The organism is Aequorivita marina (genome assembly GCF_031631895.2).
Lineage (GTDB): Bacteria > Bacteroidota > Bacteroidia > Flavobacteriales > Flavobacteriaceae > Aequorivita > Aequorivita marina.
In genome coordinates, this window is the sequence record NZ_JAVMBW020000009.1 from 1 (window position 1) to 115,343 (window position 115,343).

91 protein-coding genes, 1 tRNA gene and 1 pseudogene (1 of these 93 running past the window's edge) are annotated in these 115,343 nt (G+C 38.6%); 35 read left to right on the top strand and 58 right to left on the bottom strand.

Annotation, left to right across the window (positions count from 1 at the left end; translation table 11 throughout):
• Positions 1-177 precede the first annotated feature (177 nt).
• Positions 178-318 (top strand): annotated as a pseudogene (locus QPK98_RS10495) (tRNA dihydrouridine synthase DusB); the annotation flags it as partial.
• Positions 319-433: 115 nt separating this feature from the next.
• Here QPK98_RS10495 and ltrA read toward each other — a convergent pair.
• From ltrA to QPK98_RS10515, 4 genes are all read right to left on the bottom strand, one after another.
• Positions 434-1,879: a group II intron reverse transcriptase/maturase gene (ltrA, locus tag QPK98_RS10500; protein WP_310993276.1), complete on the bottom strand. Its 1,446-nt coding sequence runs from the start codon at positions 1,877-1,879 to the stop codon at positions 434-436.
• 472 nt (positions 1,880-2,351) lie between these two features.
• Positions 2,352-2,735 (bottom strand): TraR/DksA family transcriptional regulator, encoded by a 384-nt coding sequence (locus QPK98_RS10505; protein ID WP_310993277.1) that lies wholly within the window; start codon positions 2,733-2,735, stop codon positions 2,352-2,354.
• A 2-nt stretch (positions 2,736-2,737) separates the two neighbouring features.
• On the bottom strand, positions 2,738-6,160 hold the full coding sequence (gene ileS / locus QPK98_RS10510) for an isoleucine--tRNA ligase (protein ID WP_310993278.1): 3,423 nt from the start codon (positions 6,158-6,160) through the stop codon (positions 2,738-2,740).
• 173 nt (positions 6,161-6,333) lie between these two features.
• Positions 6,334-6,867: a hypothetical protein gene (locus QPK98_RS10515; protein ID WP_310993279.1), complete on the bottom strand. Its 534-nt coding sequence runs from the start codon at positions 6,865-6,867 to the stop codon at positions 6,334-6,336.
• Between the two features lie 418 nt (positions 6,868-7,285).
• Between QPK98_RS10515 and QPK98_RS10520 the strand changes: the two genes are divergently transcribed.
• The 7 genes from QPK98_RS10520 to QPK98_RS10550 all read left to right on the top strand — a co-directional run bounded on the left by QPK98_RS10520 (position 7,286) and on the right by QPK98_RS10550 (position 14,660).
• On the top strand, positions 7,286-9,358 hold the full coding sequence (locus tag QPK98_RS10520; protein ID WP_310993280.1) for a protein-disulfide reductase DsbD family protein: 2,073 nt from the start codon (positions 7,286-7,288) through the stop codon (positions 9,356-9,358).
• A 66-nt stretch (positions 9,359-9,424) separates the two neighbouring features.
• Entirely contained in the window at positions 9,425-10,927 is a 1,503-nt protein-coding gene (locus tag QPK98_RS10525) for an aminotransferase class V-fold PLP-dependent enzyme (RefSeq protein WP_310993426.1), read from the top strand.
• A 250-nt stretch (positions 10,928-11,177) separates the two neighbouring features.
• Positions 11,178-12,101 carry a DUF6268 family outer membrane beta-barrel protein gene (locus QPK98_RS10530; RefSeq protein ID WP_310993281.1) on the top strand — a complete coding sequence of 308 codons (924 nt, stop codon included), beginning with the start codon at positions 11,178-11,180 and terminating at the stop codon, positions 12,099-12,101.
• Positions 12,102-12,186: 85 nt separating this feature from the next.
• On the top strand, positions 12,187-12,540 hold the full coding sequence (locus QPK98_RS15745) for a hypothetical protein (RefSeq protein WP_435373100.1): 354 nt from the start codon (positions 12,187-12,189) through the stop codon (positions 12,538-12,540).
• 141 nt (positions 12,541-12,681) lie between these two features.
• A complete protein-coding gene (locus tag QPK98_RS10540; RefSeq protein ID WP_310993284.1) occupies positions 12,682-13,215 on the top strand; it encodes a lipid-binding SYLF domain-containing protein in 534 nt (177 codons plus the stop codon).
• 149 nt (positions 13,216-13,364) lie between these two features.
• Complete coding sequence (locus tag QPK98_RS10545) at positions 13,365-13,814, top strand: 6-pyruvoyl trahydropterin synthase family protein (RefSeq protein ID WP_310993285.1); 450 nt, start codon at positions 13,365-13,367, stop codon at positions 13,812-13,814.
• 84 nt (positions 13,815-13,898) lie between these two features.
• A complete protein-coding gene (locus QPK98_RS10550) occupies positions 13,899-14,660 on the top strand; it encodes a UDP-2,3-diacylglucosamine diphosphatase (RefSeq protein ID WP_310993286.1) in 762 nt (253 codons plus the stop codon).
• A gap of 71 nt (positions 14,661-14,731) precedes the next feature.
• On the opposite strand, the gene recJ is transcribed toward QPK98_RS10550, so the two are convergent.
• Complete coding sequence (gene recJ / locus QPK98_RS10555; RefSeq protein ID WP_310993287.1) at positions 14,732-16,423, bottom strand: single-stranded-DNA-specific exonuclease RecJ; 1,692 nt, start codon at positions 16,421-16,423, stop codon at positions 14,732-14,734.
• Positions 16,424-16,736: 313 nt separating this feature from the next.
• Between recJ and QPK98_RS10560 the strand changes: the two genes are divergently transcribed.
• Positions 16,737-18,629 carry a hypothetical protein gene (locus tag QPK98_RS10560; protein WP_310993288.1) on the top strand — a complete coding sequence of 631 codons (1,893 nt, stop codon included), beginning with the start codon at positions 16,737-16,739 and terminating at the stop codon, positions 18,627-18,629.
• A gap of 115 nt (positions 18,630-18,744) precedes the next feature.
• Here QPK98_RS10560 and QPK98_RS10565 read toward each other — a convergent pair whose 3' ends face one another.
• From QPK98_RS10565 to QPK98_RS10575, 3 genes are all read right to left on the bottom strand, one after another.
• A complete protein-coding gene (locus QPK98_RS10565) occupies positions 18,745-19,953 on the bottom strand; it encodes an ATP-binding protein (protein ID WP_310993289.1) in 1,209 nt (402 codons plus the stop codon).
• 122 nt (positions 19,954-20,075) lie between these two features.
• Positions 20,076-20,747 (bottom strand): 16S rRNA (cytidine(1402)-2'-O)-methyltransferase, encoded by a 672-nt coding sequence (rsmI, locus tag QPK98_RS10570; protein ID WP_310993290.1) that lies wholly within the window; start codon positions 20,745-20,747, stop codon positions 20,076-20,078.
• A gap of 196 nt (positions 20,748-20,943) precedes the next feature.
• Positions 20,944-21,801 carry a DUF8457 domain-containing protein gene (locus tag QPK98_RS10575; protein WP_310993292.1) on the bottom strand — a complete coding sequence of 286 codons (858 nt, stop codon included), beginning with the start codon at positions 21,799-21,801 and terminating at the stop codon, positions 20,944-20,946.
• Between the two features lie 183 nt (positions 21,802-21,984).
• Between QPK98_RS10575 and QPK98_RS10580 the strand changes: the two genes are divergently transcribed.
• The 7 genes from QPK98_RS10580 to QPK98_RS10610 all read left to right on the top strand — a co-directional run bounded on the left by QPK98_RS10580 (position 21,985) and on the right by QPK98_RS10610 (position 29,048).
• A complete protein-coding gene (locus QPK98_RS10580) occupies positions 21,985-22,665 on the top strand; it encodes a thymidine kinase (RefSeq protein WP_310993293.1) in 681 nt (226 codons plus the stop codon).
• An 80-nt stretch (positions 22,666-22,745) separates the two neighbouring features.
• Positions 22,746-23,855 (top strand): alanine racemase, encoded by a 1,110-nt coding sequence (gene alr, locus QPK98_RS10585; protein ID WP_310993294.1) that lies wholly within the window; start codon positions 22,746-22,748, stop codon positions 23,853-23,855.
• Between the two features lie 69 nt (positions 23,856-23,924).
• Positions 23,925-24,332, top strand: a complete 408-nt coding sequence (gene mscL / locus QPK98_RS10590; protein WP_310993295.1) for a large conductance mechanosensitive channel protein MscL — start codon at positions 23,925-23,927, stop codon at positions 24,330-24,332.
• A 47-nt stretch (positions 24,333-24,379) separates the two neighbouring features.
• Entirely contained in the window at positions 24,380-24,970 is a 591-nt protein-coding gene (locus tag QPK98_RS10595; protein ID WP_310993297.1) for an N-acetylmuramoyl-L-alanine amidase family protein, read from the top strand.
• A gap of 197 nt (positions 24,971-25,167) precedes the next feature.
• Positions 25,168-26,157 carry an aspartate-semialdehyde dehydrogenase gene (locus QPK98_RS10600; protein ID WP_310993298.1) on the top strand — a complete coding sequence of 330 codons (990 nt, stop codon included), beginning with the start codon at positions 25,168-25,170 and terminating at the stop codon, positions 26,155-26,157.
• Positions 26,158-26,398: 241 nt separating this feature from the next.
• Positions 26,399-26,779: a DoxX family membrane protein gene (locus QPK98_RS10605; RefSeq protein ID WP_310993299.1), complete on the top strand. Its 381-nt coding sequence runs from the start codon at positions 26,399-26,401 to the stop codon at positions 26,777-26,779.
• Between the two features lie 121 nt (positions 26,780-26,900).
• Positions 26,901-29,048 carry a prolyl oligopeptidase family serine peptidase gene (locus QPK98_RS10610; RefSeq protein ID WP_310993301.1) on the top strand — a complete coding sequence of 716 codons (2,148 nt, stop codon included), beginning with the start codon at positions 26,901-26,903 and terminating at the stop codon, positions 29,046-29,048.
• Positions 29,049-29,172: 124 nt separating this feature from the next.
• Here QPK98_RS10610 and QPK98_RS10615 read toward each other — a convergent pair whose 3' ends face one another.
• From QPK98_RS10615 to QPK98_RS10635, 5 genes are all read right to left on the bottom strand, one after another.
• On the bottom strand, positions 29,173-30,177 hold the full coding sequence (locus tag QPK98_RS10615) for an NAD(P)H-dependent glycerol-3-phosphate dehydrogenase (RefSeq protein WP_310993302.1): 1,005 nt from the start codon (positions 30,175-30,177) through the stop codon (positions 29,173-29,175).
• A gap of 336 nt (positions 30,178-30,513) precedes the next feature.
• Positions 30,514-31,095 carry a nicotinate (nicotinamide) nucleotide adenylyltransferase gene (nadD, locus tag QPK98_RS10620; RefSeq protein WP_310993303.1) on the bottom strand — a complete coding sequence of 194 codons (582 nt, stop codon included), beginning with the start codon at positions 31,093-31,095 and terminating at the stop codon, positions 30,514-30,516.
• 30 nt (positions 31,096-31,125) lie between these two features.
• Entirely contained in the window at positions 31,126-31,695 is a 570-nt protein-coding gene (gene gmk / locus QPK98_RS10625; protein ID WP_310993304.1) for a guanylate kinase, read from the bottom strand.
• On the bottom strand, positions 31,696-32,553 hold the full coding sequence (locus tag QPK98_RS10630; RefSeq protein ID WP_310993305.1) for a YicC/YloC family endoribonuclease: 858 nt from the start codon (positions 32,551-32,553) through the stop codon (positions 31,696-31,698). It abuts the gene before it with no gap.
• 70 nt (positions 32,554-32,623) lie between these two features.
• Positions 32,624-33,589 (bottom strand): YheT family hydrolase, encoded by a 966-nt coding sequence (locus QPK98_RS10635; protein WP_310993307.1) that lies wholly within the window; start codon positions 33,587-33,589, stop codon positions 32,624-32,626.
• 137 nt (positions 33,590-33,726) lie between these two features.
• On the opposite strand from QPK98_RS10635, the gene QPK98_RS10640 reads away from it, so the two are divergent.
• The gene (locus QPK98_RS10640; RefSeq protein WP_310993308.1) at positions 33,727-34,209 is read left to right on the top strand and encodes an acyl-CoA thioesterase; all 483 of its coding nucleotides are present in this window, start codon (positions 33,727-33,729) and stop codon (positions 34,207-34,209) included.
• 458 nt (positions 34,210-34,667) lie between these two features.
• On the opposite strand, the gene QPK98_RS10645 is transcribed toward QPK98_RS10640, so the two are convergent.
• Together QPK98_RS10645 and QPK98_RS10650 are read right to left on the bottom strand one after the other, a co-directional pair.
• On the bottom strand, positions 34,668-35,024 hold the full coding sequence (locus QPK98_RS10645) for an arsenate reductase family protein (protein WP_310993309.1): 357 nt from the start codon (positions 35,022-35,024) through the stop codon (positions 34,668-34,670).
• A gap of 9 nt (positions 35,025-35,033) precedes the next feature.
• Positions 35,034-35,792 carry a DUF3298 and DUF4163 domain-containing protein gene (locus QPK98_RS10650; protein WP_310993310.1) on the bottom strand — a complete coding sequence of 253 codons (759 nt, stop codon included), beginning with the start codon at positions 35,790-35,792 and terminating at the stop codon, positions 35,034-35,036.
• A 178-nt stretch (positions 35,793-35,970) separates the two neighbouring features.
• Between QPK98_RS10650 and QPK98_RS10655 the strand changes: the two genes are divergently transcribed.
• Positions 35,971-37,113 carry a cystathionine gamma-synthase gene (locus QPK98_RS10655; protein ID WP_310993311.1) on the top strand — a complete coding sequence of 381 codons (1,143 nt, stop codon included), beginning with the start codon at positions 35,971-35,973 and terminating at the stop codon, positions 37,111-37,113.
• 258 nt (positions 37,114-37,371) lie between these two features.
• Here the strand turns inward: QPK98_RS10655 and QPK98_RS10660 are convergent, their stop codons facing one another.
• Complete coding sequence (locus tag QPK98_RS10660; RefSeq protein WP_310993312.1) at positions 37,372-38,172, bottom strand: THC0290_0291 family protein; 801 nt, start codon at positions 38,170-38,172, stop codon at positions 37,372-37,374.
• Between the two features lie 414 nt (positions 38,173-38,586).
• Between QPK98_RS10660 and porZ the strand changes: the two genes are divergently transcribed.
• The 3 genes from porZ to QPK98_RS10675 all read left to right on the top strand — a co-directional run bounded on the left by porZ (position 38,587) and on the right by QPK98_RS10675 (position 42,257).
• A complete protein-coding gene (gene porZ / locus QPK98_RS10665; protein WP_310993313.1) occupies positions 38,587-40,884 on the top strand; it encodes a type IX secretion system anionic LPS delivery protein PorZ in 2,298 nt (765 codons plus the stop codon).
• Positions 40,884-41,603 carry a DNA repair protein RecO gene (recO, locus tag QPK98_RS10670; RefSeq protein ID WP_310993314.1) on the top strand — a complete coding sequence of 240 codons (720 nt, stop codon included), beginning with the start codon at positions 40,884-40,886 and terminating at the stop codon, positions 41,601-41,603. Before porZ ends, recO begins: the two co-directional genes overlap by 1 nt.
• A 102-nt stretch (positions 41,604-41,705) precedes the next feature.
• The gene (locus tag QPK98_RS10675; RefSeq protein ID WP_310993315.1) at positions 41,706-42,257 is read left to right on the top strand and encodes a ferritin; all 552 of its coding nucleotides are present in this window, start codon (positions 41,706-41,708) and stop codon (positions 42,255-42,257) included.
• Between the two features lie 5 nt (positions 42,258-42,262).
• Here QPK98_RS10675 and QPK98_RS10680 read toward each other — a convergent pair whose 3' ends face one another.
• The 14 genes from QPK98_RS10680 to QPK98_RS10745 form a co-directional block, all read right to left on the bottom strand.
• Positions 42,263-42,835, bottom strand: a complete 573-nt coding sequence (locus tag QPK98_RS10680) for a GNAT family N-acetyltransferase (protein WP_310993316.1) — start codon at positions 42,833-42,835, stop codon at positions 42,263-42,265.
• A 474-nt stretch (positions 42,836-43,309) separates the two neighbouring features.
• On the bottom strand, positions 43,310-43,765 hold the full coding sequence (locus QPK98_RS10685) for a Na(+)-translocating NADH-quinone reductase subunit F (protein ID WP_310993317.1): 456 nt from the start codon (positions 43,763-43,765) through the stop codon (positions 43,310-43,312).
• 128 nt (positions 43,766-43,893) lie between these two features.
• The gene (locus QPK98_RS10690) at positions 43,894-45,462 is read right to left on the bottom strand and encodes a serine hydrolase (protein WP_310993318.1); all 1,569 of its coding nucleotides are present in this window, start codon (positions 45,460-45,462) and stop codon (positions 43,894-43,896) included.
• A gap of 145 nt (positions 45,463-45,607) precedes the next feature.
• On the bottom strand, positions 45,608-46,996 hold the full coding sequence (locus QPK98_RS10695) for an NAD(P)(+) transhydrogenase (Re/Si-specific) subunit beta (protein WP_310993319.1): 1,389 nt from the start codon (positions 46,994-46,996) through the stop codon (positions 45,608-45,610).
• A gap of 141 nt (positions 46,997-47,137) precedes the next feature.
• Entirely contained in the window at positions 47,138-47,434 is a 297-nt protein-coding gene (locus QPK98_RS10700; RefSeq protein WP_310993320.1) for an NAD(P) transhydrogenase subunit alpha part 2, read from the bottom strand.
• A gap of 2 nt (positions 47,435-47,436) precedes the next feature.
• Positions 47,437-48,579, bottom strand: a complete 1,143-nt coding sequence (locus QPK98_RS10705; RefSeq protein WP_310993321.1) for an NAD(P) transhydrogenase subunit alpha — start codon at positions 48,577-48,579, stop codon at positions 47,437-47,439.
• 45 nt (positions 48,580-48,624) lie between these two features.
• Positions 48,625-49,005, bottom strand: coding sequence for a hypothetical protein (locus QPK98_RS10710; RefSeq protein ID WP_310993322.1), 381 nt, complete (start codon positions 49,003-49,005; stop codon positions 48,625-48,627).
• Between the two features lie 28 nt (positions 49,006-49,033).
• Positions 49,034-49,450, bottom strand: coding sequence for a GreA/GreB family elongation factor (locus QPK98_RS10715; protein ID WP_310993323.1), 417 nt, complete (start codon positions 49,448-49,450; stop codon positions 49,034-49,036).
• Between the two features lie 97 nt (positions 49,451-49,547).
• Entirely contained in the window at positions 49,548-50,843 is a 1,296-nt protein-coding gene (locus QPK98_RS10720) for a Glu/Leu/Phe/Val family dehydrogenase (protein ID WP_310993324.1), read from the bottom strand.
• Between the two features lie 296 nt (positions 50,844-51,139).
• Positions 51,140-52,456, bottom strand: coding sequence for a sigma-54-dependent transcriptional regulator (locus QPK98_RS10725; RefSeq protein ID WP_310993325.1), 1,317 nt, complete (start codon positions 52,454-52,456; stop codon positions 51,140-51,142).
• Between the two features lie 5 nt (positions 52,457-52,461).
• Positions 52,462-53,547, bottom strand: coding sequence for a sensor histidine kinase (locus tag QPK98_RS10730; protein ID WP_310993326.1), 1,086 nt, complete (start codon positions 53,545-53,547; stop codon positions 52,462-52,464).
• A gap of 108 nt (positions 53,548-53,655) precedes the next feature.
• Positions 53,656-53,967 carry a hypothetical protein gene (locus tag QPK98_RS10735; protein WP_310993327.1) on the bottom strand — a complete coding sequence of 104 codons (312 nt, stop codon included), beginning with the start codon at positions 53,965-53,967 and terminating at the stop codon, positions 53,656-53,658.
• A 47-nt stretch (positions 53,968-54,014) separates the two neighbouring features.
• The gene (locus QPK98_RS10740; protein WP_310993328.1) at positions 54,015-55,349 is read right to left on the bottom strand and encodes an MATE family efflux transporter; all 1,335 of its coding nucleotides are present in this window, start codon (positions 55,347-55,349) and stop codon (positions 54,015-54,017) included.
• Positions 55,350-55,379: 30 nt separating this feature from the next.
• Positions 55,380-55,895 carry a GNAT family N-acetyltransferase gene (locus QPK98_RS10745; RefSeq protein WP_310993329.1) on the bottom strand — a complete coding sequence of 172 codons (516 nt, stop codon included), beginning with the start codon at positions 55,893-55,895 and terminating at the stop codon, positions 55,380-55,382.
• 115 nt (positions 55,896-56,010) lie between these two features.
• Between QPK98_RS10745 and QPK98_RS10750 the strand changes: the two genes are divergently transcribed.
• Positions 56,011-56,157: a hypothetical protein gene (locus QPK98_RS10750; protein ID WP_310993331.1), complete on the top strand. Its 147-nt coding sequence runs from the start codon at positions 56,011-56,013 to the stop codon at positions 56,155-56,157.
• 204 nt (positions 56,158-56,361) lie between these two features.
• Here QPK98_RS10750 and QPK98_RS10755 read toward each other — a convergent pair.
• From QPK98_RS10755 to QPK98_RS10780, 6 genes are all read right to left on the bottom strand, one after another.
• Positions 56,362-56,438 (bottom strand) — tRNA-Ala (locus QPK98_RS10755).
• An 81-nt stretch (positions 56,439-56,519) separates the two neighbouring features.
• The gene (locus QPK98_RS10760; protein ID WP_310993332.1) at positions 56,520-57,359 is read right to left on the bottom strand and encodes an alpha/beta hydrolase family protein; all 840 of its coding nucleotides are present in this window, start codon (positions 57,357-57,359) and stop codon (positions 56,520-56,522) included.
• A complete protein-coding gene (locus tag QPK98_RS10765; RefSeq protein WP_310993333.1) occupies positions 57,359-60,085 on the bottom strand; it encodes a PD-(D/E)XK nuclease family protein in 2,727 nt (908 codons plus the stop codon). The genes QPK98_RS10760 and QPK98_RS10765 overlap by 1 nt, the downstream gene beginning before the upstream one ends.
• A 74-nt stretch (positions 60,086-60,159) precedes the next feature.
• Positions 60,160-61,542, bottom strand: coding sequence for an OmpA family protein (locus tag QPK98_RS10770; protein ID WP_310993334.1), 1,383 nt, complete (start codon positions 61,540-61,542; stop codon positions 60,160-60,162).
• Between the two features lie 121 nt (positions 61,543-61,663).
• On the bottom strand, positions 61,664-62,863 hold the full coding sequence (gene kbl / locus QPK98_RS10775) for a glycine C-acetyltransferase (protein WP_310993335.1): 1,200 nt from the start codon (positions 62,861-62,863) through the stop codon (positions 61,664-61,666).
• 27 nt (positions 62,864-62,890) lie between these two features.
• Positions 62,891-66,028: a UvrD-helicase domain-containing protein gene (locus QPK98_RS10780; RefSeq protein ID WP_310993336.1), complete on the bottom strand. Its 3,138-nt coding sequence runs from the start codon at positions 66,026-66,028 to the stop codon at positions 62,891-62,893.
• Positions 66,029-66,185: 157 nt separating this feature from the next.
• On the opposite strand from QPK98_RS10780, the gene QPK98_RS10785 reads away from it, so the two are divergent.
• Positions 66,186-66,794, top strand: coding sequence for a superoxide dismutase (locus QPK98_RS10785; protein ID WP_310993337.1), 609 nt, complete (start codon positions 66,186-66,188; stop codon positions 66,792-66,794).
• A 1,890-nt stretch (positions 66,795-68,684) separates the two neighbouring features.
• On the opposite strand, the gene QPK98_RS10790 is transcribed toward QPK98_RS10785, so the two are convergent.
• Both QPK98_RS10790 and QPK98_RS10795 read right to left on the bottom strand, forming a co-directional pair.
• Positions 68,685-70,583 carry an amidophosphoribosyltransferase gene (locus QPK98_RS10790; RefSeq protein ID WP_310993338.1) on the bottom strand — a complete coding sequence of 633 codons (1,899 nt, stop codon included), beginning with the start codon at positions 70,581-70,583 and terminating at the stop codon, positions 68,685-68,687.
• 164 nt (positions 70,584-70,747) lie between these two features.
• Entirely contained in the window at positions 70,748-71,671 is a 924-nt protein-coding gene (locus QPK98_RS10795; protein ID WP_310993339.1) for a PfkB family carbohydrate kinase, read from the bottom strand.
• A gap of 150 nt (positions 71,672-71,821) precedes the next feature.
• On the opposite strand from QPK98_RS10795, the gene QPK98_RS10800 reads away from it, so the two are divergent.
• Positions 71,822-73,465 (top strand): hypothetical protein, encoded by a 1,644-nt coding sequence (locus QPK98_RS10800; protein WP_310993340.1) that lies wholly within the window; start codon positions 71,822-71,824, stop codon positions 73,463-73,465.
• 23 nt (positions 73,466-73,488) lie between these two features.
• On the opposite strand, the gene QPK98_RS10805 is transcribed toward QPK98_RS10800, so the two are convergent.
• Together QPK98_RS10805 and purN are read right to left on the bottom strand one after the other, a co-directional pair.
• Complete coding sequence (locus QPK98_RS10805; RefSeq protein WP_310993341.1) at positions 73,489-74,118, bottom strand: ribonuclease H family protein; 630 nt, start codon at positions 74,116-74,118, stop codon at positions 73,489-73,491.
• Positions 74,119-74,195: 77 nt separating this feature from the next.
• Positions 74,196-74,780, bottom strand: a complete 585-nt coding sequence (purN, locus tag QPK98_RS10810; protein WP_310993342.1) for a phosphoribosylglycinamide formyltransferase — start codon at positions 74,778-74,780, stop codon at positions 74,196-74,198.
• Positions 74,781-75,122: 342 nt separating this feature from the next.
• On the opposite strand from purN, the gene QPK98_RS10815 reads away from it, so the two are divergent.
• The 5 genes from QPK98_RS10815 (at position 75,123) to pyk (ending at position 79,583) form a co-directional block, all read left to right on the top strand.
• Entirely contained in the window at positions 75,123-75,356 is a 234-nt protein-coding gene (locus tag QPK98_RS10815) for an acyl carrier protein (RefSeq protein ID WP_014781833.1), read from the top strand.
• A 10-nt stretch (positions 75,357-75,366) separates the two neighbouring features.
• Complete coding sequence (gene fabF / locus QPK98_RS10820; RefSeq protein WP_310993346.1) at positions 75,367-76,620, top strand: beta-ketoacyl-ACP synthase II; 1,254 nt, start codon at positions 75,367-75,369, stop codon at positions 76,618-76,620.
• Positions 76,621-76,766: 146 nt separating this feature from the next.
• Entirely contained in the window at positions 76,767-77,510 is a 744-nt protein-coding gene (rnc, locus tag QPK98_RS10825) for a ribonuclease III (protein WP_310993347.1), read from the top strand.
• 150 nt (positions 77,511-77,660) lie between these two features.
• The gene (locus QPK98_RS10830) at positions 77,661-78,152 is read left to right on the top strand and encodes an IPExxxVDY family protein (protein ID WP_310993348.1); all 492 of its coding nucleotides are present in this window, start codon (positions 77,661-77,663) and stop codon (positions 78,150-78,152) included.
• Positions 78,153-79,583, top strand: a complete 1,431-nt coding sequence (gene pyk / locus QPK98_RS10835) for a pyruvate kinase (protein WP_310993349.1) — start codon at positions 78,153-78,155, stop codon at positions 79,581-79,583.
• A gap of 124 nt (positions 79,584-79,707) precedes the next feature.
• Here pyk and QPK98_RS10840 read toward each other — a convergent pair whose 3' ends face one another.
• Both QPK98_RS10840 and dinB read right to left on the bottom strand, forming a co-directional pair.
• Positions 79,708-80,469: an SH3 domain-containing protein gene (locus QPK98_RS10840; RefSeq protein WP_310993351.1), complete on the bottom strand. Its 762-nt coding sequence runs from the start codon at positions 80,467-80,469 to the stop codon at positions 79,708-79,710.
• Between the two features lie 424 nt (positions 80,470-80,893).
• Complete coding sequence (dinB, locus tag QPK98_RS10845) at positions 80,894-81,997, bottom strand: DNA polymerase IV (RefSeq protein ID WP_310993352.1); 1,104 nt, start codon at positions 81,995-81,997, stop codon at positions 80,894-80,896.
• A 110-nt stretch (positions 81,998-82,107) separates the two neighbouring features.
• On the opposite strand from dinB, the gene QPK98_RS10850 reads away from it, so the two are divergent.
• Positions 82,108-82,752, top strand: a complete 645-nt coding sequence (locus QPK98_RS10850) for an NAD(P)H-binding protein (protein WP_310993354.1) — start codon at positions 82,108-82,110, stop codon at positions 82,750-82,752.
• Positions 82,753-82,862: 110 nt separating this feature from the next.
• Positions 82,863-83,330 carry a CYTH domain-containing protein gene (locus QPK98_RS10855; RefSeq protein ID WP_310993355.1) on the top strand — a complete coding sequence of 156 codons (468 nt, stop codon included), beginning with the start codon at positions 82,863-82,865 and terminating at the stop codon, positions 83,328-83,330.
• Between the two features lie 41 nt (positions 83,331-83,371).
• On the opposite strand, the gene QPK98_RS10860 is transcribed toward QPK98_RS10855, so the two are convergent.
• From QPK98_RS10860 to QPK98_RS10900, 9 genes are all read right to left on the bottom strand, one after another.
• Positions 83,372-84,100, bottom strand: a complete 729-nt coding sequence (locus QPK98_RS10860) for a copper homeostasis protein CutC (protein ID WP_310993356.1) — start codon at positions 84,098-84,100, stop codon at positions 83,372-83,374.
• A gap of 172 nt (positions 84,101-84,272) precedes the next feature.
• Positions 84,273-86,558 (bottom strand): glycoside hydrolase family 20 protein, encoded by a 2,286-nt coding sequence (locus QPK98_RS10865; protein ID WP_310993357.1) that lies wholly within the window; start codon positions 86,556-86,558, stop codon positions 84,273-84,275.
• A 2-nt stretch (positions 86,559-86,560) separates the two neighbouring features.
• Entirely contained in the window at positions 86,561-89,086 is a 2,526-nt protein-coding gene (locus tag QPK98_RS10870) for a beta-mannosidase (protein ID WP_310993359.1), read from the bottom strand.
• Positions 89,087-89,317: 231 nt separating this feature from the next.
• On the bottom strand, positions 89,318-89,575 hold the full coding sequence (locus tag QPK98_RS10875) for a Txe/YoeB family addiction module toxin (protein WP_310993360.1): 258 nt from the start codon (positions 89,573-89,575) through the stop codon (positions 89,318-89,320).
• Between the two features lies 1 nt (position 89,576).
• Complete coding sequence (locus QPK98_RS10880; protein ID WP_310993361.1) at positions 89,577-89,831, bottom strand: type II toxin-antitoxin system Phd/YefM family antitoxin; 255 nt, start codon at positions 89,829-89,831, stop codon at positions 89,577-89,579.
• A 403-nt stretch (positions 89,832-90,234) separates the two neighbouring features.
• Positions 90,235-91,650 carry an efflux transporter outer membrane subunit gene (locus QPK98_RS10885; RefSeq protein WP_310993362.1) on the bottom strand — a complete coding sequence of 472 codons (1,416 nt, stop codon included), beginning with the start codon at positions 91,648-91,650 and terminating at the stop codon, positions 90,235-90,237.
• Positions 91,640-94,783, bottom strand: a complete 3,144-nt coding sequence (locus QPK98_RS10890; RefSeq protein WP_310993363.1) for an efflux RND transporter permease subunit — start codon at positions 94,781-94,783, stop codon at positions 91,640-91,642. Before QPK98_RS10890 ends, QPK98_RS10885 begins: the two co-directional genes overlap by 11 nt.
• A gap of 9 nt (positions 94,784-94,792) precedes the next feature.
• Positions 94,793-95,923 (bottom strand): efflux RND transporter periplasmic adaptor subunit, encoded by a 1,131-nt coding sequence (locus tag QPK98_RS10895; RefSeq protein ID WP_310993364.1) that lies wholly within the window; start codon positions 95,921-95,923, stop codon positions 94,793-94,795.
• 11 nt (positions 95,924-95,934) lie between these two features.
• Positions 95,935-96,423 carry a GbsR/MarR family transcriptional regulator gene (locus QPK98_RS10900; RefSeq protein WP_310993365.1) on the bottom strand — a complete coding sequence of 163 codons (489 nt, stop codon included), beginning with the start codon at positions 96,421-96,423 and terminating at the stop codon, positions 95,935-95,937.
• A gap of 325 nt (positions 96,424-96,748) precedes the next feature.
• On the opposite strand from QPK98_RS10900, the gene QPK98_RS10905 reads away from it, so the two are divergent.
• Positions 96,749-98,272 (top strand): T9SS type A sorting domain-containing protein, encoded by a 1,524-nt coding sequence (locus QPK98_RS10905; RefSeq protein ID WP_310993366.1) that lies wholly within the window; start codon positions 96,749-96,751, stop codon positions 98,270-98,272.
• A 52-nt stretch (positions 98,273-98,324) separates the two neighbouring features.
• On the opposite strand, the gene pbpC is transcribed toward QPK98_RS10905, so the two are convergent.
• From pbpC to QPK98_RS10920, 3 genes are all read right to left on the bottom strand, one after another.
• A complete protein-coding gene (gene pbpC / locus QPK98_RS10910) occupies positions 98,325-100,628 on the bottom strand; it encodes a penicillin-binding protein 1C (protein ID WP_310993368.1) in 2,304 nt (767 codons plus the stop codon).
• Between the two features lie 247 nt (positions 100,629-100,875).
• Positions 100,876-106,536 (bottom strand): alpha-2-macroglobulin family protein, encoded by a 5,661-nt coding sequence (locus tag QPK98_RS10915; protein ID WP_310993369.1) that lies wholly within the window; start codon positions 106,534-106,536, stop codon positions 100,876-100,878.
• Positions 106,537-107,156: 620 nt separating this feature from the next.
• The gene (locus QPK98_RS10920) at positions 107,157-108,257 is read right to left on the bottom strand and encodes an isoaspartyl peptidase/L-asparaginase family protein (protein ID WP_310993371.1); all 1,101 of its coding nucleotides are present in this window, start codon (positions 108,255-108,257) and stop codon (positions 107,157-107,159) included.
• A gap of 319 nt (positions 108,258-108,576) precedes the next feature.
• Here QPK98_RS10920 and QPK98_RS10925 point away from each other — a divergent pair, with 319 nt between their 5' ends.
• Positions 108,577-109,119, top strand: coding sequence for a 3-hydroxyanthranilate 3,4-dioxygenase (locus QPK98_RS10925; RefSeq protein WP_310993372.1), 543 nt, complete (start codon positions 108,577-108,579; stop codon positions 109,117-109,119).
• A gap of 58 nt (positions 109,120-109,177) precedes the next feature.
• Positions 109,178-110,734 (top strand): L-piperidine-6-carboxylate dehydrogenase, encoded by a 1,557-nt coding sequence (gene amaB, locus QPK98_RS10930; protein WP_310993373.1) that lies wholly within the window; start codon positions 109,178-109,180, stop codon positions 110,732-110,734.
• 117 nt (positions 110,735-110,851) lie between these two features.
• On the opposite strand, the gene QPK98_RS10935 is transcribed toward amaB, so the two are convergent.
• The 4 genes from QPK98_RS10935 to QPK98_RS10950 all read right to left on the bottom strand — a co-directional run bounded on the left by QPK98_RS10935 (position 110,852) and on the right by QPK98_RS10950 (position 115,040).
• Entirely contained in the window at positions 110,852-111,841 is a 990-nt protein-coding gene (locus QPK98_RS10935) for an acyl-ACP desaturase (RefSeq protein ID WP_310993374.1), read from the bottom strand.
• A 64-nt stretch (positions 111,842-111,905) separates the two neighbouring features.
• Positions 111,906-112,631: a metallophosphoesterase family protein gene (locus QPK98_RS10940; protein ID WP_310993375.1), complete on the bottom strand. Its 726-nt coding sequence runs from the start codon at positions 112,629-112,631 to the stop codon at positions 111,906-111,908.
• A 3-nt stretch (positions 112,632-112,634) separates the two neighbouring features.
• Positions 112,635-113,771, bottom strand: a complete 1,137-nt coding sequence (locus QPK98_RS10945; protein ID WP_310993376.1) for an ATP-binding protein — start codon at positions 113,769-113,771, stop codon at positions 112,635-112,637.
• 510 nt (positions 113,772-114,281) lie between these two features.
• Positions 114,282-115,040, bottom strand: a complete 759-nt coding sequence (locus QPK98_RS10950) for an SDR family NAD(P)-dependent oxidoreductase (RefSeq protein WP_310993377.1) — start codon at positions 115,038-115,040, stop codon at positions 114,282-114,284.
• Between the two features lie 268 nt (positions 115,041-115,308).
• Between QPK98_RS10950 and QPK98_RS10955 the strand changes: the two genes are divergently transcribed.
• Positions 115,309-115,343 carry the 5' end (the start) of an AAA family ATPase gene (locus tag QPK98_RS10955; RefSeq protein WP_310993378.1) on the top strand. Its footprint extends 970 nt past the window's final position, so only the first 35 of its 1,005 coding nucleotides appear in the window; it begins with the start codon at positions 115,309-115,311; the stop codon falls past the right edge of the window.

Sequence of the window (115,343 nt, forward strand, 5' to 3'; positions counted from 1 at the left end):
GGGGGGGGTAAAATTTTTACTCATAACTTTATAATTTAAAGATTAATCTTATTTCTGGGGAGTTATGATTTCATAAAGATATAATTTTATCCGTTATAAACCAAATAATTTGTTAAATAATCAGAGTTTCATTCGGCTTTACGATGTTTATTTGACAAATAATTAAAAATTGGAGTTTTGGGCGTTTTTGAGACCCGTAAGCATTACACCAATTATTTTAAAGACATTACAAACTTTAAGGATTACCGAATGAGAATGCTGAACAGTGATGGTTTATTCATAGTTTTGGAAGCTATAAATACTCCCATAGATGATTAGGGGTTTGCGTAGAATAGACTCGAGAGCTAGGGGTTTGGAAAACAATATTAAGAAATATCTACCATAATCGAGTAGGAAGCAAAGGTAGGTAATTACCCCTATCTTTGCTGTCCTCTCACACCACCCAACGTACGTCTCTCGTATTAGGCGGTTTTCTCAATGGGTAACCGTAATTCGCTGTTAAACTGTATAATCCCGTCTTCTTGAACCATTCCAAGTTCATTCCCTCGTGTACTGCGTGGGTCATTGACAGCCTGAACCAACCTTTGGAGCTGCCCGCTGTTGTCCAGCTTCGGTTCCAAGGAACGCCCAGTTTGGTCAATAACCTTGCTATACCCAGCGCCCGCTTGCATTGTTTTAAACGGTAGCATCTTAATCTACGGCGTAGCCAAGCTTCGATATTGCAAAGACGATTTCTCATCCTTGCATATTTGAAGTAATTGAGCCAGCCTCGTAGTACGGGGGTTAGCTCGCCTATCATCTGCTCAAGGCCAATGCCCCTGTTGCGTTTGGTAAGCCGTTTTAACTTTGCCCTAAAGCGTTGTTCGCTCTTTCGGCTTAGTCCTAAACTTCCGTCCTTTAAAATACTATGTCCAAGAAAGTTGAGTTCGTGAGGGCGGCTGATTTCGCTCTTTTCTTTGTTTATCTTCAGTCGCATTCGACTTTCGATAAATTCTGAAAGAGTTTTCATCACCCGTTCTGACGCCAGTTCGCTCCCGACCATTACAATAATGTCGTCGGCGTAGCGTACAAAACAATGTCCTCTTCGCTCCAGTTCCTTGTCCAGTTCATCTAAAACGATATTGGACAATAACGGGGATAACGGACTGCCTTGCGGCGTTCCCTTTACCCGCTGATTGGTCATCCCTCCGCTCAGCATTCCTGCGCGAAGAAACTTCCCTATCAGGCTAAGTACTCTCTTGTCGCCAATACGGGTACTTAATTGCCACAGCAAACGGTCGTGGTTCACTTCGTCAAAGAATTTCGCCAAGTCTATATCGACTATCCAATTCTTGCCCGCTGCTACATAACCGCCTGCCTTGCGGAGTGCCTGATGGGCATTGCGCTTGGGGCGAAAACCGTAGCTATGGTCTGAAAATGTGGGGTCATAGCGTTTTGATAGCACTTGGCTTATCGCTTGTTGTACCAAGCGGTCTTTGACCGTGGGAATACCGAGTTGGCGTTTCCCGCCATTCGGTTTGGGTATTAATACTTCTTTAACTGCCGTAACTCGATAAGTGCACGTCGTTAACTGGTGCTGAAGTGCTCGGTAGTGGCTGCTGAACCAATCGCCGAGTTCTTCAAGGCTCATCCCGTCAATGCCTGCACTTCCCTTGTTACTGATTACTCTCCGCAATGCGGTGTCAAGATTCTTTAAGTCCGCTATCTCACTCATCAAATCTTGGGTCAAGGCTCGTTCTTTTCTGCACCTCGACAACCACTCCCGCCGTACCAAACCGCTTCGGATACTGAATACGTCAGTACCTTTCACCGTTTGGCTACACTCCCATTCGTCAAAAAGACCCATCTGGAAGTTTTCGTATTTTCCTGGCTTCATCATAGTTGTTGCGATTTACAGAACCACTGCTCCTTAATTGAAAATTCAGCCCTTCCCTATATTGGCGTTACCCAATATTTGTAACGGTACTATGGCTTCTGCTGACTTCTCCAGCCCTCTCGAACCGGAGACCTCCTACGTTAGGCCCATTATCTTCCAGTCAATACCACTGCATTTACTACCCCCGATTACGGACGACTTTTGGGCGTCTGTGCCTATTGCCACATTGCCCTCTGGGTAAGCCTTAGTATGCAGTTTCTGTTCGTTGGCACCGACTTTTGTTTTAGGCTTCTTTCGGATTTCACCTCACGATGGACACCCTTGCCCTCAACTAACGGTTCTCGTCAAAATAAGCCCGTTCGGGACTTCAACCCTAGAGATAATGAACATGCATAGCAAACAAAAAAGCCCCGCGATATTGCGGAGCTGTGAAAATTACCCATTCAATTGCTCATGGGAAAGCCTGTAGATGGAACTACTTTTGCAAGTTTTTGGCCTCAATACTCAAGGTAGCGTGCGGAACCAGTTTTAAACGTTCTTTATTAATGAGTTTTCCGGTTACGCGGCAAACACCGTAGGTCTTGTTTTCAATACGTACCAACGCATTTTTAAGATCGCGGATAAATTTTTCCTGACGGATGGCCAACTGCGAGGAAGTTTCCTTGCTCATTACCTCACTGCCCTCATCAAAAGCCTTGAATGTAGGCGAAGTATCGTCGGTACCGTTATTGCTGTCGTTTTTATAAGAGCTTTGAATCATTTCCAATTGCTCCGTTGCCTTATTTATTTTTTCGTTTAAAAGTGCTCTAAATTCTTCCAGTTCGGCATCTGAATATTTTGTTTTTTCTGTGTCTGCCATGATTAATGTTTTTTAATGCTAATTAGCGTTTTAATGTCATCGAATGCAATTTCCGTTCCTTGATCAATTTTTGTTTGAAATTGCAATTCCTCGGTTAATGTCTCTTCTTTTATATATTCCAGATTTTGGTTTACCGCCGCATTCAGTTTTTCATTTTCCTGAAGCACGACCGAAACCTTATCCGTCACTTCAAAACCGCTGTCTTTACGCAGGTTTTGAATTCTGTTAACTAGTTCTCTCGCTATACCTTCATTTCGCAAATCTGGTGTTATGGTAACATCGAGAGCTACGGTAACTCCATCTGCATTTGCAACCAACCAGCCAGGAATATCCTGTGAGCTTATAATTACATCTGCCAGCGCCAAAATAGTATTTTTTTCGTTAATAGAAACTGATATTTCCCCGTCTTTCTCAATTGTTGCAATTTGATCTTGGTCAAATCCCGATATTGCTGCTGCCACAGCTTTCATATCCTTACCAAATCGGGGGCCTAATGCTTTAAAATCTGGTTTTATTTGTTTTACCAACATTCCAGATCCTTCGTCAATCAACTCTATTTCCTTAACGTTTACTTCGCTTTTAATCAATTCTGAAACTGCAAGGATCTCTTCGCTTTCCGAAGCCTCCAAAACCGGAATCATTATCTTTTGAAGCGGTTGCCGTACTTTTATACGTTCTTTTTGACGCAAAGACAAGACCAATGATGATATGGTTTGTGCCTTTTGCATCTTGTGTTCCAACTTTTTATCAATAAAAGAAGCGTCTGCTTTTGGGAAATTGGTTAAATGGACCGACACTTCTATTCCGCCCTGCGACTTTTCTTTTTTAGACCGTCCCGAACTCAAATCTTTATAAAGCCTATCCATAAAAAATGGAGCTACTGGAGCACTTAATTTGGCTACGGTTTCTAAACAAGTGTACAGCGTTTGGTATGCCGAAATTTTATCGTCGTTATAACTGCCTTTCCAATATCTTCTTCGGCTTAAACGCACAAACCAATTGCTCAAGTTTTCCTGAACAAATTCCGAAATAGCACGTGTTGCTTTGGTAGGCTCATAATCGGCATAATAATCGTCCACTTTTTGGATAAGCGTATGCAATTCTGAAAGTATCCAACGGTCTATCTCGGGTCGTTTTTCCAAGGGAAGATCGTCTTCAAGATACTCAAAATTATCGAGATTAGCATACAGGGCGAAAAAGTTGTAGGTATTGTAAAGCGTACCAAAAAACTTATTGCGGATTTCAGAGATTCCGTCCTGGTCAAATTTCAAGTTGTCCCACGGATTGGCATTACTTATCATATACCAACGGGTGGCATCTGGCCCATAAACATCCAAGGTCTCAAAAGGATCTACGGCATTGCCAAGGCGCTTGCTCATCTTCTGGCCATTTTTGTCTAAAACCAGGCCGTTTGAAACTACATTTTTATAAGCTACATCGTCAAAAATCATGGTGGCAATGGCATGTAGGGTATAAAACCAGCCGCGGGTTTGATCTACGCCTTCTGCTATAAAATCTGCTTGGCGCCATGTGTTTTCAACTTTTTCCTTGTTTTCAAAGGGATAATGCCATTGTGCGTACGGCATGCTTCCACTGTCAAACCACACATCTATCAAATCGGCCTCGCGCTTCATGGGCTTTCCACTTGGGGAAACCAGCGTTATACCATCAACAATGTTTTTATGTAAATCTACCTGGGCGTAGTTTTCTTCGGAAAGATCGCCAGCGGTAAAATCTTCATAGATATCATTCGCCATAAATCCAGCTGCAACAGCTTTCTTCATTTCGGCTTTAAGTTCTGAAATTGAGCCTACGATAACTTCTTCCTTTCCATCTTCGGTTCTCCATATTGGCAACGGGATTCCCCAATATCGGGAACGCGAAAGGTTCCAGTCGTTGGCATTTGCAAGCCAGTTTCCAAAACGGCCCTCCCCGGTTGATTTTGGCTTCCAATTAATTTCTTTGTTAAGCTCGAACATTCTATCGCGAAATTCGGTTACGCGTATAAACCAGGAGTCTAACGGATAATATAAAATTGGCTTGTCGGTACGCCAGCAATTTGGGTAGCTGTGAAGGTATTTCTCAACTTTAAACGCCTTATTTTCGGTTTTTAGCTTTATGGCCAGCTCAACATCTACCGATTTTTCAGGCACATCGGCGTCGTCATAATATTCGTTTTTTACATATTTACCAGCGTGTTCCTTCATTTCTGGTCGGAACTTACCCTGAAGATCTACCAGCGGCACAAGGTTGCCGTTGTCATCTTTTACCAACATGGGCGGAATTGCCGGTACGGCTTCTTTTGCTACCTTGGCATCATCGGCACCAAAGGTGGGTGCGGTATGGACGATTCCGGTTCCGTCTTCGGTTGTAACAAAGTCGCCGGCAATTATTCTAAAGGCATTTTCAGGATTGTCATGTGGTTTTGCATACTCCAATAACTGTTCGTAACGCATCCCTACCAAATCTGCTCCGGTAAACTCCTTAACTATATAATACGGTATTGTTTTATCGCCTTGAGTAAAAGCCTCCAAAGACTCTTCATTGGGCTTTTCTTCATATTTACTTGCGAAAAGGTTTGCTACCAAATTCTTCGCCAAAATTACGTTGATAGGCTGAAAGGTATATTGGTTAAAGGTTTTTACCAATACGTATTCTATTTTGTTCCCTACCGTTAGCGCGGTGTTGCTAGGAAGCGTCCATGGCGTGGTTGTCCAGGCAAGAAACCAGATGTTGTTTGACTCTTCGGCCAGAAAATCGGGCAAGGTTTCTGCCACTGCTTTAAACTGTGCTACAACGGTTGTATCTGTAATATCTTGATAAGTTCCCGGTTGGTTAAGTTCGTGTGAGCTCAGACCAGTACCCGCTTTTGGTGAATACGGCTGAATGGTGTAGCCTTTGTAAATTAAATCTTTGTTGTATATCTCCTTCAGCAGCCACCAAACGGTTTCCATATACTTTGACTCGTAGGTAACGTATGGAGTTTCCATATCTACCCAATAGCCAGCCCGTTCAGTAAGGTTATTCCACACATCGGTGTAACGCATAACCGCTTTTTTACAAGCTGCGTTGTATTCTTCTACCGAGATCTTTTTACCAATGTCTTCTTTGGTAATTCCGAGTTCCTTTTCAACACCCAATTCAATTGGCAAACCGTGCGTATCCCAACCTGCTTTCCGATCTACCTTAAAACCTTTTTGGGTTTTATAGCGGCAGAAAATATCTTTTATGGCACGCGCCATAACGTGGTGGATTCCCGGCAGACCATTGGCAGAAGGTGGTCCTTCAAAAAACACAAAAGGTTCTGCTCCTTCACGAATGGAAATACTCTCTTCAAAGATGTTTTCGTCTTTCCAGAAATGCTGTATCTCCTCCGCCAATTTTGGGAGGTCTAATCCGTTGTATTCTTTAAAATTCTTGCTCATAATGTTATTGTTACCGTAAAGTGCTGCCCAATTTGTCAGACAGGCTGCAAAAGTAAGGTTTTTAAAAGAAATAATTGATTTCTAACACTTCGTGATTACATGCAATTTATAAAACAAAAAAACGCCACTTTTAAAAAAGCAGCGTTTTAAAAAGATTAATCAGTTAGCAAGCCCTATTTAGAAAATCTATATTCCTTAGTTATAGTTGTAGAACTATTATCTAGAATAGTTGTGTTTTCAGAAAAGAGGGTCATTCCTGTTTCCTTATAATCCTTAATCTCAAAGGCTCTTGCATTACCATCATCATCGGTAATTGTAACTTTACTGTTTCCCGTGTTTAAGGCGTAAGTTCCAGATTCATCTAGATTTACAATAATTGGATCTTCAACAGTTGTTGAACCATCAGGATTTGTTATGGTAGTCTGTGTATTATATAGTCCTGTGGCAGTAAAGGTATTGTCTGAATTGAATTCATACTGTACATTCTGAAAAACACTTCCCACAGTAGTAGATGTAGATGTAGATGTGCTACCATTACTAAAGGTAATTGTTTCTACTTCTATAACTTCTAAAAATTTCATTTTATAAGTGTCTACAAAGTTATTGGTAGAAAGCGTGTATGGTTCTGGCCCATTGTCGTCATCACTACTACAGCTAAGGGTAGCCATTGCAATTGTAAAAAGTAAAATTAATTTTGTTGTTTTCATAGTTTGATTTCTTGTCAATTTAATTGTTTTGATTTCCCAATCAAGATTAAAAACTTGATTTAGTTGTTTTTATTGTAATAGGCTGCGAAAGTAATACGTAAGTTTTATTTTAAATCATACTTAATATTTTTTTATGAAAATTCATCTTGTTTTCCGTAATAAGCTTCCTATTTACTGGGCAAGCTTTGGGAGAATACTATCTCAGTATAAATTAAGATGTTAAAGTTTAGCTATGATTCCAAACATCAATTAGAATATACCAGAATATTTAGGTTTTTTCAAATAAAAATCCGAACCTATCAGTATATTTGTGAACCCAGCCTTAAGGGTTTTTTTAAAATCTGGCTCATAATAATACTAGTCCAAAAAACATATTGGTTTTTACTTAACGTTTTTGGCGAAAAAATTAAACTTGACTATGCATAAAATTTTTCTCTACCTTCTCCTCGTTTTTGTTGCAACTACTTCCCTGCAAGCTCAAATTCTAGACCCCGTAAAATGGTCTACCAGTGTTAAGAAAATATCGGAAACGGAATACGACCTCATCTCTAAAGCTACTATAGATGACAATTGGCATCTATATTCACAAGAAGTACCTGAGGACGGCCCACTACCTACGGTATTTACTTTTGAGGAAAACAGTGCTTATAAAGCTATAGGCGATGTAAAAGAAAGCAAGGGCACAACCGAACACGACCAAGTTTTTGACATGGTTATTACCTTCTTTTCAAACACAGCCACCTTTACACAAAGAATAGCCCTAACCGGCAATGAAGGCACTACAATAAAGGGCGAAGTAGAATTTATGGTCTGTGACGACACGCGTTGTTTACCCCCAAACTATATAGATTTAACTTTTGAAATACCTGCGCCAAAGGAAGGAGCTGTTACCGGTGTAATTCCAGATGATACAACCAAGCCTGAAGCCACCCAAACTGACACAGATACCACTGAAGATACACCCGCTGCCGATACAAAAAACGCAACGACTGAAACTAATAAGGTTCAAAATTCCGATAGCTCTGAAGCTGCAGTACAACAAACAAAAAAACAAGAGAAAAGAGGACTTTGGACCATTTTTTTAGTTGCCTTCCTTTTCGGGTTTACAGCATTGTTAACGCCCTGTATATTCCCAATGATCCCTATGACGGTAAGCTTTTTTACAAAACAAAGTAAATCACGAGCTCAAGGAATTCGAAATGCAATAATTTATGGTTTAGCAATAATTGTAATATATGTAGTTCTAGGAGCAGTTGTAACATGGTTCTTTGGTGCCGATGCGCTTAATGCACTATCCACCAACGTGTGGTTCAACTTCGCCTTCTTTTTATTACTAGTGGTTTTTGCACTGTCCTTTTTAGGGGCGTTTGAGATAATGTTACCCAATTCATGGGCTAATAAAGTAGACAAGCAGGCAGACCGAGGCGGATTGATTGGAATCTTTTTTATGGCGCTAGCACTAGCTATTGTTTCTTTCTCTTGTACCGGTCCTATTATTGGAACACTCCTGGTTGAAGCCGCTTCCAAAGGTGGAATTGCACCCTTTGTAGGTATGTTCGGGTTTTCATTAGCATTAGCTATGCCCTTCGCACTATTTGCAGCATTCCCCGGATGGATGAACTCGCTACCAAAATCTGGAGGATGGTTGAATACCGTTAAAGTATTTTTAGGGTTTTTAGAATTAGCTTTTGCATTCAAATTCCTTTCCAATGCCGATCTTGTACTTCAATTACATTGGCTAGAACGAGAAGTCTTCTTAGCCATTTGGATTGTAGTTTTTGGAGCCTTGACTTTATATTTATTTGGAAAATTCCAACTTCCAAACGATTCCCCAATGAAACATCTTTCAGTAGGTCGCTTAAGCTTAGCACTTCTAGTAGGAGCATTTACTATTTATTTGATTCCCGGATTATGGGGCGCGCCTCTAAAATTGATTAGTGGTTTCCCACCGCCAATGCAGTATAGCGAATCTCCGTATGGTGTAGGTTATACAAAACTAGGTTCCGGTGGTGGCGTCTCTAGCACGGCAGAATTCCCAGAAGGTGCCCATCTTGGACCACACGATATTATAGCTTTTCACGACTACGAAACGGGATTAGCCTACGCCAAAAAAGTTGGCAAACCAGTATTAGTAGACTTTACAGGTCACGCCTGCGTAAACTGTAGAAAGATGGAGGAACGCGTATGGAGCGAGCCAAAAGTATTGAAGCTCCTAAACCAAGATATTGTTCTTATTTCACTTTATGTAGATGATAAAAGACCACTCCCGGAAGATGAACCGTATATTTCGGAATTATCTGGAAAAAGGCTAAAGTACATTGGTCAGAAATGGAGCGAATTCCAAATTTTAAGATATAAGGCAAACGCGCAGCCCTTCTATGTGCTGATGGATCATAACGAAGAAAACCTTATAGACCCCGTTGGCTACACCCCAGATATAGATGAATATTACGACTGGCTTCAAAAAGGAACCAAAGCTTTTGAGGAGTAAAAGCAATCACATTTCTTGTTATAGCCGTGTTGATTAACTTTTTAGTAATTTTTAAAATAACGCATGATGATATCTTCAAAAAATATTTCGGAAGAAAATGAAGCTGCAATTTCACTGGAAAAGTATTTTCAACCTTTTCGGAATAATATTGTAGGCATCAATCAGGATTTTGATTCTCCCTTCGGAAGAAAAAAAATTATTTATACTGATTGGACGGCCAGTGGAAGACTCTATGCTCCTATTGAGGAAAAATTACTTCAAGACTTTGGGCCTTTTGTAGCAAATACTCATACCGAAACATCGGTTACGGGAACAGCCATGACAAAAGCCTATCACGAGGCACGTAAAATAATTAAGCAGCACGTAAACGCAGATCAAAATGATGTGCTTATAACCACAGGCAGTGGAATGACAGGTGCCATAAGCAAGTTTCAGCGTATTTTGGGGCTTAAAATTCCTGAGAGTTTAAAAGATTACACCAAAATTCCAGATAAAATAAAACCGGTTGTGTTTGTAACGCATATGGAACACCATAGCAATCAAACCTCATGGCTGGAAACTATTGCAGACGTAGTCGTAATCCCTCCAAATAACAATGTTTTGGTATGTATGGATAGCTTTGCTGAAATTGTAGAAAAATACAAGGACCGTCCCATAAAAATTGCAGCAATTACCGGTTGTTCCAACGTTACCGGCATTCAAACCCCATATCATGAAATAGCCAAATTAATGCATAAAAATGACGGTTTATGCTTTGTTGATTTTGCTTGCTCTGCACCTTATATTGCCATAGACATGCATCCTGAAGAAGAGGGCGCACATTTGGACGCAATTTTCTTTTCACCCCATAAATTCTTGGGGGGGCCTGGAACCAGTGGCGTACTTATTTTTAATGACAACCTTTATAAAAACAACATCCCAGATAACCCCGGAGGTGGCACAGTTGAATGGACCAATCCGTGGGGAAACCACAGGTATATTGACGACATTGAAACACGCGAAGACGGCGGTACTCCTGGATTCCTACAAACCATTCGCACAGCGCTTTCTATACGATTAAAAGAAAAAATGGGAGTTGAAAACATTCTAAAACGCGAACACGAATTGCTTGAGATTGTTTTTGAAAAACTAAAAGCCATTCCCAATCTAAAAATTCTGGCACCGCAGACGGAAGACCGCTTGGCGGTAGTTAGTTTTTACATTGAAGACCTTCACTTTAATCTGGGTGTAAAGCTTCTTAACGACCGTTTTGGAATCCAAACCCGAGGTGGCTGCTCCTGTGCCGGAACCTACGGGCACTATTTACTGCACGTAGATCAAGAAACCTCCAACACCATTACCTGCGAAATTGATGGTGGCGACCTTACTCACAAACCCGGCTGGATACGGATGTCTCTTAACCCAACCAGCACCAATGCCGAAGCACATTTTGTTTGTGATGCAATAAAAGAACTCGCCGAAAACTTTTCCGAATGGAGCAAGGACTATAAATACAACTCTAAAAGCAACGAATTTTTCCATAAAAACGAACCCGCAGATAATAAAATGGAGTCCTGGTTTACGTTCTAGTGTTTTTTATTTTATCTTTAAAACATTAGTGTCCGATTAAAAGAGTGAGAAAATTTGTTAGGTCAAAGATAATAGGTCATTAGAATATTTTTATTTAATGACAGCATGCTATTATACTTAGCATCAAAATTTATCGATTAAAAAGCAAGTCTTACGTCTTATGTCTTTTAGCGCAGCGGTCTTATGTCTTAGTCGGACACGACTACTTTAAAAAGATAAAATTCAAGCATTGGCATTTCACCACCACAATTTGAAAAAACTATTCGTTCTATTTCTTTTACTTCCACTTGCTGCCGGCGCCCAAGATTACGTCGATCTCTTCCGTGTAAGTTATGGGCAAGCTTTAAACAATAATTTTGAAGGCTCGGCCAGTAACACCAACGTTACGTCTTTTGATTTAGGATTTACGCTTCCCATTGTATTAAACGAAAATCACGCTTTGATTTCTGGAGCAGATTTCAGCTTAAATAGCGTACAACTCTACCCGAAAACAGCATATGTAAATCTTTATAGCACCAATCTTAAATTAGGAATGGCTTCCACTTGGTCTGAAAAATGGAGCACAACAGTTGTTTTGCTTCCAAAAGTAGCTTCAGATTATAATAGCATTAGCAGTAAGGATTTCTATTTTGGCGGATTTGCATTGTTAAAGCTAAAAAGAAACCCCAATTTTAAATATCGCTTCGGGATTTATGCTACCCAAGAAGCATTTGGTCTTTTTACAACTCCTATTTTAGGCTGGTATTATTTAAGCCCGAACAAGCGCTTTGAAATGGATGTAAGCCTGCCCATTGCTGCAGACATAAGCTATAAATTAGGAACTACAAGCATTGGCATAGATTACTTCGGCATTGGCAGAAGCTATAATTTTCAAACTAAAAACTCACCGCCGCGCTATGCAGATTTAAGCTCTTTGGAATTTGCAGGCTATCTACAGTTCAACGCTTTTGAAGAAAGTGTTTTATTACGTGCAAAAGTGGGCTATTCCAGTAATAACTATGAAACCTACGCTCAGGGTGACAAGATAGACCTTGGCATATCGGCCATTAGTATTGGAGATGATCGTACCCAGTTCAACCCCTCATTAAATGGTGGAATTTTTCTAAAATTTGAAGCCATTTATAGGTTTCACCTTAAAGAAAAGGCGAAACCTATGGAAACCCGAAGTAAGTGAGCTTAAAGAACTAGCTATTAACCTCAAAAACAAACATTTATATTTGGAATTGGTTTTTGAACAATGGAATAATTATATTTAGACTATGGAACGAAATTGTTCACAATGTGGGGTTAAAATTAGAGGACGCGCTGATAAAAGGTTTTGCAGTGACTTCTGCCGGAACACGTTTAATAATTTGCTAAACAAAGACAGTAACAACTTAATTCGAAACATTAATAATCGGCTTCGTAGGAATTACCGTATTCTTCGAAGATTGAACACCAAAGACAAAACCAAAGTCCCAAAATCTAAACTGTTGCGCATGGGGTTTAATTTTGATTCCTTTACCAGTATATATACTACAAAATCAGGCGCTACGTACTTTTATTTGTACGATCAAGGCTATCTTCCCTTGGACGACGACTTCTATTTATTGGTTAAAAAAGTTATTAAATAAGCAGCATACACCTTAAATATTAAGCTCTTAAAGACCTATTTTAAAAAAATTGGGGCTTTTTTGTATATACTATAACGTTATTTTAACCCACCCCACTTTCTAAAAAAGGTACTTTTAACATCGAATTAAAAAACCAAAGTTATGAAAACTAAGAAACTTTTAATGATGCTGATGCTAGTTTTCAGTATCTCAATATTTGCTCAAAATGCTGATGACCAAAAAATAATAAACGATGCTCAAAAAGCAAAAGCAGCTTTTTTAGATGCGAATCCGAAATTGCAGGGTTATTTTGACGATGCCAAAGCGTATGCAATTTTTCCAAATATAGGCAAGGGCGCCGTTATTATTGGCGCTGCCTCAGGAAACGGTGCAGTTTATGAAAGAGGCGTACTTGTAGGAATGGCAAGCCTAAAACAATTAGATGTTGGTGCGCAAATTGGTGGAAAAGCTTTTAGTGAAATTATATTTCTAAAAACCGACAAAGCTGTTCAAGATTTTATGGACGATGATTTCAGTTTTGGTTCTAATGTTTCCGCTATTGCAGCAAACCAAAGTCCACCTTCATTTGATGTAACCTATACAGATGGTTTCGCCGTTTTTACACTTCCAAAAAAAGGTTTAATGGCCGAAGTATCAGTAGGTGGACAAAAATTTGATTTTGAAGACTTTGACTAAGCACTAGTTATACTTTCTTTTTAAAATCAGAATTAACCGTTTTAAATCTATATAGGTTTAAAACGGTTTTTTTATGTTACAAAAAGAAGAGATACCGCTTAAAATGCTTCAATCCAAAAAGTAGTATCTTTGCGGCCTAAATAAAAGCGATGCAAAGAATACGAATTACCAAGCAATTTTCCTTTGAAACCGGTCATGCCCTGTACGGTTATGACGGTAAGTGTCGTAATGTTCACGGCCATAGCTACAAGCTTTCAGTAACGGTAATTGGCAGCCCTATTACCGATAGCGATAACGTAAAGCTTGGAATGGTGATAGATTTTGGCGATTTAAAGAAAATTGTAAAAGAAGAAATAGTAGATGTTTTTGACCATGCTACCGTTTTTAATAAAAATACGCCCCATGTTGAATTGGCAAAGGAATTAAGCAATCGCGGACACAATGTTCTCTTAGTAGATTATCAACCCACCAGCGAAATGATGGTAATAGATTTTTCAGAAAAAATAAAGCATCGCTTACCGAAAAACATTCAACTTTACGCGTTAAAACTTCAGGAAACTGACAGCAGTTATGCCGAGTGGGTTGCTGCGGATAATTAAATTATTCTACAATATTGTTAGAACATTTCAAGCTTCATAACAAATATACTCAAGGCAACACATCGGTTTTACTATCTTTGCGAAATGCAAATCCCACAAGGCAAGAAAATATATTTTTCCAGCGACAATCATCTTGGCGCTCCTACCCATTCCGAAAGTTTAGCACGTGAAAAGATTTTTGTAAAATGGCTAGACACTATAAAAGAAGATGCCGAAGCCATATTTTTACTCGGAGATCTCTTCGACTTTTGGTTTGAATACAAAACAGTTGTACCAAAAGGTTTTGTTAGAACCCTTGGGAAACTAGCCGAACTTCGTGATAGTGGCATCCAGATTCATTTTTTTGTCGGGAACCACGATCTATGGATGGATGATTATTTTGACAAGGAATTAAACATACCTGTATATCACAAACCAAAGGAATTTGAATTTAACAACAAGCATTTTTTAATTGGCCATGGCGATGGATTAGGCCCTGGAGACAAAGGCTACAAACGCATGAAAAAGGTGTTTACCAATCCATTTTCAAAATGGCTGTTCCGGTGGTTGCACCCAGATCTTGGCGTACGCTTGGCACAACATCTTTCCATAAAAAACAAACTGATTTCTGGCGAGGACGACAAAGCCTTTTTAGGTGAAGAAAAAGAATGGCTCGCCCAATACTCCAAACGAAAACTGGAAAGCAAGCACTACGACTACTTTATTTTTGGCCATCGCCACTTGCCTATGGACATAGAAGTTGGCAAAAATTCAACTTACTACAACCTAGGAGATTGGATAAACCACTATACTTACGGCGTTTTTGATGGCGCATCGTTCGAGTTAAAAACCTTTCAAAAAAACTGATTACTGATCACTGCGTACTGACTACTGAACACTGCGTACTGACTACTGAACATTGCGTACTGAATCCTGAATCACTCCATAATATCTTTCAACCTTAGTTGTAAGCTCACATTTCCCTGCCATTCGTTTTCATCTATGCAATAGGCAGCTTTAAAAGGGCTTCCACCACAGGCAATATCACTTTTTTTAGCCATTCCGAAGCCAATTCCTGTAAATTGATCGGAATTCCCTTGCTTTACCACTACCCGCAAATGCGATTTATCTTTCCCCACACATTTACCATAACCCACATCTTTAAGGTTTTGAGTCATAAAAACCGGGGTCATGTTGCCCGGACCAAAAGGGCCAAATTGCTTTAAAATTCTATAGAGTTTCGGATTAATGTCTTGTAGGTCTATTTCGGCATCTATTTTTATTTCAGGAATCAATAAATGTGGCGGTATGGTTTCGGATACCACGCGTTCAAATTCATTTTTAAAATTGTCAAAATCTTTTTCAAACAACGTAAGTCCCGCGGCATACTTATGGCCGCCAAATTGTTCTATGTGCTCCGAACAGCTTTCCAAAGCTTTATAAACATCAAAACCTTTAACAGACCGCGCAGAGGCGGCAAGTTTTTCGCCGCTCTTGGTAAAAACTAAAGTAGGGCGATAAAAGGTTTCCGTTAATCGCGAAGCTACAATGCCAATTACACCTTTATGCCAACTTTCATGATATACAACCGTAGTGCTTCTTTCCTCCTCTTTGTTTGCTATAACCTGCTGAAGTGCTTCCGCGGCAATCTGTTTATCGGCTTCTCTTCTATCGGTGTTAAATTCTTCAATTTCTGCAGCAAAGCTATCTGCCTGCTCGGCATTGGTTTCAGAAAGTAAGGCTACGGCATAATTGCCATGTTTCATTCTGCCCGCGGCATTGATGCGTGGCGCAATGATAAAAACTACATCGGTAATGCTTAATTTTTCCTTTTTCACTTGCTTTAACATGGCTTTAAAACCAATACGCGGATTGCTGTTTATCACTTTTAATCCATAATAGGCAAGAATCCTGTTTTCACCAGTTATCGGGACAATATCTGCACCAATTGCGGTGGCAACCAGATCTAAATACAACAGAAGATCTTCTATATGCAAGCCTCTTTTTTCTGAAAGCGCCTGAATCAACTTAAACCCTACTCCACACCCACAAAGCTCTTTGTAGGGATAATTGCAATCTTCACGTTTAGGATCTAAAACTGCAACAGCTTTTGGAATTTCCTTTCCGGGGCGGTGGTGATCGCAAATTATAAAGTCTATTGATTTTTCGGCCGCATAAGCCACTTTATCAATGGCCTTTATCCCACAATCTAATGCAATAATTAATGTAAACGCGTTGTCTTCGGCATAATCAATTCCCTTATACGAAACTCCGTATCCTTCAGAATATCTATCGGGAATATAAGTGGCAACATTTGGATAATAACTTTTTAAGTATGTGGCCAGCAACGCCACGCTTGTGGTTCCATCCACATCATAATCGCCATAGACCAGAATGTTCTCTTCGTTTTTAATTGCTTTCTCAATTCGAGAGACAGCTTTATCCATATCTTTCATTAAAAACGGATCGTGGAGATCGTCCAGGCTTGGGCGGAAAAATTTCTTTGCTTTCTCAAAAGTTTCAATCTCGCGCTGTACCAATAATGATGCTATTAGCGGCTCCACATTCAATGCTTTTGAAAGCGAATCTACTTTTTCATGATCAGGTTTCGGTTTTAGTGTCCAGCGCATATATTGTTATTTCCAAGGATTAAAATTTTGCCCCAAAGTCTATCAGGACCTATTAATGGATTGTGTAATTATTCTATAAAAGGAGAGTACGGTAAAACTACAAATTCTATTTTGTATTTGGAAAGACTCAATTTTAAAAATACCGAAAAGAGGGTTTTTCCTAGAGTGTTTCTGGGGATTTTATATATAAAAACTAGGGTTTTACCCACTAACAATCAGTTGTTTATCTTGTTAAATCTATAAAGCCCGTTTTAATTTTACCATCCGGCACTAACAACACCGGCACAAAAAACAGTAATCTAAAACAAGTATTATGGAGTACACAATCAAAGGTAAATTACAAACCGCTATTTGCGATGGAAATGAATTCGTTATTCCGAACACTAAAATTCGGGTATATAGTTTAAATGAACGGCAAAATGCAGCCACTGCTTTTACGGCCGCCCAAAGTAAGGAAATTTCCCAGGTTTTTGAAGAAGCCGATATTAAAAGCAGAAACAGTCAATTTCTGGCCCAAACTGAGACTGATATTTCAGGGAATTATGAAATTGTAATTAACGATACTAAAAAAAAGTATGAAGGTGGCGCAGTTGCCATAGTACTTTTTTATGATGACGTTCCCGATTATGGGCAAAAAGATACCGAGAAACCAAAAAACTTTAAACCCTTTGAAGTACTACTAGATGTAATTCAGCCCAAATGGCGCGAACAAGAAGAAGGTTTAGTTGCAGGTTGGAACCACAACATCCTAAAAAGTATATGGTGTTATATTTTGAAAAGACTTGACATTTGGATAATCTGTGGAACACTTACAAACTGTAAAACCCAGGCTCCACTTGCAGGTGTTGAGGTAATTGCAATGGACGACGATATTATTACAGACGATTTACTAGGAAGTAAAGTAACCGATACCACCGGAAGATTCTGCATTTATTATCGATCTAAAAACTTTAAAAAAACATTTTTATCCCCGTTTATCAATATAGAAACAACGCCCTTCTTCGCCTCTGGTAGCGGGCCCGACATCTACTTTAAGTTTGCCATAAGCGGCGTTTCGGTTTTTGCCGAAAGTCATTTCGAAGCACATAAACCAAGTAGAAGAAACGTTGGAAACTGCCTATGTGTAAACCTTTGCTTAGAAAACGTAGAAGGTGCAAACCCCAGTGTTCCTATTGGGTTCTATAGTATAGGTGCAAGAGATTATCACCCAATTTATGAAATTGACACGGCCACGGGTAGAACAAAAGGAAAAACAGAGCCATCGTGGAATGACAACGCATTTTATAGCCATATTGATTTAAGAGGATCGCTAAACCAAAAAATGAACGGTCATCCTAGTGAATATAAATTTCAATATGCTAAGGTAAGCAGTCCATCTGTAGATGTGGGTACAATTCCTGAAGCCAATTGGAACGATGTAACCCCAGATGCCATAGCCCGAACAAAAATTGCCGACCGATTAATTGAAGGTTCTGTTTGGAAAAATGACACCTATGTAATTGGAGGAAGTGGCAACACAGATGTTTTTGGCCGAACCGAGATAAAGGTGGAGTTTGATGGCAACTGGATAAAAGTACCACAACAACCCTCAGGAACCATCCATGAAATTAACCTCTTAGGATCATTACTAGTATTAAAAACTGAAAAATTGACTAGCACCACAGAAGACAAAAGTGCTTTAGACGCTGGCGAAGCCCCCGCACTAGTTGAAAAAAACAAGTACTTTGCACTCCGCATGTTTAAGCGCGAAGCTGGCAATGATGCCTCTAAGGTTCAATGCGGCTTTTCACTTCCGTTGGCAATTTGCAACATCCATTACGACAATGTGAATAAGGGCGGCTCTTGGCTTCCTGTAACGCAAGTGCCTTCCGAACGTGGTATCGCCATGATAGACTTGGTTGAATTGACAGGCCCGGGAAATGGCTGTAATAAAATAACTGATACTATAAATGTGAAGTATTCTGCCGGAAATCCTAACCTTGGTAATGTTGCAATCAATTTTACTGGGCAAGGAGCTACAAATAATTTTGAAGCTATAGATGTCCCAGTACCTGGAGAAGAGGCTTATGGCACAGCAAGTTACCTTGGAGACTTTAACGCACTAAAACCTTGCGCCTATGAAATCCGATTGGAGGTTGAATTAAATCTGACAAATGGAACAGATAACCATCGAAATATCTGGGATCGCGTTTTATTCTGTAGGTAATTAATTAGCTGTTTGAATTAGTTAAAAAGCGGTTATGTTGCGAAAAGTTTGGCCATATAACCGCTTTCTTTTGAATGATTAACGCCATAATTATTTAGGCATCAATTCTATGGAGTTAATACAATAACCCAAAAAGATGTAAAGGCACTATATTCAAGGCTCCAATTTCAATATCATCCCTTAGCACGAATGCATTTTTAATTCCAGTAATCTGCTGGGTAGTTTTATTCTTGCCGCCTATTTCAACAGTATATTTTCGGTCAATGAGAAAATCTCCTTTTTTAACCAAATGAATTTCATGCAGGTGTTTTATTTGGTTGGCAAAAAATGTTTCACGAAGTGTTCCTTGCTCTAACTGGCTTTGAGCAAGCGCATAAATTAAATTTGTATTGTTAAGGTATAATTTTTCAGGTTTTGTAAAAGCTCCAACACCTTTAGTGGGCGTAAAAAACTCATGGATGAGCTCGGCACGGTCTAAAATTTTAAGGGAATTCAATAAAAAATTCCTCGAAAACCCTAAACGCTCACTAAGCTTTGAAACATTTGGCGTAAAAGGAGCATTCTGCGCAATTGCTACAAGCAGCTTTTTTATTTTTCTACTCTCCTGAAAAGACATGTTTTCCACAGCACTTACATCAACTTCCAACATGAGGTCTATGGTGTCTAAAAGCTTTGGATAATAATTGACTACACCTTCAAAACTATAGGGGTAACAGCCGTATTTTAGATATTCCTTAAATTCTGCTACCGGAAACTCAACTTGCTTTTTCAATTCAGTAGCCACCTTCTTTTGATTTTTTAGAATATATTCAAAACCGAAAGAAGATAGGTTTAGGTTGTGCTTTAGGTTTAAATATTCTCGAAATGACATTTCCTTTAAAATATACTTTACTGCGCGCCGACTTAAGTCCGATTCTCCTTTGTTTATTTCTAGAATAGAAGATGAGGTAAATACAACTTTTAAGGAAGGCAACTGATCGTATATCAATTTTAACTCGCGTGACCAATTGGGATATTTGTGTACTTCATCTAAAAACAGATGTGTACCACCTTGTAAGACCAACTCTTCTGCTAAGCCAATAAGCGTATTATTTAAAAAATAAAGATTGTCTAGCGAGGTGTAAAGCGCTTTATCAGTCTTGGAAAGATGAAACTTTATTTGCTGTAGCAATAAGGTTGTTTTTCCTGAACCCCTTGCACCCTTTACACCAATAAGCCGCTCAGACCAATCAATACGTTCTAAAAGATACCGCTCTTTTTGGGTATCTAAAGCGTTTAATATACGCTCACTGATAATGAAAAGCTGACTAATATTGTTTTCCATAGACAACAAATATACTAAATATTGTTTATCATTAAAAACAAAAATACATATAAATTGTTTTTTATAAAAAACAATTTATATCTAAAAATGCAACCTATAACGTAGTATTATCGGTTTTTTGACTATTTTTTTCCAGCAACTACAATTACAAGCTCTCCTTTCGGGGGTTTATTTTCAAAATGGGTTAAGACCGCTTCGGCACTTCCGCGTATGGTTTCTTCGTGAAGTTTTGTAATTTCCCGTGAAACGGAGACCAGCCTTTCGGCTCCAAAGTATTTCACAAAATGGGTAAGGGTTTTCAACAATTTATGTGGTGATTCATAAAAAATAAGAGTTCGGGTTTCTTCGGCTAAAAACTCAAGGCGTGTTTGGCGCCCTTTTTTTACGGGAAGGAAGCCTTCAAAGACAAATTTATCATTCGGAAAACCACTATTTACAAGGGCTGGAACAAAAGCGGTTGCCCCAGGAAGACAATCTACCTCAATCCCTACTTCAACGCAAGCACGTGTCAATAAAAACCCAGGATCACTGATGGCCGGCGTTCCAGCATCACTTATTAAGGCAATAGTATCACCATCTTGGATTCGTTTTACAATTCCGGCAACAGTTTTATGCTCGTTATGCATGTGGTGCGCATACATCTGCGTGCCAATTTCAAAGTGTTTTAACAATTTTCCACTGTTTCGGGTGTCTTCAGCAAGTATTAAATCTGCTTCCTTTAGCACTTCAACTGCGCGAAAAGTCATGTCTTTTAAATTCCCTATCGGGGTTGGTACTAAATATAATTTTCCCATAATTTGTGCGAACTGTTTTTTTTCGAAGAAATAAGAAATCAATATAAAAGACGATTCCCAATAATGGCAATGTAATTCTGGAATCGTTAATACCGTAGTGTGCAAAAAAGCCAATGCTAAACCGAAAAACAGTGTGGTAAGTGACGCTGTGGTAATCTAGTAGCTGGCGTTTTAAGCTGCCTTTTCAGTAGCCTGTTTAATTAAAACGCTTCTCAATAATATGCATAAATCGTTCTGAATACACGTCTTTATCCTCCCAATGGTTATAATCTGGTTTCACCTGGTTTTTTATAAAACTTTGGGCATCTTCATAATTCTCCATCGTGTTTATCTGCGAAAGTACGCGGGTGTAATCTTCAACCTGCCCTCCGAAAAGATGTTTTATAAACGCCAGCCTATCATTGAGCCCAATATTGAGCCCTATGTTTACGGAGTCATTTAAAGATTTTCTACGCGACTCTGTCATTGTTTTTTTAGGCTTTTCCACCTCAACCGATTCTGATTCTGGAAATAATTCAGTTTGCTTACGTTCAAACTCTGGCATTTGTTGATAACTTGAAGCGAATTCTTCCAAATCATTCTTTACATATTTTGCTTTCGGCCTCTCAGCTTCCTTTGGCTCCTCTTCTTCTTCAGGTTTGTCTTCATTTTTGGACTCCTCATTTTCAGACTCAGTTGTAGGAGTGCCATTATTATTGTTCGGTAGCATTTCATCTAAAAGTTCGTCAATGCGTTCGCCTTCTTGTGGCATTTGGGCTACAATATCCTTTATTTTTTCCATCAAAGGCTCAATAATATCCTCACTGTGTTCCGGTTGTGGCACAGGCTCAGGCTCGGTAAACCAATTTTCCTCACGGAAACTTTTAGAATCTAGCGATTCTTCCTGCTCCTGGTCTAAATCGTCTTCTAATTGTTTTTCGAGATACTCAAGCACTATCAGTTTATCATAAAGTTTTGCCACCAAGGCTTTTGCTGTAGTAGCTTTAAACGTTTTTTCGTCTTCAATAATTTGCTTTGCAAGCGCAGTGATTTGCTCGCGGAGTTTCTTCTTCATATCTTTTTAAATTAAACCGAATTTCTCTTTTGTTTTTATAAATTTACGCATCCTTGACGTAAACATCAACTATTTTTGTTTTCTTGTTTAAATCTGTTGTTTTTCAACTGTTTCTTACAAGCTTCAGGTTGGGCTTTTACGTTAAAAAATAGTAATGTTGTATGTTGCGTGTAAAATTAAACTATGTTTCTTGAAAATACCGTAAATCAGAAAGAACAATTTGGATGGATTGAAGTTATCTGTGGCTCTATGTTTTCAGGAAAGTCTGAAGAGCTTATCCGAAGACTGAAACGCGCAAAATTCGCTCGTCAAAAGGTTGAAATTTTTACGCCTTCCATAGATACGCGTTATACTGAAGGCGCCGTAACCAGCCATGATAGTAATCAAATTCGTTCTACCCCAGTTCCTGCAGCGGCAAATATTCCGATTTTAGCAGACAATTGTGATGTAGTTGGAATAGACGAAGCCCAGTTTTTTGACGATGAAATTGTAAAAGTATGCAATGACCTTGCAAACCGCGGGGTTCGGGTAATAGTTGCAGGCCTAGACATGGATTTCAAAGGAAACCCTTTTGGCCCAATGCCAGCCTTAATGGCAACTGCAGAATACGTTACAAAAGTGCATGCCATTTGTACCAGAACGGGAAACCTAGCCAATTACAGTTATAGAAAAGCGAAAAGTGAAGATTTAGTATTATTGGGGGAGACCGAAGAATACGAACCACTAAGCAGAGCAGCATTTTTTAAAGCACAACTTCAGGATAAAGTAGTAAAACTGGAGGTTAATGATATTCAGGCAATACCTTCGGAAAAACAGGAGCCAACTAAAAATGAATCTTCCGATAAACCTGAAAATCAAGCCTAAAAAGCCACATACTTCATTAAAAAACCTGCAAATTCTGTTTAAAATAAATTAGAATTCAATCTAAAAACGACACGTTCAAAATGCAACAAGCGAAAGAAACTGTACTGGAAATAGACCTTAACGCATTAGATCATAATTATAAATACATTACTTCAAAAATAAAACCGGGTACCAAGTTTATGGCCGTTGTAAAAGCATATGCCTATGGAAACGATTCTGTAGCCATTGCAAAAGAGCTAATAGATTTAGGAGCAGATTACTTTGCCGTTGCCTACCCCAGTGAAGGCGAAGCCCTGCGCGATGGCGGTATAAAAACACCCATTTTAGTATTGCATCCACTGCCTATTAATTTTGAATTAATAGTAAACCGCTGCTTGGAACCCAATATATATTCCTTCAGAATGTTAGAAAAGTTTATTGCTTTCGCCGAGTCAAAAAACCAGACAGCATATCCAATTCATTTAAAATTCAATACGGGTATGAACCGATTGGGGTTTCTTGAAGATGATATCCCGATCATTGCCAAAATGCTCTCTAAAACCAATAGCGTTACTGTAAAGTCGGCATTTTCACATTTGGCTGCCAGTGAAGATTTGGGCGAAAGTGATTTTACCCGTAAGCAGATTGAACTATTTAGCAAATCATCAAAAAAGTTAATCAACGCTCTTGGGTATAGTCCAATATTACACTGTGCAAATACTTCAGGGATTTTAAATTATCCAGAAGCCCATTTTGATATGGTGCGTTCAGGAATTGGACTGTACGGTTTTGGAAACGATGACGAAGAGAACAAACATTTAAAACCCGTTGGCACCTTAAAAACAGAGCTTTCTCAAATTCACACTGTAAAAACAGGCGAAAGCGTTGGTTATAACCGCGGTTTTATTGCTGAAAAACAGACGCGTTCTGCAACCCTACCCATTGGCCATGCAGATGGTATCCCCAGATCATTGGGTAATGGCAAGGGCTGGGTAAGCGTAAACGGTAAAAAAGCGTCAATTCTAGGGAATGTTTGTATGGACATGATTATGGTAGATGTAACCCATATTGATTGTAAAGAAGGCGATGAGGCAATTGTTTTTGGAGCGTCGCAATCTGCTGAAGTTTTATCTGCCGCAGCAAACTCTATTTCCTATGAATTAATAACGGGAATTTCGCAACGTGTAAAACGGGTTGTTTGCAGAAAATAGAAAAACAAATTACCAAATAATAATTTCTTTAAGTAAATTTGAAAATTATAAACACTAAAACCAATTATTATGTTAAAAGAATTTAAAGATTTTATTATGACCGGCAACGTGGTCGATTTGGCTGTTGCGGTAATTCTAGCAGGTGCTGTAGGTCTTGTGGTTACAGGATTCACAAATGATATGATTATGCCTATTGTTGGTCATTTTGCTGGTGGGATGGACTTCGCAGACCTAAAGTACGTCTTGGACGCTGAGGTTATTGATGCCGAAGGAGAAATAGTTAAACCCGAAAATGCGATTCTATGGGGTAAATGGGTAAACACCCTAATTAACCTTGTAATTGTTGGTTTTGTGCTGTTTATGATGGTACGAGCCTATGCAAAAACTAAAAAGAAAAAAGAGGAAGCGCCAGCTCCAGACCCAGGACCATCTGAAAAAGATATTTTAATGGAGATTCGCGATGCACTTAAGAAATAGTAATTTCTGATTGTTTTCAGCGTTATCGTAGCTAAGAATATAACCTTATGACGAAAAACCTGAGAAATTTTGGAATTACATTGTTGCTGTTTACATTTTCATTGTCCTACGCAGGCGAAAAAACAATAGTTATTGACGTAAGCCACGGCGGAAAAGATGATGGCATTGCAATAGACGGATTTAAGGAAAAAGACCTTGCTTTTGAGATTGCATTAAAAATAGCAGCATTGAACACGGCTGACGATGTAAAAATTGTATTAACCCGCGAAGGAGACTATTTTGTCCCCCTAAAAGATAGGGTGGAGCAGATAAACACCCTAAACCCGGATTATGTTATTTCACTTCATATTAACTCAAGTGAAGATACAAGCTTAAATGGGTTCGATTTTTTTGTCAGTGCTGACGCTGCTTTAAACAAAGAGTCAAAGGATTTTGCGCAAAAGGTTGAAACTTCTATTGCTAGAGAATTTCGGAGCAACGGAGTAAAAAATGCAAATTTTTACATTTTAAAGAATGTAGCCGCACCAGTTACACTAATAGAAATGGGCTTTTTAAGCAATCCTGACGATCACAAAATACTGACCTCAGTTGCTGGGCAAAATAAAATTGCAGAAGCCATTTATAATATAATAAAATAGCGCCCCGGTTTAATCGGGAAAATCACCGCTACACCTTGAATTAACTCTAAAACCCCCCTTAGTTTTCTGCTAGGGAGGGTTCTTTTTTGCTTTTTATTTAGAAGTATTCGCTCAGCAAAGCTTAATTTTACAGTTTAGAAAATCCGCTATGCGCTTCACAAAAAATTTAGCGTATATAGTGGTTAAAATTACAGAATATGAAATTAGCCTTAGTTGGTGCCACCGGTATGGTTGGCGAAGTTATGTTAAAAGTTTTAGCAGCGCGCAATTTCCCTGTTGATGAATTGCTTGTAGTTGCTTCAGAAAGATCGGTTGGTAAGGAAGTCTATTTTAAAGACACGCCCCATACGGTAATTGGTCTAGAAGAGGCACTTGCCCAAAAACCAAACATCGCTCTTTTTTCTGCCGGGGGAAGCACTTCGTTAGAATGGGCGCCAAAATTTGCCGCGGCCGGAACCACGGTTATAGACAATTCCTCTGCCTGGCGTATGGATCTAGACAAAAAATTGATTGTTCCAGAGATAAACGCTCATTTACTGACCAAGGACGATAAAATAATCGCTAACCCTAATTGCTCAACAATTCAATTGGTAATGGCCTTGGCACCACTTCACAAAAAATATAAAATGAAACGTGTGGTTGTTTCAACCTATCAATCGGTTTCTGGCACTGGCTTAAAAGCGGTTCAGCAGATGGAAAACGAAATGGCCGGCATAAAAGGCGAAATGGCCTACCCATATCCCATTCACAAAAATGCCCTACCCCACTGCGATGTTTTTGAGGATAACGGCTACACCAAAGAAGAAATGAAACTGGCGCGAGAACCACAAAAAATTCTTGACGATCGCACATTTTCGGTAACAGCCACAGCCGTTCGAATTCCAACAGCTGGAGGCCATAGTGAAGCGGTAAACGTAGAATTTGAAAATGATTTTACACTTAGCGATGTTCGGCTCATGCTACACCAAACTCCTGGCCTTAAGCTCCAGGACAATATCGATACCAATACCTACCCTATGCCAATTTATGCCCACAATAAAGATGAAGTTTTTGTAGGAAGAATTCGCCGGGACGAAACACAGCCAAACACTTTAAATATGTGGATTGTAAGCGACAACCTACGGAAAGGAGCTGCTACCAACACCATACAGATTGCAGAATATTTGGTGGCCAATGCACTCCTGTAAATTGTTTTTTTATTCCTGACGTAGATAACGTAGTGCTTAGGCAAATAATCTTAAGTTCAATAAACAGACCAAATACATTGAAAACATTCCTGAGTTTTTAAAAACAACAGACCAAACATCTGCTGTAAAATAGCCAGGCAATGAATATTAAACAGTATTACTCTTAAAATTTTAAAGGTATTATTGTTTAAAGGCTTAGTTATTTTCATTATCTTTAATGACTAACTAAAAAATTTGGCCTATGAAATCTACTTTTACAACAATACTAAGAGTTGTTTTGGGTTTAGGCTTACTCTTTTTTGGATTGAGTAAACTAATTCATTTCAATTTTTTACCAACACATATTTACACAGGTGACGAAGCGCTCTTGATGGAGATACTCAGTAATTCGGGTTATCTTTTAAAAGCTATAGGAGTGTTCGAAATACTTATTGGCTTAATGCTAATACTCGGTAAATGGGTGCCTTTTGCATTAATTTTATTAGCACCTATTTCCGTCAATATTTTATTATACCACGTGTTTACAGGTAAGCCCGGCTTTATTCCTGCAATAATAGTTATCGCATTAAACGTTGTTTTAATCTACAAGCATTGGAAGGCTTACAGACCTTTATTCCATTGAAAGTAAAGACTTTCATTACAATTAAAGGCTTCCACAATGGAGGCCTTTTTTACATGCTACAATATCAACATTTAACTTAAAATCAGTACATTTGCTTCTCTCAAAAACCAAATCACATTTTATGAAGTTTTCAATTATCCCTGCAGTCCTAATCCTTACGTTGGTTGGCTGTAAAGAAGAATCTAAAAAAGAGGCAAGTTCATTGAACTATCCACAAACCAAACAAGTTGATACCGTTGACACCTATTTTGGCGAGGAGGTAAAAGATCCTTACCGTTGGCTGGAAGATGATCGCAGCGATGAAACTGCAGCTTGGGTAAAAGCCGAAAATGAAGTAACACACGACTATTTAAATAAAATACCCTTTCGCGAAGACCTAAAAAACCGACTTTCAGACCTTTGGAATTACGAAAAAGTAAGTGCACCATTTAAAGAAGGAGACTACACTTATTTTTATAAAAATGACGGTCTTCAAAACCAATATGTGATCTATCGCTATAAAACTGGGGAAAATCCAGACTCGGCAGAAGTATTTCTAGACCCTAACACCTTTAAGGAAGATGGCACTATTTCATTAGGCTCAGCCAGTTTCTCTAAAGATGGAAGCCAACTTGCTTATAGTATTTCTGAAGGTGGAAGCGACTGGAGAAAAGTACTTTTAATGAATACCGAAACTAAAGAACTTGTTGGTGATACCTTACACGACATAAAATTTAGCGGCCTTTCTTGGAAAGGAGAAGAAGGATTTTATTACTCTAGTTATGATAAGCCAGAGGGAAGTGAGCTTTCGGCTAAAACAGATCAACACAAAGTGTATTATCATAAAGTAGGAACGCCACAAAGTGAAGACAAAGTAGTTTTTGGTGCAACACCCGAAGAAAAGCACCGTTATGTTGGCGCTACTGTAACCGAAGACAACAATTATTTAATAATTTCGGCTAGTATTTCCACATCGGGGAACAAGCTTTTTATAAAAGATCTAACGAAGCCAGATTCAAAGTTCATTACAGTTTTAGACAATACCGACACTGATACCGCAGTGCTTGAAAACGTTGGTTCCAAACTCTATATTGTTACCAATAGAAATGCACCAAACAAGAAAGTGGTTACCGTAGATGCCACTAACCCAACACCCGAGAACTGGAAAGACCTAATTCCTGAAACCGAAAATGTACTTACACCAAGCACTGGTGGAGGTAATATTTTTGCCAATTATATGGTAGATGCAGTTTCAAAAGTAAAGCAATACGATTACGATGGTAATTTAATTCGTGAGGTAGAACTTCCAGGCGTAGGTTCTGCAGGTGGCTTCGGAACGAAAAAAGAAGAAAAGGAGCTGTACTACTCCTTTACAAACTACGTAACTCCAGGAAGCATCTATAAGTATGACATTGAAAATGGTACTTCTGAGTTATTTATAAAACCTGAAATAGACTTTAACCCAGACGATTTTGAAAGCCAGCAGGTTTTTTACACTTCAAAAGATGGAACAAAAGTTCCAATGATTATTACCCACAAAAAAGGACTGAAAATGGACGGTAAAAACCCAACGATCCTTTATGGTTATGGCGGGTTTAATATTAGCCTTACTCCAAGTTTCAGTATTGCAAATGCAGTTTGGATGGAACAAGGTGGTGTTTATGCCGTTCCAAACCTACGCGGTGGCGGTGAGTACGGTAAAAAATGGCACGATGCAGGTACTAAAATGAACAAGCAAAATGTTTTTGACGATTTTATAGCTGCAGGTGAATATTTAATTGAGAACAACTTCACTTCAAGCGACTATCTTGCAATTCGCGGAGGATCTAATGGTGGTTTATTGGTTGGCGCTACCATGACGCAAAGACCAAACCTAATGAAAGTTGCCCTACCAGCTGTAGGTGTGTTAGACATGCTTCGTTATCATACATTTACTGCTGGCGCTGGATGGGCTTATGACTATGGCACCGCAGAAGACAGTGCAGAAATGTTTAAATACTTAAAAGGTTATTCTCCACTTCACAATGTAAAAGAAGGAGTAGAATATCCTGCTACTTTAATTACCACTGGCGATCATGACGATAGAGTTGTACCGGCACATAGCTTTAAATTTGCAGCCGAGCTACAGGCAAAACAAGCTGGAAGCAATCCCGTGCTTATTAGAATTGAAACCGACGCAGGTCACGGCGCAGGAACACCAGTGAGCAAAACCATTGAGCAATACGCCGATATTTTCGGATTCACCCTCTATAATATGGGGTATGAAAATTTACCAAATAATGCTAAATAAAACGCAATCTTGTTTTGTTAGGAGTACAAACTTGCTACACTAACTTAGAACCAAGGTTAGGCAATCAACATGTAGCTTTAATAATAGCAAAAGTCCCGCTAATTTAGCGGGACTTTTTACGTTTTCAATTTAACTTATTACTCAGTTTTCTAAATGTTTTTTTAGGGTTTTTATTTTCATAAAGAATAGCATAAACCGCATTTATTATTGGGGTCTTTGCTTTTTTCTTTCCTTTTTGCTGGTTTAGATTATACGCACTCTTTGTGGCGTAATATCCTTCAGCGATCATGTTCATTTCCAATTGGGCACTTTTAACCGTGTAGCCCTTTCCTATCATTGTTCCGAAAGTTCTGTTTCTACTAAAAATAGAATAACCCGTAACCAAGAGATCGCCCAAATAAGCCGAATCGTTTATATCGCGTTTCATTTTATGGACTTTTTTTACATATTTCTTCATCTCTCTAATGGCGTTGCTCATCAACACACTTTGAAAATTATCGCCATATCCTAGTCCGTGGGCAATTCCTGCAGCAACTGCATAAATATTCTTCAGTACAGCGGCATATTCAATTCCAAGTACATCGTCGCTGGTGGTACAATTAATATAGTCGCTGCTCAGTACATCTACCACAGTATTAGCTTTTTCAGTATCGGCACTAGCTATGGTGAGGTAAGAGAGTCTTTCCAACGCCACTTCTTCAGCGTGGCAAGGCCCCGAAATAACACCAATATTATTAAAAGGCACCTTGTAATGCGTATTAAAGTGATCGCCAACTATCAAACTGGTTTCAGGAACAATTCCCTTTATGGCAGAAAAAATAACCTTATTATCTAAAGGTACCGTCAATTTATCAAGCTCCTGGTGTAGGAATGCAGAGGGAATTACAAAAATAAGATATTCTGCATCCGCAACCACCTCATTGATATCATTACTGAGCTTCAACTGGTTTAAGTTAAATTCAACCGAACTTAGATAGTTTGGGTTATGGCGATGCTCCTTTATAAACGCTATAGCTTCTTCACTGCGCATATACCAGCCCACTTGATCTAGATTCTCGCACAGCATTTTTACAATTGCTGTCGCCCAGCTTCCACCGCCAAAGACTGCAAATTTTGGTTTTTCTGACATTTATTTAATTTAGAAGTTCAATTTTTCCACAAAACACTAAAATAGCTTTTATTCTAAAATTATAGTGTTCTCTCTACACGGGTTTAGCTTTCCTAAAACCTTCGTTCCCTATACATTGTAAAGGAAACAATTAAACCATTACTTCAAAAGTACACAAATACTTCTAAAAGATTTAACAGTAGCTTAAGAATGGAGATACAATCTTTAATTGCTCGCTGCCGTTATTACGGCTGATTGTTGAGATAAAGTTTGAAATCAATACGAATGAAGTTTCAATGATTTTGGTTGGTTATTTAGTTAGAACCGCTCTTTGGGTTTATTCTCAACGGGCGGTTTTTATTTGTAGAAGTTCATCTCATCTATATACTTCCAGACCTTCGGCGAAACCATAGGCCGAATATTCTTTGCAGCTTTAACCCCTTTTCGTATAAAGGTTGAGGAAAGTTCAATTATAGGGGCATCTACTTTTTGAATTTTTTCGTGATTGTCAAACTGAGTTGCAACAACACCTTCAGAAATACGAGGATAAACGTAGATTGAATATCGGTCTAAAATCACCTCGTAATTTTTCCATTTATGAAGACTTTTTAGGTTGTCCTCACCCATAATTAAGCAAAAGTTTTTCTTTGGATATTTTTCCTCGAGGTAAGCCAACGTATCCACGGTATAGTTGGGTTGTGGTAACCTAAACTCAATATTACTCGCGTGCAACTTTTCAAAATCTTCCACGGCTTTTTCTACCATTGCTAAGCGATGATAGTCTTCTAATAGCGATTTCTTTTTCTTATGCGGGTTATGTGGTGTAATTACAAACCAAACCTCATCCAAATCGCTATATTCTACCATATAATTAGCTATAATCAAATGCCCAGTATGTATGGGGTTGAATGTTCCGAAGTATAGCCCTATTTTTTTCATATGCTTTTGATTTTGCATATTACACATTTATTATTTTACAAAGCCTGCTACTAATTCATGGGCTTCAGCAAGTGCAGTTTCCAAATCATGGTTTTTAATAATATTGTCAAACTGCGGTGCCGTTGCTAGCTCAACCGAAGCTTTTGCAATACGCATATTAATACGCTCATCGCTCTCGGTCTTTCGTTTTTTAAGTCTAATTTTAAGCTCATCAATACTAGGTGGTTTAACGAAAACAGCTAAAGTTTTATCGGGAAACTTCTTTTTAATACGAAGTCCACCAGCCACATCAATATCAAAAATTACATTCTTACCATGACTCCAAATTCGTTCTACCTCGGTTTTTAACGTACCATAAAAATTATCGCGGTACACTTCTTCCCACTCGAGAAAATCACCATCTTTTATGTGCTGTTTAAAATCTTTTAAAGAGATGAAGTAATAATTCTCCCCGTGTTTTTCATCGCCGCGAGCCTCGCGGGAAGTACAAGAAATAGAAAATTCTAAATTGAGGTCTTCCTGCTTTAGCAAATGCTGAACAATTGTTGTCTTGCCACTTCCGGAAGGTGCCGAAAACACTATTAATTTTCCTCCTGCCATCTAAAGTACATTTAATGCTTGTTCCTTAATTTTTTCGAGCTCGTCCTTCATTTGAATCACTACTTGCTGCATTGGAGCATAATTGGCCTTACTGCCAATGGTGTTGATTTCTCGCCCAATTTCTTGGGTAATAAATCCTAATTTTTTTCCGTTGGAATCTTTTGAGCTAAGCGCCTGTTCAAAATAGTCCAAATGGTTTTTAAGTCGAACTTTTTCTTCCGTAATATCGTATTTTTCCAAGTAATAGATTAGTTCCTGCTCAAACCGGTTTTCATCTACTTTTTCCTTTATATCGGCAACCGCCTTACGGAGTCGTTCTTTTACCGCATCCATTCGTTCCGGATCTAGCGTAACCACCTCATCCAGCAAATTCGAAATATTTTTAGAACGCGCTAAAAAATCCTGCTCTAAAACGTTTCCTTCATCAGCTCTGTATTGGTTAATGGCTTCCAGTGCTTTTTCAATTCCGTTTAAAATAGCATCGTATTCTTTTTCATCAATTTCTTCGCGCTCGGTTTTTAGAGCATCTGGCATTTTTACCGCCATTTTTAAAAGCTCTACAGGATCACCGTTAACTACATCTGCCAATTGTGCAATATATTGTTTTACCGCTCCCTCATTCAATTTTGTTGTAACATTTTCGCCGGTTACCTCAATATAAAGCGAAAGATCAACTTTTCCTCTATGCAGTGACTTTGCAAGTAAATCGCGTATTTCAAGCTCTTTTTCACGATATGCAGAAGGTACGCGCGCGTTGAGGTCTAGCCCTTTGCTGTTAAGCGACTTTATTTCAATAGTAATGGTTTTGGACGGCAGTTGAACAACTTCTTTGCCGTATCCGGTCATGGATTGGATCATATTCCTGTTTTTATGAGCGCAAAGGTAGTAAAATAGTCCGTAGTGAAGCGTGGATAACAACCGCTGATTATTAAGTTATTAATTCACTCAAAAACGATGTTGTTCTCACTTCACTATAATACATTTTATTTGTTTTATGAAAACCTACATGCCCACCATACTTGGGCGTTTCAAGATAAATATTCCTAAATTCTGAAGCCAATTGGGTTGGGTAACATGCCGCTGAAAGAAAAGTATCGTTTTTAGCGTTTAAAATGTAAACGGGTATTTTAATATTTGGAAGAAATTGAAGACTGCTATTCTTTTCATAATAATCAAACGCATCTTTAAAACCATGGGCTGGCGCAGTATAAATATTGTCAAAAGCAAGGAGCGAAGTGATTTTGTTATAATCGGAACGCGTCATCATTTTAGGGAAATCCTCCATTTTCACTTTAGTCTTTTTCCGAAGGTTTTTCAAAAATGAACTTCGATAAACCCAATTTTCAAATTTGCTCAATGCTTCCAAAGAGCCTCTTAAACTTAATGGTGTTGAAATTGAAACCCCCATTTTTATTTCCTTCGGAATAGAATTCCGTTCGCCCAGATATTTTAAAAGTAAATTTCCGCCTAAGCTAAAGCCCACTAGGGCAATTTGGCTGTATTTGTCTCTTTCCAACACCGTGTTGATTACCGCTTCCAGATCGTCTGTTTTACCGGCGTTATACGATTTATATAAAACATTTGCCTCGCCGCTACAACCTCTAAGATTGACTGCAGTAATGTCCCAGCCCGCATCATTTAATGCTTTTGCTTGCCCTTTCATGTAAGTACGTTGTGCATTACCTTCTAACCCGTGTAGTAGGATTGCAACCTTATGCGATGGTTTTTTAGCAAAAGACCAATCAATGTCCAAGAAATCACCATCAGACAGGAATATGCGTTCCCGCTCTTGTACCAAGACAGGAGAAGGCCTAAGTTTAGCCGAATAAATAGTTGCAATATGGGCATTCCTAAAAATTGACGGCGGATTAAAAGTGCTAGGAATTAATGGCATAATTAAACAGGGAATAAATGTGAACCAGCTTAAAATAACAGCAATTATAGTGTCTCAGGGAAATATTTAACAGAAACTAAACAAATTTACTATGCTTGCATAACAAAAGTAATTTAAATTTGTAAAAAAAATTAAGGATGTACACAAAACAATTTGAAATTCGCTGGAGTGATGTTGATGCCAATCGTCACCTACGCAATAGCGCCTATATAGATTACATGAGCCACACGCGAATGAGCTTTTTATTGGAGAACGGTTTGGATCAAAGCCATTTGGCAAAATACGATCTAGGCCCTGTGGCCTTTTACGAACACATGTATTATTTCCGTGAGGTATTTCCAGGGAAACCAGTTCGCGTATCGCTTCAATTAAAAGGAATTTCGGAAGATGGTATGTATTTTCAGTTTCTTCACAATTTCTATGACGAAAAAGGTAAAAACTTTGCGCGCTGCGAAATGATGGGCGGATGGATTAACTTAAAAGAACGCAAGCTTGCCGGGCTTCCACAAGAACTTTTAGCCAATTTTGACGCTGTTGAACGAACAGATGATTTTAAAATCCTTACAAAAGAAGACACCCGAAAATACAGCGAGCGTCCTAAAGATTTAGCTGAATCCTAAACGTTAAAAGCTTTTAGGCTATAGCAAAATCAATGGCTCTATGTTGTTTCAAGGGGTAATCTTTTTCAAAGATCAAAATTTTATAAGTACTGTTTGGGCCTAGTAAAAGTTTACGTAAAAAATGATCCGCGATAGTTATCGGGAGAGTGGAGGATTAAGCAAACTAGCGCCAGCCGCTCAGATAATTTTAATCTTAGCGATATTAAAACAATAACTATTTTGAACGAACAAATGTGAGCCTTTAGTTTGCGCGGCAACGAGGGAAATTTTTAGTAAAGTTTTGCTCAGCCTAGCCTTTTACTTGCATACGACGAGTGGGGCACGAATGAGAGTAATGCACACGTTTTTTTGGCAATGAAAAAAATGAACAATTATATTTACATGATTCAATTTTAACGGTTAGACCTATTTTTATTAATAAAAATTAATCTACCCACTATATTCAACATAGAACCAAATCAATTTGCACGAATAGATTCTTTTGCAGCTGCAACGGTTTTTGCACTGCTACCAATAAATATTTCGTCATTATTTACAATAACGGGACGCTTTAAGAAGGTATAGTGCTCTAAAATCAGGTTTTTGTAATCTTGCTCTAAAAGCTTTTCGTTTTTTAGGTTTCGCTCCCTATATAATTTCGCTCTTCGGCTAAATAGATCTTCATAACTGTTGGTCACATTGAACAGTTCATCCAACTCTTTTTCAGTAATGCCTTGCACCTTGATGTCCTGTTTAATGAAAGAAGACGGAATATCAATTTCCTTCATTACTCTTTTGCAGGTGTCACAACTCGATAAATAATATACTTTTTGCATACTGTAAAATTAGTCAATACTTAAGAAAGGCTCCGCTTCTTTTAGGGCTATTTTCAATTCAATAGGGCCATCGGCATAACTAGCAATATCGTATTGGTTGTAGATAAATATTAAACTATCTTTTGTAAATCCTGTACTTTCGGGCAAATAAAATTTATCATCTTCAAACCAATATCCAGTAGCATTTATAGATTCTTCGTCGCCAATATGTTGCTGTTTTCGGAATTTCTTTTCTGCAAAATTGGTTAACTCCTCTTTATTGACAAATAGCTGGTTTTGGGTAAGCTCATTGCCCGTTTCAGGATCAATATTTAAAAACGAAGTAGTGCCATAGCCATGAGCGCCACCCGTGTATAGATATTGAATCAATTCAAAACAAATATGCTTGGGCGTTGTATAAATTTCATTGACAGCAATTTCAGCAAAATATTCACCTGCCATATCTGGAAACTCTGCCTTATCCGCCCTATACGCTTTTACAAAATCTGAAGCCGCCTCATTAATAGTTTTGGCCGTAGGGATACTATCCTCACCCATTAATAATGTGCTAAAGATAAAATCATCAAGCTTTTTATTTATTTTTTCTGAAATTTTTTCGTTCCCAAAAACCTCAACATAATTGATTGTAATTTCTGGGCATTCATTATTCTGGCAAATAGAAAGCTCTTTTTCGGTAAAGCTTTGTGCAGCAATCTCAATGTCTTTTTCTTCGTTACAACTTACAAAAAGTACGGTAATAAAGAAAAGGAGCGTAAATTTATGATTCATATAGTAAGAAAAATAATTAATTAGTTACCGCTAGTGAAACGGTTACATTTGTTTTTCAAAAGTAACAACTTTAAAATCGGCGATTGTGAAAGTTATATTAAATCGTAAATTATAGCTCAAAGGCAAAGCCTATAATTGCTCTTTTTATAACGGCAATATCATTCGTAAAATATAACCTATGAAATTCAACACAAAAACTATACACGGTGGGCAAGACAATATAGATCCAGCCTATGGTTCGGTAATGCCACCAATTTATCAAACCACTACTTATTCGCAAACTACGCCTGGAGGCCATAAAGGTTTTGACTATTCGCGTAGTGGAAACCCAACCCGTGCTGCGCTAGAACGAAATTTGGCAAGTATTGAAAATGGTGAATTCGGAATTGCATTTGGCAGTGGTCTAGCCGCAATAGATGCTATTATGAAACTACTAAAGCCCGGTGATGAAGTAATTTCAACAAACGATATTTACGGCGGAACCTATCGCTTGTTTACTAAAATTTTTGAAGGCTTTGGCATCAAGTTTCACTTTATAGGAATGAAAAATACCGATAAAATTGAAACTTATATAAACAAAAACACCAAGCTCATTTGGGTAGAAACACCAACCAACCCAATGATGAATATTATTGACCTAAAAAAGGTTACCCATATTGCCAAAAAGCACAGCATACTGCTTGCGGTTGACAATACGTTCGCCACTCCATACCTACAACAACCCTTAAATATAGGAGCCGACATTGTTATGCACAGTGCCACAAAATACCTTGGCGGCCATAGTGATGTAGTCATGGGGGCTTTAGTTGTAAAAGATGAAAGACTTGCAGAAAAACTATATTTTATCCAAAAGGCAAGTGGCGCCATTTGCGGCCCACAAGATAGTTTTCTGGTATTACGCGGTTTAAAAACCCTACATATACGTATGCAGCGCCATTGTGAAAATGGAAAAGCAGTGGCACATTATTTAGCGCAGCATCCAAAGATTGAAAAAGTGTATTGGCCTGGTTTTGAAAGCCATTCCAATTACAAAGTTGCCAAGGAGCAGATGAAGGACTTTGGTGGTATGATTTCCTTTGTACCTAAAGGAAGTAAATATAAAGAAGCTATTGCAATTATAGAAAACCTCAAAATATTTACTTTGGCCGAAAGCCTTGGTGGGGTAGAAAGCCTTGCAGGGCATCCTGCCAGTATGACCCACGCCAGCATCTCAAAAAAAGACCGGGAAAAGGTAGGCATTGAAGATGCGCTAATCCGCTTATCTGTAGGCATTGAAGATATTGATGACCTAATTGCCGATTTAAAGCAGGCGATTGGCTAGGTTTTAAAAGATTAACTAGGTATGTTTAATTTATATACATTAGTGTCCGACAAAGATGTACGACCGCTTCGCTAGATGACTAACGACGTACGACTAGAATTGTAAAGTCTTGATAATTATGTTAATTCCGTTATACATATTTTTAAAATGTTTATCCTTTATTGGAATCTCAATAGCAAGGTGTTATATTTTAATATTATTCTAAAAGCTTACTATTGTTGAAACAAGTGGTTTTTTAATTATTTTAATCGGACACTACTAATTTATATAATAAATATACCCAACAGTCAACCAATATATCCAATCGTTAGACTTATTCTCGGGAACGGGGCGCATTCCATTATTTTCTTCGGTTGGGTTAAGCCCATCAACATAATCTGAAAAATAGTACTGCCAACGACCTTCGAGCATCAAGTCAGTAAACTTACTTAGTTTATAACGCAAACCCACACCTCCTACTAAGGCAGCGGTAGAGCCAGCATTTTTTTGAAATGAATTGTAATATTTATCTGGTGTCGTGATTGGGGTATTTAACCCTCCCATTGTAGAAGAAACCTCTGGATTAAAATACACATAATGCATTCCTAAGCCCAAAAAAGGCATCCATCTGTTCCCGTTCGCCTGAAAGTCGCGAATACTCATTGGGTAATATTCAAGCTGTGCGCCAATTTCAACCACTAAAACAGAACCCCTCATAGCTCGAAGTTGGTCTGCGAATAATGAGGTTTTGTCAGGACTTACCCAACGTCCATAATGCTCTAGCTCGGTTTGTTGATAATTAATTTCAGTCCTTATCTTAAAATGGTCATTAAAATACGAATATCTATTGTAGATATTAAAATCATTCGAATAAACAAAATTGAGATAATGCACTATCCCAACCCCATAACCAACGTTGTTTGAGTTGGTCTCAAAGTTTTTTCGTTGCCCAAAATCGGAGTAAAAAACAACCGGACCCGCTATTACTCCAATTTCATGTGAAAAATCAAATTGCCCAAAAGCCTCTTGTTTTGAAAAAAACAAGAGTAAAAACACCATTAATAAGAATTTGGTATTCATTATTAGGGAAAGTTTAGCTTTTAACATCGCAAATATATAAAATCATATTTAGCACGTGAATTTAATACTTCTATTTCAATAATTGATAAAAAACACGAATTAGATTTAAGAAAAGCAGATATTTATTGATAATATTCTACACAAAATAGGGTTTATCCAATAATTTTAGCATCAAATATTAGCTTTAACATCTCAACAAGAACGATATAAAGAAAACATTACAAAATCTAAAAAAAAACCACTTGCCTCAATGGTAAATTATTAGGACAGCGATTAATAACACCGAATTTAGAGCCTTTTTTAAGAAAAAACCAATCTATAATTAAAAGAGATTGCATATTGGTATAGGCATTTTACTTCCTAATACTGCAATAAATAGTATTTTCGTGTGTTAATAAACAAAACCAATTTTATATGAAGTGGTTGGCCAATGCTTTCCTTTTTTTGATCCCGTTATTGGTGACTTCCCAGAATTTTGAAGATCGCTGGACGGGTCACTTCTCGTATGTTTCCGTAAAAGATATTTCACATGGAAACAATAAGGTATATGTAGGTGCAGAAAATGCTGTATTTAGCTATGACATTTCAACCTTGGAAATCACAACCCTTTCAACCATAAATGGGCTTTCAGGCGAGTTTATTTCCAGTATTCATTACAGCCAAGAATATAAGTTGTTGATCATTGGTTATGAAAACGGGTTGATGGATGTTGTGCGGGAAAATGAGGAGGACATTTTGAAAGTTGTTGATATCTTTGAAAAACAGACCATCCCACCCAATAAAAAACGCATCAATAACTTTGATGAACACAATGGCAAACTATACATTGCCACCCAATACGGAATTTCAGTTTACGATCTAGAGCGTCTTGAATTTGGCGACACCTATTTTATTGGTGACGGCGGAGGACAAATAAACATTTTACAAACTATTGTTCAAGAACCCTATATTTTTGCTGCGAGCAAAGGCAATGGAATGCGCAGGGCAATGGTTGATGACGATGATTTAATAGATTATAGAAACTGGACCACCATCATTAACGGAGGCTTTCGGGCTGTTGGGCAAGTAGGTTCTGAGCTTTATGCTTCCAACAGATCAAATACCGTGTTGCGTTTTACCCCAGAAGGCAATACTACAGCGGTGGAAAGCTATAGCTCAAATATCCAAAAATTTAGGGCTGCTGATAATTTACTAACCATTACAACAACCAACGCCGTATACTCCTATTCCGAAGGCTTTATTGAAGAAGCTTCGGCAACAAGTATTCAAGAATTTGATTTAAATCTGGAGGCTGGTTATGGTTTCGGCAATAATTTATATTTAGGAACCAAGGAAGACGGACTCTTAATTGTTCCCTTTGGAAGTACGCTTCCCACACAAGTGCTACCAAATGGCCCTATAATGAACTCGCCCTTTGCCATTGATGCTTCTCCTGGACAATTATGGGTGAGTTTTGGAGAAGTAGATGTTGATTATAACCCATACCCACTCTCGCCAAATGGAATTAGCCATTTAAAAGATACGATTTGGACCAATACCTCATACGAGGATTTGAGTCTGGCTGTTGGCGGAGAACCAACAGATCTGGTAAAAGTATCTATAAATCCTGAAAATTTTGATGAGGTTTATATGAGTTCCTATGAAAAGGGGCTTTTAAAAATTGTGGAAGGCACTCCTACGGTTTTGTACAACGAAACCAACAGTGCGTTAGAAAAAGCTTTCCTCGGAAGTAATGACGCCGGAATTAGACTTTACGGCTCCCAGTTTGACAAGCAAAATAACTTATGGTTTGCACAAAGTAGAATAAACGAAGGAATCATTAAGTTAACCCCTAACGGGCAGTTTCAAAAGTTTGATGTGTCAAGTATCATCAATGCCGAAAACGAAATTGCTTTAACAGACTTGGTGGTGACTCGGGGTAATAATATTTTTGTGGGTACCTATAAAAACGGTTTAATTGGTTATAACACCAACACCAATACCTTCAATAAAATGGGGAAAGGACAAGGGGCTGGTAATTTACCTTCTACCAAGGTAAAAACCATTGCCGTTGACGCCCAAAACAGATTATGGATTGGTACTCTCAAGGGGTTACGGGTACTTTACAGCCCTGGAAGTTTTTTTGAGCAAGGCGTAGTTCCAGAATCCCAAGCTATAATCATACTTGAAAATGGCGTAGCGCAAGAATTATTATACGAGCAATCTGTTACCGATATTGAAGTGGATGGCTCTAATAATAAATGGATTGCCACGGCCACTTCTGGTGTTTTTTACCTATCGCCCAATGGTCAGGAAACCTTGATGCGCTTTACAAAAGATAATTCGCCTTTACCCACTAATAATGTGCAAGACATTGCTATAGATCCGTTTACCGGAGTTGTATATTTTGCAACCACCCATGGTCTTGTTGCCTATAAAGGCACTGCCACGGCACCTGGTGATAATCTAGACAACCTACATGCTTTTCCTAATCCAGTGCGTCCAGAGTTTAACGGAAATGTTACCATTGACGGCCTTACCGCTAAGGCGAATGTAAAAATAACCGACATTACTGGGAATTTGGTTTTTGAAGAAACTTCGCAAGGTGGGAGCGTTCTTTGGGATACTACAGCCTTTGGAAAATACAAGGTGCAATCTGGAGTTTATTTAGTTCTGGTTACTACCGATGACAGTATGGAAACGAAGGTTTCAAAAATAATGATTATTCGCTAATGCTTGTCGCTACCAATGCTATCGTTTTTTCGGCTTTAAAATATTCAGAAGCAGATCTTATTGTATGTTGCTACACGGAAGCTGTAGGAATTAAAAGCTATTTGTTGCGCGGCATACTAAAGTCTAAAAAAGGAAAGTTAAAATCATCGTACTTTCAACCCCTTACCCAACTGGAGCTAATAGCAAATCATAAAAACAAGGGAAGCCTAGAGTATATTAAGGAAGCCAAGGTTTTTGATCCATATAAAACCCTTCATACAAATATTGTAAAGACAGGCTTGGTTCTATTTTTATCTGAAATGCTAAAGAATACAATCAGAGAAGAGGAACCTAATAAAACCTTGTATGCATTTTTGAAAAATTCTTTTAACTGGCTTGACCAAAGTGAAGAAGTTGCAAATTTCCACATCCTCTTTTTATTGCAGCTCAGTATGTATCTGGGCTTTTATCCCGATGCTTCAAATATTGAGAATAAATATTTCAACATAATGGAAGGAGGCTTTCAGTCTTCAAAAACCAGTAACTATTGTATAGAAGGTACTCAAGTAGAAAACTTTAAGCATTTTTTCAATGTAGATTTAGAAACTCTCAACACCATTAAGCTTTCCAAAACAGCGCGTCAAAATGTATTAGATTTAATGCTTTCGTATTACAGCTTTCACGTGCAAGGATATAGAAAGCCAAAATCGCTCGCTGTGCTTAATCAGCTATTCTCATAGTCAATACCATAAACGTTCCAGAGAAAAAAATTCAGCTAACATATTGTTAAGGCAGAAGGAAGTTTGGGCAACATTCATTAATTTATAGGTAAATCGTAAATTATGAAAACAAATAGACTATCAAAATCCATTGCAGACATTTTAAATAAACAGGTAAAAAAAGAAGGTGAAGCTGCGCAAATATACCTTGCTTATGCTATTTGGGCCGACAGCGAAGGTTATGCAGGAGTCTCAGATTTACTTTTTAGGCATTCTGGAGAAGAGCGTGACCACATGATGAAGGTTATTCAATACATCCAAGAGCGCGGAGGAAGAGCTAAAATCACTGCCCTCTCAGCCCCGCCAGAAAATCCAAAAAACCTTCAGGAATGCTTCGAAAAAATTTTTCAGCACGAAGTTGATAACACCACAGCCATATATGAAATCGTGAGTCTTTCGCATGAAGAAAAAGATTGGGCTACCTGGAATTTTGGCCAGTGGTTTGTAAAAGAGCAAATAGAGGAAGAAACGCTGGTAATGGATTTATTGGATAAGCTTAAAGTTGCCGGTGGTTCTAAAGCCACAAGCGAATCATTGCTGTATTTAGACAGCCAAATTGGTCAAAAAGAAGACGAGGCTGAGCTTGCTAGAAACGCAGATGTGGAGAATCCATAAAACTTTTAAAGCGCGAGTTGCAAGTGTTCGTAAACATTGTTGCCAAGCTGTTTTTTACCAGTACTTTCAAATCCCAATGCCGAATATAATTTTTTGGCTTTGGGGTTTTCAAAATCGACCAACAAGCCTATTTTTTTATGGTTTTCGTTTTTTGATTGGGCAATTGCAGCAGCTATTAGTTTTCTGCCAATTCCCTTGCCTTGATTATTTGGCAAAACGCTAACCGTATCTATATAAACCTCATCTGGTACTGTTTCGTCTTCAATCACTAGATTTCTCACATCGTAGTTTTTAGCGATGTATGCTAAAAAAGGTTTTCGATATTTTGGAAGTAAGGCGCCATCATAAAATGTTATGGAACCGATTACTTTTTCACCTTCTTCATATACCAAAGTATGCTCATAGCTGTATTGATTGGCTGTTTCCTGAAAAAAATGTTCAAATAATGGGTATGTATCTGCAATTGTAGAAGCATTGGTAAAAGTACATGCCAGATCTTCCATAGCCTGCACAATTAACGGCGCTACTTGCTTAAAATCTTCCAGACGGGCTGGCCTTATATTTTTTGTTCTTTCCATTTCCATAGTTGCAAAATTATGAAGTTCCTCAATTTAAAAGACAACAAAAGTATAACAGTTTCTTATGACAGACTTCCATATCAAAAAAATATTTTCATTAAAAAATAGTCGTATCCTACTCAGATTTACGATCGCTACTCTGAAAGACGTAAGACTTGACTCTTAACAGATTGACAATTAGTGGTCTATGTTGATTTGAGTGGTGTTTTTTAAAACAGATATGTTTTTCCTCTTATAAAGCCTTCACTTTATTTCGATTATATTCGAGCTTATCAAACTTAACCCCTTTGGGCTTATTAGTGAATTTTACTATTAGTCCACAATGGAATACGTTGACGGAATTTAATTTTAACAACCCTAAATAAACACAGTGCCGTGTGGGGTGGATATTGCAATTTAGAAAGAACCCTGAAGTGGATTCAATTTTAAAATATAATAATTGGATGTCCAAAGACAGAATGCTGGGGAGACTTTTTAATATACGGTTTCTAAGCTGCTATTGTTGGTGATTTCACCCTGCATAAGCGGGTAGAAATCCATAACATTATCAATGCCATCAAGAAAGCATAAAACTTCAACCGTGGAACACAATCCATTAAACAAAGTCTCTTTGGAAGTGGGATTTTTCGGTTTTGGATTTTTATGATTTAACGGAAGCATATAGCCACATCCCTTTAAAAATGCAGTTTCAATTTTTAAAAGCTCCAAGGGCGTATAACCGTGAAACGTTCTACCTAGATTTTGATGTACCAAACCCACATAATTTAACTGTAACGAGCCGTGACCATCACTAAGGTGTTTCCACGTATCGGTATTGTTACAAATATTACCAACAGCACAGTTATTACTACATTCTGCATTTAAGGTGCCGTTATGAAATGCAGTATAGAGTTTATTTAATGCCTCATCCAGTCTTTTTGTGGTTTTCATCTTCCATCCTTTTAATCTCCTATGAAATTACTAAATGTATGGAAGAAGTCAAGGGAATTTTAGATTTTTTTGGCAAAACGAAGCAGTAGTGAAGCCTTTTAAGTTACTAAAATAAGGTGCTTAGCCCTTTATTCGCTTCTCTTAAAATCTAAATCTTGAAAATCATAGCTGAAATCTGTCAACGGAGAGATCGGGCTCATCGTGAAACCATTGGCCTTTCCTTCGGTATCTAAGCTAAAAGTAACAAATGCATCTGCCTTTAGGGAAGGATCGTTCCAACGAACCGCATAGGTTGTACCTTTATAAAAAGTCATAGTTCCAGTTAAATCGGAAAGTTTTTCAGCTCTAAAGTGAAGTTTTTTGTTCGGGTTACTGATTATTACATCGCCAAACCAAGGATCGGTAAACGTACCAACATAATTAGCTTGGTCTGGTTTAGGAGCTTTGCTCTTCAGTTGGGCGGCAAGGTCACTTTCCACAGCAGAAACAATGCTATCTGCTTTGCGTTCTCCTGCCAAGCGACGTTCGTTGTATTGTTTTACCCTGTTTTTATCCTTTATACCAAAATACCCATCTTTTATAGTATTTGTAACAGCCCTAAACGCAGAACCGCTCTGTTGATTGGTAAGAACGATTATTCCCAAATCTAGTTCTGGAATCATGGTTACCTGACTTACAATTCCCAACAAGCCGCCGGTGTGGGTTGCTTGAAAATAACCATTTACATCGCTTAAAAAATAGCCTAAGCCATAGGCAGAAAAGTGTGTGTTATAAGGCCCTCTCCCCGATCGTAATATGGTTTGAGGCGTCCACATTTCGCGAAGTACTTTTTTGCTAAAAAGGCTATCCTTCAATTGGGCACCGTATTTTCCCTCATTCAGTTGGGCTTCTACCCACTTGCTCATATCGTTGATAGACGCATAGATTCCGGCTGCTGGCGTAGCAATTTGCGTAAAGGTATATCCGGTAATTTCCAGTTTTCCATCTACTGGGGCGTGGCCGTCAATTCTATTGTTATCTGCTTCTATTTTAGGAATAGAAAGTAAGGAACGGTTCATGCCAAGCGGATTAAAGAAGTTGTCCCTAATATAATCGTCGTAAGATTGCTCAGAAACACGGGCAACTATTTCGCCAGCAATGATATAGAGCAAATTGTCATAATCAAACTTTGAGCGGAAAGAAGATACGGGTTTTAAATACCTCATGTTATGTATCATTTCTGGTAACGTTGTGGTGTTTGATGCCGGAAAAACCATTAAATCGCCCGCGCCAAGACCCAAACCACTTCTATGGGTAAGAAGATCCCGCACCGTAAATTGGCTGGTTACATAAGCATCATATAGCTTAAATTCAGGAATAATGTCGTTTACCTTTGTATCCCAAGTGAGTTTTCCTTGGTCAATAAGTTGCCCAAGTGCTGCAGCAGTAAATGCTTTGGTGTTTGAGGCTACTCCAAAAAGTGTGTTTTCATTTACTTCGGCATTTGTTTTTTGAGAGCGTACACCATAGGTGTTTTTATGATAGATTTTCCCGTCTTTTAAAACCGCCACTGCCATTCCTGGAACGTCAAAGGTTTTCATGGTTTTTTCAACCAGACTGTCAATTTGTGTACTACTCAAAGCTTGCGAATAAGCCGAGAAATTAAATAATAGAACAGAAAGAAATAGAAGTAAGATTTTGGTAGGAAAGGTTTTCATAAATGTAGATTTTGTAAAGCAAAGGTTAAAGGTATAAATCTTTTTTGTTTTAAAAATAGCACTGTTTAAAGTACTGGACAGAAATCTATAGCTATTTTGTATTTTTAGGTCTTATCGCTTCAAAATTTTCAAAAAAAGTGATGCATTATATCAACTTCAATTGGTTTACAATTTCTTGTATAGAAGCCTTGGCATCGCCAAACAAAAGACTACAATTGTCTAGTCCAAAAAGATCATTCTGAACTCCTGCATAGCCTTTGCTCATACTTCGTTTCATTACAATTACCTGCTTGCTTTCGTGCGCACGTATAATTGGCATTCCATATACGGGACTGTCTGGATTGTTTTCAGCTGCTGGGTTCACAACATCGTTGGCTCCAATAACCAAAACGGTATCATATTCGGCCATTTTTTCATTGCCTTCATCCATTTCCTTTAATGCGGCGTAATCTACTTTTGCCTCTGCCAATAAAACATTCATATGGCCTGGCATTCGGCCTGCCACTGGGTGAATAATATAATCTACTTCACAGTTTCTTTTTTCAAGCATTTGCTGTAATTGGGCGCATAAATGTTGTGCTTGCGCCACTGCAAGCCCATAACCCGGGATAATTGCCACTTTTTGGGCATAGGAAAGTGCAAGAGCTGTTTCAGCAACACTTATATCCTTAATTTCCTGTTCTTCTTCAGTACCACCTCCGCTACTTTTCTTGAATTTTCCTGCCAAGACCTTCATTAAGGAACGATTCATGGCGGTACACATAAGTAGCGTAAGGAATATTCCTGCCGCACCAACAAAAATACCCCCTGCAATCATTACTTTGTTTCCGTAAACAAGGCCCGTAAATGCTGTAGCAATACCCGTAATACTATTTAATAACGAAATAACAACCGGCATATCTGCCCCGCCAATAGGTAGTACAAAAAGAACCCCGTAAACTATAGCAAGCAACGCCAATACATAAATAAATGCTGCAAAACTCATGGGAATAACACCAAAAAAGTAGATTACTGGAAGCAAAACAATTAAAGCCAGAAGAAATCTCGCCGAAAATACCACACCCATTGTCCGATAATCTTTTACTTTTCCTGCCAATTTACGTTCGGCAATAATACTTCCCGTAAAGGCTATTGCTCCGGTTATGAGTCCGGCAATAAGCAAAATTTGTGTGCCTAAAATTGCGGGTTTTGCATCCATAAGGTTCGCTTCCACTAGGCCCAAAAGCATTGCACACCCACCTCCAGTAGCGTTAAATAACGAAACCAATTGTGGCATTCCCGTCATTTCAACTTTGTCTGAAAATCGTTTTCCCACAATTACGCCCGCGACAATTGCCACAAGCATAATTATCAAGTTTGGGGTTGGAATAGTTTGCCCTATTGGCGTAAAGAAAGTTAAAACCACTGCCAGCACCATACCAATTGCAGCAATTAGGTTTCCAGTTTTTGCTTTTTGTGGGGAGCTCATAAACTTTAGCCCGAGAATAAAGGAAACGGCGGCAATTAAATAGCCTACTTTAATGAGTATTAGCATCGTGAAAATTCTTTTTTCTAAACCTGTAAATAACAGGAGGTTGGTTTATTTATAAAAATTTTGAAATTGGTAGTGCGGTCACTTCTGAAGTATGATACTGATAATTTACTATGACAAATGCAGAGGTTCACTAGCCGCGAATTACTTTTTTGAATTAAACATCTTGAGCATTCTTCCGGTAACAAAAAATCCACCAGAAATGTTTAAGGTTCCAAGAAAAATTGCAATCCCGCCAAGGGTCAAGTTTAGGTAATCATCTTCAGGAATGGTTAGCATCATAAAAATGGCACCTACCAAAATTACACCGCTAATAGCATTTGCACCAGACATTAAAGGTGTGTGTAAAATTGCTGGTACGTTAGAGATTACTTCAATCCCGATAAAGATACAGAAGACCACAAAGTAGATGTCTTCAATGTGTTGATTTAAAAATTCCATGATTAGGCTAGTTGTGATTTTTTAGTGAAATGCGGATGCGACCATTCGCCGTTGTCCATTATTTTAGAAGCAGTAAGCAATGGATCGTCTGGGTTATCAGATTTTTCCATATACTTTAAAAATGAAAAATAGTTGTTTGAAAGTAAGTTTGAAGCTGCCGCTGGAATAGCTGCAGAAAGGTTTGAGTTTCCTACAATACTGACCTCCTTATGGCTAATGGTTTCCCCATTTTTTGAAAGCTGGCAGTTGCCACCTTGTTCGGCTGCAAGGTCAATAATAATACTACCGGGCTGCATAGCTTCAACAGAACGCGTTTCAACAAGCAAAGGTGCTTTTTTACCAGGAATATTTGCCGTACTGATTACAATATTGGCTGATAAGATGTGCTCGTGTATTAATTCTTTTTGCCTTTTTTGATAATCTTCGCTTTGCTCTACGGCATATCCACCCGCACTTGACGATTCTGTAAAGCCTTCCACCTCAATAAAAGTGGCACCAAGGCTACGGACTTCCTCACCGGCAGATTTACGTACATCAAATGCCTCCACAACTGCGCCTAATCGACGCGCGGTAGCAATGGCTTGCAAACCTGCTACACCCGCACCGAGCACCAAAACTTTTGCGGGCCTCAAGGTTCCGGCTGCCGTAGTGAGCATTGGAAAGATGCCGTTGTATAACTCCGAAGCTTTTATAACCGCTCTGTAACCAGCTAATGAAGCCATGGAGGACAACACGTCCATAGATTGCGCCAAAGTGGTTCTGGGCAGTAAATCTAAACTGTAAACTGTGGCCTTGTGCTCTTTATAACTAGCAAACTTGGTGTCGTAAAAAAGTGGGTTGAAAATCCCAATGAAGTTGATACCGCTTTTTATTTCGGTTTCGCCAAGCACGTGATTAATGGATATAATGGTGTCAGAATCATTAAAGACAGCATCTCTTGGGAGACTAATTGCACCGGCTTCAACATATTCTTGATCTTCAATTTGTAGTGAATTACCCAGTCCGGACTCAAAAAGAACCTTAATTTTAAATTCTGAAATAAGGCGTTTTACTTCTTTGGGTAACAAACAGACCCTGGGGTCATTTGGTGTTTTTAGAATTCCTAATGTACTAGACTTTGTACTAGGCTGTGATGGTTCAGTCATAAGCTTGTTGGAAAAATTGTATTATCGCTAAGATGAATTTTAGTTTTATTTGGCTAAAACATCAAAGTATTCCTCTTTAACCTTTCGGTATTTTTTTAAATGGGAAATATAAGTCTTTCTAAATTTTTCATGTTCGCCAACATAGAACATGTCGCAATCAACATCTTCACATTCGGCTGCTTTGGGAAGACTTTCTCTGTAATTTAAAAACTTATCTATAGCTTCAGTATTTGCCTCTTTTTCTTTTTCCAATTTCGAAATAACGGGCTGAGATTGAAAATTATTAGCAAGTTCTGTCCTGCTCAGGTTCAATAGGTTTTTAATTTCCTTATCGATATAGTTTAGGTGTTCTACCCAATTTTCAGATTCTATTGAATTGTGTTTATAGGTTATTGCTTCTGGGGAGTCGTGATCGTAAATTTCCATAATTTTAATAAATAATGTTATGATTTTACTATAATAGTACGTCAATATCAATAGGTCTTGCGGCCTGCTTAACGCTTGTAATTTTTATTTTTTTTGTGCCGTTTGGAAAATTCCATGTTACGGAATCTCCCTCTGCATAGCCCATTACCGCTGAGCCCAACGGAGCTAATACTGAAATTTTATTTGCTGCAACGTCCTTGTCTGTTGGAATTACTAACTGGAACTGGTTTTGCCATGAGCCTGATTCAACAGTTACAATACTGTTTATACGAATTATATCGGCAGGTATTTCGTCATGGTCATAAATAATTGCACGCTTTAGTTCTGAGCTTAAATTATTTAAGGAAACCTTTGTATTATCGTCTTTGTAAAATCCGGAAACATTCAATAGGCGCTTTAAGAAAACATATTCTTTTTTTTCCAATATCAAATTTCCATATTTCATAATTAAATAGTCCTTAGGTACTTAAAAAACAGATAAGACCGACTAACGTTATATTTTATTTTAGTCAGTCTTATCTATTTAAGATGAAGTTAATTGTTTATGGGAAGATCCCTCTTAAAATATAGGCCTGCTCAATACGTCCGATGGCAAGACTAAAGGCCGCGGTACGCATGTCTACATTATTTTCATCGGCATATGCTGTAACCTTTTTGAAGGTGGTGAAAAGTTTCTTTTCTAATTTCTCCAAAATTTCATCCATTTGCCATAGTTCTCCATTTCGGTTTTGTAGCCATTCAAAATAACTTCCAATTACCCCTCCAGAGTTGCACATAATATCTGGAATAATGGTTATGCCGCGTTCCATCAGTATTTTTTCTCCTTCAACATCAGTTGGGCCGTTTGCGCCTTCGGCAACCAAGCTCGCTTTTATGTTGTGTGCGTTCTTTTTCGTTATTTGATTTCCTAGGGCAGCTGGAATACAAATATCACAATCTAACGCAAAGAAGTCTTCTCCTTTCATAGCAGTTGCTTCAGGAAAATCTACAATACTACCTTTGTTGGCTTTTGCATAGTTAAATAAATCTTCTGTCTTGATTCCCTTATCATTGCGAATACTTCCGAAGGCATCTTGTACACCTACCATAACAGCTCCTTGGCCTTGTAGAAAGTGAGAAGCCCAATAGCCCACATTACCAAAACCTTGCATAATGAACTTTTTACCTTTTAGGCTTTCCTTATTCTTTTCAGCCCAAAACTTAATGGTCAAAAACACACCGTAACCAGTTGCGCGATCACGCCCCTCAAGTCCGCCACTACCTATAGGCTTTCCTGTAACTACGTGTTGGTTTTTGGAACGCTCAGACGTACTTTTTGTACTCATATACGTATCGGCAATCCAAGCCATCGTTTGGGCATTGGTGTTTACGTCTGGTGCCGGAATATCATGTTCTGGCCCAATATTTTCACCTAAAGAATATGTAAATCTACGGGTTATACGCTCCAATTCACTTTTAGAATATTTAGTAGGATCTATTTGAATTCCTCCTTTTGCACCTCCATACGGCAAACCTGCCAACGAAGTTTTCCAAGTCATCCACATAGCCAAAGCCTTTGCCGCATTAATATCTACGGTGGGGTGATAGCGAAGACCACCTTTATATGGCCCTAGTGCATTGTTGTGCTGCACACGATACCCAGTGAATATCTCAACATCACCATTATCCATACGTACCGGAAAGTGTATGATGATTTCGGTATTTGTGATACTAAGAATTTTTCGAACGTTAGGGTTCAATTCAATCTTGTCAGCAGCGTGGTTGAATTGCTCCAACACGTTATCCAACATTCCCTTCTTCTTTTGTTTGGGTTTTTCCACGGTTTGTTCGTTTGTCATTGTTCTTATTCTTTTAGTGATTTATTTTAAATACTCATTGTTTTTAGTCTAAGGCTATGAACTCCTCAGCGTGAATTACTCTAACGCACAAGCTGCATGCCATCATTGTTTAATAGCACAGCAAAACATCCTAATTACTTACATTCAGTAGTTTATATGTTTATCTTTAAAATAAGCTTAAAATTCATATCGGGTAATTTTTACGTAGCTGGGGAAAAATGCCCCAACTAAAGAACCTTGTAATCAAACAAGCGCTTTGGCTATTTATGGAAGTCATTTCAATATTCGCCATAAACCTATCCCTTTATTTTTCCTCTAAGGGTCTTTCGGTCAATTTTAAGTATTTCTGCAGCTTTACTTTGATTGTTCCCTGTTTTAGCGAGAACTTTTTCAATATACTTTTTCTCCATTGCCTTTAAAGAGAGTAAAGGTTCCTCTGGAAAGTCTATTTGGTACTTTAAGTTTTCTGGCAAATCTTTTAACCCAATGCTTCTATCACACATAATTACCGCACGTTGAATTACATTCTCCAGTTCGCGTATATTTCCTGGCCAATCATAACGTTGCAATAAGGTCTGGGCCTCCTTATCCATAGTAATATACCGATCCTTATATTCGTTACCGTATTTAAATAGAAACTTATCTGCCAATAATGGAATGTCTTCTTTCCGCTCCCTAAGTGGCGGTACAGCAATTTCTACAACCGTTAACCGATAATATAAATCTTCGCGAAACGTTCCCTTGGCTATCATTTCTCGCAAATTACTATTGGTAGCGGCAATAACCCGAACATCAATTTTCTTAGTCTTTCTTTCTCCCACTTTCATTACTTCTTTTTCTTGAAGCACACGTAAAAGTCGGGATTGAACAGAAAGAGGCGCGTTTCCAATTTCATCTAAAAATATGGTCCCGCCATTTGCTGCCTGAAAAAACCCATCGCGATCTTCATTAGCACCTGTAAAAGCTCCTTTTACATAACCAAAGAGCTCCGATTCCAATAAATTTTCAGGAATTCCACCACAATTTACCGGAATAAAAGGATTGCGTGAAAACTTGCCATTATAATGAATGGAACGTGCAACAAGCTCTTTACCCGTGCCGCTTTCCCCATTGACAAGAATAGTTGCCTTGTTATTTTTTACCCGCTCAATTACCTGGGTAACTTTTTTAATTGCATCACTTTCACCTATAATTTCATTGTAGGTATGCTTTATCTTTTCTTTTTCCAAGAATCTTTTTTTTGATCTTGAAGCGAGTGATTTTTTTACGCCTTGCTTTAATTCTTCTTTTGTAAATGGTTTTACCAAATAATCTACTACACCAGATTTTATTGCTGAAAGCGCATCCTGAACCGAAGGATAGCCCGTTACCACAAGTTTTGGCATGTTTGGATAATGCTCAGATGCAAACTGAATTAATTGAAAGCCATCAACCTCAGGCATTTTTAAATCGGTTATTAGTAAATCAATTTCAGTGTCGCGCAGAATTGCTACCGCTTCCTTTACCGAAACCGCTTTATAGGTGTGGTAACTCATTGTGTGTAAATGACGCTGAATTAACTCGAGGATGTTAATATCGTCATCTACAATTAGTATGTTTTCCTTGTGAAACATATTCTTTATTGTTTGGGGAAGTTAATAATAAAAATAGCGCCTGATGGTGTATTAGATTGATAGTCTATAGTAGCGCGATGACTTCTAATAATACCATGGACCACACTCAACCCAAGACCGGAACCGTCACCCACGGTTTTTGTAGTAAAAAATGGTTGAAAAATCTTCTCGATATTATCTGATGCAATTCCCGGTCCCTCATCAATTATTTTAAGGCATACCTGTTTATCGCGCTCTTCTAAACTAACCTGAATCAACCCATCCTCTGGAGAAAAATAGATCGCGTTTAACACCAGGTTAAAAATAACTTGGGTTATCTGAATGGTATCGGCCTTTAAACGCACTTCCGTTTCAGGCAAATTGACTACATACCGGACGTTATTTTTTTTAAAAGTTGGATCCAAAAGATTCATCGCATCTCTTATTACAGGTACAATGTCTGTTTGGTCTAGGTTCTGCGGCATTTCGCAGGCAAAAAACATCAACTTTTTTACAACTTCTCGAGAAAAAATAGCACTATTGATAATCTTATCAAGGTCCTTTGAAGTTTGCGCATCTTCGGATTCTTTCTCTTTTAAAAGCTCAGCGAAGCCCAAGATATTAGCCAATGGCGTATTGAGTTCGTGGGCAATTCCAGCAGTTATTTCACCTAAAATACTCAACCGATCTGCGTGTTCCATCTTTCGTTTTAAAACTGCTTCATTTTCACGAATGGATGCGCGTTCCAATAAATCGCCTACGTTTATGGCTACATTTTGCAACAGTTTTTTTTCTTCAGGTAAAAAATCTGCTTTTTCATATTTTTTTGCAGGATAGTGGATTTTAATCGTTCCCTTAGGTTCATTAAAAACTTGGATGGTACTTTCAATATACACACTTTTTGGAAGCGAAGACGATATAAGATGGAAGGGTTTAGATTCTATTTCAACAATAGCGTCTTTGTTGTATTGCAAGGATTTTCTAATGCTGAGCACTATGGAGTATAGGGTTTTATCCAACTCTCTGTAATCGTTATTTACAATAATTGAAGATACTTCGTATAAACACGTTAGCTCCTTGATACGTTTATTAAGGTTTTCTTCTAAAGTCATGCAATTGTTTGTCTTATACGTCAAAGGTATCAAATAATTGCCTGAATCTTTATACGAAGCGGGACATCAACATACTTATATGAGAAGAAGTTTCCGTATAAAACAAGTTTAAAGATATATTTTGTAATCGCGGCAATAGTTATTTATGTAAGTTTTAAGATTTTCTACAGCTTTTTTAAAATCAACCCGATCGCTTTCACCAAATCGTTCTGCCTCTAAATCGCGCTTCAGTTCCATAACAATACTATCTCGAATTTCACGTACTAAGATGCGCAGGTATTTTTCTTTTCCCATTTCGGAAACCTGTTGCAAGTCTATAAGGGCGTCACATACTTCAGCATATTCCGAAACAAACTCTTTTACCTCGGGTTTTTCCAATAGTTCGGGAGAATTTTTAAAGATTTCATTCGGGGTTTTCATACTATAAAAATATTTTTAGCCAGATTATTGGCCAATGTTAAATGAATCTAATTTTTAATCAAAGGAATATATTTTCTTCGGAATTTGATAACCAAGGCCCCTCCTCTATACGCCACCCAAACCGTCATTGCAATCCAAATACCTACCAGGCCCCATTCCATATATTTTGAAAGATAAAGCACCGGAATAAAGCCGAAGAAGGTTGCACCCAAGAGCACATTGCGCAGATAACCCATCTCGCCCAAGCCTTTAAAAATAGAGTCTAAGGTAAAAGCAATCGCGTTTAGCGGCAAACAGATTAAAACCATAAAGAACATTCCGTAAAATATGGAGAGCACTTTTTCGTCTTTGTTAAAAATGAGACCCAAAGGCTCATAGAGTATTACCCCTATTAACACCAATGTGATAGCTACAATAGTGTTGTAATAACTAACTTTTTTAGTTAGTTTCCACAGCCTGCCGTAACTGCGTTCGCCGAGAAGCTTTCCAGATAAAATATTTCCTGCTGCGCCATAGCCGTCAAGAAAAAATGCCGTGAATATCCAAATATTAAAGGCAATGGTATGGGCCGCAACGTACTCCTTTCCTAAATTGGCTGCTTCGCGAGTTGCTAATATCAAGGCAATATTAAGTGCTACGGAGCGTAGAAAAAGATTAAGGCTCATGCTTATCAACCTACTGATTTCATGATGCACCGGAAATCTTAATTTAAGCGAAACATCGGTTTTTTTCATCAAAAACCAAAAGGCCAAAATTGCCATAATAAGTTGTGAGATAAAGCTGGCCCACGCCGCCCCCTCAATGCCCATAGGCACAATGATTCCTTCTATACCATAGACCAGCGCAAAATCTAGCCCAATATTGATTCCTGCACCTATTGCGGCAATAATCATAGGCCAAAAAGTATTTTGGAGCCCCCTAAAGATTCCAAATACTGCAAAAGTGAATAGGGTTAGCGGGAAACCCCAAACACGAATGTTATAATACGCTATGCTAAAATCCAGAACAATCCCCTCGGCATTCATCATTGAGAAAATTTCTTCTACAAAGAAATAGGTGGAGATCAGCACTACGATGCTTAGGCCAATATTGAAATAAATGGCCTGTGCCGGAAAATCTTTTAATTGTTCTATCTTACCAGCTCCAAGATTTTGTGCGACTATCGTGGCAATTGCACTTCGCGTTTGTGCTAAAATCCATATAAGTGCCGAAAGAAAAGAACCTACAATACCAACGGCAGCCAAGGATTCTATGCCGAAATCTTTTATATTTCCCACCACAGCGGCATCGGTAGCAGAAAGCACTGGTTCGGCAATCCCCGCAATAATTGCAGGAACCGCGAGTTGCTGAATACGTTTAAACGAAATATCTGTTTTCTGCATATAGCCCGCAAAGCTACAAAATAGGAACTATTAAGAAGCTATTTGAGATACTGGGAGTTCATAACAATAAAAAGGAAATTCACTTTGATTAGAAAAATAGATCCTTTCCAAGCGTTGATAACCACGAGCTTCATAAAATTTTTGGTTGCGAAGGTTTTTGCTAAACGTATCCAAGCGGACAGAAGCAATATTGTTTTCAATAGCTAAACCCTCGGCAAAATGCATTAGACTTCTGGCAATTCCCTTTCCCTGATAATTGGGATGAACCGCCAAGCGGTGGATATAATAGTGTTTTGTTGTTTTGGTAAGCCATTTAACCGTTTTATATTCCGGATCCATTTCTGTTGAAATAACAATACAGCCCACAATTATTTTGTCTGAAATAAATACGTACAACGTACAGTTTTCAATATCTTTTTGAAAAATTGATTTGTTTGGATAGGTGTCACTCCATTGAAAAATTCCATCGGAATTCAGCTTTTTACCACAAGCCTTCGTAATGGCTAGAATCTGGTCAAGGTCTGAAGGCTTTGCAAGTTGTATCATAGTAATAAATAGATGGTAGTTCTAGCGCCGCTAAAAGGCTTGTAGGGTTTAGTAATATTCTTTTGCAAGTTACAAAATCATGGAAAACTGAATTGGACACTTATGCCACCACAAAATGAATCAGTGTCTAGAAATACTAGCGCATACAAAAAACAACCGCGTTCACGGTGCTGATTGGAACATATCGGAACGAACCGATGACCCATACCGAAATAAACTCCACAACCTCCTGAATACTGCTCCTAAGAAGCAGACCCATTAACGGAAACAAAAAATGAAAAACAAAAAACCACCGCGATAACCGGTGGTTTTGGTGGAGAATATCGGTTCCGATAGCTATCGGAACGAACCGATGACCCATACCGAAATAAACTCCACAACCTCCTGAATACTACTCCTAAGAAGCAGACCCATTAACGGAAACAAAAAATGAAAAACAAAAAACCACCGCGATAACCGGTGGTTTTGGTGGAGAATATCGGAGTCGAACCGATGACCTCTTGCATGCCATGCAAGCGCTCTAGCCAGCTGAGCTAATCCCCCATTTTGTTCCGAAGTTTAAAAAACCAAGGACCTTTTGCTGATACAGAATGGCAAAAATAGGAAATTTTTCAATACCCTGCTTCATTTTAAAAAATGAATTGTACAATCTACAACTCTTTCTAATTCTTCGGGAGTATCTGAATCCTTCCAAGGGTGTTTTGCATTAAAAACGTGGTCGGCACCTTCAATGACCTCAAATTCACTTTTGGTATTCCAGGAATGAATCGCTTCGGCTTCTTTTATAGAAACCGTAGGGTCTTCACTTCCGTGGACAATTAGATATGGGATTTTAAGATCTTCTACCGCTCGACGAATTGTAAATCGTTCTTCATTCTCCTTAAAGTCTTTATAGAACTGAAACTTATGTGGCAAAAGCTGTTTTGTCCTACTGTTTTCAATGTGTGTGACGCCGGTTTCTTTCCAATCTTTAAAGTTTTGGGTGCCTTCCTGAAACCTAGGTTTAAAATCGCTTATACCTGCCCAGGTAATTACGTTGTTTATTCGCGGGTCTTCTTCGGCTTTAATTAAAACAATACCACCGCCCCGGCTGTGGCCAATTAAAGAGGTAGTCGCAAGATTTTTAGGCAACTTTTCATTACCACTTTCAATAAAGTTGAGCACGCGGTTTAAATCATCCAATTCCAAACTAAAATTATTTTCGCCGAAAGCCTCCAAATCTGGAAAATCTATAGGCTGCTCTACCGTACCTCCGTTGTGTGAAAAGTTGAATTTTAAAAAGCAAAACCCTGCCTTGGCAAATGCTTCTGCCACCAAATGCCATGGGCCCCAATCTTTAAAACCTTTATAGCCGTGACAAAAAATTATTAGGGGTTGGGGCGAATCTGTTTCTTGATAATAGAGATCGTAAACAATTGGCTTTTTTCCTTCTTGCGTAAGTATTTGGTTTTTTTCTATGGTCATCAGTCTAATTCTTTTTCTATAAATGGAATAGTTGGATCGCAAATTTCCAAAATAAGGTTTTTAAGTGCTACGGAAAAATTTGCGTAGGTTTCTTCCGTAATTTTGTACTCTCTTTTGCCCCGAGAGGAAGGTTTTGTGGCAAATTTTAAAAATCCACTACTGAGGTTTTTAAATGAAATAATACCAGCTTCAACCTGGTTTGTGGGTATTTCTTTCCCCATCATAAGTGCATACGTCAAAACCTGAAAAGCTTTGCTGTATTTATAATCTTGGTTTAATTCCTCCCATTCAATTATGTCTAAGTCGCTCTGCTTTACAAGGCCGGTTTTATAGTCAATTATCCGCAGCTGGCCGTTATATTCATCTACCCTATCAACTTTTCCGCGGATGCTCACGGGAAAATCGAGCTCTGGGATTGGCACTTCTAAGCGAAGATCTGTTTCTATTTTAAGGATCTTTATGGCGTTACCAGCTTCAACATCATCTATTTCCATGTTGATAAAGTTTGAAATATAACGTTTGGCGACTTCAAAAACTATGAGGTTCTTTCCTTTGGAAAAAGTTCCACCTTTAAAAGTTTTTTTGAATTGCGCCGTTACTTCTTCATGGATTTGCCCCTTAAGATCTACCAGTATTTCTTTAGTGAGTATGGAATCTTGAAAAGGAGCATAAAATTTCTCTAATGTATCATGTACAATAGTTCCCAAGGTATTTGCAGCTACGGTTTCTTCAACCTCATCAAACTCTTGCATACCCAGTATTTTTTGGAAATAAAAGTCTAAAGGATTGCGAATATAACTTGTCAATGCCGAAGGTGAAAAGCCCTTTTTAGCAATTTCTTGAAGGCGTTGCATTACGGCATCGGTCTTTACAATTTCCTTTAAGGCTTGCGGTTTAATTTGAACTTTGGGTGAAAGAATAAATGTTTCAGCCTTATGGTTAGGGTGTTTCTCTATTTCTAACTGCCGCACAAAACGACTTTTTTCTCCAGTATTCATACCTTCAGAATGGCTATTATATAACAAAGAAATATTTGAAGCTCTTTGCAATAACCTGTAGAAGTGATAGGTATAAATAGCGTCCTTTTCGGTAAAAGATGGAAGCTTAAATTCTTGCTTTAAATCATAAGTAATAAAGGACGCATTCGATTTTCCAGAAGGAAAAACACCTTCATTTACCGAAGTAATAATGAGGTTTTCAAAATCAAGGACTCTGGTTTCCAGAACGCCCATAAGTTGAAGTCCGCTATAAGCATCTCCCTTAAAATCCATAGAGGTTGAAGCGGCCAATTCGGTAAAAAGGGCAAGTACACTTTTAACAGATTTTAGGTATGGGTATTGAACGTTTAAGGCTTCAATTTTATTAAACATCTCCTTAAGTTCATAAATCACCATGCCTTGTACCGTATTGGATTTATACCGACTTTGAAGCACACCTAGAATCTTTTGCGAAGCTTCTATAGCCGTTTTACTTTCATTCTTCCAATCTCCGAATAAAAGGCTTAGCATCTCGGAATAAAAGCCGTTAGAAATTTCAACCAATTGTTTTGCCGAGACATGGGTGATATTTTCACGGGTCAAAATTAAGGCAAGTTCACTGGCATTAGGCAATAAGGCACTACCCAAAGGGTGGTTTAAGATAGAGAGAACGTCTTTGTAATACAGCGATTCAGAATTGCGAAGATGGATGTTAAAGAGCAGTTCAAAGAAAACAACGTTTGGGAAGGTCTTTAATGACAATCCCATAGTTACATTTAGGTTTTTAACATTTTCTGGCAAGGAGTGTAATACCGGGACGAGTAAGTTTTCATCTCCCAATACTATGGCAGTTTTGTTGATCTCTTCTTCTGAAAGTTGTGATAGTAGTTCGCCAACGTATTTTGCCTGCCCAACATTTTTTTGAATTTCAACAAATTTAAAGTGTTTGGGCTTTTCAAAGTTAGAGGCAATAAACTTTGGCGATGCCGATTGAAAGTATTTCCATTCCTTAATATACTTTCTTATAAAATAAGAAGCGCTATGTCTTTTATCATTATAGAATGCAGCGTCAGTGTCCCAATAGATTTTTGTATTACCCGTTTCTAAAAGTTCTTGCACAATATGCTGTTCGGCAGAGTTTAGGGCGTTAAAGCCAACAAAAACGTGAGTGTTATCCCTATTGTTCTGAATATAGTGTTCTAGATTTGCCGCCGCCTCGCGGTACACCATACCTTGATAACCAACATTATCATTTAATAAAAGCGTCTGAATATTTTTATAAAACGAAGGAAGGCTTTCCCAAAAACGCAGATAATTACTAATTAGCTCAGTAGGTTCATCTTTCACATTCCACCTCTCCAAAGTTTTAATGCTGGCTAGATAGCTAAAAAATGGTTTGGGTTCTACCAGATAGCGGTCTATTTCATTAAAATCGTTTAGCAAGGTTGTTGCCCATGTGGAATAGGTTTCAAAATCATCTTTATCGGTAATTGCTTCGGTATCTAAATAGGCTTGATAGCTTTTAAAGAGCAATTCAGTGTTATCTATTATCTTGAGGTTCGATAAATCTTCTACAAATTCTTCAACGCTTAGTATTCGCGGAGCAAATTGGGTTTCAGAATTGGATCTTTTCAATTCGTTTATCAGGAACCCGCCAGCTCGTTTACTGGGAAGAATGATAGTTAAGTTTGCAAGGTCTGCGTAATTCTCTTTTAAATCGGATAGGATTTCTTGAAGGAATGTTTCCATAGCCTAAAAATAAGAAACGCCCCCGATATTCGGAGGCGTTTCCCTAAGATTTATTTAAAACTTACTCGTTGAAATTATTTCTGTAAAGAAATTTCAACACGACGGTTTTGTTGTCTTCCAGCTGCAGTTTTGTTAGTTGCAATTGGCTTCTCTTCACCGTAACCTTCAGAAGATAATCTTGAACCATCCATTCCGATAGTTACTAAGTAATCTTTAACTGAAGCAGCTCTTTCTTTAGAAAGCTTCATGTTGTAAGAATCTCTACCACTACTATCTGTGTGACCACCGATGTGGAATGATGCAGTAGGATATTCTTTCATGATGTCAACCATACTCTGAAGTGCTCCGTAAGATTCTTTTCTGATAGTTGATTTGTTCAAATCAAATAATACAGTTTTAGAATACTCATTCAATTGCTTGATGATTTCTACAGAAACTTCTGGGCAACCATTATTTGCTACAGTACCTGCAACATCTGGACACTGGTCGTCTTTATCTATAACGCCGTCTCCGTCTCTATCTGCCCATGGGCAACCATCGTTTTCAGCAGGACCTGCTTCGTTTGGACAGTTATCATCTTTATCTGCAATACCATCACCATCAGCATCTGGACAACCGTTAAGTTCAGCTAGACCAGCTACAGTAGGACATTCGTCAAGGTGATCTGGGATACCATCACCGTCAGTATCAGGACAACCGTTAAATTCAGCTAGACCAGGAGTGTTTGGACATTCGTCAAGTCTATCTTCGATTCCGTCACCGTCAGTATCAGGACATCCGTTGAATTCTGCTAAACCAGGAGTTTCAGGACATTCGTCATCTTTATCGTAGATTCCGTCACCGTCAGTATCTTTTCCACCAAATTGGAATACGATACCAGCAGAGTGTTGGAAGTGTGTAATACCGTAGGTATCTTCAAAAGAGTGCTTATACGTTGATTGAAGGTTTAAAGCAAGGTATTCGTTAAACCAAAATTTAACACCAAGCATTGCGTTACCTGTACCGAATCCGATATCGTCAACCCAAGTATAACCACCACCAAGACCAATAGAAGGATCAAACCAGCTACTGCCTAAGGCTTCTTTAAAGCTATATTTAATTTCACCATCAGCTCCGTAGTAGCTTAGGTCGTTTGCTTCGCCATCACCTAATCTATCAATTTTGTTGATAGACCCAGCAGCGGTAAATACAAAACCACTACCTACGTATCTACTAATAGCTAGTCTAGAAACTGAAGGTAAAATGTTCCAGTGGTCATTTGCATTAAAGTACTCGTCAAAGATTTCCCCTCGAAGTGAAGCAGGGATTCGTCCATTGTCGCTTGTTCCGACTGGGTAAACGTCAACTGCGTTTGCACCAATCTCAACAGCCCAAGGATTGTTTTCGTCTTGCGCGTTCGCTACACCAATTCCCATAAAAAGAATTGCAGCAACTAATAATCTGTTAAGATGTTTCATATTCGATTGTTTAATTTTTAAGTGTTAATTATCAGCAAAAGTAAGTTGTTAAATATTATAAACAAAAGCAAATCTAATAAAATTTTCCTAAAGTGGAGGGGCTAGACAGCAAATAAAGCTGTTACTTAGCAATAACCTCTAATTTTTTTCCAATCTTAATAAAGGCACTTATTGCTTTATCTAAATGATCTTTTGAATGGGCCGCCGAAAGTTGAACTCTAATTCTAGCCTTTTCCTTAGGCACTACCGGGAAGAAGAAACCAATTACATAAATACCCTCTTCCAATAACATGTCGGCCATTTTTTGAGACAACTTAGCGTCATACAACATCACCGGCACGATTGCAGAATCACCATCAATAATATCAAAACCTGCATCTTTTATTCCTTTTTTGAAATAGGCCGTATTCTCAGCTAATTTATCACGAAGCGAAGTGTCGTTGGTTAACATATCAAACACTTTAATGGCCCCACCAACAAGTGCTGGCGCCAATGAGTTTGAAAACAAATAAGGTCTTGACCGCTGTCGCAACATTTCAATTATTTCCGTTTTTCCGGTGGTATAGCCTCCCATAGCACCGCCCATAGCCTTACCAAGTGTTCCGGTAATTATGTCTATACGGTCCATAACTCCTTTCTCCTCGAGCGTTCCTCTACCAGTTTCACCAATAAAACCAGTGGCATGGCATTCATCTATCATTACCATAGCATCATACTTATCTGCCAAGTCACAAATTTCATCTAAAGGAGCAACCAGACCGTCCATTGAAAACACACCATCTGTAACAATAATTTTAAAACGGGCACCTTTTTCATTGGCAGCAATAAGTTGTGCTTCCAAATCTTTCATATTATTATTTTCGTAGCGGTATCGAGCAGCCTTACATAGACGAACGCCATCAATAATAGAAGCGTGATTCAAGGAGTCTGAAATAATTGCATCCTCAGCAGTGAGCAAAGGTTCAAAAACACCACCGTTAGCATCAAAAGCCGCTGCATATAATATCGTGTCTTCGGTTCCGTAAAAATCGGCTATTTTTTGCTCTAATTCCTTATGGATATCCTGGGTACCGCAAATAAAGCGAACAGAAGACATTCCAAATCCATGTGTATCCATGGCATCTTTAGCAGCTTGAATTACTTCTTTGTTTGAAGAAAGACCTAAATAATTATTTGCGCAAAAGTTAATAACTTCCTCGCCTGTTGAAATTTTAATCACCGCATCTTGTGGCGACGTGATTATACGCTCTCTTTTATATAGACCAGCGTCTTTAATTTCCTGAAGTTCTTTCTTTAAATGATTTTTTATTTCTCCGTACATTTTATCTCTTATTTTAAAAATTCAAAATTAAGCTTTATTTATCACTATTTCATCCTTATTGGTATAGATAAGTATTTTTTCGGCAATAGAAAAACCCATTTCCTCCAGCGCATTCGCATAAGCCATTAACTGATCTTTATGCGAAGCCTGCGGACTTCCAGTTTTATAATCTACGATAACCACTTTATTTTCCGAATTAATATTAAGCCTATCTGGCCGCAGAACCAGACCGCTTTTTGTAATTAAATCGCGTTCGTTATAAACCACGTCCATTCCATTAAACAGAGGCTTCAGTTCTGGGTGCTGAACAATGTGGTTTACGGTAGCTTTCAAAACCTCAAACTCCTTCTCCTTAATAATAGCACGTTGCTCCATTTTGGCTAAAACCCTTTCGCAATCTGCCGCTACATAAATTTGTGCCATAGTGTCGTGGAGAAGGTTTCCGGTGAGTATTGCCGCTTCCACTTCTTCTTTATAATTAGTTTCTGAAGCAACAATTTTGAGACCATGCGCCAGCGGATTACTAGAAATAAAAACTGGCTGGGTTTGGGGTACTATATTTTTTTGTTCTGAAATTTTCTCTAAATCCTTCCCAAATTCATAGACCAACTGGTCCTTGTTCCATGTTCCCTTATGTTTTAGAAACTCCATAAAAAGCTGATTATAACTTGCCGGAACACCACTTTTAGACGCTTTTGGCATTTCTGAAAAAACAAATAATTTTTCTACTGCCCGCGTAAGAGTAACATATAATAAGTTGATATTGTCCAACTCAAGCTGACTTCGATGTTCGTTATACATGAGTTCGCCAATATTGCCATAGTTTTCTACTTCCGACTTATAATTAATCTGTGCTTCCTGAAATTGAAGCGCCTCATTTTCCAACGGATACCAAAGTTTATCTTTTCTGGCTTCGTATAGTTTTATATCGGCAAATGGAAAAATAACTACTGGAAACTCCAATCCTTTCGCTTTATGGATGGTCATTAGTTGTACGGCATTGGTGCTTTCACTTGCAGGTATTGAAGCGTTTTCTCTTTTTGTTTCCCAATGATCTAAAAAAGAAATTTTATCGGCCAGAGGCTGTTGTTCAAAATCATACACTAAATCCATAAAACCAAATAGGTATGCATCTGCACAGTCTGCAAGCTTAAGATGGTCTATACAATATTCAAATGCTTCGTATAAGGAAACATCTCGCATTTTGGCTAGATTAAAATCAAGCTGATACGCACGTAAATTACGAGTAAATTCCTCTTCCGAAGTATTTAAAAACTTTTTAAAAAAACTGTGCTTTTCATCTGCAATATCTAAGTGTTTGTGCAGCAGGTTAAGCAAATTTATTCTGGCCTCCTCATTGTTGGTATACAGGCTGGCCGTTAATGCAAAAACCAATATTTGAACCAATGATGAGGATTGCAACAACAAGGTTTCTGAAGAAATAACCGGAATGCCATGCTCCATTAAAAAGGCTCCCAAAACTATTCCATCTGCCTTGTTTCGCGTTAAAATACAGATATCACTTACCGAAAACCGCTGACTTTCAAGATTCTGAATTGTCTCTAACACTAAATTTGAATAGGCTTGGTTTTTCTCGGCCTTTTTTTGATTCTCAATAAATTCAAGCTTTATATAGCCATGCTTTTTAGTATTGAAATTTTGCTTGTTACCAGATTTGTATAGATCAGCATGGCCATCTTTTGCAAAATAGTTAGCTACAAAGCTGAAAAACTGATTGTTAAAATCAATGATTGCCTCGCTACTTCTATAATTAGTATCCAGCGAAAGCACTTCTTTTTCTCTCGGAAACGGATTCTCATCTGCATACAACTCCATAAATTGCTCTGGCAGCCCACCGCGCCATCTATATATGGATTGTTTGGCATCACCTACCAACAGTAAACTCCCAGAACTTGGGTTTAATTCTTGCGAGAGAGCATTGGCAACCAGCGGAATTAAATTTTCCCATTGTAGTTTTGAAGTATCCTGAAATTCATCAATAAAAAAGTGTCTGTATTTTTCGCCCAATCGCTCATAGATAAAGGGTGCGGGTTGATTTTTAATCTCCTTGTTTATGATGGCGTTGAATTCTGAAATAGGCAAAATGTTTTTTTCCTCCTTAATTACTTCAATCTCTTGGTTTACCAAATTTATTACGGAAAGCGGCGTTATGTTTTTTAGAATTGAATCATAAAGATTGTGTTTATTCACTTTTTCCTTTATTTCAATATAATTAGAAAGAAAAGTGGGAACTAATCCATCAATAGTTGATCTTATAAAGGAGTCTTCCTTAACCTTATATAGCCCATTATTTTCTTCAAGGTTTTCCTGAAGCTTATTTCCATACACTTTATAATTACCTTGTTTCAATTTCAAGAAGTGACTGGGTAAGGTTCCTCTCGTAAAATTGGAATGTTCCAATCCACTTTCGTCAATAAGCTGAAGGGTTTGCGTAGCCAAGTTTTCAATTTCAGTAGTTAAGATATTTCTCTTGGCTGTCAATTGTTTCTTAAAACTAAGGAAGTCTTCTAACGACTTCTCTTTTAAAACTGCAACATGGGTGGCGTCATTTTCTTTATAGAGAAGTTGTGCGGCTTCGGCAATATCGCGCGAAATATCCCAAGATTTATCATCATCTGTTTTTTCTAAGGCAAAATCTAACAAAACTTTAGTTACCTCCTTGTTTTCTCCCGCTTTACTCAACAATAGATCTACGGCTTCGGCTAGAAGTTCTGGAATATCTAGTGTTACTTCAAAATTAGTGGCCAATTTTAAATCGCGTGCAAATGTGCGGATAATCCGATGATTGAATCTATCAATAGTCTCAACACTAAAGGCTGCATAATTGTGTAGTAAATTTTTTAGTACATCTTTAGATCGGTTATGAATTTCAGTCAAACTCATTCCCGTTTCTTCTGCAAGTAATTGCATAATAGGATGTGGATCTTCCACGCTTTCTGCTGCACTGAAATTGACCAAAGTTTCAACGATGCGTTGTTTCATTTCGGCCACTGCTTTATTGGTAAAGGTAATAGCCAAAAGATGTTTAAAGTAATCGTCACTTTTAGCAGTAAGGACTTTTTTTAAATATTCCTTGACTAATGTGAAGGTTTTTCCGCTTCCAGCTGCGGCATCATAGATTGAAAAAGAAAATTGAGTATCCAAGAAGTTGAGTTTTGCACTAAAATAGTGTTTTTATCAGTTCGGAATCAAATTTATCTATCATATCATAGAAATCTTATAAAAGCTATAACAGTTTCACATGGTGATAATGCCTAACTTTGGGTGAAATTATTAATAACCAATAAAAAAACGATATAATATGTCTTTCGAGTTACCAAAATTACCGTATGCATTTGATGCGCTAGAACCAAACATCGATGCCCAAACAATGGAAATACACCATGATAAACACCATAAAGGATATACAGATAAGTTGAATGCCGCTATTGAAGGCACCGATTTAGCTGGAAAATCCATTGAAGATATTTTAAAGAATCTTGATATGGAAAACAAAGCCGTTCGTAATAATGGCGGTGGATTCTATAACCACAGTCTTTTTTGGAGTGTCATGTCGCCTAACGGAGGTGGAAAGCCATCTGGAGATTTAGCAAAAGCTATTGATGATGCTTTCGGAAGTTTTGATGCTTTTAAAGAAAAGTTTTCAAATGCTGCAAAAACACAGTTTGGATCTGGTTGGGCTTGGCTTTGCGTTCATAAAGGCGGTAAATTAGAAGTTTCTTCTACACCAAACCAAGATAACCCATTAATGCCAAATACCAACTGCAACGGAACGCCAATTTTAGGATTGGATGTTTGGGAGCATGCGTATTATCTAAAATACCAAAATAAGCGTCCAGACTATGTTGGTGCTTTTTGGAACGTAGTTAACTGGGACGAAGTATCTGCCAACTACGAAAAGAACAAATAAAACGCAGAATTCAATTCATGGTCTTTTAAACTGAATTGAAATCTAAGAAATCCGCAATCATAAATTGGTTGCGGATTTTTTTTATGCTGAAAAAGCTACGGCTGCAAAATGCCACGGATTCATGTATTTAGCCTAAACATTTGTGAATTCGTGGTGTATTTTACTCAAATCAAGCCCTTAATTTATTTCTGTTACATTCTAAGTTATCATCATTAATCCACGACAAGGTTGACAATGACACCTCATACTTATATACCATAAAATACTCCGAAGGAGTTTAACTTTGATAACCCTGCACAAACACAGTGCAGTGCAGGGTTGTACTAAATCTACGCAGAAAGAACCCCGAAGTGGGTTCAATACTGGAGCGATCCAGTGTAAAAAACAGGTGTTTGCTGGACATCTCGAAGACTGGAACATGAAAAAAAGGCGGAACAGAACTCGAGGGGGAGAAAAACGGCTCGCAGAAAAAATAGTAATCCATCAAAGTAGGTGATTTGATTAAAGTGAAGTACAGCTCGCCTACTTTTATAAGAGAAGCGACTCGATTTTGCGCGACTAGGTGCTTATAAATTTAAAGTCCTGACACGTTGCCCGAATAATAAACCACAGCAAAGTTGACAATGACACCTCATACTTACATACCATAAAATACTCCGAAGGAGTTTAACTTTGATAACTCTGCACAAACACAGTGCAGTGCAGGGTTGTACTAAATCTACGCAGAAAGAACCCCGAAGTGGGTTCAATACTGGAGCGATCCAGTGTAAAAAAACAGGTGTTTGCTGGACATCTCGAAGACCGGAACATGAAAAAAAGGCGGAACAGAACCCAGGGGAGAGAGGGGAAACGGCTCGCAGAAAAAATATTAATCTACCAAAGCAGGTAATTTGATTAAAGTGAGATACAGTTCCCCTACTTTTATAAGAGAAGTGACTCGATTTTGCGTGACGGGATGCTTATAAACCTAAACCCCTGACACGTTGCCCGAATAATAAACCACAGCAAAGTTGTCAATTACACCTCATACTTACATACCATAAAATACTCCGAAGGAGTTTAACTTTGATAACCCTGCACAAACACAGTGCAGTGCAGGGCTGTACTAAATCTACGCAGAAAGAACCCCGAAGTGGGTTCAATACTGGAGCGATCCAGTGTAAAAAAACAGGTGTTTGCTGGACATCTCGAAGACCGGAACATGAAAAAAAGGCGGAACAGAACCCAGGAGAGGGATGGGAAACGGCTCGCAGAAAAAATAGTAATCCATCAAAGTAGGTGATTTGATTAAAGTGAAGTACAGCTCGCCTACTTTTATAAGAGAAGCGACTCGATTTTGCGCGACTAGGTGCTTATAAATTTAAAGTCCTGACACGTTGCCCGAATAATAAACCACAGCAAAGTTGACAATGACACCTCATACTTACATACCATAAAATACTCCGAAGGAGTTTAACTTTGATAACTCTGCACAAACACAGTGCAGTGCAGGGTTGTACTAAATCTACGCAGAAAGAACCCCAAAGTGGGTTCAATACCGGAGCGATCCAGCGTAGAAAAAACAGGTGTTTGCCGGACAACTCAAAGATTGGAGTATTAAAAAAAAAGACGGGCAGAACTCGAGAGGGAGAAAAACGGCTCGCAGAAAAACCTTAGCTCCACAGAAGAAAAACTTATTGCTCGCCACCCCGAAGATTTGGGGCATGAAAAAAGGCGGGTAAGACCCACCTTTTTTGCCCCAAATCTTACCATATACCTAACCTACTTAAGTAAAATGATAATGTCAAATGTAACTTTTCTTTTATGATTAAATTCGATCAAATAACTATATTCGTTGAACTGAGTTATCTATTCGACAAACGGATAGAAAATTGTTAAAATACCCAATGCTTAATATGCCCGATCTGAGTTTCCTTCGTAAAAATTGATGTAGGCACGGTTTACAACCCGATTACCGCCTAACGTAGGGTAATTGCCCGTAAAATACCAATCGCCTAGATTTTTGGGACAAGCTTTATGCAAGTCATCAACAGATTGAAATATAAGTTTTACTTTAGCCTTAATATTTTCTTGGCTGACAATTTCAGCTATTTTATCCGAAATTTCTTCATCTGTAAATGGGTCGTATAATTTCTTCACATGGTTTACAACGGCAAGATCTTCCTTTCCTACTTGCTCCAAGCATTCATTATAGATCTCTTCAACTATTGCATAGGTGCCACGATCTTTATGAAGCTGCAATGCCGCTTGAAAGGCCACCAAGTCTTCTAGCCTAGCCATGTCAATTCCGTAACAATCTGGGTACCTGATTTGTGGTGCGGAAGAAACTACAACAATTTGTTTGGGGTGTAGCCTATCCAACATCTTTAAAATACTCTTTTTCAGCGTGGTTCCCCGAACAATACTATCGTCAATAATGACTAGGTTATCGGTAGGTTTTACAACCCCATAAGTTACATCGTAAACGTGAGCAACAAGATCATCACGGCTATTATCATCTGTAATGAATGTTCGTAGCTTAACATCTTTTATCGCAATTTTTTCGGTACGTATTTTATGCGATTGAATTTGATTTAACCGATCAAGGCTTAAGGTTTTTCTTTCTTTTATTATAGCCTCGTTTTTCTGCTTGTTGAGTTCATCCTGAGCAGCATCTAACATTCCGTAAAATGATGTTTCAGCAGTATTGGGTATAAAAGAGAAAACAGCATTTTCAGTGTCGTAATTAATTGCCTCAAGCACCTTCGGCATCACAAGGTTTCCGAGCATTTTTCGCTCCTGATAAATTTCGGCATCGCTCCCTCGCGAAAAATAGATTCTTTCAAAAGAACAAGACCTGCGCTCTAAGGGGCCCAGAATTTCGGAAATTTTCATTTTTCCGTTTTTCTTAACAATTAAGGCCTTACCAGGATCCAATTCTTTCACCTTATCAAAAGGAACATTGAATGTAGTTTGAATTGCGGGGCGTTCAGAAGCCACAACTACCACTTCGTCATCTTGATAGTAATAAACCGGTCTAATTCCCGCTGGATCGCGCAACACAAAAGCATCTCCATGACCTAAAAGTCCAGCCATAGCATACCCGCCATCCCAATTTGATGCCGATTTACGAAGTATTTTTGCAACATTTAGGTTTTTAGCAATATAAGGTGAAGCCTCCTGCTTATTAAAACCTTTTGCTTTTGCCTTTTTATAAAGTTTGCGAACGGCATCATCTAAAAAATGACCAATCCTTTCCATGACCGTAACCGTATCAGCTTTTTCTTTGGGGTGCATCCCTAATTTGATAAGGTTATCAAACAAGGCATTGGTATTGGTCATGTTAAAGTTACCCGCGATAATCAAATTCCGATGCATCCAGTTATTTTGACGAAGAAAAGGATGAACGTTCTCAACACTATTAAGCCCAAAGGTGCCATAACGCACATGGCCTAAAAACAATTCGCCAATGTAGGGAATATTCTTTTTTTGCGCGGCTACGTCATCTTTGTACTCTGGATGAAGTGAAAATTCTGTATTTATCCGCTCGTTTATCTGAGCAAAAATATCTTGAATGGGCTGTGCTTCATTAGAGCGCACACGACTAATGTAGCGTTGACCTGGATTAACATCTAATTTAATGCTGGCTAAACCCGCACCGTCCTGTCCACGGTTATGCTGTTTTTCCATCATTAAATACATCTTATTTACCCCGTAAAATGCCGAACCATACTTTTCCTTATAATACTCCAAAGGCTTTAGCAGCCTTACCATTGCAATTCCACATTCGTGTTTTAACGCGTCGCTCATTTTTTCTATTCAAATTGGAAAAACCTTAATCTATACCTAAAAGAGCAGGTTTTTCTTTGGTTTTAATTATTTTGACAATTTCCTTTACTTGGCTTTAATATTTAATAGCGATGGAAGCGAAAGAAATTGAAACAAAAAGCGCCCTGAAATTTTAGGGCGCGTATTTAGGTTAACTTAATGTCAAATTGTGTCAAGCTTTTAAACTGCTGAATGCGTTGATGCACATCGCTGTTCGTGAGGCTCAGTAATTTCTCGGGACCAAACTTCTCTACGCAAAACGATGCCAAGGCAGAACCATTAATAACGGCATTTTTCATGTTTTCATAGGTGTAATCTCCCGTTCTTGCCAAGTAACCGGTAAAACCGCCCGCAAATGTATCGCCAGCACCAGTTGGGTCAAAAACTTCACGCAACGGCATAGCTGGAGCAAAAAACACATCGTCATCACTAAAAAGTAACGCACCGTGTTCACCCTTTTTTATAACTACATATTCTGGCCCCATTTCCATGATTTTATGAGCTGCCTTTACCAGTGAGTACTCACCTGAAAGCTGTCTGGCTTCCTCGTCGTTTATGGTTACTACATCTACTTTAGCAATAACTTGCATCAACTCGTTTAAGGCGCTGTCCATCCAAAAGTTCATGGTGTCCAGCACAATAAGTTTTGGAGAGTTCATTTGCTCAATCACTCCCAATTGGACGAGCGGATGAAGGTTTCCTAACATAACAACTTCTGCATCGCGATAATTATCGGGAACTTTTGGATTAAAATCTGCAAGTACATTTAAATCGGTTATCAAAGTGTCTCGCGTATTCATATCATTGTGATATTTTCCACTCCAAAAGAAAGTTTTTCCATCCTCTACCACTTCAAGACCCGAAATATCCATTCCGTTCTCTTTGAGCATAGTAAGGTTTTTCTCTGGGAAATCACCACCAACTATTGAAACTATAGCGCCATCTACTTTAAACTGCGAAGCAGCCAAACCAATATAGGTGGCGGCTCCTCCCAGAATTTTATCAGTTTTCCCGAAAGGGGTTTCAATGGCGTCAAAGGCAACGGTGCCCACAATAACTAATTTACTCATACCTGATTTTTAAAGAGTGGCAAATTTAATGAAATATTTACAACTTTTTCCCTTTATGGACCTGAACTGTAAAGTTCTCACCCATAATTTTTCAAAGTTTAACAATCATTAAATTTTTCGTAAATTCCGCGATTAATTGACTCTAAATTTATGAAAAGCGTATTATTTATTGCTGCCCTATGTTTGTTTTTCCAAATTTCATATTCCCAGGACGGCCTCCCCTTTCAAGAAAACAAGAAATTGTACCTACATGGAAATTCAATATTAATAGGAAATAATATTCTTGGAGACCACCCAACAAAACCGCTTATGGAGCGCAATACTCCCAATGACCTGGTGGCTATGAAGTATATTGACGTAGATAATGACAGGGCAACTTTCAGCTCTAGTGAAGCAACAATAGCAAACGCCCCAAACAACCCAAAAATTAAATATGCCGGTCTTTACTGGAGTGGTTTGTATCCTTTTAAAAAAGGAATCTTAAAAAAATCTGGTAATCAAATGACCCATGCAGGTCGTGGCAATAGAGACGAGAAGGTAAACGCAATACTATTAAAAAAACCAAACGGAAATTACGAACCCATAGAAGGCCAGGTAATTTACGACAGCCATAAAACTGAGGCGTTTAAAACCAACAAACCTTATGTATGCTATGCCAATATTACAGCTCAGCTACAGGATCAAACTGAAATAAACGGCACCTACACCATCGCCAATGTTAAAGCTACAGAAGGTAAGATTTCCGGAGGTGGTGCTGCGGGTTGGTTATTGTATATTGTATATGAAGATGAAAACGAAAGCCCAAAATATTTTAACACCTACAACGGACTTATTGAAGTAAGCAAAGAAAAGGTGGAACTCAGTTTTAAGGACTTTAAAAATAAAGACGAAGGAAACATCCAAACCACGATAGCTATAGGAGCTTTGGAAGGCGACCGGAAAATAAAGACTGATCAAGTTTCTGTCTATAACCAAAACACCGAAAAATATATTCCGTTGCACAATACGCTACGAGCAAAAAGAAACTTTTTTAATAGTTCTATCACGATTGGCAATGAAACATTTAATGAAAGAAACCCCAATAGCGCCAATACGTTGGGATTTGATTTGTTAAAGATGGAAATACCAAATAAAGACAATGCGCTTTTTAACAGTGCGACAACCGAGGCCAATTTTATATTTCATGGAAAAGCAGATAGATTTTACCTGTTTTTTATCGCGTTTGAAACTGAAATAGACAATACTTTTTTACTAGAAAAAACAGAACCCCTCGCGAATATTCCAACTGCAGAACCTGTTTATAAAATACAAAAGTCTAGCAATGGCACGGTAGTACTTAAAAGAGTAGCCTCAATAGATACATTAAACAAACCTGCAAAGCAAGATGATCCCAAGGTTTTAAAAACCCCTCAAATAAAAGCCTCAAAAGAACCAGTAGTGGCCTTGGAAGAGGCATCAATTTTGAAAGACACAGTGGCGCTAGAAGATTCCGTATCTATTGATGAGGATGCAATAAGGAACGAAACAAAAATCAAAACCATCTCGGCTCCAGAAGTTGAACCTGGATATTACATTATTACCAATGTTTTTTCAGTAGAAAACTATGCAGCCAAATGGATAGAGACTTTAGAGCAAAAAAATTATACGCCAGCGACTTTTATCAACCCAGAAAATAAATGGACCTACGTATATATTGCCAAAAATAGTTCGCTAAAGACAATATATAAAAAGTGGATCGCCACCAAAGATCACGAGCTTTTTGAAAATAGTTGGATTCTTGAAGTTAAGCCATAAGGGTTAGTAGCATAGGCTGTTTATTATTTTCGCCCAAAATCTGCAGGGATTTCACCCCAAGCTTTGGTTTCCCATTTTACTACTTTTGTTTCGTATGTATTGGTTTTAAGCCAATTTTCGGCGCGTGCTACCAGTTCAAAAAGTGCTTTATTTTTTGCGTTTCGTTTTAACTTTGTATTGCATTTCTTCTTTTTCACCCATCCCATTGCAATTCGTGAATCGCTATAGATTATTCGATCGCTATTATGCTTCTTTAAAAAAGCCAGACCGTGTACCAAGGCCAAAAACTCACCAATATTATTGGTTCCCTGCTGAAATGGACCTTGATGAAACAACTGCTTGTGCGTTTGAGTATCTACTCCGCGATATTCCATTTTCCCTGGATTACCACTAGAAGCAGCATCTACCGCTATGGAATACAGGTTTGGCTCCCCAATTTTTTGAAGCTGTTCTTTAGAAAGAGTTTTTTTCACCTTCTTACCTTTATAATCTGCATATTCTTTGTCGAATGCTTTTTTGGCTTCCTCAAAAGTTTCAAAGCTTTTATACTGTGCCCCACTTACCCCTTGAATAGATCGTTTACACGCTGCCCAAGAGTCAAAAATCCCAGCCGGATTTCCGAACCATACTACGTAGTATTTTTGTTTTCCCATACCTGCGAAGGCAGATATCTCTTCCGCCTTTTTAGTTTTAATTAATGTTTATGGTAAGCAATCAAATTCTAATAATCTTAAACCTTGAATTTTTCATTTTTTAAAACCATTTCAATCACCTTCGGAAACCATTGATATTCCAATTGATGCACTTTACCGGCTATTGATTCTACGGTTTCAGCATCATCAAGCTTTACTTTTTGTTGCGAAATAATTGCACCTTCATCATAGTTTTCATTTACATAATGAATGGTAATTCCAGTTTCGCTTTCATTATTATCCAATACGGCTTGATGGACAAAGTCTCCATACATTCCTTTTCCACCGTATTTAGGAAGTAGAGCCGGATGGATGTTTATCACTTTATCTGGAAATTCCGCAATAATAAACTCGGGAAATTTAAGCAGAAACCCAGCGAGTACAATAAGGTCTGGCTTAGTTTCTTTTAAAAGTTTTAAAACGCCTACTTCTGAAACTAATTCTTTTTTTGTGAAGTAAGCAGCCCTAACCTCATGTTTTTCAGCACGCTCTAACACTTTGGCATCTTTTTTGTTTGATAATACCAGAACGACCTCGGCAAATTGAGCTCGTTGAAAGTATTTAATTATGTTCTCGGCATTGGTACCACTACCCGACGCAAAAATTACAATTCGCTTCTTCATTTCAGTTTCCAAAGGTTTTTCTTGAAGTAAATATTAATAAATAAAACAACAAAAGTAAGGCAATAGGGTTTTACTTCACCCAAAAATGTTTAAATTGGTACATTCTTTCAATGTTATTTTGTATCATTGAAATGATTTTGAACACAGTGACTATAAAATTGAACAAAAACGGTTCATTGCGTATTGCACTATTTAAGAGTTACTTGAAAAGTGATTTTGTGTTTTTTGATCGACAAAATGAATTATTAATAGGTCAAATTCCACATTTTAAATTTTAAATGGTGTAATCAATTAAAATATTTTATTTTTGCCACTTATAATTAAATTAAAAAATTAAAAATTATGTCAGACATTGCATCAAGAGTAAAAGCGATTATCGTAGACAAATTAGGTGTAGACGAAAACGAAGTTGTAAACGAAGCTAGCTTCACAAACGACTTAGGAGCCGACTCCTTGGATACGGTAGAGCTTATCATGGAATTTGAAAAAGAATTTGATATCCAGATTCCAGACGACCAAGCTGAAAACATTGCGACAGTAGGTCAAGCAATTTCCTATATAGAAGCAGCAAAATAAGAGTTCTTCCATGGAATTAAAGCGAGTTGTAGTTACAGGTCTTGGTGCGCTCACCCCTATTGGCAGCAATATTAATGAATATTGGGACGGTCTTATTAATGGGAAAAGTGGTTGCGCCCCTATAACGTATTTTGATACTGAAAAATTCAAAACAAAATTCGCTTGTGAATTGAAAAATTTCAATCCAGGAGACCATTTTGATAGGAAAGAAGCCCGAAAGTTAGACCGTTTTGCCCAATACGCTCTTGTATCTTCAGATGAAGCCATCTTAGATGCTGGAATTGACTTCATTGATGTTGATAAATTTCGCGTTGGCGTTATTTGGGGAGCGGGAATTGGTGGCTTAGAGACTTTTCAGAATGAAGTTATAAACTTTGCAGAAGGGGATGGAACACCGCGTTTCAACCCCTTCTTTATTCCTAAAATGATTGCCGACATTGCGCCCGGAAACATTTCTATAAAGCACGGTTTTATGGGGCCTAACTACACAACGGTCTCGGCTTGTGCTTCTTCGGCAAATGCAATGATTGATGCGCTCAACTATATACGCTTGGGCCATTGCGACATCATTGTTACCGGAGGTAGTGAAGCAGCAGTAACAATTGCCGGAATGGGCGGGTTTAATGCAATGCATGCCCTATCAACACGAAACGACAGTCCAGAATCTGCATCTAGACCTTTTGATGCTACTCGTGATGGATTTGTTTTAGGCGAAGGTGCTGGTGCCCTTATCCTTGAGGAGTACGAACACGCAAAAAAACGAGGCGCAAAAATCTATGCCGAAGTTATAGGCGGCGGAATGACCAGCGATGCACACCACATGACTGCACCGCACCCCGATGGTATTGGAGTAGAGCGGGTTATGCTAAATACCTTGCGCGATGCCAACATGAACCCCGACCAAGTTGATGCCATTAATACCCACGGAACCGCAACACCCCTTGGCGATGTGGCCGAGTTAAAGGCTATTGTAAATGTTTTTGGCGAGCATGCCAAGGATATCAATATCAATTCAACAAAATCAATGACAGGGCATTTACTAGGTGCTGCCGGTGCCATTGAAGCTATCGCCTCTATTTTGGCGATGAAAAATGGAGTTGTACCACCTACCATCAACCATTCTACGGTAGATGAAAATATTGACCCCTCCTTAAACCTAACACTTAATAAAGCTCAAAAACGCGATATTAAAGTGGCAATGAGTAATACTTTTGGGTTTGGCGGACACAATGCATGCGTGCTCTTTAAAAAATTAGATGACTAGCATATCCAATTACACACAGTTAAATGTGGCATAAACTAAAATCGTCCACATTGGTGTTTTTTGATTTCTCCACCTAATTAACTGATCAAAAAATAGTTTCAATTTTTAATGTAATAATTAAAAATTTGAGCGGCTTATACTAATTAATGGCTTCCATTAAAAAAATATTTTCTACCGGTTCAGAAAAAAATGGAGAATTTTTTAATTCCCTAAAAAAAATATTGGGTTTCAAGCCAAAAGATATTTTAATCTACCAAACAGCTTTTACCCATCGCTCCACAAATAAAAAAAACCCAAACGGACAACCCCAAAACTACGAAAGGCTAGAATTCTTAGGCGATGCCATGTTGGGAGCAGTAATAGCAGCACACCTCTACAAAAAAGTACCCGAAGGCGATGAAGGCTACCTTACTAAAATGCGCAGTAAAGTTGTGAGTCGCGAACACCTCAATGAATTAGGGCGCGATTTGCATTTAATAAAGTTTTTAAAAACTACAGTACCCCGACAACAATTTAGCGGAAACATCTACGGAAATGTATTTGAGGCTCTCGTTGGTGCCATTTACTTGGACAGAGGCTTTAAATATTGCGAAAAATTTATTTACAAGCGGGTAATCAAACCCTATGTAGATATTAAAAAATTAGAAGGAAAGGTAATTAGTTATAAAAGCCTTCTCATTGAATGGTGCCAAAAAAATAAAAAAGAATTCGATTTCGAAGTTTATGAAGATACGGGTAAAGACGAACTCAAGCATTTTGCCGTACGTTTAAAAGTAGAAAGTGAAACTGTTGCAAAAGCAAGAGCAACCTCAAAAAAGAAAGCTGAGGAACGCGCTTCAAAACGCGCTTACTACAAACTTCAGGACAAAATAGATTCTAAAAATTCATAAACTCTCCAGTTTCCTTAGGTTAATTTTTTTCAACACTTCAACTATTTTAGTTAATCCCTTTAAAGTTGCCTATTTTTGTAAACGGATAGCGGGCAGGTACCATTACCCAATCATATTAAGCCTGAAGTGTCAATACCATCTAAATTAGCAATGGCCAATCATAAATTACTTTTGGACGAAGACCTTGAAGAGCCCTTCACCCTCATTGCAATACATTGCACCGAGGAAGAGTATAAAGTGGCCTATTTGATGAATAAACACCTGAATACAAGGTTTAAACGAAGAAGAGTAGATATTGATTTTACCCATAATGGATTAATCACCACCTTCCCAATATTCGATTTCACAGATGAAATAAGCCGAAATCAATATTTTTTAGTGGCTAATAAATGCCGGATGATGGAAGCAAGCCTTCAAAGTTCCAATGGCCTTTTTGCCGAAATTAATTCTGAAAAAGCGCAAGATCATTTTTTGCTTCCGGAATTTAAGAAGGTTGATTATTTTCTCAAGGTATATTCAGACTTTGATACTATGAGTGCTGCAAGCTTTATTTCAGAAATAAATAAGATAAAACAGATTATTTCCGCATATAACGTGGAAACAGATCATATAAAATCTAAGAACAATTTAATTTTCGATTAAATGTATAATCAAAAAAGAACCAAAATAGTAGCAACCCTCGGCCCTGCAACCAACAGCGATGAAACTTTAAAACACATGATGCTGGAAGGTGTGGACGTTTTTAGGATTAATTTTTCGCATGCCGATTACGATACGGTAAAGGAAACCGTTGCAACTATACGACGGCTGTCTGAAGAGTTAGACCTACATGTTGCTATTTTGGGCGACCTTCAGGGACCCAAGCTCCGTGTAGGCGTTATGAAGGAAGAAGTTGTTGTGCAACCCGGCGACGAGCTTTTATTCTGTACCGGTAAGGAATTTGAAGGTACTAAAAAGAAAGTTTATATGAATTATGACGATTTCCCAAAAGACGTTGAGGCGGGAGAACGTGTACTTTTAGACGATGGAAAACTTATTTTTGAAGTACTGAAAACCAATAAAACGGACGAAGTGAAGGTGCTCGTAATCCAAGGTGGGCCCTTACGCTCCAAAAAAGGGGTAAACCTGCCCAATACAAAGCTTTCACTACCGGCACTTACAGCAAAAGATAAAGCCGATACTATTTTTGCCATATCGCAGCAAGTAGATTGGATGGCGCTTTCGTTTGTACGCCATGCCGAAGACCTAAAGGAGCTGCAGGCCTTAATTGAAGCGCACTGCGAATATAAAATCCCGATTATTGCAAAAATAGAAAAGCCGGAAGCGGTCAAAAACATTGATAGAATTATTGCCTATTGTGATGGGTTGATGGTTGCCCGTGGCGATCTGGGTGTAGAAGTTCCCGCAGAAGAAGTGCCATTAATTCAAAAAGAGTTGGTACTTGCTGCCAAAAGAGCCCGAATTCCGGTAATCATCGCAACCCAGATGATGGAAACCATGATAACTTCGTTAACCCCTACCCGTGCCGAGGTAAACGATGTGGCAAACTCGGTAATGGACGGTGCCGATGCCGTAATGCTCTCGGGCGAAACCTCGGTTGGGAATTATCCAGTTGCCGTAATTAAGACCATGGCAAAAATTTTAAAAAGCGTAGAAAACTCTGAATTAATACGCGTACCCCAAGAACCGCCACAGATTAAAACAAACCGGTATATCACAAAATCAATATGTTACCACGCTGCACTTATGGCCAATGAAATTGAGGCCCAGGCCATTTGTACTTTAACAAATAGTGGCTATACTGCCTTTCAGATCTCGGCTTGGCGTCCTTCGGCATTTATACTGGCCTTTACCTCAAACAAGCGTATTCTTGCGCGTTTAAACTTATTATGGGGCGTAAAAGCCTTTTATTATGATAAATATGTAAGCACCGATGAAACCGTTGACGATGTAAACCGTATTGCCTGCGAAAAAAACTATATAAACAAAGGCGATTATTTAATCAACCTCGCCGCAATGCCTATTGTGGATAAAGGAATGGTGAATACGCTGCGGGTAACGCATGTGAAGTAGTGGGGAGTTTGTAGTCGGTAGAGAACTTTGACAAAGTTTAAAACTTTGTCAAAGTTATATTTTGCCAGTGCTTGCGTCCATATTGCCAAAGCAGCAGCAACTTCACATATCAACATCATTAGTTTTAATCCGCAACCTCAACTTTTTCAATTTTCATTCCTTTCGCATCTTTTGATATTGTAACCACGTACCCAAAACCGTCTGTTTTATAGTTGTAGGTAATTTGCTGAAGCTGGTTGGCATTCCTAGAGACCTCTAGCTCACTTATAAAAACATTCTTCTTTTTATTTGTATTTTGCTGGGTTTCGTGATTAGAGCCTGTTGGGTTTGGAAAAGCAAACTGTCGTGGTATATTAAATAATTGTTGCGCCATAAAAAAGGCTTCGTGCCATTTATCTGTTGGCAAAATCAAGGTTTCGGCTTTAGTAGGTTTACTTGCCGTGCCGCCCGTAGTTTCAGTATATTCCACATTTTGGAAATCTTCTTTTAAGGCTTCAGCATAGTTTTTCGTAACGATATTGTCTCCAGGGCTCGGAAACTTAGACATAAACCCATTAAAGGCAAATCCTTTTATATTATTGAATTCCACCTCGTCCATGGCACCATCAATTCCGCCAACGTTCATGGTTGTTTCTCCTTCGGCATTAATTAGTCTAACCTTTGTTCCCAATGGCATAACCGCCAGTTTTGAACTTTGCAGGTTTGGATGTTCTCGCAACGTCAATCCACTTACGGCAGTAACGTACATAGTTTTTGGTTTGGTTTCCGCAGGAATTGAATCGGTTGCAACCGAGGTAACTTCTTCACTGTTTTTAACATCGTTTTTACAGGAAAATAAAAAGGCGAATCCTACAATTGCAATAATGGAAAAAGCTATGGTTTTCATAAATGTTATTATTTGAAGTATAATATAATCTTTCTAGGTTATTCGTTTTCATTATTTATCCATAAAAGTTTCGAAATAACTGTCAGGAAAATTCTAACGCTTGTTGCAGCCTCGATTCAACCTCCAAAAATTTCACCACGAATCCCACTAATTTTCACGAAATTACTCTTGCGAGGAATGTTATGTGCTTAAATAATTTCATATCGATTCCACGAATAACCTCATTCAGAATATACTACTGCAAGAGTGGAAATAGTTACGGCCTTCATAATTTGGCATTTTAAATTAGCTTAAAGATACGTAGTCTTTTTATTATATATAAATTTTTCAGGATTCCTTTCAACTTTTAAACTTTGACTAAGTTTAAAAAGTTTGTCAAAGTTAAATAGAAGGATTTTCCTCTCCTTTTTTGGGCGAATGGGCGCTAAAACTCAAGCTTTAGCTGTACATCTATCGACTCCGCTTCAACATCTTTTTGTTTCGGGGTTTCGTTATTAAGGTTGGATATTGAAATACCCAATAAACGAACCGATTCCTTCATTTTTTCTTGATATAACAGCTCTTTAACTACCTCCAGAATAAGTTCTTTGGAAGAAATAAACAACGCTATAGTTTTACTTCGAGTCTGAATGCTAAAATCGCTATACCTAATTTTTAAGGTGACAGTTTTTCCAGCCAATTTTCGCTTTAATAGGCGCTGCTCAACCTCAACAGCGATTTCTTTCAGACGTTCCATCATATAAATTTCTGACGAAATATTCTCTGTAAACGTATGTTCCGCCGCTAAGGATTTTTGTTTTCGAGTCGCTTTTACCTTACTGTTATGAATACCCCTTACCACATTGTAATAGTGTGTTCCACTTTTTCCAAAATTTTCGCTTAAAAATTCCAAGGATTGGTTTTTCAAATCGGCTCCCGTATAAATCCCTAGGCGATACATTTTTTCCTTGGTAACCTTCCCAACGCCAAAGAATTTTTTTACGTCTAACGTCTCTAAAAAAGGCTCCACTTCTTCAGGAACTATTGTTTTTTGTCCGTTGGGTTTATTAATGTCGCTCGCTATTTTTGCCACAAATTTATTTATCGAGATTCCTGCGGAAGCATTTAACCCAGTCCTTTCCTTTATTTTCTTCCGAATTTCGGCAGCAATCATTGTTGCGCTGGGGTTTCCTTTTTTGTTTTCAGTTACATCAAGATAAGCTTCGTCAAGCGATAGCGGTTCTACCAAATCGGTATATTCAAAAAACAGCTTTCGTATCTGATTGGAAATTTCACGATATCGATCAAAACGTGGTGGAACAAAAATTAAATCTGGGCAATTACGTTTTGCTGCCATGCCACTCATTGCGCTTCGCACGCCAAATTTTCGCGCTTCATAACTAGCCGCAGCCACCACGCCCCGTTTTTCGCTAACACCAACAGCCAAAGCTTTTCCACGCAATTCAGGATTATCCAATTGCTCTACGGAAGCATAAAAGGCATCCATATCTATATGGATTATTTTGCGAATAGGAAACAGCTCTAGCATATTGTAAATTTAATATCTTTAATGGACTCCATACCTGAAATATTTTGAAAACCGTTGAGTTTTCCACAAATCCTGCAAGGTTTCTAAAACCTTGTAGGTATATTTAACCTATGAAAACAGCAATCATCTTAGGTGCAACCGGATTAACCGGAAGCTTGTTATTGGAAAAGCTATTGAAAGATCCATCTTTCAAAAAAATAAAACTTTTCTCCAGAAGTACCGTCGCTATAACCAATCCTAAAATTGAAGAACATTTGATAGATATGTTCGAGTTGGAAAAACACTCTGAAGACTTTAAAGCCGATGTTGTTTTTTGCTGTATTGGCACCACAAAATCAAAAACTCCCGACAAACACACCTATAGAAAGATAGATTATGGCATCCCTGTGACGGCGGCAAAACTGGCAAAACAGAATGGAATTAATACTTTTATCGTGATTTCAGCGCTGGGAGCAGATGAAAATAGTAGTGTGTTTTATAATAGAACCAAAGGCGAAATGCAGCGCGATGTATTGAAACAGGAGGTTGAAAACACGTACATACTTCAACCGTCCCTAATTGTTGGCGACCGAAACGAATCGCGATTTGGAGAAAATATTGCCGAGTTTTTTATGAAAATATTCGGGTTTTTGATTCCAAAGAAATACAAAATGATAAAAGCTAAAACAATTGCGGAAGCGATGCAGGTTTTGGCAAAAGAAGATTTTTCTGATAAAATAATTACTTCAGAAAAGATAAAAGAGATTGTAGGCTAATACCTACAAGGAGATTGCTTCTCCCGATTGCTATCGCGATCGCAATAAATTAAGTCCTACAAGGAGGCCTCTGGCAACACCTTGCAGGACTGAAAATAACACTTTTCAAAATGCAAGAAATAGAACGCAAATTTTTGGTCACTTCCGAAGCTTTTAAAAACGAAGCTTTTAAGCAAACCCGCATTGTTCAGGGGTTTTTAAATACGCATCCAGAACGCACAGTTCGAATCCGCATTAAAGGAAATGATGGATTTATCACGGTAAAGGGAAAATCAAACAAGACAGGCGTTTCCCGATTTGAATGGGAACGGAAAATCGCCCTTGCTGAAGCGGAAGCACTTATCAAGCTCTGTGAACCAGGAATTATTGAGAAAATCCGTTTTGAAATAAAATGTGGCAATCACGTTTTTGAAGTAGATGAGTTTTTTGGTGAAAACAAAGGTCTTACCGTCGCCGAAGTTGAACTCAAAACTGAAAATGAAACTTTTTTAAAACCAGAATGGCTGGGAGAGGAAGTTACTGGAGACGTAAAATATTACAATTCAAATTTGAGCAAAAATCCATTTAAAAATTGGTGATTCCTCGATAAATCCTATTATCAATCATTTCTATGAAAATATCAATCTGATATGTGTTGAATGATCCTTTTAATTGTCTCTTTGTTTGAAGTAGCAACAATCCCTTCCTTAAAAAAGGCCTCGCTGTGCATAGACACCGCTGGTCTTTGCGAAAGCACTTGCTTTTTGGTGGTTGCTGAAAAGTGAATGCTCGTAAATCCAGCTTCCTTAAATTCCAGTGCGTTGTCGATATTTATTCCACTTCCAGGCATAATTTCAATTTTCCCCTCGGAATGAATTTTAAGTTGTTTTAAAAGTGAAATTCCGAAAATTGCAGTTGATTTTTGCCCTGAGGAAAGCAATCGGTTGACTTGTAAATCCATCAATTTTTGAAGCTCCTCCGCAGGGTTTTCAACCCAGTCAAAACCGCGGTGAAAAGTAAATTCCATTCCCTCGGAAGCACGTATCAACCGATGCGTTTTTTCGATGTCAATTTTAAGGTCAGCAGTTAAAGCTCCGCTTACAATACCTGCACTGCCAAGTTTGTTACATAGCGCAATATCCCGTAGCATTACATCTAATTCTTCTTCGGAATAGGTAAAATCCCCGCTTCTTGGCCTAATTAAAACGTGAACCGGAATGTTAAGCTCTGAGCATACTTTTTCCAGTAACCCGTAGGATGGTGTGAGTCCGCCAACCGAGAGTTCGGTGCAAAGCTCAATTCGGTCGGCTCCCGCATCTTGGGCAGACTTGGCACTGGCAAAGCTATTGGCGCAGATTTCTATTTTCATATTCTAAAATACACTTTCTATTTATGTGGCTAAAGCCAGAAATAACTGACACTTTCTTTACCACGAGCTGAGGCTCAGTGGCTATTAAAAAAAACCCAAAGATATCTGATTGCGCATATTCAACTTTGACAAAGTTTTAAACTTTGTCAAAGTTAGAAAGTTAAAAAGCCATTTATTCAACGACTATTTCATCAATAAACGTCCACGCATTATGGCCGGCACCTTGCAGGCCATCGGGAATCATTCCATAACTGGGAATTGTCAATTTTATAAAACGAGGCTTTATGCCTTGATATTGGCTCAAATCTACTTCCACATCATATAAATTGCTGTCTTTGGGCATAATCTGTTTTCCCAAAACAAATTTTCCGCCATCGGAGCTTTCGCCAGTGATGGTCAATACTTTAGGCGCATAAACCCAAACGCCCGGCGAATTGAAAAAGCGAGTTTTTAGTGATTTAACTTCCATGTCTTTCCCCAAATCAATTGTAATTTCCAGGTCATCGCCCCAAAACCCCAACCATTCCTTATCACCATAACGTTTATCGCTTCCCGAAATTCCGTTGATAAGCGCTTCCTTTCCTCCTGCGGCATAAGCTGGGTTTGGTTGCACGTTAATTTCGATCTCTCCCGTAATGCCTTTGTGGTATTTTATTTCTTCGGAAAAATCACGACCCAATTCTTTCCCATCCTTAAAGACATTAGCGGTGATTTTAGTATCTTTTTCAACTAAAATTGGCTCGGAATAAATTTCTGTAGCAGCGTTATTTTTGGAATACCGAATTTCCTTTCCCTTGGTGGGCGTGGTAAGCTCATAATAAACCTTACCGTTTTCTTTAAGAATTCTACCTTCAACTTCATATAAATAATTGGCATAATTAACATCCAAAGCGTCCAAACGTTTCATAAAACCTTCAACCCGCGAAAAGAAATTGGGGTAGTCTTTGTCAAAGTTTTTGGAAGGCCCGCTCCAAACCACCTCGCTCATAGCAAGGATCCTAGGGAAGACCATATATTCAGCCTGCTTTTCGGTAGGAATATACTCCGTCCACACATTTGCTTGTGCGCCGAGGATATATTGTTCTTCTTCCTCAGTCAATTCGTGTGGAATAGGATTGAAAGCATACACTTTTTTGAGTGGTAAAAAGCCTCCAATTGCAGTAGGCTCATCCAGATTTTCGCTTTGGTAATAATCAAAATACGCGTGCGAAACGGGCGTCATAATCACGTCGTGTTTTTGTTTTGCAGCATCAATTCCACCTTGCATTCCACGCCAAGACATCACCGTGGCATTTGGAGCCAGACCGCCTTCCAGAATTTCGTCCCAACCTATTATATTTTTGCCCTTGCTGTTTACAAATTCCTCGATTCTATGAATAAAATAGCTTTGTAAACCCGCTTCATCTTTCAAATTTTTGTCCTTTATCAATTGTTGGCAATGGCTACAGTTTTTCCATCGCAATTTTGGAGCCTCATCACCGCCAATGTGAATATATTCTCCCGGAAACAAAGGCATTACTTCACTTAACACATTTTCTAAAAAGGTAAATGTTTCTTCTTTTGGGCAATAAATATCCTCAAATACGCCCCAAGTTGTAGCTACCGGAACCTGCTTGCCGGTGCATCCCAATTCGGGGTACGAATGAATTGCGGCCTGCGCGTGGCCGGGCATTTCAATTTCGGGGATGATGGTTACATTTTGAGTTGCAGCATAGGCAACAACCTCCTTGATTTCCTCTTGGGTATAAAATCCGCCGTAGCGTTTACCGTCATAGGTTTCGGGCTTGTCCTCGTAATGTCCAACCCGCGTTTCCTCACGAAAAGCGCCTTTTTCAGTCAGTTTTGGATATTGCTTTATCTCGATGCGCCAGCCTTGGTCTTCGGTTAGGTGCCAATGGAAATAATTCATTTTCAACATTGCGATATTGGCAATGTACTTTTTTACAAATTCCGTGTCGAAAAAATGCCTGCCCACGTCCAAATGCATCCCTCGATATTTGAATTTTGGATAATCGGTAATAGACAATTGTGGTACTGAAAGAAGCTTTTTATCCGTTTTATCTGCTTTTTCCAAACTTGAAGGAAGCAACTGTCGAAGCGTTTGAATAGCATAAAAAGCGCCACTGGCATCATTGGTTTTAATGCGTATTTTAGAGTCCGAAATGTTTAAGCTATATCCCTCCGTAGGCTGATTTGTATCTTTCTGAATAATGATTTCCGCCTTATTTTTTGATTTCTTCGGAAGTTGAAATCCCGCCCCATTTTCAAGAAACTCTTGAAAGAAGTTTCCCGCAATTTCAAATTCCGGCTCAAAAAAGAAGCCTGTATTTTTATCAATAGTGAAATATCCATCACGCAGTTCCATTTGTTGCGGTTTGGGAATCAAAACCACTTCTGGACCTTGGGAATAAACGCTAAAACAGAAAATTGATAGAATTAAAGTGTATAAATTTCGCATCGTTATTTAATAAATTGGTTTAAGGTTTTGTACTGCAATTTTGGTGGGGTTTCACTATTTGTATAAAAGTAAATGGTTTTAGGCTCATTTGGCAGTAAATCGAAATAATTATCGCTCCATCGTCCTTTAGAATCGGCAGCTAGCAAAACGTTTTTCTGAAGGGTTTTTGAGAAAAGGGTGATTTTGAAAATATGTTTTTCTACTTTGGTTTTCAATTCTTCCTTAACTTGGATTTCGATTTCGCTTTCGATTTCGATTTCAATTTTGTTTTCAAGGAGTTTCAAATCCTTCGGCCTCACAAAATAATGCAAGTATTCGCTCTCACCGAAATTCAGTTTTAAAACACTGGAAGCTTTGTCAAAATTCAAAGTTTCTAATGGAAGTGTAAATAAAATTTCACTACTGTTTTCAGGGCTTTCAACTTGAATTTGTTTTTCATAGATAATTCCACCTGAGAAATCCATTAAGGCTAATGAGAGTGTTTCTTTTACAGTTTTGAAAGTATCATTAACGATATAGATATTGAGCGAGTCATTTTTTTCTTCAGCAGAAATCAGAATGTTTTTAAAGGACTTTTTCACTTCGTAGTGAAGTGCTTTCCAATTTCCCAAATAATCGATGCTGGACCAAGAAACTACGGGCCAGAGATCGTTTAACTGCCAATATAGCGTTCCCATATTATAGGGTTTTGCTCGGCGATGGGCGTGGATTCCTTTGGTAATTCCGTAAGCTTGCAGTAGCTGACTGATATAAACATAGTCTTCGGCATTATCTGGAACGGGAAAATCGCGTTGCATATAATCATCGATAATCTGAAATCCTCTTTTGTGTTTTTGATGATTTGCAAAAAGCGGATCCTTCATTATAACGGAATCTCTGCCCGTAGCAAATTCAATGGTTTTGATACTTGGAAAAGATTGAAACCCAAACTCGCTCATAAACCGCGGTACTTCTTCTTCAAAATGCTCAAACGGATAGCCATCGTGCCACACCCACCAATCGTGAGCATCACCTTCAAACTGATAACGTTTGTCGCCACGGCCAAATTTTGGAGAGCTTTCCCAATACGCAATATTTGGGTTTAGGCTATCCACCACTTCTGGCAGGATTTCATTAAAAATTGCTGTATATGCTTCTTCTATTTCCGCTTTTTGAGATGCTGTCTTACCGTCTTGCCAGCCCCAGCGCGCCCAACCTTCACTAATTTCGTTATTGCCGCACCACAGGGCTAGGCTAGCGTGATTTCGTAAGCGCTTTATATTTTCTATCGCTTCCTGTTTTACGTTTTTAAGGAAAGGTTTATCACCAGGATACATTCCGCCGGCGAACATAAAATCCTGCCAAATCAAAATTCCTTTTTCATCACATAAATCATAAAAATAATCGGCTTCATAAATTCCGCCGCCCCAAACGCGAAGCATATTCATATTGGCCGAAACCGCGTCATTAATAAGCTCAACATATTTTTGACGGTTCACTTTGGCCTCCATCATCTGTTGGGGAATGTAATTAGCGCCTTTCATATAAACTGGTTTTCCATTCAATTTAAAATAGAAACTTTCACCCAGAGAATCTTTTTCGGTAACCAATTCCACCGAACGGATTCCCAATTTTTCTAAATGGGTTTCCAAGACTTTTCCTTTATGAATTAAATCAATCTGAAGGTCGTATAAAAATGGGTCGCCTAGATTATGCGTCCACCAAAGTTTCGGGTTTTTGATGGTGAAGGGAAGTTTATATTCCTTTTTACCGGGAAAGGTTTTAAGAGTATTAGAAAATATTTCACCCGTAGTTTTATTTTTGATTTGAAGCGTATAATCCTTTTCATTTAAAGCTTCTATCCCAATATGAGCCACAACTTGAGCAAGCGTGTCGCTTATGGATTTTGTTTGCAGAAAAACATCAGTCATTCGGGCCGAATTGAAACTTATCAATGCTACATCCCGCCAAATACCCATTGTTTTAATGGTCGGTGCCCAATCCCACCCCGATTGATATTGCGGCTTTCTACTAAAAACGCGGGCATCTTCAGGTAATTTATAGTCCAACTGAGCAGCTTTTTGTTTTTCTACGGAATCGATATTCGTGAAAACCACCAAAAGCTCATTTTCAGGGTTTAGGATTTCGCTTACGTCAACCTCCCAGCTTCGGAAAGCGTTATTGGCAGAAAGAATAAGGCTATCGTTTAAAAAAACCTCAGCATAGGTGTCTAAGCCTTCAAAGTTTAAAATGTGTTTTTGCTTTTTTAATGTTTTATCTGAAAGTGAAAAATGTTTTTTATACTGCCAATTTTTAGAAGAAACCCATTGGATGGAGTCTTCGTTGTTTTTAAGAAATGGGTTGGGTATTTCTCCCAGTCGCAATAAATCGGCTTGTACGGTTCCAGGTACTTCAGCGGGTTGCCAATTTGGATTCTTGGTTTCTGAAAACTGCCATCCTTCGTTTAGTGAAATGGTTCCGTTAGAAGATTCTTCACAAGAGATGAACGTGAAAACTACCAAAAACGTAAAGAAACATAATTTTCCCATTGGGCTAAAATACTGGTTTTTGAGATAAGGAATAAATGGATAGGGTTTAAAACTAAATGACAACTTTGACAAGGTTTACGATAGCCAATAATCCTCTCAAAACTTATTCTTAATCCAAAGTGGCAAAATGAATAGTTCAACTTTGTAAAAGGTTAAAAACAAAAAAACCGCCCCAACAAAAAAGCCAGGGCGGTCAGTTAATTTCAAAATTAACTCGTGGGTATTAAATATTCAATCGTAATGAAACCTACATTTTGCTATTAATATTTCGTCTTCTTTATACTGATAAATTAACCTGTGCTCGCTGTCTATTCTTCTTGACCAAAATCCAGAATATTTATGCTTTAGGGGTTCTGGTTTGCCAATTCCTTCATAGGGGTTTCTTGCTATATCCTTTAATAGCTGGTTTATTTTCCTCATCTTCTTTTTATCGGTTTTCTGCCAGAACAAATAATCTTCCCAAGATTCATCTACGAATATATATTTCATCTTAGGCTTTCAATAACTCCTTGTTCAAAGTCTCGCCGCTCTTTAATTTTTCAATGGCAGAATCCAACCTTATCTCATTTTTTCTCGAAGACAGCTCATGACTTGTAGCCATCAAAGAGTTATATTCCCGCAATGACATAACTACAATTCCATCGTCCTTACCACGATTAATAATAAGTGTTTCTATGTTTTTTACAACGCTATCTAAGTAGGTCTTAAGGTTTTTTCGAAAATCTGAGACAGATGCAATTTGCATAATATTGTGTTTAAATATGTACAAATATATGTACATTGGGTTATTAAAACAATTTTATTTAAAATAAATACTCAGTGGATTACCTGATAGTATCAACAACCTTATCCTGCAAGGTTTTCAGAACCTTGGAGATCTTTTTCATTTTTCTTGTAGTAGAAGAAAGACCTACAAGGTCAAAAAAGAGACCTTGCAGAGGATTCAATTAGACCGTAATTCTTCAGAGGTAATAATGACAACTTTGACAAAGTTTTACGATAGCCAATAATCCTCTCAAAACTTATTCATAATCCAAAGTGACAAAATAAGTAGTTCAACTTTGTAAAAGGTTAAAAATAAAAAAACCGCCCCAACAAAAAAGCCAGGGCGGCCAATCAATCAAACTACTAACCAATGAAAAAAGTTATTATCTCCAACCGCCACCAAGAGCTTCGTATAAATCTACGATAGCTTGTAGGCGATTGTTTTTTGCAGCAACCAAATCTAGGTTGGAGCTAAGTGCACGTTCTTGAGCGGTCAAAACCTCTAAATAGGTGGCAAGACCATTGTCCAATAATTCTTCAGAATAATCGGTAGCCAAACCATAAGCTTCGTTCTCGCTTTCTTTAATCGTTATTTTTTCTGAAGCTGCTTCTATTGAAAACATAGCATCCGAAACTTCTTTTCCGGCAACTAGCAAAGCGTATTTAAATTGCAGCAATGCCTGTTCCTGCTGTGCTTGCGACACTTCGTATTGCGTTCTTATTTTTCTGCCGTTAAAAATAGGTTGGGTTAACCCACCTACAACAGTAGCAAATAATGAGTTTATATTAAACAGTTTGTCCAAGTCTAAGCTCTGGAAACCACCGTTGGCACTTAATGTAAGCGAAGGGTAAAAGCTACTTCGGGCAACGTTGGTAAGTTCAAATGCGTTTACCAAACTGTATTCGGCCGCAATAACATCTGGTCTGTTGCTAAGCAGTTGCGATGGATAACCCGTTTTCAATGGAATATCTACATTTTGTTCGGCCAAAGTACCTCTATTCATTTCACGCGGAGCACTGCCCAAAAGGATTGACATTGTATTCTCCATCAATCGGCTTTGGGTTTTTAGATCTATTAAAATAGCTTGAGCGGTGTAAAGTTGAGCCTCTGTTTGTTTTACGCCAACTTCAGTAACGTTTCCAGCCTCTTTCAAAGCTATGGTTGTCTCTAAACCTTTGGTACGAGTTTCTATCGTTTCTTCTGTAACGCGTATTTGTTCATCTATTGCCAAAAGCTGATAGTAAGTAGCTGCTATATTGGCCACCAACCTGCTTTTTACAGCCTGATGCGCTGCAACGGTTTGTAGGTACGCAGCATCTGAAGCGCGTTTGCTGCTTCTAATTTTCCCCCAAATATCCGCTTCCCAGGAAAGTCCGCCCGCAACATCAAACTGATCTGCGGATGACATTTGTGAGCCAAATTGGCTACTCTCGGAAAATTCCTGATGCGTTGCCCTTGCCGTTCCATTCAAAGTAGGAAAATAACCTGCCTTTCCCTGTTTTACGTATGCCTCTGCAATTGCAATTTGTTTTAGCGCAATACGGATATCCATATTGTTAGTGAGGCCTTCTTCAATATAATCTTGAAGAATTGGATCTGTGAAAATCTCTTTCCAGGATAGTGTAGCCACGGACAAACTGTCTTGTGGCAACTGGTCTGTACGGAAATTTTGTGATTCCACCACTGTTTCTGGCCGGGTGTATTCCTTTGCAACAAAACAAGATTGAAGCGATAGGAAAACCAGCATTAACGCACCTCCTTTTATAAATTTCATATACCGATTTCTTTTAGTTTTCATCTTCAGCTACTTTTTCTATTTTATCTGGAGTTTTGCTTATTTTATCTTGTACCCATTGGAAAAAGATATAGAGAATAGGAATTACAAATACTCCGAATATTGTACCAATAAGCAATCCACCAACGGCTCCTGTACCAATGGCTCTGTTACCACGTGCGCCAATTCCAGAGGCAAAAACCAAGGGTAATAACCCTACAATAAATGCAAGGGATGTCATCAAGATAGGACGAAGTCTAGCCTTGGCACCATCTAATGCAGCATTTAGGCGCGTAAAACCATTTCGTCGCCGCTGTATTGCGAATTCCACAATTAAAATTGCATTTTTAGCAAGAAGTCCGATAAGCATTATAAGTGCAATCTGGAAGAAAACGTTGTTTTCCAAGCCAGCGAATTTTGTAACAATATAGGCTCCAAATACACCAATTGGCACTGAAAATATTACTGAAAACGGAATCATATAGCTTTCGTACTGTGCTGCTAGAATAAAGTACACAAATAATATTACCAGAATAAAGATAAAGGTGGTCTGGTTTCCTGCTGAAATCTCTTCCCGCGTAAGGCCAGAGAACGCAACAGAATATTCCTGCGGCAAGGAGCTACTCACTTCCTGTACCGCATTAATTGCATCACCGGAAGAATATCCAGGAGCGGCCGCCCCGTTTACACTTGCCGAGTTAAAGAGGTTGAATCGCGTTACCGATTGAGGTCCATAAACTCGTTTTAAGTTGATAAACTCAGTAATTGGCGCCATTTCATTTTGCGAATTTCTCACAAATATCTGGTTCAAACTTCCAACCGTGGCTCTATCTTCAGGCAAGGCTTGAACAAAGACGCGATATTGTTTTCCGTAGCGGGAGAAATCGGCTGTGTAAATACTTCCTATATATCCTTGTAAGGTTGTAAGAATGGAGCTCACGCTTATTCCTGCTTCCTTAGTTTTGGCAATATCTACATCTATTTCGTATTGCGGATAATCTGTATTAAATGAAGATTGGGCATACATTATTTCCGGCCGCTGCATTAGTTCTTGCAAATAGGTTTGGGTTACGGCACTTAGATCGTTAAAACTGCCTCCCATTCTATCTAGAACCTTCATTTCAAAGCCAGATGAAATTCCGAATCCTGGCACACTTGGCGGTTGAAAGAAGAGAATTTTAGCATCGGGAATGGTTGCAGCTATCTGGAAAAGCTTCCCTGTAATAGCTTCCACCGATTTACTATCTTCTTTTCTATCTTCCCAATTATCCAGTTTTATAAAACTAATACCATAGTTACTACCAGAACCACTTATAATACTGAAACCATTAACTAGTGAAAAGTCACTAATTCCAGGAACATCTTTCATTTTTTCACCTAGTTCTTGCGTAACGGCTACAGTTCTATCTAAAGATGCTCCAGCGGGCAATTCAATATTGGCTAAAATTAAGCCTCTATCCTCATCAGGCACAAATCCAGTAGGAGTTGTATTTGATGCCCAAACAATACCGGCCACACACACACCAAGGAATAAAACTGTAATCCATTTGTGTTTATATAAAAACCCTAGCGATCTTACATATTTATTAGTAGTTACGGTAAATGCCGTATTGAATTTACTGAAAAACCGATCTAAAAAATTCTTGTTTTTATCTTTTTCGTCATGAGATTTTAGGAAAATAGCACATAATGCCGGACTCAAGGTAAGCGCATTTACGGCCGAAATTGCAATAGCTACAATTAGTGTTACCCCAAATTGTTCATAGAAAACCCCGGTAGGCCCCGTAATAAACGTTACAGGAATAAATACTGCTGCCATAACCAAGGTAATGGATATAATAGCTCCCGTAATCTCATCCATTGCAGAATGCGTTGCTTTCAAAGCGTTTTCCGCTCCTTCCTCAAGCTTGGCGTGCACGGCTTCCACCACAACAATAGCATCATCCACCACAATTCCAATGGCAAGTACAAGCGCAAAAAGCGTAAGCAGGTTAATGGAGTATCCAAAGAGATTTAGGAAAAAGAAAGTTCCTACAATAGAAACCGGAACTGCAATTGCCGGAATTAATGTAGATCTAAAGTCCTGAAGGAAGATAAACACCACGATAAACACTAAAATAAATGCTTCAATAAGTGTGGTTATTACCTTGCTGATGGAGGCTTCCAAAAACTCGTTTGAATCGAAGTTAACAATATACTTTAGTCCCGTTGGGAAGTCTTTATGCATTTCTTCAAACTTCTCGTGAACGGTACGGATAATTTCCTGCGCGTTAGAACCTGCAGTTTGATAAATTGCCATACTTACCCCCGGATTTCCATTGGTAAACGAAATAGACCCATAGTTTTGAGCATCTAATTCAACATCTGCAACATCTTTTAGGGTAAGGAATTTTCCGTTGCCTAAAGATTTAATAACAATATCTTCATATTGTGAAGCCTCTTTGTACCTACCGCTATAGGTAAGAACATATTCAAAAGACTGGGCGTCGTTTTGCCCTAACGAACCAGCAGCAGCTTCTCTACTTTGCTCTCTAATTGCCGCTGTTACATCTGACGGTTCTAGTTTATATGCCGCCAATTTTTCTGGTTTTAACCAGATACGCATTGCGTAATCCTTACTTCCAAATACATTTACCCCACCAACTCCATTAATCCTTTTTAGTTCTGGCAGTACGTTAATGTTCAAATAGTTTTGGATGTACGTACCGTCATAATCTTCATTTTCAGAATACACGGTAAGAAACATCAAGGCGCTAGTCTGCTGCTTTTGGGTAATAACCCCAGACTGGGTAACTTCTGAAGGCAACAATGCACTTGCACGGGCAACACGGTTCTGCACGTTTACTGCGGCAATATCTGGATCTACGTCTTGATCAAAAAACACATTGATACTTGCGCTACCGTTATTACTTGCAGTAGAGGTAATATACGTCATCCCTTCAACCCCGTTAATTTGCTCCTCGATAGGTACAATCACACTTTCAAGAACCGTAGCGGCATTTGCTCCTGGATAATTTGTGGAAACCTGGACTGTAGGCGGCGCAATTTCAGGGTATTGGGTGGTGGGCAAGGCAGTTATACCTAAAACCCCTAATATTAATATGATAATGGAAACGACACTCGATAGAACGGGTCGTTCAATAAACTTCTTGATCATAGTTTCTTCTTATTTGAATACTTTGTCTAATCCTTTTGCTATGCTATCAAATGCTACAGGTTGTGCAACAATGGGTGTTTTATCCCGTAACTTCCCTACGCCTTTGGCCACAATTTTTTCACCGGGTTTTATCCCGTCCTTAACCACAACAATATTATCTACACGATCCAAAATATTTATCGAGTTTGAAACCGCTAAGGTATCTCCCTGTACTCTATATACGTATGTAACCCCTTGTCTTTCGTAAGTAGAAGCAGCAGGCACTACGATGGCATCATCATACTGTTTTGGAAGTTGTATTTTACCACTGTAACCACTTGACAACATACGATTTGGATTGTCAAAAACCGCTCTAAACGACACTGTTCCCGTAGAAGGATCTACTTGCGAGTTTATCGTTTCTATCGTACCTTCTTGGTCATAAAGACTACCATTGGCCAATATTAAACGAACTTTAGGTAAGTTTTTAATTTTATCTTCCAATGTTTTTCCTTCATTGGTTTCAATAAAATCTAAATAGGCTTTTTCATTTAAGGAAAAGAAAGCGTAAATTTTATCAATATCGGCTACCGTGGTTAATGGAACTTGCGAAGTAGGACTAATCAAGGCTCCTTCTCTAAAAGGAATAGAACCTACATAACCATCTACCGGACTTTTTACAGTAGCATAAGCAATATTAGCGGCAATAGCGTTATAGCCGCTTTTGGCTTGGGCTAATTTTGCTTTGGCGGTTTCCAACTGCACACCACTAATAATATTTTTCTCCACAAGAGGCTTTAGTTTATCAACCTCAACCTGCGCAGCATTAACATTTGCTTTTGCAGCTGCGGCATCCTGACTTAAAGACTGAGTTTCCAACTTAAAAAGTGTTTGGCCTTTCCTCACTTTTTGCCCTTCATCAACCAACACATCAGTAAGATATCCAGACGTTTTTGCGCGCACTTCACTGTTTACGATACCCTCTAAACTCGTAGGGTACGTAGTATATGCTGTTACCGTTTCCGTAGGAATGGTAACCACAGGATAAGGCATTGCCTGCGGTGCTTGTTGCGCTTGGCCTTTATCATTGCCACAGCTCACAAAAAATAAACAAATGCCCACCATACCGGAAAGCAAATAAGTGAATTGTATTTTTTTCATTTTAAATTATATTAGTGGTGATTATGGTTTTCAATTAATCGAGTTCTCAGGTTTTCCATCAGGATTTTGGCCTGCTCCAAATAGTTTAAATATTCATTGTGGAAACCTAAATCAAATCGTTCATCAGAGTCTTCAGGTAAATCCTTGTTGACATCTTTTTTATAATTGACAATTTCTATATGAATTTCACGCTCATCTTTCCAATTCTGAAGTATCTCATCCATGGATCTGATTAGAGCATTCGGACTTAATATGAAATATTTTTTACGATCGCCTGGTTTGGTGTAATAGGTGATCCTATGCGAAGCCTGTAATGTTGTAAGATGTGTAAATATGGTGCTTTTACTCGCTTTAAGATCACAGACAAGATTCTCAAATGTTTCTCCTTTTCTGCCTTTCAACACCAGATTTGCAAGAATACGAGCGGCCAAAGGAGCTAATTGTTCCTTACTCTCCAAGTGCACGCCCATTTTTTCAATTAGTTCATTCCTCCTATTCAAAACATCTAAATTTATTAACAAAGCGGCAAAGATAGTGCTGGTTCGCAAAAAACCGAACCAAACAGAGTTTAAATTTTTGTTAATATTTTTTAGCTTATAGAAAAATACTTCATATCTAAGTGATTGGCATTAAAAATTAAGAAAACCTAACAAATTGGGAGTCTCATTCAGATTCCGTATTTCCAAACGGAATGATTTATATAAATACCACAATGCATAAATCTATACCTTACTTATTTTCAAGCTATTAAACATCTATTTTTTATAGGGTAGGTTTATGAAGTTAATATCTTTGCCAAATAATTTAACAAACTTATATTTTATCATGAACAAACTTTACACCCTACTTCTATTAATAGTGACCACATCGGTTACTTTAGCCCAACCAGGCACCCTTGACCCCACGTTTGGAACGGACGGAATTGTCACAACGGCAATAGACCCAAACTACAATTTTGCTGAAGCTACAATAGTCCAAGCCGACGGAAAAATAGTAGTGGCTGGCAATGCTGGAACTCCAGCAGACTTTAGAATGGCAATCGCCAGGTATAACACAGACGGATCTCTAGATTCATCTTTCGGCAACGGCGGAAACTTGCACTTTAACGTAGGCGCGGTTAAATCCTTCATTATGGACCTAGCACAGCAACCCGATGGAAAAATTGTTATTGGCGGACGTACTTGGGACAATGAATCTGGAAATTTTGCACTGGTTCGTCTTAATGAGGATGGCAGCTTTGATGATACTTTCGGAACAAATGGTATTGCTCATATTATAACATCCGAAGCCGATGTATCTGAAAAAATCTCATTATTAGACGATGGTAAAATAATAGTGGCTGGTTACAGAGATAATAATTTCGCAGTAGCCAAATTCAATGCTGACGGTAGCGTAGATTCAACTTTTGGTATAAATGGATGGTACACTTTTATCTTTGAAAATGCTGAGAGTTTTGCCACAGATATAGCAATTCAAAATGACGACAAAGTTGTAATCTCCGGATTTGCCCATAATACCGATAATCGTTTTCAAATAACTGCCGCAAGACTTACTGCCGACGGTAATCCAGATAGCTCCTTTGGAACAAATGGGAAGGTGATTTTTAATGTAGGTGACTGGAACGATTTTGGTGAAAGTATTGCAATACAGAGTGATGGAAAAATTTTGATTGCTGGTCATAAATGGATCGCAAACGCCCAACAACGACACGACTTTTTTGTAGCTAAATTGAATACTAATGGTAGTCTTGACACTTCTTATGGAGATAACGGAGTTGGTACTGCACGCTTGGTAGATGGCGCAAACTATACTTCTGAAATGGTTTTGCAGGCCGATGAAAAGCCTGTTTTGGTTGGATCTACAGTATTAAACGGCGAATACAACTCGGCTTTGGTTAGGTTTGATACAGATGGTTTCCCCGATTTTAGCTTTGGAGACGAGGGCATGACAAGTATTGACGTAAATGGTCGTGAAGATTATGGAGAAGCTATTGCTCTTCAAGCAGATGAAAAAATTATTGTTGCTGGCTATTCATATACTGCTTCAGGATCCGATTCAGAATTTGTGGTTACACGTTTCCTAAATGATGGAATGGTAGGAACCGAAGATTTTCAAAATCTTGAATTTAATCTTTATCCCAACCCTGCAACAGATCAACTAACGCTAGAATTGAACGATGCTACCTCAACGTATCAAATTGACGTTTTTGATGTGTTGGGTAAAAGAGTAATTTCCACCGAAATTCAAAAAGTTGGTACTATCAATGTTTCAGCATTGGCCCCCGGTACTTACGTTTTAAAACTTAATTCTGATAATAAAGCAAACGCTATACGTTTCGTAAAGCAATAATTTCTTCAGAAGTTAAACTATAAAGAGGCTACGGTAAAAGTAGTCTCTTTTTTTATTGAATAACCTCAATCTTTATGTTCTCTTTCATTTCGTTCCCTTCACTATCCACAACTGTTAAAATATAGGTTCCAGGTTTAGGCGAAACAGCCAACTCATGAAAAGTCTCAGTTTTACCGATATATTCTGAATCTAAATACCAATACACGGTGTTTTCCGGGGAACGATGCGCTAGTTTAAAAATCACTTCATTTATATTTTCTTCAAAGTTCTTCGGAAGCAGTACTGTTTCGTTACGCTTTGGATAAATAAAAGCCATCAAGCTTTCCCCGGCTTTTAAACATCCAGGTGCAAACGGTGGTAACGGCTTATATTCTGGATGAAGCGAGGCATAATAATACTCCATTACCGGCGGAAGTGTAAACCAGTTTTTTTGCACCATTCTTGAAAGCGGATAACAAGACGAATTAACGCGATAATTTTCAGTCTCGTTCAAAAACACCTTTTGATGATACGGACAAGCTTCGGTGCGTATTCCGTTTTTTGGAATCCATTCCATTTGCGTCTCTTCACAGAAAACACTCGCCAAATGGCCGCTTTTTGTACAAATTTCAGTTTCAATCAATTCATCATAAGGAATTTGAAACCAACCGCTTTTCGGTAAAATATTCAATACATCAAATAAAATGGGCGCTGCGGCTTGAATACCAGTTAATCCTGGTCTACCTTCTCCAGTTGCGTTGCCTGCCCAAACCCCGATTGCATATTTAGGGGTAACGCCAACCGCCCAAGCATCTTTAAACCCATAACTTGTTCCGGTTTTCCAAGCAATAGGTTGGCTACTTGTAAAAAACTCCCAGCTTTCTTCACCCAAAGGCCGATTTACGTTTTGCATGGCATCAAAAGTTTTATAAATGGCACCTGCATTCCAAACAGCAGGGTTTTGTTTAGTTTTTCCAATCTCGATAGCTATTGGGTCAATTTTGTCATGCCCCTTAACATAAACAGGATCGATAAATTCATTTTCTCTATATTCACTAGAAGAATTATTGAAGAAGTTTAAGGTTGAAGCCATTCCCGCATAAGCCTTTGTAATATCCCACAAACTGCTTTCTGCGCCGCCAAGAATCATTGATAATCCATAATAATCGGCCGGTTTATCAACAGCTTTTTGATTGGTTTTTGCCAGAATATTATAAAAGCGTTGCAGCCCAAAATCACGTAACATTCTAACCGAAGGAATATTCAACGAACGCGACAAGGCTAAGCTCGCAGGCACCGCACCATTAAATTTTTTGTCGAAATTTTCAGGACTATAACCATTTACCGTTGTAGGAACATCGGCCACCAAAGTGTTTGGAAGTATTTCTCCGGCATCCAAAACCGAGGCAAAAAGAAAAGGTTTTAATATACTGCCCGTACTTCGTGATCGTTCAATAATATCTACATAATTATTGTGCTCTCGAGTTGTTGGCGAATTACCCACATACCCCAAAACTTCACGGGTATCAACATCCATCACCAAAACCGCAATATTGTGAATTTCATTCTGACTCAACACATAATGATGCTCTTTTACAATGTTGTTCAACTTTTTTTGAAGCGCAAAATCAATAGTAGTTTTTTGGCGATTTCCACGATGTTCCTTTCTGATTTTTTCGGTTAAATGCGATGCAAATTCTGGCAAAGGCATTGGTTTTCCCGGGAGGTTTTCGTCTAAAGCTAGTTGATAGGTGGTTTTATCAATTACATTATTATTGAAGAGTTTTAACAATAATGTATCTCTTTTCTTCTTCAGAATAGCTTCATTTTTACCTGGGAATATTAACGATGGCGCATTCGGAAGCACGGCCAGAGCAGCAGATTGCCCCCAACTCAATTCGCTAGCGGGAATGCCAAAATAACGCCAAGAAGCAGTTTCTAATCCAACCACATTTCCACCAAAAGGTGCGTAGGAAGCGTAAAAACTCAGGATTGATTTCTTTGAATAACCTGCTTCCAAACGGGTTGCTTGAAAGATTTCAATCAGTTTTTCAAAATAGGTTCGTTTTTTATTTTTTCTTGAAAGCCGAATTACTTGCTGTGTAATTGTACTTCCGCCTCGTCGAGAATCGGTGGTAAGATTATTCCAAAGCGCTTTTGAAATGGCAATAGGATTAAATCCGGGATGCCAATAAAAATACTCATCCTCAAAGTACAGGATACACTTCTCAAACCGTTCCGGCACCGAATCCATTTGTGGAAAACGCCATTGCCCATCATCGGCAATTCGTGCACCCAGCATTTGCCCGTTGCTACTTTCGGCTATTGTTGCAGTGGGAACATCAAATAATGGCGAGGGCAGACAAAAGAACCACACAAAGAATAAAACTAGCAGGACGCTGAGTTTTATTTTGTGGTATTTTATAAAAGAATATAAAAATTGTATTTTCAAGTTATGTTCGTAGTTAATTAAGCATCTTGTGTCAGTCTAAACCCGTCGAAGACCTTGTTCTACTGCACCTCGATTTTGTTTACCAGAATGCTTCGACAAGCTCAGCATGACACTGTTACTTTTAATTGCTTTATGGAGCGGAACTTTGACAAAGTTTGAAACTTTGTCAAAGTTAAAATTCGGCAATTTTTACCCAGATTCCCTTATTTCGAGCAAAATAGGAGTTGTCATACATTCCCTCAACCTGCGTTCCCGGTAAATAATAGGTTCCTAAATAGGAAGCATTCAATTTAACGGTGAACGTTTTAGTTTCATTTGTGTTCAAGTTGAAAAAGAAATTCACGCGGTCATCACGTATATCAGTATAACGCGCGTTTCCGCTTGCCCCGCCGCCCAATTCACTAAAACTGGTATTTACAATCTCCCAACCACTTGGGAAAATCTTTGTCAAGGCAACGTTATTAATCCTATCATCCGAAGTATTCGTAACACTCACTTTTGCAACGATTTCGGTTCCTTGGCGTAACGTGGATACATCCAAAGGTTTTCCGGCACCATCCAGATATTGTGATTTTAGTGAAAGGTTTCGCTGTTCAGCAAGTTCATCGCCCAAAGGCAGTTTTCCCTGTTGCGAAAGGGTAACGTAAACCACATTCCCCTTATTATTGGTTACTGATACTGAATTGCCGCCCATCACAAAAGATAGATCTCGCTGTGCAATGGCACGATCTGTTTTAACTTCAACCGTTTTTCCACCATTTGTGAAAGTGAGTTCCATGGCTTTACCGCCGTTCTTCTCCACCATTTTCGCCATGGCAATCAAGCCATAAGCTGTTTCCTGCGTGCTGTACCAACGGCTGGAAGATAAATTCTTGGCTACTGATTCTGCCAAACTGCGTTGTTTTGCATTATCCAGCAAAACCATGGTTTCCAGCGCCATAGCGCGATTTCTAAAAGGTGAACCATAGGTGTAATAGTCAGCTTGCTTGGGCACAAAATTGATGTTTGCCGTTTGGGCAATCTGCTCTGCCACATTTTTCTTCCCGGCTAAAGCATATGCCGCGGCCAGTCGCCATTTGGCATTATTGCTCAATTCTTTGCTTTCCCGAAGACGGTTCATTGCAGCAAGCTCTGGTTTTCCAGCCAAAGCCAAGGTATAAAGCCTGTACGCCTGTGTTAAACTGGAGTTATAAACTGCATAGCTGTTTCGCCATTGTCTGGCAGCATTTTGTTGATATAGTAACCAATTGCTCATAAAACTAATAGGAAGCGCATATCCCTTTTGTTTGGCTTCCAACATAAAATGCCCCGCATAGGTAGTGCTCCAGTCATCGGCTTCGCGTTCACCGGGCCAGTAAGTGAGTCCGCCGTTGGCAAGCTGAAATCTTCCGAGACGCTGGATGGCTGACTTCACATTTTTCTCTATTTTTCGCTTTTTGTCATACGGAATATCAAAAATGTCCGCTAAAAACAACTGCGGAAACGCTGCTGAGGTAGTCTGCTCCAAACATCCGTATGGATAATTGATAAGCCATTCCATTCGCTTACCAAAATTCATTGGCGGCAAGGTTGAAAACTCAATAGTGGCAACATTGCTTCCAGGAACGCCAAAAGTTTCAAAATCTATGGTCTGTGTTGCATTTGCTTCCAAGGTATAATCAGTGGCTTTTTGTGAAATAGGATTCGGGTTTTCCACATCAATTTCAACCTTATAATTCGCTTTTTCGCCGTTGCCTGAAGCTTTAACTTCAATGGTCTGGAATTCGTTGGTCGGTAGAACGTCAAATTCAAAGTTTACAATCTGTTCTCCTGGTTCACTAAATGAAACAGTTTTTGAAGCACCATTAATCGGTTTTAAGGCATCACCAGTTTTTACCGTTATCGTAGCATTTTTAACTTTGTTTTCCATAGCAAAAACGGTAACGGGAAGGGTAACAGTTTCACCTGGTGATAATTTCCGCGGAAGCGAAGCCAACACCATAAGCGGTGTGCGAACGGGCGTAGTTTCTTCTGCATTACCATAGGCACTTTTGGAGTTGTCGCCCGCAATTACCATAGTCCGGACCGAACCTACATAATTTGGCATCAATAAATCATGGGCTGCGGTCTTCCCTGCCGCGAGTTCAAATGGCCCTAGATATTTTACAACGGGTTTAAAACGGTCTGCCTTTCGGTTTTTTGCACCCAAAGCAGCATCGCCTCCACCAATTGCATAAATATTATCCACACTGCCGGAGTATGCACCAATTACATAATCGAACATATCAAAAGTTTTCACGCCAAGCGCTTCACGACTGTAAAAAGCCTCGTGGATTGGAGGAGTTGCAAAACGGGTTAAATCTAATAAGCCTTCATCAACAACAGCTAAAGTATAGGTCATGGGGCTGTTATTTTCCTCGGAAACCTTTACGGTATATTTCTCCTCTGGTTTTAAAACTTTTGGCATTGTAATCTTTGGGTAAAGAATGGTTGAGGCATCTTCAACCGTAATGGGAATCACCCCATAGAGCCGCATTGGCAAATCGTTTTTTGTCTGATTGTGCGGCTGAAGCAAGGAGATATTCACATAAATATTGGGCGCCATTTCCTCAGTAAGTTTAATGACGGCCTTGGTTTCTCCTTTTTTGGTTTCAATCCAATGTGTTTCCAAAACTTCAGTACCATTCTCAACGCTAATTAATGCCTTGCCACCACTTCCCGAAGGAAAGGTTATAACTGCCTCCTCGCCAACATTATATTTTTCCTTATCTGCTTCAAACACCAGCATTTTGGCACTTTCGGCATCGCCATCGCTTGGTCGCTGCGACCAGTTTTTATAAAAGTAAGTAACGCGACCCGTGGCATGACCGGATTGTTTATCGATAACGCGAATCAAGTACCTTCCCCTTTCTTCATTTGGAATATTGACTGTGAATTTCCCTTTCCCAGAACCATCAGTTTTAATATTGAATTCCTTTACTGGTTTGTGCACCGTAGCGTTTTCATAAGTAGAAAGATTGTCTGAACCGCGATTCCACCACCAACGCCATTCAATCTGAAATACTTTTACTTCAAGGTCTCGATTGGCAGTAGGTTTGCCTTGTGCATTGACAGAAATAACATCAAAAGTGGTGTTTTCATCCGTAAAATAAGAGCCGTAACGCCCTGCTTCTGGTGATTTCAAACCGACAAAATGTGAGAATGGGGCTAAATCCTTTGAAAAAATATCCATAGAAAAATCGCCGCCACCTTCATATACTTTCGTAAGAAAAGTAGCTTTTAACATTCCAGGAGCGTTTTTTCCAACTTCCAGATTCTTGCTAAAAGAAGTACTTCCTTCCGAAGAAAGTTGCGCATCTAAAACAGGAATTTCCACCTCACTAAATTTTCGAATGGGGTCAATAAAGTTATATTTCGAATATTTTGGAAATGCCGAACTGCTTGCCCGAAGTGTTGCGGTCATATCAATTTTCAAATTGCGAGCTGGCGAGCCATGAAGCCACATAGCGCTTGCTGTTCCTTTTACAGGCTTTGTTGCATCGAGAATTTCATCCTCAAAATCTAACTTGATCTTTAATCGATTAGGTTTTATCGTTGCCACCTTTAAAGTATGGCTAAATTGAGCACCGCCAACCGTAATTGTAGCATTCCAGTTTCCAGTGGGTGCAGAAGCATCGGTTGCAATTGGGAAATAATAGAATCCCTCCTGAACTCCCGGTCCCCCTCTGCCTTCGGCATCTCCCCCCGAAACCCCTCCGCCTTCGGCACCCCCCCTTAAAAAAGGGGAGGAATTTTTGGTTGTATTATTTAACGTCGTTCGTTGGACGAGTTTTCCACGGGCGTCCGTTACCGAAAGGGTAACAGGATGGTTTTTTGGTAGTGGGTTGGCGTTGTCATTTAAGACAAAAGTGAGATGGATGCTGTCTCCTGGGCGGTAAACACCACGTTCGGTGTAGGTATATCCTTTTAAGCCTTTTTGAAGTTTTTTCCCTGAGATATCAAAATTACTCATGGAAAGCGCATTGCCGTCCTCCAGCTTTACGTAAGCAAAATTATTGCCTTTTTGGGCCACGGCAAAGGCTACATTTTTATTGCCGTCATAAAGGGTCATTCCATCACTTTGCGATGTAACAGTTGCAATAGGTTGTTGTTGATAGTTGAAAAGCTTGATTTTCACGTCGCCTTCCGGTTTTGCTGAAATGAGGTTGGTGGTTACAAAATGATACGAGCGATTGCTTCCCTTTTTTACAATCATCCCTAAGTCTGATCCCAAAATATTGGCAGTTACTACGCGATCCTGATTATAATAAGCAGGATGGCACGGGTTGTCGCGCTGCTTCCAATTATAGGCATAGTTTCGCCAACTATAAAGCTCATTATCCCAATAGCGTTGTTCGCGAAGCTCTTCATCTTCAAAAGAATCCGCTTCATAATTAGTGTTTTGCTCATAATAATCACTATTGTCATTCTCCCCGCTACTGACTTCCGTAGAAGCAGATTGGGCACAATCATACGTGATGTAATCTTTTTTGAAACTAAACTCCAGTTGGTATATAGCTCCGGGATCTGCCTTAAAATATTCCGAGAGATTCACGGCATAGGCTTTCCAAGTATCATTATTCCCCAAGCCCTCGTTTTTTAACGAAATGGTTTTTTTGGCAATTCGTCTTCCAACACGACGAATATCATACGTATTCCGATCATTTAAATTATAGTTTTGAAGAAACTGCAGCACATTGTCTTCATAAATTTTTATAACCCTAACATCAACTTTGGAAAGGTTTACCGCTTCAAAATAAACAGGCGTTGAAGTAGAGTTTGGGAGAATTACCCCTTTTGAAATCATGCGTACAGCAGGTTTTAATTGCTCAAAGGAAACCAATTCAGAAAATTCATTTTTTAAACCAATGCCCTCCATGTTTTTAATTCCCGTGAAAACTGTCACTTTTACATTACCCACCACGCGATTTGGCGGATATACATTTAATACATTGCCATCAACCTCATATCGCAGATTATTGGTCTTTTCCATAGTTACCAATCCCGCAAAGTCTTGATCTTGTTTTAACGGATCGGAGAAGTTAATGCTCAATACTGCTGAAGGTGCTATTGTGCTACCAATATCAACGATAGTAAAATTGTTTTGCCCCGGAATCTTAAACGTATTTTCGCCCTTGCTTTCGGCCCCAATAGGTTTACCATCCCATTTGATAAGAATTTCAGAGTCGTCCATTTTCCTGTTGATACTATCTATGGTGAAGTTAAAGTATTGTGCATCGGCTGCTTCAGCGTTCCATTCCAGCTTTAAGGTATTGCCATCTTGCGAAGCGGAAACCAATTGCTTCGCCTTTTCTAACGAAATAACATCCGAGGCTTCGATGGAGGCATTGACATATTGAAATTTCTTGCTGTAGGACTGCAGTTTATCCAAATCGACTTTAAAATTGGGCGTAATGGTGTGGAAACTGAAAGTGTAGGTTTTGAATTCTTTTGAAATGTCTTCGTAAAGTTTTCCGAGTTTTACCGTAACGCTGTATTCCGTATCGGGTTTTAAATTTTCCGAAGGCTGAAAAATTAAGGTTTTTCCGTTTTCAACTATTAGTTTCCCCTTGGTATTGGGAGAAATACTCAAATAGTCTTCGGCCTCAAGTTCCTGAGTCATTTCAAACTGCTCCAGCGGATTTGCCAGTTCAATGCGAATATCCGTGGCCACCGATTTATTTCCATAAGTGTTATATGAAATATAATCTTTAAATTTAAACAAGTTATCGGTTTCTGAATGCTTGTTATTGTCCTCACAAGAAGCGACAAGTATCACTAAAGAAAGAATCAATAAACGGTGAAGGTGTTTCATAAAGGCAATTTTTGGAAAATTTAAAAGTAATGGAAAAATGGATGTACTGCAATTGGTGTTCCAGAAAAAGTTGGAATTCGGAAAGGGATGGGGCTAAAGCCCCTTTTCTTTGAAGATTTTTTTCCCCGAGCTAAAGCACGGGGCAATGGTTAAAGCCGAGAGGTTATTCCAATAATTTTGCTTCATTGGTATAGATTAATTTTAGGTTTTAGCGATTTGATTTATTCAGGGGAAGGGAGTTGGGCTAAAGCCCGTGAAGGCATCGAACATTTTAACCCCCGGGCTAAAGCACGGGGCAATGGCTAAAGCCGCAGGGTTATTCTAAACTGTTGCTATTTTTTTTGAATGCCCCCAGCTTCAGCTGGGGGTTAAGATTGGGTGTTTAAAACTGGGCTTTAGCCCAATCCTTTTATTAATCTTCAATGTGCGGGTTGGGCTAAAGCCCATGCACAACCTGAGCTTGTGAACCCCGGGCTAAAGCACGGGGCAATAGCTAAAGCACGGGGCAATGACTAAAACACGACAAAACGCAATCCTTATTTCAGAGTTTGTTTTAACATTGTCCCCAGCTTCAGCTGGGGGATAAAAAGCAAGATATTAGGGGGCTTTAGCCCCATTTCCTACTCTTTATCATAAATCCCAATTACCAATTCTCCTTCAGAATTCATCGTGGCACGGTACATCCCGGCAGTATTGAATTCCATCGCTACATTTCCATCTTTATCGATGGCAACAATACCACCATCACCTCCTAAATCTGGCACTTTTTTCTGAATTACTTCCCGCGCGGCCTCTTGGAGGCTCAATCCCTTGTATTCCATCAAGGCAGAAATATCATACGCAACCACCGATCGAATAAAAAATTCGCCCCAACCAGTAGAAGAAACCGCACAAGTGGCATTATTGGCATAGGTTCCAGCCCCGATAATTGGCGAATCTCCAATTCGGTTCCAGCGTTTGTTGGTCATTCCGCCAGTTGAGGTTCCCGCAGCAAGATTACCGTGTTTATCGAGCGCAGCACAACCTACAGTCCCAAACTTTGAATCTTTTATATACGGATCTTCAAAATTGTTCGATTTCAACCGAGCTAAGGCCCCTGAATGCTCCGAAGGAGTGTGCCGAAAGGCCGTTTCCCTCTCCAAAATCCTTTGTAAAGACCTGTGCCTATTTTGCGTATAAAAATATGAGGTATCCATCATTTTATAATCCAAACTTTTCGCAAATTCTTCGGCTCCTGCTCCATAAAGCAGAACGTGATCGCTTTTTCCCATAACGTCCCGAGCCAGATCAATAGGGTTTTTGATATGCCGAATTCCTGCCACTGCACCAGCATTCAGCGTAGCGCCATCCATTATGGAAGCGTCAAGCTCATTTCTTCCTTCGTGTGTAAAAACCGCCCCTTTTCCAGCGTTAAAAAGTGGCGAATCTTCCATTACGTTGATGGTTTTAGTAACGGCTTCCATAGAAGTGCCACCGTTTTTTAAAACTTCATGACCTACCATAATAGCTTCCTTTAGTTTAGTTTTATAAGCTGTTTCTAGAGAATCACTCATGTTTTCTTTCAGGATTGTACCTGCGCCGCCGTGAATTACAATTCCGAAGTTATCTTTCTCTGCTGAAGTGCTGTTTGAAGGCTTTGGTTTTTCGGCGACAGATTTTTCTCTGTTGTCGCAGGCTATTATTACGATGATAGTGATAAAGTAAAATAAGATCTTTTTCATAATTATTTTTTGATAAATGTGAGGTGCTAATTTTTAATTCATAAGGTCTAACTTTGATATTTAGCACAATCGTAAAATTGTGATTCAAATTTCAATACGCTAAGAATCAAGTCTTGTTTCTTGATTCCAAAAGCATAGCGATTCCAAAAGCATAGCGGTCTTGTTTCTTTTCTTCATTCCTTTTTCATTTAAAGCATTTTCCCGTATTTTTACTAATCAGTTATACCGATTATGATTTGAAATGACGCATAAATGCTTCTTAAAATCTATATCGCCATAATACTTTACTGAAACAAACACGACCTTAAATATACAAACAATGGCAATCAAAAAACCTTTCAACCTCAATAAATGGATAGAAGAAAATCGGGATAAGTTGAAACCACCCGTGGGAAACAAGAACCTTTATGTGGATTCTGGCGATTATATTGTCATGATTGTTGCTGGACCAAACGCCCGTAAGGATTATCACTATAACGAAACTGAAGAGCTTTTTTATCAATTGGAAGGCAATATCCAGGTGGCCATTCAAGAAAACGGCGAAAAGAAAGTAATGGAACTCGGGCCAGGCGATATGTATCTACACCCAGGAAAAGTACCGCATTCCCCCGCCAGAAGTGCCGGTTCAATCGGTTTGGTGATTGAGCGAAAGCGCACGGACCTAAAAGGAGAAGATGGCCTACTCTGGTTTTGCGACAATTGCAACCACAAGCTCTATGAGGTTTACTTCCCCTTGAGCAATATTGAAACCGATTTCCTAGAGCATTTTAAGCATTTTTACGCAAGCAAAGAGCTGCGCACATGCGACAACTGCGGTACTGTGATGGAAGCCGACAAACGTTTTGTTTCTGACGAGGAATAACCATTGATTTTTATTAATTTCGCAATCGTTTGATTATTAATTAGAAAAATAAAGATTGATGAGTGAAATTGCAAAAAATTTTGGAATTGATAAGGCCCTGGAAGAGCTAGGGTTAAACAAAGATATAAACCACGGTACTTCTACCGGGAAGGATTTTTTCGGAAACGGTGAAATCATTGAATCTTACTCTCCCGTTGATAACGCATTGATAGGAAAGGTTAAATCTACCACCAAAGAAGACTACGAAAAAGTAATAACCACTGCAAATAAAGCTTTTAAGGAATGGCGCACGATGCCAGCTCCACAACGCGGTGAAGTTATTAGACAGTTTAATGACGAATTGCGCCGTTTAAAAGAACCGCTTGGAAAATTGGTTTCTTACGAAATGGGAAAATCATACCAAGAAGGTTTGGGCGAAGTTCAGGAAATGATAGATATCTGTGATTTTGCAGTTGGTCTTTCGCGCCAGCTACACGGATTGACAATGCATTCTGAGCGCCCTGGCCATAGAATGTACGAACAATACCACCCGCTTGGCGTTGTTGGTGTAATTTCAGCATTTAACTTTCCAGTAGCCGTATGGTCTTGGAACACTGCGCTAGCTTGGGTTTGTGGTGATGCATGTATCTGGAAAGGATCTGAAAAAACACCTATTACAAGTGTAGCTTGTCAAAATATTGCAGCTCGCGTATTTTCTGAAAATGGGTTGCCAGAAGGACTTTCTTGCTTAATTACCGGTGATTATAAAGTTGGTGAAATGATGACCAATGATGAACGCGTACCATTAATTTCTGCAACCGGATCTATTAGAATGGGTAAAATTGTAGCCCAAGCGGTTGCTAAGCGTTTAGGAAAATCCTTATTGGAGCTTGGTGGAAACAACGCAATTATCGTTACACCAGATGCAAACGTTAAAAACACCGTGATCGGTGCTGTTTTTGGAGCCGTTGGAACTTGTGGCCAGCGTTGTACTTCTACACGTCGTTTGATTATCCATGAGGATGTTTATGATAAAGTAAAAGATGCGATCGTTGATGCCTACAAGCAAATTAAAATTGGTAATCCGTTGGATGAAAACAACCACGTTGGTCCTCTAATTGACAAAGACGCGGTAAAAAATTACCAAACAGCATTGGAAGAAGTGGTAAAAGAAGGCGGTAAAATTTTAGTTGAAGGTGGCGTTTTGGAAGGCGAAGGCTACGAAAGCGGATGCTACGTAAAACCAGCTATTGCCGAAGCAGAAAACCATTATGATATTGTACAGCACGAAACTTTTGGACCTGTATTGTATATTATGAAATACAAAGGCGATTTGCAAAATGCCCTAGATTTACAAAACGGTGTAAAACAAGGTCTTTCTTCTGCAATTATGACTAACAACTTGCGTGAAGCAGAACGTTTTCTATCTGTAGAAGGTTCAGATTGCGGAATTGCAAACGTAAACATCGGAACTTCCGGAGCCGAGATTGGTGGCGCTTTTGGTGGCGAAAAAGAAACAGGTGGCGGCCGCGAAAGTGGAAGCGACGCTTGGAAAGTTTATATGCGCAGACAAACCAATACAATCAACTATACAACTGAGCTTCCTTTAGCACAGGGTATTAAGTTTGATTTATAAGTCAAGCACTACCCCAGAAGGGGAATAAAGTAATTTAAACGTAAAAAACCTCAAAGTTCTAGAACTTTGAGGTTTTTTTAATTTCAGCTCCTCCTCTTTGGGAGGGTTGGGTGGAGACTACACTATCCCATTCGGTTCTACCCACTTAAAGCGGTTTGCGTCTTCAGGAATTTGTATTCTGTCTGCAATACGAAGCATTCTTGATGGTAACCTAACTAAATAGTCACGCGCTTTTTCAGCTTCATCGGTAAGGTTTGTCATTTTTGAAATTTCCCAATGGGCATTCAATTTTTCAAGAATATCTATATAATCGTACGTAGTATAAACTCCCAAACGTTGTGCTGCATTACTAAAATCATCAAAAGCAGATGCCATTTTACCACCACTTTGACGCAGGTTTTGAGCCGGCATAATAATTTTCTTCTTCATCATATCGGCAAAGGCAAGCATCATTTCGCTGGCATCATATTCAAAAATTGATTTTACAAAATGACGATACGCCAAATGGTGACGCATTTCATCTCCGGCAATAAGATTACACATTTTAGCAAGTGACTTATTCCCTCGTTTTTTGGCTATTTTGCCCACGCGACCATGCGAAATATTAGTGGCTAGCTCTTGAAAACTGGTATAGATAAAATTTCTATATGGATCGCGACCTGTACCTACCTCAAAACCATCATTGATTAAATGATGCGTGGTTATTTCTACCTCTCTCATATTTACCCTTCCAGATAAATACAAATATTTGTTCAATGTATCGCCGTGTCGGTTCTCTTCACCCGTCCATTGACGAATCCATGAGCTCCAGCTGTTACGGCCATGTTGGTCTATACCTTCCATATCCATCAACCAACTTTCGTAGGTTGGTAATGCTTCTTCTGTAACCATATCGCCTACTAGTACAATCCAAAAGTCATAACCCAATTCCTTGGCTTCTTCACGAATTTGATGTACTTCATCCATATACCCTTCTTCTTGAAAGTTAGGCAGAAGATCAGTGGGTTGCCAAATTTTCTCAGGTGGAATAAGGTATTGATCTATATAGCTGCCAACTTCCTTTTCCAGGGTTTGCATTACTTCAAGTCGTATGTTTTTAAGTGCCATGTTGTATTTTTAAAGGTAATAACAAATATAGTAAGGGAATGCTGAAATCTATAATAAAGAAGTCTTAATTCCTGCCATTTTCGTCCGGATAAAGCGAATGAACGGCTTCACTTTGCCATATCTCCTTAGAATCAACATCTAACATTGAGATTTTACCCTTGAACGCAGCGCCGGTATCAACGTTCCAAACATTGGCAAAATTAACGGGTTTATCATAACCAACCCGCGTAACAGGAGTATGGCCAATGTAGATTTCCTTAAAAAGTTTTAAACGCTTTGGATATCTGCTGTCGTCTTTTGAAATAGTTGAATCCAGTGCACAAGCCATTTCCCATAAAGTTCTATCCCAATAAACCAGATTGGGGTAATATTCATTTTGGGGACCATGTTGGTTAGTAAACCCCGCATGTAGAAAAAGTCGGTTTTTTTCATCAACATGATAATTTTTAAGACGTTCAAGAAACCGACGGTGGATGCGCTTTTCGGTTTTTGAAAGTTTTGAATAGCTCTGCACACTACTCTCCCCGCCCTGACTGAGCCACATGGGGTTATCATCGCCCGTTTTTAAATATTTACAGAGTAACTCATCGTGATTGCCGCGAACAAAAACACAGGTATTCTCTTGCGAAAAATTGATTAAGTATGCAATTACCTCAGCCGATTCGCTCCAACCATCTACATAATCTCCAACAAATATGTAGGTAGTGCCCAATGGAAGGTTTGCGTTTTCAATTAACTGCTTCAAGGCTTTATACCCGCCGTGAATGTCTCCTATTACAACTGTTCTCATAAATTAATTATAACTAACTTTTCTTAAAATTCGCAAGGCTTCCTTTGTAAGTTGATAGGTGCTTGCATCATATTCCCGCAAAATCGTTTTAGCTTCCCATAGTTTTTCCTTGGCCTCCTCAAAATCATTCAAATAACAAATTAAATAGGTTGAAGGCAGGTTGCGAAGATCCTTTTCTTCAGCATTACTAAGCGGAACTCCTTTTTTTAGCTTTTTCATTACCGCATTGTTGGCATTGTAAATATGGTATAGGGATTTTTTGTTGAAACGTGGCGGATCAAACAAAAGGTTTGAATTCATTTGATAGGAACCGTTTTCGTTAAATTGAATGGTAACCTCTTCCAACGGATAGTATTTAAATTCCTCATTCAATCCCAAATGTACATATTCTACCGTTTTAAAATAGTCATCTGTAAAGACAATGCTCACCTCGTCCAGATCGGAATAAAAGAGTTGCACCTGTTCATTGATCAGCTCAATATCAACCCGCGAGTAGTATGTTTTATCTCTAATTTTCTTCAATTTCCCTGCCCAACAGACCACAAATTGCTCTTTGTAAACCTTATAATGGCTTTCTAAATCTTTATGGCGATTGTTGATAAAATCCATTACGCCATCTAAGGTCAATTCTATATTGTTTTTAGCGGCGTTTTCAATAGATTTTACAATTTCTGAATTAACATCTTCAATTATAATATCAAAATCCTTTGGCATTGAAATGCTTCCGTCTCGAAGAAAAATAGAGCCGCCCCAATACTTCCAAATATTTTTACGCAAGGAAGTTATTTTTCCATGTGGGCGAATTGTAACGAGACCAACCACCTTTCCGGAAGGCAAATTGGGGAAAGGCACATTTTCATAAATTATCAAAGGCGCATTTGTGAGGTACGCATTTATCAGGTTTTGAATCTTGCTGTCGTCAAAAAAATCCACACCCCTTATTTCATTAGTTTCATCTTCAACCCCAATTACAATAAACGAGTTATTGGCCGGATTACTATTGCTGAGCGCACAAATATGTTTTAAGAATTTTGCCTTTCCCTCTTTACTGCCAAGATCAATTTTTCGTTTTTTATCATAAAAACTGCTCTCGTCGTTATGGGCGAGTAAGTTTTTAATAAGAAGACGCTTGTTGATCATGGTTTCGGGTTTCGGGTTTCAGGTTTATTAAAATATTTTTTTAATTATTTATAATATTATAGTTCAATGTCTAAATATAGTGGGTAAAAGTTTCTTCCCTTTAAAAGAAAGGACATCCATCTCGTTTAACGAGACGCGGCTATAAATTTTCAGTAAGTCCCAACCCTTCCCCAAGGGAAGGGAGCCAATTAGGGAATAAATTGTAATCAGTTTTAACATCAAAACATACCGCCCAAATCAATATTTGCAAAAATCAACACAGAATAAAGCTATATTTATTATTAATCAAAACAATTCTACTTCAATTTATCCACTACAAATCATATAAAGCCAATATTATTCTGTCAAGATTCTTTAAAATACTGTGCATTATAAATCCAGTAGAAGCACTTATAGTCTTTTTTTGAAGTGAAGCGTTTTAGATTATACTCCAAACATCTTTAGAAATTATCTTTCAATTCTCAAACCTTCAAATCCACAAACCTTAACTTTAGCTACTATTTGAACCATTTAATTTGAAGCTTTGTTTACAATAGTGGATGACGCCTGATCTAAACACATTACAGTTAAATCTGCAATGTTTACATGTGGGGGGCGTGTTACGGCAAACCATATAATCTCTGCAATATCTTCTGGTTTTAAAGGCGTATAGTTTTGGTAAACTTTTTCGGCACGATCGGTATCGCCTTTAAATCGCACATCGCTAAATTCGGTTTCCACCAAACCTGGGTTTATAGCGCCAACTTTTATTCCCTTGCCGTTTAGGTCCAATCGCATACCTTGGTTTATGGCATCAACGGCGTGTTTACTGGCGCAATAAACATTTCCTTTTGGGTACACCTCTTTTCCCGCAGTACTACCAATATTGATAATCTGGCCCGATTTTCTTTCAATCATTTTAGGAAGAATTGCCTTTGAAACATAAAGCAAGCCCTTCACATTTATATCTAACATCGCGTCCCAATCATCAGTATTTCCTTGCTCAATAGTATCCAGGCCGTGCGCATTACCAGCATTATTTATTAAAATATCTATTTCTGAAAAGTGCTTCGGAAGCGAATCTACGGCCGAAAAAACAGCTTCTTTATTACGAACATCAAAATTTAAGGTAAGCACTTCGGTTGAAGCCGAAAGTTCATCGGAAAGCTTTTTTAATCGCTCTTCCCTCCTTCCACAGAGAATTAATCGCACTCCGTTTTTTGCAAAATGTTTTGCGGTTGCCATTCCAATACCCGAAGTTGCTCCGGTAATAAATGCTGTCTTTTTCATATGTTTTCGTTTAATTTTTATTTCTTCTATGCGCAATAATTACATAAATTATTTCGCTTTAACTTTTTCTAAAAATACAATTTATAGCCTGTTTAATGAAAGGCTATACCAGCAATATTAAAAATCTTAACAGATGCCCACAAACACTAAGAAAAGTTTAAGTCGGGCCCTTTCTTAATTTAACCAATTGTTAACAAGGTTTTTGCCAATTAATGTACAATTTGCAACGTCTTTTATTAAGGCATTCTACATTGAATCTAAATACAATATGGAAAATACAAATTCGACCTTTGACATTGGGGC

Excerpts from the sequence above, each read along its gene's own strand:
- ltrA (WP_310993276.1), bottom strand. The coding sequence starts at position 1,879 with ATGATGAAGCCAGGAAAATACGAAAACTTCCAGATGGGTCTTTTTGAC.
- QPK98_RS10505 (WP_310993277.1), bottom strand. The coding sequence starts at position 2,735 with ATGGCAGACACAGAAAAAACAAAATATTCAGATGCCGAACTGGAAGAA.
- ileS (WP_310993278.1), bottom strand. The coding sequence starts at position 6,160 with ATGAGCAAGAATTTTAAAGAATACAACGGATTAGACCTCCCAAAATTG.
- QPK98_RS10515 (WP_310993279.1), bottom strand. The coding sequence starts at position 6,867 with ATGAAAACAACAAAATTAATTTTACTTTTTACAATTGCAATGGCTACC.
- QPK98_RS10520 (WP_310993280.1), top strand. The coding sequence starts at position 7,286 with ATGCATAAAATTTTTCTCTACCTTCTCCTCGTTTTTGTTGCAACTACT.
- QPK98_RS10525 (WP_310993426.1), top strand. The coding sequence starts at position 9,425 with ATGATATCTTCAAAAAATATTTCGGAAGAAAATGAAGCTGCAATTTCA.
- QPK98_RS15745 (WP_435373100.1), top strand. The coding sequence starts at position 12,187 with ATGGAACGAAATTGTTCACAATGTGGGGTTAAAATTAGAGGACGCGCT.
- QPK98_RS10540 (WP_310993284.1), top strand. The coding sequence starts at position 12,682 with ATGAAAACTAAGAAACTTTTAATGATGCTGATGCTAGTTTTCAGTATC.
- QPK98_RS10545 (WP_310993285.1), top strand. The coding sequence starts at position 13,365 with ATGCAAAGAATACGAATTACCAAGCAATTTTCCTTTGAAACCGGTCAT.
- QPK98_RS10550 (WP_310993286.1), top strand. The coding sequence starts at position 13,899 with ATGCAAATCCCACAAGGCAAGAAAATATATTTTTCCAGCGACAATCAT.
- recJ (WP_310993287.1), bottom strand. The coding sequence starts at position 16,423 with ATGCGCTGGACACTAAAACCGAAACCTGATCATGAAAAAGTAGATTCG.
- QPK98_RS10560 (WP_310993288.1), top strand. The coding sequence starts at position 16,737 with ATGGAGTACACAATCAAAGGTAAATTACAAACCGCTATTTGCGATGGA.
- QPK98_RS10565 (WP_310993289.1), bottom strand. The coding sequence starts at position 19,953 with ATGGAAAACAATATTAGTCAGCTTTTCATTATCAGTGAGCGTATATTA.
- rsmI (WP_310993290.1), bottom strand. The coding sequence starts at position 20,747 with ATGGGAAAATTATATTTAGTACCAACCCCGATAGGGAATTTAAAAGAC.
- QPK98_RS10575 (WP_310993292.1), bottom strand. The coding sequence starts at position 21,801 with ATGAAGAAGAAACTCCGCGAGCAAATCACTGCGCTTGCAAAGCAAATT.
- QPK98_RS10580 (WP_310993293.1), top strand. The coding sequence starts at position 21,985 with ATGTTTCTTGAAAATACCGTAAATCAGAAAGAACAATTTGGATGGATT.
- alr (WP_310993294.1), top strand. The coding sequence starts at position 22,746 with ATGCAACAAGCGAAAGAAACTGTACTGGAAATAGACCTTAACGCATTA.
- mscL (WP_310993295.1), top strand. The coding sequence starts at position 23,925 with ATGTTAAAAGAATTTAAAGATTTTATTATGACCGGCAACGTGGTCGAT.
- QPK98_RS10595 (WP_310993297.1), top strand. The coding sequence starts at position 24,380 with ATGACGAAAAACCTGAGAAATTTTGGAATTACATTGTTGCTGTTTACA.
- QPK98_RS10600 (WP_310993298.1), top strand. The coding sequence starts at position 25,168 with ATGAAATTAGCCTTAGTTGGTGCCACCGGTATGGTTGGCGAAGTTATG.
- QPK98_RS10605 (WP_310993299.1), top strand. The coding sequence starts at position 26,399 with ATGAAATCTACTTTTACAACAATACTAAGAGTTGTTTTGGGTTTAGGC.
- QPK98_RS10610 (WP_310993301.1), top strand. The coding sequence starts at position 26,901 with ATGAAGTTTTCAATTATCCCTGCAGTCCTAATCCTTACGTTGGTTGGC.
- QPK98_RS10615 (WP_310993302.1), bottom strand. The coding sequence starts at position 30,177 with ATGTCAGAAAAACCAAAATTTGCAGTCTTTGGCGGTGGAAGCTGGGCG.
- nadD (WP_310993303.1), bottom strand. The coding sequence starts at position 31,095 with ATGAAAAAAATAGGGCTATACTTCGGAACATTCAACCCCATACATACT.
- gmk (WP_310993304.1), bottom strand. The coding sequence starts at position 31,695 with ATGGCAGGAGGAAAATTAATAGTGTTTTCGGCACCTTCCGGAAGTGGC.
- QPK98_RS10630 (WP_310993305.1), bottom strand. The coding sequence starts at position 32,553 with ATGATCCAATCCATGACCGGATACGGCAAAGAAGTTGTTCAACTGCCG.
- QPK98_RS10635 (WP_310993307.1), bottom strand. The coding sequence starts at position 33,589 with ATGCCATTAATTCCTAGCACTTTTAATCCGCCGTCAATTTTTAGGAAT.
- QPK98_RS10640 (WP_310993308.1), top strand. The coding sequence starts at position 33,727 with ATGTACACAAAACAATTTGAAATTCGCTGGAGTGATGTTGATGCCAAT.
- QPK98_RS10645 (WP_310993309.1), bottom strand. The coding sequence starts at position 35,024 with ATGCAAAAAGTATATTATTTATCGAGTTGTGACACCTGCAAAAGAGTA.
- QPK98_RS10650 (WP_310993310.1), bottom strand. The coding sequence starts at position 35,792 with ATGAATCATAAATTTACGCTCCTTTTCTTTATTACCGTACTTTTTGTA.
- QPK98_RS10655 (WP_310993311.1), top strand. The coding sequence starts at position 35,971 with ATGAAATTCAACACAAAAACTATACACGGTGGGCAAGACAATATAGAT.
- QPK98_RS10660 (WP_310993312.1), bottom strand. The coding sequence starts at position 38,172 with ATGAATACCAAATTCTTATTAATGGTGTTTTTACTCTTGTTTTTTTCA.
- porZ (WP_310993313.1), top strand. The coding sequence starts at position 38,587 with ATGAAGTGGTTGGCCAATGCTTTCCTTTTTTTGATCCCGTTATTGGTG.
- recO (WP_310993314.1), top strand. The coding sequence starts at position 40,884 with ATGCTTGTCGCTACCAATGCTATCGTTTTTTCGGCTTTAAAATATTCA.
- QPK98_RS10675 (WP_310993315.1), top strand. The coding sequence starts at position 41,706 with ATGAAAACAAATAGACTATCAAAATCCATTGCAGACATTTTAAATAAA.
- QPK98_RS10680 (WP_310993316.1), bottom strand. The coding sequence starts at position 42,835 with ATGGAAAGAACAAAAAATATAAGGCCAGCCCGTCTGGAAGATTTTAAG.
- QPK98_RS10685 (WP_310993317.1), bottom strand. The coding sequence starts at position 43,765 with ATGAAAACCACAAAAAGACTGGATGAGGCATTAAATAAACTCTATACT.
- QPK98_RS10690 (WP_310993318.1), bottom strand. The coding sequence starts at position 45,462 with ATGAAAACCTTTCCTACCAAAATCTTACTTCTATTTCTTTCTGTTCTA.
- QPK98_RS10695 (WP_310993319.1), bottom strand. The coding sequence starts at position 46,996 with ATGCTAATACTCATTAAAGTAGGCTATTTAATTGCCGCCGTTTCCTTT.
- QPK98_RS10700 (WP_310993320.1), bottom strand. The coding sequence starts at position 47,434 with ATGGAATTTTTAAATCAACACATTGAAGACATCTACTTTGTGGTCTTC.
- QPK98_RS10705 (WP_310993321.1), bottom strand. The coding sequence starts at position 48,579 with ATGACTGAACCATCACAGCCTAGTACAAAGTCTAGTACATTAGGAATT.
- QPK98_RS10710 (WP_310993322.1), bottom strand. The coding sequence starts at position 49,005 with ATGGAAATTTACGATCACGACTCCCCAGAAGCAATAACCTATAAACAC.
- QPK98_RS10715 (WP_310993323.1), bottom strand. The coding sequence starts at position 49,450 with ATGAAATATGGAAATTTGATATTGGAAAAAAAAGAATATGTTTTCTTA.
- QPK98_RS10720 (WP_310993324.1), bottom strand. The coding sequence starts at position 50,843 with ATGACAAACGAACAAACCGTGGAAAAACCCAAACAAAAGAAGAAGGGA.
- QPK98_RS10725 (WP_310993325.1), bottom strand. The coding sequence starts at position 52,456 with ATGTTTCACAAGGAAAACATACTAATTGTAGATGACGATATTAACATC.
- QPK98_RS10730 (WP_310993326.1), bottom strand. The coding sequence starts at position 53,547 with ATGACTTTAGAAGAAAACCTTAATAAACGTATCAAGGAGCTAACGTGT.
- QPK98_RS10735 (WP_310993327.1), bottom strand. The coding sequence starts at position 53,967 with ATGAAAACCCCGAATGAAATCTTTAAAAATTCTCCCGAACTATTGGAA.
- QPK98_RS10740 (WP_310993328.1), bottom strand. The coding sequence starts at position 55,349 with ATGCAGAAAACAGATATTTCGTTTAAACGTATTCAGCAACTCGCGGTT.
- QPK98_RS10745 (WP_310993329.1), bottom strand. The coding sequence starts at position 55,895 with ATGATACAACTTGCAAAGCCTTCAGACCTTGACCAGATTCTAGCCATT.
- QPK98_RS10750 (WP_310993331.1), top strand. The coding sequence starts at position 56,011 with ATGAATCAGTGTCTAGAAATACTAGCGCATACAAAAAACAACCGCGTT.
- QPK98_RS10760 (WP_310993332.1), bottom strand. The coding sequence starts at position 57,359 with ATGACCATAGAAAAAAACCAAATACTTACGCAAGAAGGAAAAAAGCCA.
- QPK98_RS10765 (WP_310993333.1), bottom strand. The coding sequence starts at position 60,085 with ATGGAAACATTCCTTCAAGAAATCCTATCCGATTTAAAAGAGAATTAC.
- QPK98_RS10770 (WP_310993334.1), bottom strand. The coding sequence starts at position 61,542 with ATGAAACATCTTAACAGATTATTAGTTGCTGCAATTCTTTTTATGGGA.
- kbl (WP_310993335.1), bottom strand. The coding sequence starts at position 62,863 with ATGTACGGAGAAATAAAAAATCATTTAAAGAAAGAACTTCAGGAAATT.
- QPK98_RS10785 (WP_310993337.1), top strand. The coding sequence starts at position 66,186 with ATGTCTTTCGAGTTACCAAAATTACCGTATGCATTTGATGCGCTAGAA.
- QPK98_RS10790 (WP_310993338.1), bottom strand. The coding sequence starts at position 70,583 with ATGAGCGACGCGTTAAAACACGAATGTGGAATTGCAATGGTAAGGCTG.
- QPK98_RS10795 (WP_310993339.1), bottom strand. The coding sequence starts at position 71,671 with ATGAGTAAATTAGTTATTGTGGGCACCGTTGCCTTTGACGCCATTGAA.
- QPK98_RS10800 (WP_310993340.1), top strand. The coding sequence starts at position 71,822 with ATGAAAAGCGTATTATTTATTGCTGCCCTATGTTTGTTTTTCCAAATT.
- QPK98_RS10805 (WP_310993341.1), bottom strand. The coding sequence starts at position 74,118 with ATGGGAAAACAAAAATACTACGTAGTATGGTTCGGAAATCCGGCTGGG.
- purN (WP_310993342.1), bottom strand. The coding sequence starts at position 74,780 with ATGAAGAAGCGAATTGTAATTTTTGCGTCGGGTAGTGGTACCAATGCC.
- QPK98_RS10815 (WP_014781833.1), top strand. The coding sequence starts at position 75,123 with ATGTCAGACATTGCATCAAGAGTAAAAGCGATTATCGTAGACAAATTA.
- fabF (WP_310993346.1), top strand. The coding sequence starts at position 75,367 with ATGGAATTAAAGCGAGTTGTAGTTACAGGTCTTGGTGCGCTCACCCCT.
- rnc (WP_310993347.1), top strand. The coding sequence starts at position 76,767 with ATGGCTTCCATTAAAAAAATATTTTCTACCGGTTCAGAAAAAAATGGA.
- QPK98_RS10830 (WP_310993348.1), top strand. The coding sequence starts at position 77,661 with ATGGCCAATCATAAATTACTTTTGGACGAAGACCTTGAAGAGCCCTTC.
- pyk (WP_310993349.1), top strand. The coding sequence starts at position 78,153 with ATGTATAATCAAAAAAGAACCAAAATAGTAGCAACCCTCGGCCCTGCA.
- QPK98_RS10840 (WP_310993351.1), bottom strand. The coding sequence starts at position 80,469 with ATGAAAACCATAGCTTTTTCCATTATTGCAATTGTAGGATTCGCCTTT.
- dinB (WP_310993352.1), bottom strand. The coding sequence starts at position 81,997 with ATGCTAGAGCTGTTTCCTATTCGCAAAATAATCCATATAGATATGGAT.
- QPK98_RS10850 (WP_310993354.1), top strand. The coding sequence starts at position 82,108 with ATGAAAACAGCAATCATCTTAGGTGCAACCGGATTAACCGGAAGCTTG.
- QPK98_RS10855 (WP_310993355.1), top strand. The coding sequence starts at position 82,863 with ATGCAAGAAATAGAACGCAAATTTTTGGTCACTTCCGAAGCTTTTAAA.
- QPK98_RS10860 (WP_310993356.1), bottom strand. The coding sequence starts at position 84,100 with ATGAAAATAGAAATCTGCGCCAATAGCTTTGCCAGTGCCAAGTCTGCC.
- QPK98_RS10865 (WP_310993357.1), bottom strand. The coding sequence starts at position 86,558 with ATGCGAAATTTATACACTTTAATTCTATCAATTTTCTGTTTTAGCGTT.
- QPK98_RS10870 (WP_310993359.1), bottom strand. The coding sequence starts at position 89,086 with ATGGGAAAATTATGTTTCTTTACGTTTTTGGTAGTTTTCACGTTCATC.
- QPK98_RS10875 (WP_310993360.1), bottom strand. The coding sequence starts at position 89,575 with ATGAAATATATATTCGTAGATGAATCTTGGGAAGATTATTTGTTCTGG.
- QPK98_RS10880 (WP_310993361.1), bottom strand. The coding sequence starts at position 89,831 with ATGCAAATTGCATCTGTCTCAGATTTTCGAAAAAACCTTAAGACCTAC.
- QPK98_RS10885 (WP_310993362.1), bottom strand. The coding sequence starts at position 91,650 with ATGAAAACTAAAAGAAATCGGTATATGAAATTTATAAAAGGAGGTGCG.
- QPK98_RS10890 (WP_310993363.1), bottom strand. The coding sequence starts at position 94,783 with ATGATCAAGAAGTTTATTGAACGACCCGTTCTATCGAGTGTCGTTTCC.
- QPK98_RS10895 (WP_310993364.1), bottom strand. The coding sequence starts at position 95,923 with ATGAAAAAAATACAATTCACTTATTTGCTTTCCGGTATGGTGGGCATT.
- QPK98_RS10905 (WP_310993366.1), top strand. The coding sequence starts at position 96,749 with ATGAACAAACTTTACACCCTACTTCTATTAATAGTGACCACATCGGTT.
- QPK98_RS10915 (WP_310993369.1), bottom strand. The coding sequence starts at position 106,536 with ATGAAACACCTTCACCGTTTATTGATTCTTTCTTTAGTGATACTTGTC.
- QPK98_RS10920 (WP_310993371.1), bottom strand. The coding sequence starts at position 108,257 with ATGAAAAAGATCTTATTTTACTTTATCACTATCATCGTAATAATAGCC.
- QPK98_RS10925 (WP_310993372.1), top strand. The coding sequence starts at position 108,577 with ATGGCAATCAAAAAACCTTTCAACCTCAATAAATGGATAGAAGAAAAT.
- amaB (WP_310993373.1), top strand. The coding sequence starts at position 109,178 with ATGAGTGAAATTGCAAAAAATTTTGGAATTGATAAGGCCCTGGAAGAG.
- QPK98_RS10935 (WP_310993374.1), bottom strand. The coding sequence starts at position 111,841 with ATGGCACTTAAAAACATACGACTTGAAGTAATGCAAACCCTGGAAAAG.
- QPK98_RS10940 (WP_310993375.1), bottom strand. The coding sequence starts at position 112,631 with ATGAGAACAGTTGTAATAGGAGACATTCACGGCGGGTATAAAGCCTTG.
- QPK98_RS10945 (WP_310993376.1), bottom strand. The coding sequence starts at position 113,771 with ATGATCAACAAGCGTCTTCTTATTAAAAACTTACTCGCCCATAACGAC.
- QPK98_RS10950 (WP_310993377.1), bottom strand. The coding sequence starts at position 115,040 with ATGAAAAAGACAGCATTTATTACCGGAGCAACTTCGGGTATTGGAATG.